This window comes from Limibacillus sp. MBR-115 (genome assembly GCF_040549425.1).
Lineage (GTDB): Bacteria > Pseudomonadota > Alphaproteobacteria > Kiloniellales > CECT-8803 > Limibacillus > Limibacillus halophilus.
In genome coordinates, this window is record NZ_JBEPTJ010000009.1 from 57,672 (window position 1) to 160,947 (window position 103,276).

The following is a 103,276-nucleotide window of genomic DNA, read 5'->3' on the forward strand; positions in this document are numbered from 1 at the left end:
GCCAACGTCAGTCCCACTGGCAGAAAGTTCGGCCTGGATACCATCCAGAACGGTATCGGCAAGCAAGTCACAGTAACTGGCGATCGCACGCAGAGCATCGTCGTTGCCGGGAATGGGGAAAGTAATTCCGGCCGGATCGGAGTTTGAATCGAGTACGCCAACCACGGGGATGTTCAAACGGTTGGCTTCCTCAATCGCCAAATGTTCTTTGTTCGTGTCGATCACAAAGATCACATCCGGCAAACCACCCATGTCCTTGATTCCGCCAAGCGCGCGCTCCAGCTTGTCGCGCTCACGCGTCAGGTTAAGGAGCTCTTTCTTGGTCAGGCCAATGTTCCCTTCACCAAGCTTCTCCTCAAGTTCTTTGAGGCGCTTAATGGAATGGGAGATGGTCTTCCAATTGGTGAGCATACCGCCCAGCCAGCGATGATTGACGTAGTACTGACCGCTACGTTTGGCGGCCTCCGCGACTTTGTCGCTCGCCTGACGCTTGGTGCCTACGAAAAGCACGCGACCGCCGCCCGCGACAACGCCGTGGACAAACTCAAGTGCGCGGTGCAACAACGGAACCGTCTGACCAAGATCGATGATGTGAACGCCGTTACGTTCCCCAAAAATGAAGGGAGCCATCTTCGGATTCCAACGGCGGGTGGTGTGGCCGAAGTGAACGCCAGCCTCAAGCAGCTGACGCATGGTAAAGCTAGGAAGCGCCATGTCGTACCTCTTTTCCGGTTATGCCTCCGCGGGGGGATTATCCGGGACATCCCGGACACCGGAGCGAAACACCGGGATTTCTCCCCGGCGCACCGCATTACCCGCGTGCGTATTCCTTAATGCCGCGGAAAATACCTATTGGGTGCGCAAATGCAAGGGAAAAGAGCCGTAGAAGCTTGCCTAAGCCTAGGGCGGCTCTCAACTGCTGCTAAAGATCCTGTACTTCGATATTCGGTATGGCCTTGATGGCCTGACGCCCTTCAGCCGAGAGGCTGAAGCCACCGGGCAGGCCCATTTCAACTTCCCGACCATCGCCAAGCGTGAGAACCAGCGAGACTTCACTACGACCCCGCCCCTCTCTACTAAGCACACTATGCAGGGACGTCAGGGCTTTGTCGTCTCGTAGATAGACGCGCAAGCCGGCGGCGGATTTTGACATCGCCTGATCAAGCAGTTCAATCTCGTGGGCGGTGATGCGCGGCTCGTCGTCACCGCGCGTTTCCACATTGGCCGTTATGAGCAATGGTAAGTTCTGATCAAGCAGGTCGCGCGCTTGGGCAAGCACTTCGGAAAAGAGTGTTACCTCGAACACCCCGGCCAAATCAGAAAACTGCACAAAGGCCATACGTTGGCCCTTGCGGTTGTTCAACTCGCGCTTCCCCACGACTATACCAGCCAAACGCTTCCGGCCCGGCTCCAGGCGGGAAACCGCTTGCAACTGACCAGAGGAAACGACTCGCAGGCGCTCCAGGTTGTAGGAATCCAGAGGATGAGCCGAAAGATAGAACCCCAGGGCATTGAACTCAGAGGCTAATCGCTCCATCGCCGGCCAATCATCAACCGCTGGAAGCTTGATCCCCGCGATCTGCTGATCGCCGTCGAAGAGGCTCTCCTGACTGCTAGCCCGTTCGCTGGTCGCCGCGGCTGCGTGACGGACGATGGTTTCCGCGCCTTGATAAACCCGTCTTCGATTCGCCTCAAGACCATCAAAAGCGCCTGCACAGGCGAGATTCTCGACCGCTCGCTTGTTGATAAAATGGTTGTCCAGACGTTCCGCAAAATCAGTTATGTCCTTGAATGGGCCCCCGGTTTCCCTCGCCTGGACGAGGCCGGCCATTGCCGAACCACCGACATTCTTAATAGCCGCCAATGCATAGCGGATGGCGCCGCTACGCGGGTCACCTTCCTTGCGGTCTTCAACCGCGAAATCAGGACGGGATCGGTTGATGTCCGGCGGCAAAAAAGGAATTCCCTGGCGATCCAGCTCCTGTCTGAAAATCGCCAGCTTGTCGGTATTGCTCATGTCGTAAGTCATTGACGCGGCGAGAAATTCAACTGGGTAGTTTGCTTTCAGGTAGGCTGTTTGATAGGCGACGAGTGCATAAGCCGCTGCGTGGCTCTTGTTGAAACCGTAGCCAGCAAATTTTGCGACCAGATCGAAAATATCGCTGGCTTTCTTCTCGTCGACATTCTTTTCCTTCGCCCCTTTGACGAAGAACTCCCGTTGCGCATCCATCTCCGCCTGGATCTTCTTGCCCATGGCCCGCCGCAGCATATCCGCCGATCCCAGCGAGTAGCCCGCAAGTTCCTGTGCGATCTGCATCACCTGTTCCTGATAAATCATGATCCCGAAGGTCTCCTTCAGGATTCCCTCCAACGAGGGATGCAGATAATCCGGCTTCTCCTGACCGTGCTTACGGGCAATGTAGTGCGGAATATTGTCCATCGGCCCAGGCCGATAAAGTGCGACCACAGCGATGATATCCTCGAAGCGGTCGGCTTTCAGGCGCTTTAGGACATCGCGCATTCCCGAAGATTCAAGCTGGAAGACACCTACCGTGTCGCCTCTGCCCAACATTTCAAACGTCCCGCTGTCATCAAGCGGAATTTTGCTCAGGTCAATGGTAACACCGCGCTCTTCCAACAACTGGCACGCACGCGAGAGGACCGTCAGCGTCTTCAGGCCAAGAAAGTCGAACTTCACCAAACCGGCCTGTTCGACATACTTCATGTTGAACTGCGTAACCGGCATATCCGAGCGTGGATCACGGTAGAGCGGCACCAACTCCGTTAGCGGTCGGTCGCCGATCACGACACCGGCGGCATGCGTCGAGGCGTGACGGTACAATCCCTCCAGCTTCAACCCAATATCGATAAGCTTGGCAACCTGTTCGTCGCTATCGCGCCAGACCTGCAACTGAGGTTCGCCGTCCACCGCCTGAGCGAGCGTCACAGGATTGGCTGGATTGTTCGGCACCATCTTGCAGATACGATCAACTTGTGGATAAGGCATTTGCAATACGCGACCAACATCCCGCAACACCGCCCGCGCCTGCAATTTTCCGAAGGTAATGATCTGGGCGACGGTGTCATACCCGTACTTCTTCTGCACATAGCGTATCACCTCGTCCCGCCGGTCCTGGCAGAAGTCGATATCAAAGTCAGGCATGGAGACGCGTTCGGGATTCAAGAAACGTTCGAAAAGCAGGTTCCAGCGTAGCGGATCCAAATCCGTAATGGTTAGCGCATAGGCGACGAGCGATCCGGCTCCCGAACCACGGCCCGGCCCAACGGGTATACCCTGCCCCTTCGCCCACTGGATAAAATCGGCGACGATCAGGAAGTAACCGGGGAATCCCATTTGTCCGATAACGTCGAGTTCGAAATCAAGACGCGCTCGGTAGCGTGCCTCGGCCTCCTGCTTCTCTACCTGAGACATAGCGTCGGTGAGAATCTGGTCCTCCAGACGCTTATGCAAGCCCGCCTCGGCCTGAGCCCGCAGTTCTTCCGCCTCACTGCGACCTTCGGCCGTTGGAAAGGCGGGTAGAATCGGATTGATAGTCTCCGGGAAAAAGGCGCAACGCTGGGCAACGACTACAGAATTGTCGACGGCTTCCGGTAAGTCTTCGAACAGCGCCCGCATTTCCTCGGCACTTTTGAAGCGATACTCGGCATTCATCCGCCGCCGTTCTTCCTGGGTTACATAAGCGCCACCGGCTATGCAAAGCAAAGCGTCGTGCGCCTCGTAAATCTGTGCATCGAGAAAATAGCAATCATTTGTCGCCACGAGCGGGAGATCATGCCTGTAGGCCAGATCCAACAGCGCGGGCTCGCTCGCGACCTCGTCCTGGATGCCATGGCGCTGTATCTCTATGTAAAGTCGGTCATTGAAAATGGTTTTCAGCCGAAGCAGGTAGGCTTCAGCCTCCGCGCCTCGTCCTTCATTCAATAGCCGGTTGACCGGCCCCTTGGCGCCGCCCGTCAAAGCGATCAGACCCGCGCCGCATTCCTCCAAGGCTTCGATATCAACCTGCGGCGTTTCACCGGCGTCTGTTTCCAGATAGGCCCTGCTTGAAAGACGCATCAGGTTTCGATAACCCTGCTCGTCCTTAACCAACAGAACCAGTTGATCAGGATTTGGCCTTTTAGCGCCCGTGGTTACCGTCGAATCGCTGCGTGTCACCCATAGTTGACAACCGATGATCGGTTGAATACCCGCAGCCGTTGCGGCCAGAGAGAATTCCAGTGCGCCAAAAAGATTTCCCGTATCGGTGACTCCGACTGCGGGCATCCCCACCTTGCGACAACGTTCGACCAACGGCTTCAGCTTGATTGCCCCCTCGGAGAGCGAATAGGCCGAATGCACACGAAGGTGAATGAAGTCGCTACCTGACATCGATGTTTACCGCTCCCAGCGCGTTCGCGACGTGGATTACTGGTGATCCCATTCAGATTAACTAGCCCTCGAGGATTCGGCCATCCTGCAAAGACAACGTGCGGTCCATACGTGCGGCAAGATCGTAATTATGGGTGGCGATCAATGCCGCCAAACCTTCTTCGCGAACCAAAGTGGTTAGAACCTCGAAAACACGGTCCCCTGTACCTGGATCGAGATTGCCTGTGGGTTCGTCAGCCAGAAGCAGGGCCGGACCGTTAGCCAGGGCGCGCGCCATGGCGACACGCTGCTGCTCGCCACCTGACAGCTGGCCGGGACGATGCCCGGCACGGTCTTCCAGGCCCACCTGTCGCAACAACGCCTCGGCGCGTTGTCGGGCCACGCCGCGCGGCTTGTCAGCGATCAACTGCGGGATCACGATGTTTTCCAAGGCAGAAAATTCAGGCAACAGGTGATGATACTGATATACGAACCCGATGGTTCGCCCCCTCAGCGCCGTACGCTGCCGCTCACCCAGGCCCGAGGAAAGGTTTCCGTCAATTGATATTTCGCCGCCATCTGCGCCTTCAAGCAGGCCGCATATTTGCAGCAGCGTCGATTTTCCGGCCCCTGAGGGTCCGACAAGGGCCACCATCTCGCCACGCTGGATAGTCAGATCAGCGCCTCGCAAAACTTCAAGCTTGCGGCCTCCCTGATTGAAAACCTTGCGCACCCCCGTCAACGAAAGCACCGAGTTACTCATAACGAAGCGCCTCCACCGGATCGAGGCGCGCAGCGCGCCAGGAAGGATAGAGCGTCGCCAGAAGTGACAGGCCCAAAGCCATGGCCACGACAGAAACCACTTCCATCGGGTCAATCACAGCCGGTAGCTGAGACAGGAAGTAAATTTCAGCATCAAACACCGTCGCGCCGAGCAACCCTTCAAGCCACTCGCGGATGGTTTGGATGTTGTCGGCGAAAGCAACCCCCAGAACCAACCCCAAGAAGGTTCCTACAAAACCAATAGAGGCACCGCTCAGGAGAAATATCCTCATGATCATGCCGCGCGACGCGCCCATGGTCCGCAATATTGCGATGTCACGCCCCTTGTCCTTCACTAACATTATCTGGCCTGAAATAATGTTGAACGCGGCCACCACGATAATGAGCGTAAGGATGAGGAACATAACATTACGTTCGACCTGCAAGGCATTGAAGAAACTAGAGTTTGTTTGCTGCCAATCCTGGGTTACGAAAGTCGGCCCCAGGGCATCGCGTACCCTGGATCGCTCCAGGAACATACGATCCGCGTCCTTTACGAAAACCTCGATATCAGTGACGGCGCCCGGCACTTGAAAGAAAATCTGCGCGGCCTCCAGCGGCATGTATATGAAACTGCTGTCATATTCGTACATGCCAACTTCGAAGACGGCCGCCACGCGATATGTCTTGATCCTCGGCACCGTACCCAACATCGTCGTGTTTCCTTGGGGTGATACCAGCTTCAAGCTGCCACCAGCCCCCACATTGAACGCGCGTGCAAGGCGGCTGCCTATTACAAGGCCATCCTTCTCACCCACCTCGTCCAACGAACCACCGACAATGTTTTCGGCTATGATTTTGCGATTACGGAGCTCTTCCAGGCTGATACCGCGCACCACGGCACCGGACGCACCTTGGCCTGCCGTGACCATAGCCTGGCCACGTACTTGAGGCGTCGCTTGGATCACGAAATCCAAAGCTCGAACCTTGTCGGCGGCCGTCTCAAAGTCTTTGATGGTGCCACCACTTGAATAAACCGTCAGATGGCCGTTCACACCGAGAATGCGACCTAGTAACTCCTGACGGAAACCATTCATCACGGACATGACGATGATCAAGGTGGCCACGCCGAGACAGATTCCCAGCAGCGAGAACCCAGCAATCACATTGACGAAACCTTCCTGTCGCCGCGAACGGAGATAGCGCCAAGCAACCATCCGCTCGAATAGACCGAAGATCATGGGTATCTCCCTAGGCGTTCGACGGGCCACTATGACCCCAAGTGGTTCAGGCGCTCAGCTTGGCGAGCGCTGATTCGAGTGACATTTCCTGCTTTTCACCGGTTGCCCTGGATTTAAGCTCGACCACGCCCTTTTCCAACCCGCGCGGGCCGATAACCAACTGCCAAGGCAACCCGATCAGGTCCAGATCGGCGAACTTTGCGCCGGGTCGAACATCCCGGTCATCGTAAAGCACCTCGACCCCGGCATCCTGAAGCTTTGCGTAAGCCTGATCGCAAGCAACGACACAGGTGTCGTCATTCACCCGCAGGTTCACCAGGCCGACCTTGTAAGGCGCTACGCATTCCGGCCAGATGATCCCCGCATCGTCATGGCTGGCTTCAATGATTGCGCCCACCAAACGCGATACACCAATACCGTAAGACCCCATGTGGACGGGCACCTCACCGCCATCCGCAGCAGCAACGACGGCACCGAACGGATCAGAATACTTGGTGCCGAAATAGAAGATGTGGCCGACTTCAATACCCCGTCGTTCTATCCGCTTATCGGCAGGCACCTGCGATTCAAACATCGCCTGATCGTGCTTTTCATCCGTGCGCGCATAAAGACTTGTGAAATGGTCCACGACACTCTGAACAGCTTTAGGGTCGTCATAGTTGACTGTCAGATTGGCAGCATCGGCGTCCTCAAAATCCTTATGGCACCAGACAGCGCTCTCACCGGTATCTGCCAGAATGATGAATTCATGGCTGAGATTGCCGCCGATTGGGCCGGTATCGGCTTCCATAGGAATTGCCTTTAGCCCCAGCCGCGCAAACGTCCTCAAGTAACACACGAAGTATTTGTTATAAGACTCTTTAGCACCGTCATAATTCAGATCAAAACTATAGGCATCCTTCATCAAGAATTCGCGCCCACGCATGACCCCAAAACGTGGCCGCACCTCATCACGAAACTTCCATTGAATGTGATAGAGCTGCTTCGGCAGGTCCCGATAGCTGCGCGCTTCGGCCTGGAAGATGTTGGTGATCAATTCCTCGTTTGTCGGGCCGTAGAGCATCTCCCGCTCGTGCCGGTCCGTGATGCGAAGCATTTCAGGACCGTAGGCATCGTAGCGACCCGACTGGCGCCAAAGATCCGCCGATTGAATGGTCGGCATCAGCATTTCCTGGCCACCCATCCGGTCCTGCTCTTCGCGGACGATCTGTTCGATCTTTTGCAGAACCCGGAATCCCATGGGTAACCAGGAATAAATTCCGGCACTGGCTTGGCGTACCATACCGGCGCGCAGCATCAAGCGATGCGAGACGATCTGGGCCTCGGCGGGAGTGTCCTTCATCGTGGGCAGGAAGTAACGCGATAGGCGCATAAGGATCAGCCTTCTTTGACATATCTATTCCGCGCTTATAGCGCAGGCCTTGCTGCGGCGGAAGGTAGGCAAAGCGAGCAGTCCTGTCCAGCGAGTGTTTCCAGCCCAGCGGGTCGTCCACGAAAACACTCAGGGAAGATGCACTTCCCAATGACCCTCCCTAGCGTGTATGAGAATATTATTACCGAAGTAGCGGCTTGGGGGCGGCGCCTCGGTTTCACGCTTGGGCAGCATGACTAAAATGGGGGCGCAAATGGAAAGCCTATTCAAACTCAAGGAACACAACACCACAGTCCGCACTGAAATTCTCGCGGGACTGACCACTTTCTTGACTATGGCGTACATCACCTTCGTTAACCCGGCAATCCTGTCTGATGCGGGGATGGATTTTGGCGCGGTCTTCGTCGCCACCTGCCTAGCCGCCGCGTTCGGCACGGCAGCCATGGGCCTCTTGGCCAACTATCCGGTCGCCCTAGCGCCGGGAATGGGGCTCAACGCCTTCTTTACCTACGGCGTGGTCCTGGGGATGGGCTACACGTGGCAAGCCGCCTTGGGTGCGGTTTTCGTGTCGGGCATACTCTTTATCATTTTGTCGATCCTGCCGGTGCGCGAGTGGATCATAAACTCGATTCCCAAGACGCTAAAGATGGCGATCTCCGCGGGTATCGGGTTTTTCCTGGCCATCATTGCACTGAAAAACGCTGGTCTCGTCGTCGATCACCCTGCGACCTTGGTGACGCTGGGCGATGTCACCGCCCTGCCCGCCGTGCTGGCAATCCTTGGATTCGTGGCCATGGTCGCTCTCGATTCCCTGCGGGTGCCAGGCGCAATTCTCCTTGGTATTCTCGGCGTAACGATTATCGGCATCCTGTTGGGCGTATCAGAATTTGTCGGCATCATGGATGTGCCGCCCGACCCAAGCCCGACCTTCCTTGCGATGGATATCGCCGGCGCATTGCAGATTGGCATGCTGTCGGTCGTCTTCGCCTTCCTCTTTGTCGATATTTTTGACACGGCGGGAACCCTGGTGGGTCTTGCCCATCGTGCTGGCTTACTCGACGAACAGGGTCGCCTGCCCCGCTTGAACAAAGCTTTGCTTGCGGATTCCGGCGCTTCGGTTGTCGGTGCAGCGCTCGGCACCTCCACAACGACCAGCTATATTGAAAGCGCTTCCGGGATCAAGGCTGGTGGTCGGACCGGCCTGACCGCAGTTGTCGTTGCGGTCCTGTTTCTACTTGCGCTCTTTTTTGCACCACTGGCACAAACGGTTCCGGGATACGCAACCGCGCCGGCCTTGCTGTTTGTTGCCTGCATGATGGCGCGTGGTATCGCTGAAATCGATTGGGACGATGCAACAGAATATGCGCCTGCAGTGGTGACGGCGCTCGCCATGCCACTCACCTTCTCGATTGCCGAGGGAATCGGTCTTGGATTCATCACCTATGCCGCGGCGAAGTTACTCAGCGGGAAGGGTGCGAGCTGCCCAATCGCAGTTTATGTCATCGCTGCTGTATTCATCCTCAAACACGTGATTACGTGAAAGCGAGGTTTGACGACAAAATATTGCGTGACGTTAGCCCGATGATGCATTAAAAAAACTTCATCCGGTCGACAAAAGCACGGCTCGGGTTTGGGGAGGAATAATAGAAAACGGCGGGCTTCAAGGAGCCTGCCGTTTTTAATTCAGCGAAACCGTATGGAGCAGCTGCACCGGGCTCCTTTTCGTCTCACTTAGTCTCCTGATGCCACAAGGGGTTTGCATCCAGTATGCGGCGCTGCACGGGACATTTCGCCTGATGGGCCCCCGGCAGAACGCCGGTCGACATGAGGAATTCTCCAACGATCTCCGGGCCCATGAACTTGAAAGTCTTGCGGAACAGCTTGATCCACTCTTCCTTTGGCAAGGGATGGTGGGCCGCTATCCACCCTGCAAACCCGCCGTGGCTGACCCGCAGATCTTGAATGCATCTAGCATTATGCATAAAGGCCTTGAGCTTTAGGCGGTTCCGAACCACACCCGGGTCAGCCAGGAACGCCGCCTGTTCTGCTTCACTGAGGGTTGCGACTCTATCGACATCGAAACCTGCGAGGCGACGTCTAAATCCTTCGCGCTTCTTCAGAATCAATTCCCAGCTCAATCCGGCTTGGGCGATCTCCAGAACCAAGCGCTCAAACAGTCGCAATTCATCATCGATCGGAAACCCATATTCATAATCATGGTAATGCCCATGAACCGGATGCCCTGGCGCCACATCGCAGTAATGCTGTCCCATAACAGCGCCTTTCCAGCCTATAGGTCTCTGAAAACTAGGATGTTGTTGTCGATCAGGTAGTAAAGGATACCCCATAAGATCAAGGTGATAAGGGACGTAGCCACGACTTTTCGCACCAACATGGGGCGCTCGGGGGCGCCGGGGTCATGCCCTACTTCCGGGTTCTTTGCCCGATGGACGCCCCAGGGGAGGACTGCAAAAAGTACAACCCACCAGATTATAAAATAGAGCACGATCGCGGTGACGGTCGTCATCGTTCGAAGCTGCCTTCTCTTAAGGTGCCAATCACACCTGCTCCAGTTCGACCAACGTGCCGCAGAAGTCTTTGGGATGCAAAAACAGCACCGGCTTGCCGTGCGCGCCGATCTTCGGCTCGCCATCACCCAGGACCCGTGCGCCTTCCGCTTTCAAGCGATCCCTGGCCGCGAGGATATCATCAACTTCGTAACAGAGATGGTGCATGCCCCCCGAAGGGTTGCGCTCCAGAAAGGCAGCGATCGGCGATTCTTCGCCCAAAGGATAAAGCAATTCGATCTTGGAGTTTGGAAGCTCGACAAATACCACAGTAACACCGTGGTCAGGCTCGTCCTGCGGGGCAGACACCTTGGCGCCAAGAACCTGTCGATACTGACGGCTGGCTGCATCCAGATCGGGGACAGCAATCGCTACATGGTTCAATCGTCCAATCATTCTAACCCTTTCCTCATCGCATTACTCCAGCCGGATGACATGAACCTGGGTAACAGGTTTCCTTCCGGTAAGCCGCTTAAAAGAACGTCTTAGAGCCACGCGAGCCGTTTCCGTAACGATTGCGTCGTCGCGTCGTTCGGATTTGCGCAGGCTTGCTATCTGCCGCTCAATGTAATCAGCCACATCCTCCATATTGGCTTCCTGCTCTTCTTCATCCAGTAGCCCGTGACAGGAGATCACAGGGTCGGCGAGCAGTTCACCATCCTCGTCTATTACCAGTGTTACGCCGGCGGACCCATTATGGAGCATGCGCACCCGGCTCCGTAAAACCTCGCTGTCGATTGGTCTCACCTTTTGGCCGTCCAACGCTAAACGGCCGCTCGGCACCTGTGAAACGATCTCGGCGGGTCCGGGGGCAAGCCGGATCAGGTCGCCGTTGGCCGAAATGATGCTTTCAGGAACTTGGCACTCCCGGGCCAACTGTGCGTGTTCTTGCAGCATCCTGGGTTCACCGTGGACCGGTATGGCAATACGGGGCCGAACCCAGTGATACATCTGGGTTAGCTCCTCGCGTGCCGGATGCCCGGACACATGAATAGGATGATCGTCGTCGGTGTAGACCTCGACGCCGTCCAACGCCAACAGGTTTTGCAGCGAAAAGATGCTGACCTCGTTGCCGGGAATAATTCGAGAAGAGAACACTACCGCGTCCCCAGCCTCCAACTTCACATGCGCATGCTCTTTGCGGGCTATACGGGCCAACGCCGAGCGCGCTTCCCCCTGGCTTCCAGTACAGATCAGCATGACCTCGCTGCGCGGTAGATACCCTACTTCCCGCTCATCGACAGTGTTCGGGAAATCAAGCAGATAGCCAGTCTCCTGTGCGGCTTCGACCATTCTATGCAAAGAGCGGCCGACCAGGGCAACGCGACGCCCGGTCTTCCTGGCCACTTGGCCGAGCGAATGCAAACGGGCCACATTGGAGGCAAAGCAACCGACCGCAACACGCTGATCAAGGCCACTAATAAGCCGCAGCAAGCCTTGCTGGACACCCGATTCAGATCCGGACTCCCCTTCGACGAGCGCGTTGGTTGAATCACAGACCATCGCGAGCACATCTTCGTCGGCAAGGCGTCGTAAACGCGCCTCGTCGAAATTATCGCCAAGCAGAGGTTCCGGATCGAGCTTCCAATCACCCGTATGGAGGACCGTTCCCATAGGCGTCTTTATGATCAGAGCGTTGGGTTCAGGAATCGAGTGGGTTAACGTCACCAACTCGATCTCAAAGGGCCCAACAGAAAAACTCCCCGAAAGGTCGACCTCATGAATCGGCACCTTACCTAGCAAGCCGACTTCCTCAAGCTTTCGGCGCAAGAGTGATGCGGTGAAGGCCGTCGCGTAGACGGGGCAACCCAGGCGATCCCAAAGATATGGCACGGCCCCCAGATGATCCTCATGCGCATGGGTCAGGATCAATCCTACAAGATCCTTTCGTCTGGCCTCGATGAAGGCCGGGTCAGGCATGACCAAGTCCACACCCGGCACCCGTTCGTCACCAAAAGTGACGCCTAGATCGACCATTAACCATGCGCCATCATGGCCGTAGAGATTGAGATTCATCCCAATCTCGCCAGTGCCGCCTAATGGCAGGAAATAAAGCGCTTCTTTTTCTGGAAAATCAGCCACATTCACCTAATTTCTTATCTTATGCTTTAATTATTGTTGAGCGCGTGGATAAGCTGCAACCCGCGAAGCGTCAAGTCGCCGTCTACCATGCCGATGGCGTCTGTCGCCTCCGAGAACAGCGGTGCCAGGCCGCCCGTGGAGATTACTTTCATTGGTTGGCCGTATTCCGTTTGAATGCGGGCAACAAGGCCTTCTATCAAACCAATGTAGCCCCAGAAAACACCCGATTTCATGGCTGGAACCGTCGCTTTGCCAATGACGGTCGCAGGCTTATCGACAACAATCCTGGGTAGTTGAGCGGCTGCCCGATAAAGGGCATCGATAGACAAATTAATCCCGGGCGCTATGACACCCCCTTCATAGGCTCCGTCTGGACCAACGATATCGAATGTCGTAGCAGTGCCGAAATCAATCACGATCAGGGGTCCGCCGTAACGCTCCTGCGCAGCCACGCAGTTTACCAGGCGGTCTACGCCAACCTGTTCGGGGCGATCAACGCGGATCGGGACACCGATCTTCACATCGGGCTGTCCCACCATCAGGGGTTGGACGCGAAAGTAACGGCGACAAAGGCTGATCAGGGCATAGTTCGCCGGTGGCACCACATTGGCGATTATTGCGGCCGAAATATCTTGCGAGGCAAGCCCGTCGAGCTGCATCAACTGGGTCAACCAAACGGCGTACTCATCAGCGGTCCGATTTGCCTGGCTTGACGCGCGCCAGTATCCACAACGCCGATCACCATCATAGATGGCGAACCCGACGTTGGTGTTGCCTGAATCTATGGCCAACAGCATCAGCCATGCACTCCCTCACCGGAGGTTTCCGGGTTCTCAGAGGAACCGAAAAAAACATCGCCCACTGAGATTCGGCGCGTACTATTGTCGGCCATTCGGACGATCAGGCGACCCTCTTCATCAAGGTCTTCAAACAGACCGGTGGTGACTTCATTTGGTAAACGCACACGAATATCCTGGCCCAACCCATGCGCGTGCAGTAGCCAGGTTTTCCTAAGAGGCGCAAAGCCGTCATCTAGCCAGCGGTTCACCCACGACATGAAATGCCGTGTAAAGCGTTCCAGCAAAACCACCTCGGTCAGGGAGGAATCAGCACCCTCGAACCGCAGCCCGGTTGCGGGAAATTCCGTGTCCTTCGGAAAAGAGCTGATGTTCACACCCATCCCCAGAACCATCCATTCCAGGTAGCCCTCCGCATCGCCCTTGCCTTCCATCAACATACCCGCAAGCTTCCGACCATTCGCCAGAATATCATTCGGCCATTTGTAGGTGATTTCGATCAGTGGTGGAGCTACGGAACCGATGGCATCGCCCATGGCGAGAGAGGCTGCAAAACCAAGTTGCGATGCCTCCCGTAGCGGGCGGTCCGGTCTCAGGATAATTGAAAAATACAGATTCCCAGGAGGGCTCTGCCAGTTCCGACCCTGTCGCCCGCGCCCGGCAGTCTGCTCAAGAGCCCAAACCAATGTGCCCTCTTCAGCGCCCTCCTCGGCAAGACGCCGAGCTTCCTCGTTCGTGCTCCCAATCTTTTCCAGGGCAACTAAGCGAAACGCAGGCGCCAGCTTGGGTGTTTCAGGCGCGTCGCTCATAGGTTTTTTCTCCTCAGCCGGCAAAAAGTGAAGCTGCTGCGCTACCCGCGCTTTCAACCAACGGCCCCGGAACAACGAAGAAGAAGACTATTGCCACAGCAGTCGCCAGCAACACCAGTCCCAGTGGCCTTCCCGGCGGTTCATCTAGACTTTCGACAGGCTCATCAAAGTACATGAGCTTGATGATTCGAAGGTAGTAAAAGGCTCCTACGACTGATGCCAGAACACCAATCACCGCGAGTGTGTAAAGCTCAGCATTGATAGCGGCCATAAAGACATACAGCTTTCCGAAGAAGCCCGCCAGCGGCGGAATTCCAGCCATGGAAAACATGAAAATCGCCATTGCCAGCGCCACCATCGGATTGGTCTTGGAAAGCCCCCGTAAGTCGTCGATTCCCTCCAACATGCGGCCTTGATGACGCATAGACAAAATCACCGCGAAGGTTCCCAGGTTCATGACCAGATAGATCGCCATATAGATCATGATCCCCTGGACACCCTGCTCGCTGCCCGCAGCAAGCCCCACCAGTGCGTAGCCCATGTGTCCAATGGAGGAATAAGCCATCAGACGCTTGATGTTGGTCTGCTGTATCGCCGCAAAAGCGCCAAGAGTCATCGAAGCAATGGAAATGAAAATTACGATCTGCTGCCACTGGTCAATCAAATCGCCAAAAGGCCCAACCAAGACACGCACGAACAGTGCCATCGCCGCTACCTTCGGCGCGGTCGCAAAGAAAGCCGTAACCGCTGTAGGCGCGCCTTCGTAAACGTCAGGTGTCCACATATGGAAAGGCACGGCGGAAATTTTGAAAGCCAAACCCGCCATGACGAAGACCACACCGATGATCAGGCCGAGCGAGGGTGCTTCACCAGAGGCGGCAGCCGCCTCAAAGACATTGGCGAGCACGACGAAGTCAGTCGCGCCTGCAAAGCCATACACCAGAGAGCAGCCGTAGAGCAGCATTGCCGACGAAAGGGCGCCCAGAATAAAGTACTTCAAGCCCGCCTCGGTCGACCGCTGGCTGTCGCGCCGAAAGGCGGCAACCACGTACAGCGCCAGCGATTGAAGCTCTAGACCGACATAGAGCGACATTAAATTGCCGGCGGAAATCATCATCAGCATGCCAAGGCTGGAAAGGACGAGTAGTACTGGGAACTCGAAGCGGTCCATGCCCTGCTCCGCCACGTATCGAAGTGACAGGAACATCGCGCCAATCGCGCCAATCAGCACCAGGGACTTCATAAACGTCGCAAAGCCATCGGTCACGAACAGGCCGTTGAAGGCCAGCCCCGCCGGTTCCGGCTGAAACCACAACAGCAACAAAGCCAAAGTGAGAACGCCCACGGATGGCCAGAGCGTGGTCTCTGCTGTTCCCTTTTTGTGGAAAACGCCCAGCATCAATAGCCCCATTGAGGCAACTGCCAGGAACAATTCCGGAAGGGCGCGAGTTAGTTCGAGGTCGGCAATCATAGGCTACGCTTTCCCTCAGTTTAGGCCGAACACGGCAGCTAGGTGGGGCGCATCGCTCCCGGCCAGCGCCAGCTCGTAATTAGAGATCAGGTTTTCCACCGAAGCCGACATGATGTCGAGGAAACTCGCCGGATAGACACCCATCCACAGCATGATGACCAGAAGTGGCGCAAAGACTGCCTGCTCACGCCAACTTAGGTCGGCGAGGCTCTTTAGATCCTCCTTGGTCAACTTGCCGAAGATAACGCGGCGATACAGATAGAGCATGTAGGCCGCACCCAGCACCATGCCGCTTGCCGTCAACAGTGCGACCCAGGTGTTGTGCTGGAAAGCACCAACGATGACCAGGAACTCGCCGACAAAGCCAGACGTCCCAGGCAGCCCCACGGAACCAAGCATGAAGGCCATGAAAATTAGTGCATACGCCGGCATCGTTTCAGCAAGACCGCCGTAGCGGGAAACTTCGCGCGTGTGCAAACGATCATAAACGACACCGACGACGAGGAAGAGAGCCGCCGAGACCACACCATGCGAAAGCATCTGGAAAATAGCGCCTTCAAGGCCCTGTTGATTGACCACGAAAATGCCGACCGTCACGAAACCCATGTGCGCGACTGACGAGTAGGCAATCAGCTTTTTCATGTCTTCCTGTGCCAAGGCAACCAGTGATGTGTAAATCACGGCGACGATGGAAAGGGTAAAGATCAACGGCATGAAGAATTGGCTGGCCTCTGGCAACATCGGCAAGGAAAAGCGCAGGAACCCATAAGCACCCATCTTCAAGAGCACGCCTGCCAGAATGACAGAGCCTGCCGTCGGTGCCTCCACGTGGGCGTCCGGCAACCAGGTATGAACCGGCCACATCGGCACTTTCACGGCAAAGGAAGCGAAGAAGGCCAGCCACAACCAAATCTGCATGTCGAAAGGAATGCGACTTGTCAGCAAGGTTGGAATATCTGTGGTCCCGGTTTCCAGATAAATCGCGAGAATTGCCAGCAGCATCAACACTGAACCCGCCAGCGTATAGAGAAAAAACTTAAAGGCGGCGTACACACGGCGCTGACCGCCCCAAACACCGATGATCAGGAACATCGGAATCAGCACGGCCTCAAAGAAAATGTAGAAGGTGATGAAGTCGAGTGCGCAGAACATGCCCACCATCATGGTTTCCAGAACCAAGAAGGCGATCATGTACTCCTTAACGCGCTTTGTGATCGATTCCCAACTCGCCAACACGCAAAGCGGCGTCAGCAGGGTCGACAACAACACGAAGAGCACCGAAATACCGTCGACTCCAACCTTGTAGGCGATACCAAAGGTCGGCAACCATTCAATGCGTTCGACAAACTGAAACTCGGCAGTGCCTCGTTCGAAATCGAACCAGAGGAAGAGCGACAAGGCAAACGTGATAAGTGATGTCCAGAGCGCGACATAACGGGCGTTGCGCGCAACAACCTCTTCATCACCCCGCACAAACAAGATGAAAGCAGCCCCTACCAGCGGCAGGAAGGTTACTAGCGAAAGAATTGGCCAACCTTGCATAACTTTCGCCTCATCCAATCCGAGTCAAGAGATACCAGCTAACCAGGAATACCACCCCGATCAGCATGGCAAAGGCATAGTGATAGACGTAACCGCTTTGAACCTTGGCCACGCGTTGCGCGATACCCCGAGCAACGCTCGCAACACCGTTGGGACCCAAACCATCGATCAACAGAACATCGCCTGTCTGCCACAGTCCTCGGCCCAAAGCTCTCGCCGGTCGTACGAAAAGAAAATCGTATAGCTCGTCGAAATACCATTTGTTGAGCAAGAACAGGTAAAGCGGGCGCGCTGCCGAAACGAACCGGGCAGGCAAGCCGGGCATTACGCTGTAGGCCAGATAAGCAGTGGCAATACCGGAAACCGCGACGACCAGCGGCAAGATCTTGACCCAGGTCGGAACGTGGTGCGCTTCTTCGATAACATCTTCAAGCGCAAGTATGGATGCACCCCAGAATGCTTCACGACCATCTCCGACGAACCAGTCATAGGCAACGTAACCCACCAAAACGGCACCGCTCGCCAGCACCATCAATGGGATCAACATCACCTTTGGCGATTCATGGGCATGCTCAAACACATGAGCGTCACCGCGGAACTTACCGTGGAAGGTCATGAGCAGAAGGCGCCAGGAATAGAACGCCGTCAGGAAGGCGGCGATCACGCCGGCCCAGAAAGCAAACTGCCCTGCCCCGGTATGCGCTGCGTAAGCCGCCTCCAAGATCATGTCCTTGGAGAAGAAACCTGCGAAAGGCGGAATACCGGCCAATGCCAACGAGCCGATCCACATCAACCCATAGGTATAGGGAATGGTCTTCCACAAACCGCCCATCTTGCGCATATCCTGCTCGTCGGACACCGCATGGATGACCGACCCAGCACCCAAGAAAAGTAATGCTTTGAAGAAAGCATGAGTTGCCAGGTGGAATATCGCCGCACCATAAGCCGACACACCAATCGCGAAGAACATGTAACCAAGCTGCGAACAGGTCGAATAGGCGATCACGCGCTTGATATCGTTCTGCGTCGTGCCGACAGTGGCTGCAAAGAAGGCCGTGCAGGCGCCGACAATGGTCACGACGGTCAGCGCATCAGGCGCATACTCGAAAATGGGCGAAAGCCGGACCAGCATGAAGACCCCTGCCGTCACCATGGTCGCTGCATGGATCAGGGCTGAAACGGGTGTCGGCCCCTCCATGGCATCGGGCAGCCAGGTATGTAGGCCAAGTTGCGCGGATTTACCCATGGCGCCGATGAAGAGCAACAAGCATATGATTGTGAGCGCATGGCCTTCAAACCCCAGGAAACCGAGTTGATGGTCGGCATACTGTGGGACGATCTGAAAGGCCTGTTCGAAATTGACCGTACCGAGCAACAAAAAGGCACCGGCAATGCCCAGGGCAAAACCGATATCACCAACCCGGTTGACCAAGAAAGCCTTTATTGCCGCGGCATTGGCGCTAGGACGCTCGTACCAGAAACCAATCAGCAGATAGGATGCGAGCCCCACGCCTTCCCAACCGAAGAACATCTGCACGAAATTATCGGCGGTCACCAGCATCAACATGAAAAATGTGAAGAGGCTGAGATAACTGAAAAAACGCGGCTTGGATTTGTCATGGCTCATGTAGCCAACAGAGTAGATATGGACCATGGCGGACACGACCGTGACCACCACGAGCATGACAGCTGAAAGCGTATCGATCCGCAGCGCCCAGGATGCCTCGAATGACCCGCTGTCAATCCAGGTGAAGAGCTCGACAAGACGCACCTTTTCGTCGCCGAAGGCTACAGAGGCAAAGGTGATGCAGGACAGCAGCGCAGCGAGCACCAGAAAACTGCAGGTCACAAGCTGTGCACCACGGTCACCGATACGCTTGTCGAAGAAACCCGCGATGATGGCGCCCAACAACGGCAAAAAGACGATCAGAAATTCCATGGCTAGCGCCTCAGCCCTTCATCATGTTGATGTCTTCAACCGCGATCGACCCACGGTTTCGGAAATAGACCACCAGAATGGCCAAACCGATCGCCGCTTCAGCAGCGGCAACCGTTAAGACAATCATGGTGAACACCTGACCGACCAGATCCCCCAGATGAGTGGAAAAAGCCACGAAGTTGATGTTAACAGCCAGCAACATCAGCTCGAGAGACATCAGAATGACGATGACGTTCTTGCGGTTCAGGAAAATGCCAAAAATCCCCAGGGTAAAAAGGATCGCCGCCAGCGTGAGGTAATGCGATAAGCCAATTTCCCACATATCACACCCCACTCCGACTTGGGACTTTCTTGACCTCCACGGAATCGCTGACTTTGCGCGAAACCTGTTGTGAGATCGACTGACGTCGCACGCCTTCGCGCTGGCGCAGGGTCAGTACGATGGCGCCGATCATGGCAACCAGCAGCACCAAGCCCGCAGCTTGGAAGAGGTAAATGTAGTCCGTGTAGAGGATACGCCCCAAGGCCCGGGTGTTACTGGCCTCGGACAAGGGCGGTATCGGCAGTTGCGCGACAGCGACCGCTTCCGGCGAAACAACCCACGCACCCAGTGCCAAGACCAACTCCAGCAGCAGGATCAGGCCTACAAGAGCTCCGATAGGCAGGTATTGAAGGAACCCCTGCCGCAACTCGACGATGTTGATATCCAACATCATCACGACGAAGAGGAACAACACCGCCACCGCGCCGACATATACAACAATCAGGATCATCCCCAAGAACTCGGCGCCCATCAGAACGAACAATCCGGCCGAGTTTACGAAGGCAAGGATTAGGAAAAGGACCGAATGCACGGGATTTCGCGCCGCAATTACCATTACGGCCGAGGCCACCGTGATCGCGGCGAAGAGATAAAAAACCAGGGCTTGTACGATCATGACCGGCTGCCCTTCCTCTCTCTCACGACAAACAAAATACCGTTCCTTTCCTAGTCACCGACCCATCCCTCGGGCCGGCCCATCTCTGTCATCTGGCTGCCGATCACCGATAGGGTGCATCCAGCGCCAGATTCTGAGCGATCTCCTGTTCCCAACGATCGCCATTTTCGAGAAGCTTTTCTTTGTTATAGAAAAGTTCTTCACGGTTCTCGGCGGCAAACTCGAAATTTGGCCCTTCGACAATAGCGTCTACCGGGCAAGCCTCCTGGCAAAGACCACAGTAAATGCACTTCGTCATGTCGATGTCGTAACGCGTCGTACGACGGCTGCCATCTTCGCGCGGCTCCGCCTCGATGGTGATTGCCAGCGCAGGACAAACCGCTTCGCAAAGCTTACAGGCGATACAGCGCTCCTCGCCGTTCGGATAACGGCGCAAGGCATGCTCCCCCCGGAATCGCGGGCTCAGCGGCCCCTTCTCGTGAGGATAGTTCAATGTCACCTTTGGCTTGAAGAAATACCGCAGGGTGAGCCACATCCCGGAGAGCAACTCCAACAGGAACAGCGATTTGACACTACGCTCTACAAAGGCCATTGGATCAAACCTCTTTCATCGTCATGCGGGCACCCAATCGAAAGCCACCAGTACGCCCGCCGTCAGCACGACCCAAATCAGCGATAGGGGCAAAAATACTTTCCATCCCAGGCGCATCAATTGGTCGTAACGATAGCGCGGGAAGGTAGCACGCACCCAAAGGAAGCAGAACAAAACCAAGGCAATCTTACCGGCGAACCAAATGGGCCCCGGAATCCAATTAAACGGCGCAATGTCCATGATCGGCAACCAACCGCCCAGAAACAGGATAGACACCATCGCACTCATCAGGATCATGTTCGCGTATTCGCCGAGGAAAAAGAGTGCGAAGCTCATCGCTGAGTACTCGACGAAATAGCCGGCCACCAATTCCGATTCGCCTTCCGGCAGGTCAAATGGCGCACGGTTCGTCTCCGCCAGCACGGACACGAAAAAAATCACGAACATCGGCAGCAGCGGTAAGGCAAACCAGACGGTTCGCTGTGCCTCCACGATCGCTGTCAGGTTCAACGAACCAACACACAGCAACACTGTGATAATGACGAAGCCCATGGAAACTTCGTAAGACACCATCTGCGCAGCCGAGCGGAGCGCGCCCAAGAAGGGGTATTTGGAGTTCGAGGCCCAACCGGCCATCAAAACGCCATAGATACCAAGGGAGGAGATCGCAAAAAGATAGAGGATACCGACGTTGATGTCGGCGATCACCAACCCCTCTCCGACGGGAATCACGGCCCATGCCACCATCGCCAGTGCAAAAGTCAGCATCGGCGCTGCCATGAACACAACCTTGTTCGCGCCGACCGGCAGAATCGTCTCTTTAAACAGCAATTTCACGCCATCGGCTAACGGCTGCAGCAAACCGAGCGGGCCGACGACGTTGGGGCCCTTGCGAAGCTGCATCGCTGCGATGACCTTGCGCTCGGCATAGGTCAGATAAGCGACGGCTACCAACAAAGGAACAACGATCGCCAGAATCTGCAGGACGATATAGATTGTCGGCCAGGCGTAGCCGCTCCAGAATTCACCCATGGGTCCCGGTCGCCTCCCCTGTCTTCCAGACGAAGGCCTCGCTACAGGCCGCCATGGTCTCTGACGATCTTGATATCGGGTCCGTCATGTAGAAATTCTCGATCGGTAGGCTGAAGGGCTCCTTGTTCACGGTCCCTGCTTTGCCAAACACACCCCAAGCCCCGGGAGCGATCTGATCAAGCGAACCGAAAACCGAATTCACTTCGATCATCCGTTGACGCAGTTGCCCAAGATTATCGTATGGCAAAGGCTCCCCAAGGCGTTCGGACAACGCGCGCAGTATTGTCCAGTCCTCGCGCGCTTGTCCGGGAGGAAACACCGTTAGACGGCCCAGTTGCACCCGGCCTTCGGTGTTCACATAGGTACCATTCTTCTCGGTGTAGGCCGCACCCGGCAGGATGACATCGGCGCGATGCGCCCCGGCGTCGCCATGGTGGCCTTGATAGACGGCGAACGCACTGCCCAATTGATCCGCCGGAATTTCGTCCGCACCCAACAGCCACACGGCCTTGACATCACCCGCCTTACAGCCTGCGAGGATACCTGTCAGGTCGCGGCCACCTTCGCCGGGCAAGAAGCCTATATCCAAACCGCCGACACGGCTGGCCGCGCGCTGCAGAACATTGAAGCCGTTCCAGTCGTCGCTCACCATGCCATAACGTTCGGCGACCTCCCGAACCAAAGCCAATAAGGCGTCGCCGTCAGCACGCGCCAACACGCCGGAACCCAGAACGATCATCGGGCGCTCGGCTTGATCGAGAACCTTGGCAAAATCACCCTTGCCCTTGGCAAGCGCGGCCAGAGCGCTCGGGTCCTCACCCAGGTGCGCATAGTCATATGTCAGATCGACTGCCGGTCCAATCAAACCGATCGGAAAGCGACCTTTCAAGAACCGCTTGCGGATGCGGGCATTAACCATGGCCGCTTCCCATCGCGGGTTGCTGCCCACGATCAAGCAAGCATCTGCCTCTTCAATCCCAGCGATCGAGGTATTGAAAATATAACTTCCGCGAGGGCCGTTACCGATCTTGGCACCGTCTTGTCGACAATCGATGTTGGTAGAGCCAAGACCGCTCATGAAATCCTTTAGAGCGAGCATGGATTCCACGTCACAAAGGTCCCCGGCAATAGCTGCCAGTTCATCACCACCCAAGCCCTTAAAGCCCTCAATGATCGCATCAAAGGCTTCGTCCCAGGTTGCTGGCTGCAGCTTTCCGTCGCGGCGGACATAGGGACGGTCGAGACGGCGCCTCTTGAGGCCATCAATGGCGTGCCGGGTCTTATCGTGAATCCACTCTTCGTTAATGCCCTCATGCAGGCGCGGCAGGACACGTAGAACTTCACGACCTCGGACATCGACACGAATGTTGGAGCCAACCGCATCCATAACATCAACGCTCTGCGTCTTGCGCAGTTCCCAAGGGCGCGCATGAAAAGCATAAGGGCGGCTGGTAAGCGCGCCCACCGGACAGACATCCACGACGTTGCCCGAAAGCTCCGAATTGACCGCTTGCTCCAAGCTGGTGATTTCAGCGTTTTCACCGCGGTTCAACAGCCCCATCTGCTCCACGCCGCCAATCTCCGTGGAGAAACGAACGCAGCGCGTGCAGTGAATGCAGCGGGTCATGATTGTTTTGATCAACGGCCCCATGTACTTCTCTGGAACCGACCGCTTGTTTTCCTCATATCGGCTGCGATCAAAGCCATATGCCATGGCTTGGTCCTGCAAATCGCACTCGCCGCCTTGATCGCAAATCGGGCAATCGAGCGGGTGGTTGATCAGCAGGAATTCCATCACACCCTTGCGGGCTTTCTTTACCTTTTCCGAATCGGTCCGGATGACCATGCCGTCACCAACCGGCATCGCGCAGGAGGCGATGGGCTTGGGAGCTTTTTCCATCTCAACCAGACACATGCGGCAGTTGCCCGCAATGGACAAGCGGTCGTGATAGCAAAAGCGCGGCACTTCCTTGCCCGCCATCTCGCAGGCCTGAAGGACCGTTACCCCTGCGGGGACCTCAATTTCAACGCCATCTACCGTGATTTTCGGCATGAAGCCCTACTCCGCCGCCGTCTGGCGGGCTTTCTTGTAATCGACAATTCGTTTTTCAAGTTCCGGCCGGAAATGCCTGATCAGCCCTTGAACCGGCCAAGCCGCGGCATCGCCCAGCGCGCAGATCGTGTGCCCTTCCACCTGATAGCTCACATCAAGCAGGCTATCGATTTCCGACACGTCAGCCCGACCTTCGACCATGCGCGTCATGACCCGGAACATCCAACCCGTACCTTCACGGCACGGTGTGCACTGACCGCAGGATTCATGCATGTAGAAGTGACTGAAACGCGCAATGGCTTCGACGATATCCGTCGACTTGTCCATCACCATCACAGCCGCCGTACCCAGACCGGACTTAACTTCACGCAGCGAATCGAAATCCATCAAAACGCTATCGCAAATATCCTTGGGGATGACCGGAACCGAAGAGCCCCCAGGCACCACCGCCAGCAGGTTGTCCCAACCGCCCCGCACGCCGCCAGCGTGCTTTTCGATCAACTCCTTGAGCGGAATCCCCATTTCCTCTTCGACATTGCACGGTTGATTCACGTGACCGGATATCGAGAAAATCTTGGTGCCGGTATTGTTCGGCCGTCCCAAACCGCTCCACCACTCAGCGCCGCGCCGCAAAATGGTCGGCGCAACGGCGATGGTTTCAACATTGTTGACCGTCGAAGGACAGCCATAGAGCCCAACCGCCGCCGGGAACGGCGGTTTCAATCGTGGCTGACCTTTCTTGCCTTCGAGAGATTCGATTAACGCAGTTTCCTCGCCACAGATATATGCGCCCGCACCGCGATGTATTTCGATATCGAATTCATAGCCGGAACCGCAGGCGTTCTTACCTAGCAAGCCGGCAGAGCGCGCCTCCGCCACGGCCGCCTCAAGCCTGCACCAAGGCTCCCAGTATTCGCCGCGGACGTAGATGTAGGCTTTTGCGCAGCGCATCGCGAAACCGGCAACAAGACAGCCTTCCAACAGCATGTGCGGGTCATTGCGCATGATCTCGCGGTCCTTGCAGGACCCAGGCTCGGATTCATCGGCGTTGACCACCAGATAGCTCGGGCGCCCGTCACTCTGCTTGGGCATGAAAGACCACTTGAGACCGGTCGGAAAGCCTGCGCCCCCGCGCCCACGCAGTCCGGATGCTTTGATTTGTTCGACGATTCCTTCCGGCCCCAAATCAAGCAACTTCTTGGTCTGGTCCCAGATGCCGCGTTTCTGCGCGCCCTTCAAGCCCCAGTCCTGCTGTCCATAGAGGTTCAAAAATACGCGGTCTTTATCGGAAAGCATCAGGCGCCCTCCTTCCCGAAAGTAGCTTGCAAGGTCGTTGGGCCACCTTCAGGCACCGACGCCAACCGCCCTTTTTGAGACCCTGGCTGTACCGTCTCGTCACGCTTTAATGCAGCGACAATTTCTTGTGCCCGTTCGGGTGTCAGGTCTTCGTAGTAATCACGGTCGTTCACCTGAAACATCGGCGCATTACAACAAGCACCCAGACACTCGACCTCACGGACCGTCACCATTCCGTCGCTGCTGGTTTCGCCCAGGTGCGTTGTGCCCGCAGCCTCCAAACAAGCTTTGGCAATAGCGTCCGAGCCATTGAGCCAACAATGCGTCGTCCGGCAAACCTGGACGAGGTGCTTGCCGACCGGTTTGCGGTTGAACATCGTGTAGAAGCTGGCGACTTCATAGACCCGGATCGGTGCCATCTCCAAAAGCTCGGCAACGTATTCGATACAGGCGTCAGAAACCCAATTGCCGTTTTGTACCTGCGCAAGGTAGAGCAAATAAATTACGGCGCTGGCCTGCCGCCCTTCCGGGTAACGCGCCATGTAATCCTTGGCCTTGGCGAGATTCTCCGAAGAGAACACAAAGCCGTTCGTTTTGGGCGCCGGGTAGGAGGTAATCTTGAGGTTCATCGGTCTACCTCCCCAAAAACAATATCCATAGCACCCAAAATGGCCACCGAGTCCGCCAGCATGTGGCCCTTGCACATAAAATCCATCGCTTGAAGGTGTGCAAATCCGGGTGCCCTGATTTTGCATCGGTAGGGTTTGTTCGAGCCGTCCGACACCAGGAACACCGCAAATTCACCTTTCGGCGCCTCGACCGCCGTATAGGTTTCACCGGGAGGGACGTGATAGCCCTCGGTATAGAGCTTGAAGTGATGGATCAAGGCCTCCATGGAACGTTTCATCTCCCCGCGCTTGGGGGGCACGATCTTGTTATCGGTAACCGAAACCGGTCCATCAGGCATTTTTTCCAGACATTGCACGATAATTCGGTGGCTCTGGCGCATTTCTTCCATGCGAACCAGGTAACGATCGAAGCAGTCGCCGTTCTTGCCGACCGGAATATCAAAATCCAAGTCTTCATAGCACTCATAGGGTTGCGATTTTCGAAGATCCCAGGCCACGCCCGAACCTCGCAGCATCGGTCCGCTAAAGCCCCAAGCATAGCAATCGTCCGCGGTAACCACCCCGATATCGACGGTCCGCTGGCGGAATATACGGTTGTCGGTCAACAGATCCTCGACATCGTCCAGCAATTTCTCGAACCCTTTGGACCAGGTCGCAATATCGGCCAGCAAACTGGCAGGCAGGTCTTGATGCACGCCACCCGGACGGAAATAGGCGGCGTGAAGTCTCGCTCCCGATGCCCGCTCGTAGAACTCCATGAGCTTTTCACGTTCTTCGAACATCCAGAGAATCGGCGTCATAGCGCCAACGTCCAGCGCGAAAGTCGCGACGTTCAGCAGGTGATTCAAAATCCTTGAAATCTCGCAGTACAGCACGCGGACGTACTGCCCTCTCAGCGGCACTTCGATCCCTAGCAGTTTCTCGGTTGCCAGACTAAAGGCGTGTTCTTGCGACATCGGTGCGACATAGTCCAACCGATCAAAATACGGCACCGCCTGAAGGTAGGTTTTGTATTCGATGAGCTTTTCGGTCCCCCGGTGCAACAATCCGATGTGAGGATCGGCGCGCTCGATGACTTCACCGTCCATTTCCAGAACAAGACGCAATACGCCGTGCGCTGCGGGGTGTTGAGGACCGAAATTAAGCGTGAAGGGGCGGATTTTAGTTTCAGCCATCAGGATGCCCCCTCCTTACCGGATTTGCTCGCGGCCGGCTTCTCCGCCTTTTCATCACCGGGCAAGCGCAACATTCCCTCCCATGGACTCACAAAATCGAAGGTACGGAAATCCTGAACCAACTTGACGGGTTCGTAGACAACCCGCTTTTGCGTTTCGTCGTAGCGTAATTCGACATGGCCGGTCAGCGGGAAATCCTTGCGCAAAGGATGGCCTTCAAATCCATAATCCGTGAGGATGCGGCGCAAGTCCGGGTGGTTATCAAAATAAATACCAAAGAGGTCCCATACTTCTCGCTCGAACCAATTCGCGCCGGGATAAAGCGGTGTCAGCGAAGGCACGGACTCTTCATCGCCCACGGCAAGTTTGACGCGCAGCCGCATGTTGTGGGCAAAGGACAACAGGTTGTAGACGAGCTCGAAACGTTGTTCACGGGCCGGGTAGTCGACCGCAGTGATGTCGGAAATCTGCTTGAATTTGCAGTTCTGATCATCGCGCAGGAAGCTCATCAGCTTAACCAGCCCGTCCTTACCGGTCCAAATCACCAGCTCGTCGTATGCAATTTCGCTGCGCAAGACCTCACGAGGCCTGCTCGCCTCAAGGTAATCTGCCAGCTCTTTCAAGGCTTCTAGCATGAAAGCCCTTCTCATTTCCCGGGTTGAAACGATTAGCGGGACAGGCCGCCCTGCCGACGTATCTTCTTCTGCAACTGTAATACGCCATAGAGCAGCGCCTCGGCGGTTGGCGGACAGCCGGGTACGTAAATATCAACAGGTACGATTCGGTCACATCCACGCACAACAGAGTAGGAATAGTGGTAATACCCCCCTCCATTGGCGCAGGAGCCCATCGAAATCACATAACGCGGTTCGGCCATCTGGTCGTAGACCTTGCGCAGTGCGGGCGCCATCTTATTACACAAAGTGCCGGCCACGATCATCACATCCGACTGCCGCGGGCTCGGTCTGAACACCATCCCGAATCGATCCAGATCATACCGACTACAGGCGGTATGCATCATTTCCACGGCGCAACAGGCCAACCCAAAGGTCATGGGCCAAAGCGACCCGGATTGCGCCCAAGCAGCCAGCTTGTCCAGTTGCGCGACGACGAACCCTTTGTCTTCCAACTCGTTGGTCACGGTCTTTAAAAGGGCATCCTGTTGGACGCCGGGAGCCAAGGGCGCTTCATTTGCAGCCACGACGGGGATTTTCACTCCCATTCCAACGCTCCCTTTTTCCACTCGTAGACAAACCCGATCGTCAAAACGCCGAGAAAAATCACCATCGACCAGAACCCAAAGACACCAATTTCGCCAAGGCTCACTGCCCAGGGAAACAGAAAAGCGATTTCAAGATCGAATATAATGAATAGCAATGTGACGAGGTAGAACCTCACATCAAAACGGCTCCGCGCATCGTCGAAAGCTTCGAATCCGGATTCGTAGGCCGACAGTTTCTCCGCGTCGGGCCGTTGCGGCGCAACGACGTATGAAGCACCCACCATCACAGCGGCAAGCCCAATGGCTATTCCGATGAAAATCAATACCGGCAGATATTCGACCAAGAACTCATTCATTCCATTGCTCCAACGGCCCGTGCGGTGACCAAGGCGCCACAGGGAATAGCCAAGTTCGGCGCCTCCGTCCAGAGGCGATCCAAGGCGGCCCCACTCTTGCTAGACTAAGGCTTCACACGACGGTGTGCCATAGTTCCCGCGGCGCCGACTATAGCGACGTGCGACAGCGCTGCAAGGCGCAAAGAGAGAAAATTTTATGCCCCGACCCTATGACCCGAAGCGGAGCCGAGGAGCGGCTAGTCGGGCAAAGCGGTGTTATAATCTTGCAGCCACTGTGCGGGAGGCTCGCCTGCCATATGCGAAAATACATAATCATAGACTGGCCTTAGCTCCTGAACGGCGGCACGACGAAGCTTTTCAGGCATTTCCATTGCAGGGCTCGTATTGACCTTGCGCGCTTGCCAAGTCTCCAATTCCTGCGTTGGAATTGGCCTCAGGTTCAAAAACTCAAAGAGCGCTCGAACAGCGTCCGGCAGATTGGTAATTCTCTCATAATATTCAATGAAGCAGCGATCCCGCCCTGTCGCGAGCAACATCTTGCGTAGGACCGCCGGATAATCGCTCTTCACCGCAAAAGAACCTCGGCGAAGGGCGGCAAAGGGATCAGTAAATCTGCTCAAGCGGCGACCGGACTTTTCCGCTCTATCGGCATGGAACCTAAACTGGCTCCAAAAACGGTCCACAGGATTGCGAAGGATGAACATCATTCGGGTGTCCGGGTAAACCCGCGCCATTTCATCGAACGCTGTTTGAGGCAGCACGCTGTAGTTTGGCGTTTTCTCCCCACAAACCTTGTAGCCATTGCCAAAGCGCTCAAAAAACGCCCGGTAGGCGTCGTCGGAATCGGCGTCGATCAGCATCTCTATCTGATCCCGTAGCTCAACTATGCTGGCCACATTCTCCGGAGAGGCTGCTTCCGCCTTTGCGAGACGCTGCTCCACATACCCCAGGCGACGGTATAAGGTTTCATTCTTGTCATAAAACCCGTGTTTAGTGTCGAAGTAGTGAATTTCCTGAGTGGCAGGCATAAAGACGTCGGGGTGTGCGGAAAGCACACGACCGAGCCAACTCGTTCCCGCTTTCTGAGCTCCTAGCAGTACGAAGAAAGTATCCAACGCCCCCCCGACTTTCCGGCGCTTCTTATATTGTTATGCGCCATCGATAGACCTGTACCACAACGGAGCCGCCAATTGAAGAAAGCTACGCCGGCCATATGCCGTCTTTCACGAAAACGCCTACGCGGAACGACTGGGGATTGGATCTTGTCGAGGGAAAGTGGCGGGAGTGACGGGACTCGAACCCGCGGCCTCTGGCGTGACAGGCCAGCGCTCTAACCGACTGAGCTACACCCCCTTACTTTGAAGGGCGCGCCGCTCTGCCGCGGCGCAGGCGTGGTCTACTCTAGCCCCCCACCCCTGTCAAGCAACTAGGGGCAATTTCCCGGAGGCTTTTTTTCACACTGCCCTATACCCCCTCCAATGAAGGCAACCAATCTGGCTCGAATCGTCCGTTCCACATACCACGCCGATCCTTGCGGGCTCCTGCTTCAAGCCTGCGAAGAGGTTGCAAGGTGCGCGGCCAAGCGATCGCCCAGCCCGTGTAGACCATGCCTTCCGAAAGATCATATCCCTGAATACTGCAGCGGGCATATTGTAGCCCCGCATCATCGGTCCCAGGTGCGATTCGACAATGCGCCGTCGCACCCGCCGTCAGGTCCATCAATGCCGTTTGAGCTATCAAACCGCAGTCAAAACGCTTACCGCCAGGTCTAATGCAACGCTGTCCGACCGGCGGAGCCAGAATCCCTACAAGCGCAAGTGCGTGGCCCTCAATCCGCAAGACTTCCGCTCTGACCACAGATACCTCGCCTGAAATAACCCTACCGACCTCCAGTGGCGGCTCGCCCGGCTGTCTCTCGGCATTCGGCACGGCGCACCCTGCAAGCGCGAGTAGGAATATCAGAAAGGACCAACTGAATAGCAACAAGGGGTGGGACTCCGCTCGACCATCAAGCTGAGAGACTATGGTATTCCACAGGGGACGGCAGCCTCCGGCTTCATCAAGTGAAAACACAGTTGCGTGAAACTAAAGACGATTTCAGACCCAACGGAACACTGCGAAGGCAAGCAGAATAGAAAGTGCCAAAGGCGCCCAAAGCGGCGTACCCATTACCCATAACCAACCGAGGAAGACATAGGCAGCGCCGATCAGGGAAATGAACAACCGATCCCCGCGGGTGGTTTCCAGCCCAAGCACGCCTCGGCGCGGCGTGCCCCCGGGAACGTAATGCTCCCACACCGCCATGCCGGCGAGGCAACAGACGATAAAGACGAAAAACGCCGCAGTGGGAAGGGTCCAGGCCATCCAGGAAAGTGAAAACATCGCTCTAGCCTCCCCGCTCTCTTGCCTAAACCCGCCCGAGGGCAAAGCCCTTGGCAATGTAGTTGCGGACGAAATAGATAACAAACGCGCCCGGCACGATGGTTAGAGCGCCTGCCGCAGCCAGTAATCCCAATTCATACCCGGAGGTGCTGGCCGTTCGTGTCATCGTGGCCGCTATAGGTTTAGCTGCCACAGACGTCAGGGTTTTTGCCAAAAGCAGTTCTACCCAGGAGAACATGAAGCAGAAGAAAGCGGCGACACCAATCCCGGCAGTGATCGTCGGCACGAAAATTTTAAAGAAAAAGCGCCAGAAGGAGTACCCGTCGACGTAAGCCGTTTCGTCCAGCTCCTTGGGCACTCCCGACATGAACCCCTCGAGAATCCACACGGCAAGAGGAATGTTGAAAAGGGCATGAGCCAGGGCGACGGCGATATGCGTATCGAATAAGCCGACAGCCGAATACAGTTGGAAAAATGGCAGGGCAAAAACTGCCGGAGGGGCCATGCGGTTAGTCAGGAGCCAGAAGAACAGGTGCTTGTCGCCGAGGAACCGGTACCGTGAAAAGGCGTAGGCCGCCGGCAGCGCCACCGAGACCGAAATCACCGTGTTCAGGCCGACATACAGAATTGAATTGATGTAGCCGTTGTACCAGGTCGGATCGGTGAAAATTTTAATGTAATTCTCTAGCGTGAACTCCTGCGGCCAGAGCGAGAATCCGCCCAGAATCTCGTTCGTTGTTTTGAACGACATGTTGAGCAGCCAATAGATTGGCAGCATCAGAAAGAAGATGTAGAGCGTCGGCACAAGCCAGGTAAAACGTCTCATCACTGCTCCTCATTCCGCATCATCAGGGTATAGAAAACCCAACTCAGCAGCAGGATAATCAGGAAGTAGATAAGCGACATCGCGGCCGCTGGGCCAAGATCGAACTGCCCCAAAGCAATCTTCACCAGATCAATGGATAGGAACGTCGTTGCGTTGCCCGGACCGCCGCCGGTCAATACGAAAGGCTCGGTGTAAATCATGAAGCTGTCCATGAAGCGCAGCAGTACGGCGATCGTTAGGACACGTTTCATTTTTGGGAGCTGAATATAACGAAATACCGCCCAGGCATGGGCGCCATCAATCTTGGCCGCTTGATAGTAGGCATCGGGGATTGAAATCAGTCCTGCATAGGCCAGCAACACGACCAAGGACGTCCAGTGCCAAACATCCATCAGGACCACGGTTGCCCAGGCCGCCAATGGGTCCTGGGTATAATTGTAATCGAATCCCAGTGCGTTGATGGAGCGGCCCAGTAGGCCGATATCCGGCAAAGCGAAGATATTCCAGATAGCGCCGACCACGTTCCAGGGGATCAGCAGCGGTAGCGCCATCAAGACCAAGCAGACAGACACCCATGGGCCTTTACGCGGCATGGCGAGCGCGATTGCGACCCCCAAAGGGATCTGGATAACCAGAATGATGCCGGTAAAAAGGAGTTGGCGCAAAAGCGCGTCATGGAATCGGTCGGAATGGAGAATCTGCTCGTACCACGTGACCCCTTCCCAGAAGAAAATATTGTCGCCAAAGGTCTCTTGAACCGAATAATTCACCACCGTCATCAAAGGGATGATGGCATTGAAGGCCACCAGCAACACGACAGGCAGCACAAAGAACCAAGCCTTTTGATTAACGGTTTTCTTCATCGGCTACGCCTCATGACTGCACCCATCCGTCCGCGTAAATCCAGGTATGGCCGGGATCAAAACGAACAGCCGCTTTCTCGGAGGGAATTCTCTCGCCCTCCTGAAGCAACAGCTTGATGACTACATCGCGGTGTCGGGTCTCCACCACGCTGTAGCGGCCCGCATCGCTGACTTTGATAACCTCCACCGGAATGCCTTCTTCGGCGAAGGAAACGAACTCCGGCCTTACGCCGATCTCAAGCGCCGCCACATCCGTTGTGGCAAGCGCCCCGGACCCGGTTTCGATACTATGCCCAAAGAACTGCGGCCTGCCGTTGTCCAGTTCACAGGGCAAAAGGTTCATGCCGGGAGAACCGATGAAATGCCCGACAAAGGTATGGCGGGGCCGCTCGAAAAGTTCGACCGGCGTGCCGAACTGCACGACCCTTCCCTCGTGCATCACCACCACTTGATCGGCAAATGTCAAAGCCTCGGTCTGATCGTGGGTCACATAGATCATGGTTGCGCCGACTTCCTGATGAAGTTCCTTCAATTTCGAGCGCAGGAGCCACTTTAAGTGAGGATCGATAACCGTCAGTGGTTCGTCGAACATGATTGCGCTCACGTCAGCGCGAACCAATCCGCGGCCAAGCGAAATCTTTTGCTTGCCGTCTGCCGTCAACCCGGAAGCCCGCCGCGCCAGCATCTCCGTTAGGTCCAACATGGCCGCTATCTCACGAACCCGGCTATCAACCTCGGGTGCGGCTACGCCCCTGTTGCGCAGAGGAAAAGCCAAGTTGTCGTATACCGTCATCGTGTCGTAGATCACCGGAAACTGAAACACCTGGGCTATGTTTCGTTCGTCTGTCGGTAAATCAGTCACGTCACGCTCGCCAAAGAAAACCCGACCTTCCGTCGGTCGCACCAGCCCCGAGATTATGTTGAGCAAGGTGGTTTTACCGCAGCCTGATGGCCCAAGAAGGGCATAGGCCCCTCCGTCTTCCCAACGCATGTCGACCTGCTTGAGTGCCCAATCGTCCTCTGCATCGGGCTGCTTCACATAACTGTGTCTCAGGTCCTGCAGTTCGAGCATCGCCATTAGAACGCCTCCCTACCTTGCGATGCGAAACAAGAAACGCTCTTTTCCAGGCCGTCTGTCATAGCGTGATCCGCTTTTCGTCTTGATCGAAGTAAAGGCACTGGGAAACATCGATGAACAAACGCGCGGTTTCTCCCACGCGAAACGCATGAATGCCGTGGGCTTGTGACACCCAGGCGCCCTTCTCTACGGAAAAATGAACGATACTCTCGGAGCCGCTGAGCTCGGTCACCTGAACCCGACCTTCGATCGCTATGGCGCGTTCAGATTGCGGTGTTGGTGACAAATGATGCGGTCTGATCCCAACGGTGTAGCGCCCTTCCGGCAACCCGGCAAAGCGCTCGCCCACCGGCCAGCGCACAGCCTCGTTCAGTACGAACTCGGCCCCTTGCTTGGCAACGGGTGCCGTATTGATCGGCGGATCGGAGAAGACCCGCGCCGAGCGCAGATCCCACGGTTTGCGATAGACCTCCGACGTTTCCCCGAACTGAGTTACCCTGCCTTCATCAAGAGTCGCGGTATGGCCGCCCAGCAGCAATGCCTCGGTGGGCTCCGTCGTCGCGTAAACCACGGTACAGTTTCTATCGGCGAAAAGTTTCGGAAGCTCGTCCCGTAGTTCCTCGCGCAACTTATAATCCAGGTTCGCTAGTGGTTCATCCAGCAAAACCAAATCGGAATCCTTCACCAGAGCACGCGCCAACGCAGTGCGCTGCTGTTGACCGCCGGATAGCTGGCTTGGCCGGCGCTGCAACATCGGGGTTAGCCGCAACAATTCGGCCATCGCCGCAACGCGGGACTTGATCTCGGGTTCGCTCAAGCGCGCAACGCGCAGCGGTGAGGCTATGTTCTCGAACACCGACAGGTTTGGATAATTGATGAACTGTTGATAGACCATCGATACGTTACGCTTTTGAACCGCAACGCCGGTGACGTCGCGGCCCTCGAACCACACCTCGCCCGAGGTTGGACGCTCCAGGCCAGCCATCAATTGCATGAGCGTCGTCTTGCCCGACAACGTGGTGCCGAGGAGGATGTTAAAGCCCCCCTCCTTCAGCATCAGCGACGTTTCATATATGTGGGTTTCGGCGCCGACACGCTTGACGACGTTCCTGAGTTCCAGAGCCATGGTGGTAAGCAAGCCCCCTTGGAGGACAGTATATTCGAGAAAGCCATGACAGGAGCGCCGGACCCGAAGCCCCTTGTCGGAACTTCGGGCCACGACGCACACTGTCTGGCTTTTAGTTGGCGCTCCAGCGGGCAACCAACTCATCGTAGGGGATGGTCTCACCCTGCGGCTTCTCGTTTGCCAACAGAGCTTTCGGTCCACCCGGCTTGCCAAGCCAGGCGGCCGCATCCATCTCCTCGTTCAGGCGCGGTCCACAACCACCATAGGTTCCGGCACGTTCGTCGGCCTGCTGCATACGCGCCATGACTTGGTCCATCTGCTCGGCCAAACGATCCATAGCCTCTTGCGGCGTGAATGCGCCGGAGTTGACGTCACCAATGTTCTGCCACCAAAGCTGCGCCAGCTTGGGGTAGTCAGGTACGTTGACGCCCGTTGGAGTCCAGTTCACCCGGTCCGGCGAGCGATAGAATTCCACCAAGCCGCCCAAGTTGGGTGCCCGGTCGGTAAAGGACTGATGGCGAATATCGGAATCGCGGATGATGGTCAGACCGACATGGCTCTTCTTGAGCGAAACCGATTTGGAGACCGTGAACTGGGCGTAAAGCCAAGCGGCCTTACGACGATCAACCGGCGTTGATTTGAACAGCGTCCAGGAACCGGCATCCTGATAGCCGAGCTTTTGCCCATCTTCCCAATAAGGACCGTGCGGCGATGGTGCCATGCGCCACAAAGGCTTTCCGGCATCATCGACCGTGTTGTTGCCTTCACTCTTAGGCGCAACCATCGTTGCGGTAAAAGCCGTGTACCAGAAAATCTGCTGGGCCACGTTGCCGGTCGCAAGCGCCGGCAAGGATTGATAGAAATCATAGTCTGCCGCGCCTGGAGGCGCGTACTTGCGCAGCCACTCGTCCCATTTACGGATCGCATAGACAGCCGCTGGCCCGTTCGTGCCGCCGCCACGCGAGATTGACGCACCTGCAGGGTTGCAGGAATTCTCTTCCATGCGAATGCCCCACTCGTCGATCGGGCGCCCGTTTGGCAATCCTTTAGAGCCGGCGCCGGCCATCGACAGCCAGGCATCCGTCATGCGCCAACCCAAGTCCGGCGCACGCTTGCCATAGTCCATATGGCCGTAAACACGAACCCCATCGATCTCCTTGACCTTCTCAGAGAAGAACTCGGCGATGTCCTCGTAGGCTGACCAATTGACCGGCACGCCAAGGTCATAACCGTAAGCTTCCTTGAACCTAGCCTTCAGATCGGGGCGCTCGAACCAGTCGTAACGGAACCAGTAAAGATTCGCGAACTGCTGGTCGGGAAGCTGATAGAGCTTTCCATCCGGACCGGTCGTGAAGGATTTGCCAATGAAATCATCAACATCAAGGGTCGGCAACGTGACATCCTTGCCCTCGCCCTCCATCCAGTCGGTGAGATTGACCGCCAGCTGCAAGCGAGAGTGTGTTCCAATCAAGTCGGAATCATTGATGTAAGCGTCGTAGAGGTTCCGACCTGTTTGCATCTGGGTTTGCACGGCCTGAACGACTTCACCTTCACCAAGTAGCTGATGATTAACCTTGATCCCGGTAATCTCTTCGAAGGCCTTCGTCAGGACTTTGGATTCGTACTCGTGGGTTGGAATTGTTTCAGACAGAACGTTGATTTCCATCCCTGCAAAGGGCTTTGCCGCATCGACGAACCATTGCAGTTCCGCTTTCTGCTCTTCAGCGGATAGTGTCGTCGGCTGGAACTCGTCCTTCGCCCACTTCTCGGCCTCGGCCGAACCCGCAAAACTGGGCCCGGCATAGGCGAACACAGCAGCGGTTAACGCTGACACAAGTAACTTTCGGCGCATCTTGTTTCCTCCCTGTACGGTTTACAGCGTCTTTTTATTTGTCCAATGACTGCAAACGAACTGGGCCGCAAAGTCAATCATCCCGCGAACAAGCCCGCAGGTTTTCGTCTCGCCAAGCGTCGTTGCTAAACGATTAGATAGCGAAAAACTATGGGAAGTAAGCCAGAAGGCCAGTTGCCGCAAAACGAAAAGGCGGCTGAAAAACAGCCGCCGTAAAATCTCTATCATCTACCTTAGTGAAGGACGATTGCCGGTGATCTCGCCCGCATCCAACTGCTCAGAGCAGGCGCGTTACAGCGTCGGCAAGATCATCGAAAAAGAAATAGGCCGCAAGGCCTATTATGCCGACGGTAAAAAGGAAACCGGGTAGAAACGGGCTGTCGCTCATCATCTCAAATCTCACTGTGTTTTATTTTTTTTAGTTATCCACGAGACGGCCCCGATTTGGCGACAAAAAGAATATAAAAATTTATTAAAAACGGGCCGTAACTATTATATTTTTCAGGAAATTTCCACCTTGAGGTCCAGAATTCTCTCTCCTCTTACCTCCAGGTTGTCGGACACGGGAACGTGAAAATTTATTTTTTTACGTTCGTTACAATATTTCCCAAATTACAGCTGCGCTAGATCATTCCTCGCAGATCGATCTTCCGGCGCCGAGCGTGGCCTTCTTCTCCATTCACCCAAAGATGGGCCACGCTCGCTCCTAACCCTTATCCGGAAAATATCGGAAAGACTGTCCACGGAGCCACGCGGATCACGATACCTGTTTCAGAATTGGACTCGTTGCAATACCATTCCTTCTTTCACTGGAGGGAGAGGTCGTGATGAGCGCTTGGCACATCGAAGGGCAGTACATGGAGACGTGCAACTGTGCGTTCCTCTGTCCCTGCATCAGTTCCAACCTTACTGCGAAGCCAACGGAGGGCGATTGCAAGGCGGCCATCGCCATGCAAATCGATAAGGGGAAGAAAGGTGGAGTTTCCCTGGACGGCCTGGCCTTCATCGTACTGCTGCATTCGCCTGGCCCCATGATCGAGGGCAATCTTAAAGTCGGACTGATAGTCGACGACAAGGCAAGCGAGGATCAACTCGCCGCTATCAACGCTATTGCCACGGGGTCGGAAGGCGGACCAATGGCGGCGCTGGCGCCGCTTGTCGGAGAGGTTGTGGGTATCGAACAGCGCTCAATCCGCTTCGAGAAAGCCGGAATGAGCTATGCCGTCAAAGCTGGTGAACTGGTCGAACAAACGTTGGAAGGCCTGGCAAGCGCCGTCAAGGAAGGCGAGCCATTGTATTTGGAGAACGCTTTCCACCCGGTGTCCTCCAAGCTTGCTCTCGCTCGGGCAACAAGCAGCAAGTTCCACGCTTTTGGGATCGATTGGGAAGATTCTAGCGGCACTCGAAACGGACATTTCGCCCCCTTTTCCTGGAGCGCTTGAACCGCCAAAACGATTGTCCAATCGGGAGGCCGAGCTAATCTGAAGAATTCAAAGAATAATGGTGGGCGGTGACAGGCTCGAACTGCCGACCCTCTCGGTGTAAACGAGATGCTCTACCAACTGAGCTAACCGCCCACTAACTCGCTAATGTGATTCTGCGGAGAGGTTCTTACCGCGAAATAAACGCCACGGCAATGAAAACGGCCGCCCCGCATTGCGGTAAGCGGCCGTCCCATCGATCCATACCAAGTACGCTTAGTTAACGGCGTCCTTGAGGGCCTTACCAGCCTTGAACTTCGGCTGATTGGAGGCCGGAATCTTTATCTTCTCACCCGTGCGGGGATTCCGCCCTTCGGAAGCTGCCCGTTTGGTAACGGCGAAATTACCGAAACCAACGAGGCGAACATCGCCCCCGGACTTCAATGCGTCAGTGATCGAATCAAATACAGCGTCGACGGCCTTTGCACTATCAGCCTTAGAAAGACCAGTGCTGCTAGCGACCGCGCTGACAAGATCGTTTTTGTTCACGTCGAAAACCCCCCATCCAATGCCTGTGGGAATAACGGAATTCACGGAGCGAAAAACGCTACGAGACAAAAAGAGTGTAAGCCTTCAAAAACCGGAACGTCAACGCGTCAGCCTGTGGAAAGCGGGAGAAATCTGCGGATTTCCGAAGATTTCTCCCGCGACTCGGCATATCAGTGCGTTACAACCTCTTTATGGTCGCCTTCCTTCTTGGCCAAAGCCGCCTTTTCGACTTCTTCCTCGTTCCACTCAATTGGAGTCGGCTTCTTCGTCAAAGCGACTTCTAGAACCTCATCGACGGTTTCAACTGGCCGGATATCAAGCTTGGAGCGAACATTTTCCGGGATATCCGCAAGGTCTTTTTCGTTCTCCTTGGGTATCAAGACGGTCTTCATCCCGGCACGCAAGGCTGCCAGCAGCTTCTCTTTCAGGCCGCCGATCGGCAACACACGCCCGCGTAGGGTGATTTCACCCGTCATTCCCACTTCGCGTCGGATGGGGATTCCGCTCAACGCCGACACGATTGCAGTGATCATCGCGACGCCTGCAGACGGTCCGTCCTTAGGTGTCGCACCCTCTGGCACGTGTACGTGGATATCCTTGCGCTCGAAGAGAGTCGGTTTGATACCAAATTCGATTGCGCGGCTTTTCACGTATGATTCCGCTGCCTGAATCGATTCCTTCATGACATCGCCAAGCTTGCCGGTCGAAATCACCTTGCCTTTACCGGGCACGGTCACAGCTTCGATTTGCAGGATCTCGCCGCCTACTTCCGTCCAGGCCAGTCCAGTGGAAACACCGACTAGGTCTTCCAGTTCCGCCTCACTGTGGCGGAAACGAGGAATGCCTGCATACTTGTCCAGGTTCTCCACCGTAATTACCACCTCGGTCACGCCATCCATGGCGATTTCCTTGACGGCCTTGCGGGTGAGATTGGCAATCTCGCGCTCCAGGTTGCGCACACCGGCCTCACGCGTATAGCGCTGGATCAGCAACCTAAGCGCATCATCGCCAATAGACCACTCATCGCCCTTGAGCCCATGATCCTTCATCTGCTTCGAGATCAAATGACGCTTGGCGATCTCAACCTTCTCATCCTCGGTGTAGCCCGGGATGCGAATGATCTCCATCCGATCCAACAAAGGCTGCGGCATCCGCAGGGTGTTGGCCGTAGTCACAAACATTACGTCCGACAGGTCGTAATCCACCTCCAGGTAATGATCGCTGAATGTGTTGTTCTGTTCGGGATCAAGAACCTCCAGCAAGGCAGAGGAAGGATCGCCTCGCCAATCGGCGCCCAATTTATCCACCTCATCGAGGAGGAAAAGCGGATTGGAGCTTCCGGCCTTCTTCATGCTCTGGACGATCTTGCCGGGCATCGACCCGATGTATGTCCGACGATGGCCTCTGATTTCGGCCTCGTCACGCACGCCGCCCAGGCTGATTCGCACAAACTTGCGGCCCGTGGCTTCCGCCATCGACTTACCCAACGAGGTCTTGCCCACTCCAGGCGGTCCCACAAGGCAGAGAATGGCGCCGCGAACCTTCTTCATCCGGCCCTGAACGGCGAGATACTCAAGGATGCGTTCTTTGACCTTTTCCAAGCCATAGTGATCGCGATCAAGAACTTCCTGCGCCAGCTTCAAATCATGCCGGACCTTCGTGCGCTTTTTCCAAGGCAAGGCCACCAGCCAGTCAAGATAATTCCGGACCACCGTTGCTTCGGCTGACATGGGGCTCATCGACCGGAGCTTACGCATCTCGGCCAGAGCCTTTTCCTTCGCTTCCTTGGAGAAACGGGTCTTCTTGATTTTCTCTTCGAGCTCAGTGAGCTCATCCTTGCCGTCTTCGCCCTCGCCAAGCTCCTTCTGAATCGCCTTCATCTGCTCATTCAGATAGTACTCGCGCTGGGTTTTCTCCATCTGGCGTTTGACGCGGTTGCGGATACGCTTTTCAACTTGAAGAACGCCAATCTCGTTCTCCATGAAGGCATAAACTTTTTCCAGACGGTCGGCGACTCGCGGGAGCTCCAGAAGCTCCTGCTTTTCCGCAATCTTAAGATTGAGATGCGAGGAGACCGTATCGGCGAGCTTGCTTGGCTCTTCGATCTGGTTCACGGAGGAAAGCACCTCCGGCGGAATCTTCTTGTTGAGCTTGATGTACTGCTCAAACTCGGTCACCACGGTCCGGGCCAGCGCGTCGAGCTCGCGCTCATCGCCCCTCTCCTCTTCCAAGGATTCGGCGTTGGCCAAGAAAAAGGCTTCGTTCTCCACAAACTCCGTGATCTTGGCGCGGCGGCTGCCTTCGACCAACACCTTCACGGTGCCGTCGGGCAGCTTTAGCAGTTGCAGAACAGTCCCGATGGTTCCGATCCGGTAGATGTCTTCGGTCTGCGGATCGTCCTGCGCGGCGTCGCGCTGCGTCACAAGGAGAATCTGTTTATCATCTTTCATCACGTCTTCCAGAGCGCGCACAGATTTGTCGCGACCCACGAAAAGCGGAACGATCATGTGTGGAAAAACAACGATATCCCGAAGCGGGAGCACCGGAAATTGAGTCACAGTTGAAGTATCGGCCATGGTTCCTCTTTTCACTTCGCCTGCCGTTCTTGGACATTCCCCATTATGGGCGGAGCCTCACGGCGCGCCGTCCATCGCATTGGATCAAACGGCGTGGTCACAACAGAACTGGGCAGAAAACAGCCCGTCTTCAAGTGCCAAGAAACGGGAATCGGACGATTAAGCGCTGCTACCGACGTCTTCACGGCGATCAGTGTAGATTTGCAGCGGCTTTGCGCGTCCTTCAACAACCTCACGATTGATTACCATCTCCTCAACGCCTTCAAGTCCAGGCAGTTCATACATTGGATCAAGTAGGATTCCCTCCATGATCGAACGCAGCCCACGGGCGCCAGTTTTGCGGGCGATGGCTTTTTTCGCGATGGCCTGAAGCGCATCGTCGGTAAAATCGAGACGGACGCTCTCCATATCGAATAGCCGCTGGTACTGCTTTACCAGCGCATTCTTCGGTTTGGTAAGAATCTCAATGAGTGCGACTTCATCCAAGTCTTCCAAGGTCGCCACGACCGGAAGACGGCCGACGAACTCCGGGATCAGACCAAACCGCAACAAATCTTCCGGCTCGACCTCACGGAGAATCTCACCTGTCGTGCGCTGGTCCGGGCCGCGCACGTCAGCCCCAAACCCAATCGACGAGCCCTTGTTACGGCCGGCGATCAGGCGTTCCAAACCAGCGAAGGCGCCGCCGCAGATAAACAGGATGTTTGTCGTATCGACCTGGAGGAATTCCTGTTGAGGATGTTTACGGCCGCCCTGCGGTGGCACGGAAGCCACGGTGCCTTCCATAATCTTCAACAATGCTTGCTGAACGCCCTCACCAGAGACATCCCGCGTTATCGAAGGATTATCGGACTTACGACTGATCTTATCGACCTCGTCGATATATACGATACCGCGCTGCGCCTTCTCGACATTGTAGTCGGCGGACTGCAGCAGCTTCAGAATGATATTCTCGACATCCTCACCGACATAACCCGCTTCGGTCAGCGTGGTCGCATCGGCCATAGTGAAGGGTACGTCCAGAATGCGCGCCAGTGTCTGTGCCAGAAGCGTCTTGCCGCAACCGGTCGGTCCAACCAGCAGAATGTTGGATTTCGACAGCTCCACATCGTTGTGCTTCTGACCATGAGCGAGGCGCTTGTAGTGATTATGCACCGCGACGGAAAGGACCCGCTTGGCGTGGAACTGCCCAATGACGTAATCATCCAGAACCGAGCAGATATCGCCCGGCGAGGGAACGCCGTCCCCTGCCTTCGGCAACGCGGACTTACTTTCTTCCCGGATGATGTCCATGCAGAGTTCGACGCACTCGTCGCAGATGAACACTGTAGGCCCGGCAATAAGTTTGCGCACCTCGTGCTGGCTCTTTCCGCAGAAAGAGCAGTAAAGGGTGTTCTTCGAATCGTTGCCGCTGCTTTTAGTCATGATCTCCGCTCGGCACTTTCGTCCACTAGTATGTTAGACAAGTCGATCGAAGCCGCACAATGAAAAATCCCACGACCTTCGACCGGGCAAGGAGGCACCTGTAACGCCTCTATCGTCCGGATCGGCAAATTGGCTCAACGATCATCAGAGCCCTTGCCTTCTCCTTTATCCTTGTCAGCACCGGGAATGCTGTGTTGCTGCACCACGCTATCGATCAAACCAAACTTCTGGGCGTCTTCCGGATTGAGAAAGCGATCACGCTCCATAGCTTCCTCAATTGCCTCGATCGGCTGCCCGGTATGTTCGACGTAAATTTCGTTCAATCGGCGACGAATCGAGAGAATCTCACGCGCATGAATCTCAATATCCGTAGCTTGCCCCTGGAACCCGCCCGAGGGCTGATGGACCATCACGCGCGCATTGGGCAAAGCAAAGCGCTTACCCTTAGCACCCGCGCAGAGCAACAGCGATCCGGCAGAAGCGGCCTGACCGATGCACAGGGTCGAGACGTTCGGCCGGATGTACTGCATGGTGTCATAAATAGCCAAACCGGCCGTTACGACACCTCCCGGTGAGTTGATGTAAAAGGAGATATCCTTTTCGGGGCTTTCAGACTCAAGAAACAGGAGCTGCGCACACACCAGACTCGCCACTGCATCATTGATGGGGCCGGTCAGGAAGATGATCCGCTCTTTAAGCAAGCGCGAGTAGATATCATAGGAGCGCTCGCCCCTGTTGGTCTGCTCGACCACCATGGGAATGAGGTAATTCATCTGAATATCGTTACTCACCTGTGCTGCTCCTCGTTTTCATGAACCTCCACACTCAAGATCTGGGAAGCGGTTCGGCTTTTCAAAAGCCCCCACCCTTCCCAAACCCCAAGATCAGTCGCCTTTCGTCGGCTTCTTGGCCGGCGCTTTCTTTTTAGCCGGAGCCTTCTCCGCCGCGTCGGCTTTCGCATCGGCGGCCTTAGGCGCTGCTTTCTTTGCCGCCGCCTTTTTTGCCGCTGGTTTCTTGGCTGCCGCCTTTTTCTTCGCCGGCGCCTTCGAGGCTTTGTCATCGGCCGCGGAAGCTTCGCTTTCCGCCAGCATCTCCTGACGCAATTCCTCAGCTGTCATGTTGCGCTCGGACACCTTCGCCAACTCTACGATGTAGTCGATGACCTTATCCTCGAACACCGGTGCACGGAGGTTGTCCATCGCCTGGGGGTTTTTCTGGAAAAACTCGAAGACTTCCCGCTCATGGCCCGGATGACGTTGTGCCTCCTGCAACAACGCACGGTTCAACTCGTCCTGCGTCACTTCGATCTTGTGCGCCCGGCCAACTTCGGAGAGCAGCAGCCCAAGACGAACACGACGCTCCGCGATCGTGCGGTACTCGGCCTTAAGCTCGTCTTCGGACTTGTCCTTGTCCTCGGGGTCGATGTCGCCCTTTTCGCGGTCCTGTTGCACCTGCTGCCAGATAACCTCGAATTCGTTCTCGACCATGCTCGCGGGAACCTGGAAGCTGTGTGCTTCGGCAAGCTTGTCCAGCAACTCCCTTTTCATGCGCGCTCGTGTCAGTCCCTCGTACTCACCGGCGATCTGTTCACGCACACGTTCTTTCAGCGCGTCCAGCGATTCCTCGCCGAGCTTTTCGGCAAAAGTGCCATCGATCGGCTGGGGCTCTGTCTCCAGAACCTCTTTCACCGTCACCTGGAAAACCGCTTCACGGCCAGCCAGCTTGTCGTTCATATAAGTTTTCGGGAAGGTAACGGTGACGGTCTTTTCATCACCGGCCTTAGCGCCGATCAGTTGATCCTCGAAGCCCTCGACAAACCGGTTGGAGCCCAACTCGAGATTGTGGTCTTCCGCTGCCATGCCTGGCAGTTCTTCACCATCAACCGAGCCGCGGAAATCAATGACGAGAACATCGTCCTTCTTTGCTGCGCGTGGCTTGGCGAGCGGCTTAGTGGCTTTCTGCTGGCTGGCCAGGTTCTCAAGCGCCTGCTGAACTTCATCATCAGGCACGGACAGCTTGATACGCTCAATCTCTATGGTCGCGAAATCAACAGGCTCAACATCGGGCAGAAGTTCGATCTCGATCTTGAACTCGAGATCCTCGCCCTCCTCGAACTTCGTAACCTCAATCTTGGGCTGAACCGCTGGCCGTAAGCCGCGTTCACTCAGCGCTTGGTTCGTGCCGTCATTGACTGCGCGCTCCAAAACTTCGCCCATCACTGCCTGTCCGTAACGGCTGCGCAGCATCTTCATCGGCACCTTGCCGGGCCGGAACCCTGGAATACGAACCGTGGTGCCGACTTCCTTCAGCCGAGTCTCGACTTTCTGGTCGATATCGGTGGCGCTGATAGTAACCGCGAACTCGCGCTTCAAGCCTTCGGAATTGATCTCGTTTACCTGCATTGGGAACCCGGCCTTTCTTGCCTCGAAGCCCTTGAAATCCAAACTCTCTTTACGGGAAACAGCGCTTGCACTCGGGCCGCCGCCGCTTTCCCTGTTCGTTCGTAGCGCACCTCGTGGTGCGGGCGGAGGGACTTGAACCCCCACGGATTTCTCCACTGGAACCTAAATCCAGCGCGTCTGCCAATTCCGCCACGCCCGCATGACACGCCTGCCCCGCGACAAATGTCTGCGAGCAGCGCGGTTTACAACATCGTTGCCCTGCATGGCAACTGCGCCGACGGCCTTTTTTTTGAAAGACCCTCACCTGCGGCGCAGACGATCTAACAAAACAGCCGCTGCGGCATCGACAATTGCTTCCGCATCCAACTCATATTGGCGATAGAGATCGGGTAGGTCACCAGATTGGCCAAAATGCTCGACACCCAACGCCTGAAGACTGTGACCGCGGACAGCGCCAAGCCATTCCAGAGTAGCCGGATGACCGTCAATCACTGTTACAAGCCCAGCATCGGGCGCCAGCGGTGCAAGGAGTCGTTCAACCGCTGATACGGCGTTACGATGCCCAGCCCTTCGGGCCTTTTCCGCAGCATGCCAGCCGGCATTGAGCCGGTCTGCCGAGGTCACGGCGAGCAAACCCGCCCCAGGCACCTCATCGGCTATTGAATCAAAGGCCTCCAACGCCTCTGGGGCGATCGCACCACTGTAAATAATCGCCAGTTCCGCACCGTTTTCAGGTTCGCGCAGCCAATAACCGCCTTCGATGATCTGCTTTTCCACCCGTGCCGTTAGACTGCGCTCGGGTTGCACCAACTGGCGTGTCGACAGACGCATATACAGCGAGCCGCCGTTGATATCTCGCTGCCAGTCACCTTCGTTCTCCTGTAGCTCCGTTCCCCTGTCACTACGCAGGCTGCCATCGCGCTGCAGATAATCAAATCCCCAGTGCAGAATGGCGGAAAGCTCATCAACAAATGCAGGCTCGAAGGACGCCAAACCGTCCTGTGCCATGCCGATCAGCGGCGTGCCGACCGACTGGTGCGCGCCTCCTTCGGGAGCCAGCGTAATACCGGATGGCGTCGCAACGACGATAAAACGGGCATCCTGGTAGCAGGCATAATTTAAAGCGTCCAGACCGCGGCAAATAAAGGGGTCATAAAGGGTTCCGATCGGCAGAAGGCGGGCGCCGAATAGCGAATGCGACAGCCCGAGAGCCGCCAGCAATGTAAAGAGATTGTTCTCGGCGATTCCCAGCTCCAGGTGTTGCCCCTGAGGCGACAAAGCCCAGCGTTGGGCCGACACGACCTTTTGTTCCTTGAACACGTCCTCGCGTCCACGGCGATCGAATATGCCGCGTCTATTGACCCAGCCCCCAAGATTCGTCGAGACGGTAACATCGGGAGAGGTCGTGATGATTCGGCTCGCGAGTTGGCTGTCCTCACGGGCGAGGTCGGCCAGAATTTTGCCAAAACCTTCCTGAGTCGACATGCGTTCACCGACAGGCCGCGGAAACGCTTCTGGGACAGGCACATAATCGGCTTTGTAGCGGCGCGTTCCCTCCGCATTGAAGGGCACCGCATTGATATAGGCCTGGAGCTTTTCCGCGGGTTGCTGCAATCCGGCGAACTTATCCCATTCCTGGCCCGGCGGCACGCCCATGCTTTCCTGGAAAAGTTGCATCTGATCCGGGTTCATGAGGCCCGCGTGGTTATCCTTATGCCCGGCAAAAGGTAGATTGTGCCCCTTGATCGTGTAGGTGATGAAGCAGGTCGGCGTTTCGCTTTGGGCCGCAGTGAAAGCCTCTAGAACCGTTTCCAGGTCGTGCCCTGCAAGATTACTCATCAATCCATGCAGCGCCGCGTCGTCATAGTCATCAAGCAAACCGCGCACGCCACTCGCAGAGCCAATATCGACCTGGAGCTGCTTGCGCCAAGCAGCACCGCCTTTAAAGACCAGTGCGGAATAAAGTGAATTCGGGCAATCATCAATCCAACTACGCAAAGCCCCGCCGCCCGGCTTTTCAAAGGCGGCCTGTAATTTCTTCCCGTACTTGAGCGTCTCCACGCGCCAGCCCATGTTATCGAACAGTTTGTCGATTTGGCCGAACAAGCGATCTGTTACCACCGCATCCAGGCTCTGCCGGTTGTAGTCGATCACCCACCAGGTGTTTCGAAGGTCGTGCTTCCAGCCTTCCAGCAAGGCCTCATAAACGTTGCCTTCGTCCAGTTCCGCATCGCCCACCAGTGCAACGGCTCGCCCCCAGGGACGGTCACCATCGATTAGGTTTTTGAGCCGGACGTAGTCTTGAACCAAGCTGACAAAAGAGGTCATTGCGACGCCCAACCCCACCGACCCGGTTGAGATATCGACGTCATCTATGTCCTTCGTGCGCGACGGGTAGGATTGAGCGCCGCCCATTGCGCGGAAGTCCTGCAGCTTTTCCAGGGTTTGGTTGCCGAACAAATACTGTATTGCATGAAACACTGGAGAGGCGTGCGGCTTTACTGCGATCCTGTCTTGCGGCCGTAGGACATGAAAATAAAGAGCGGTCATCACCGTTACCAGGGATGCGCAGGAAGCCTGGTGGCCGCCGACCTTCAAGCCATCGCGGCTCGGACGGAGATGGTTGGCGTTATGAATGGTCCAGGCGGAAAGCCATAGAATCTTCTTTTCCAACTCCCGAAGACATGCCAACTGATCTTCACCCGGGAGCCGACTTTCATTCCCAATGTCACGGGTCAGAATAGTGCCCGCCGTCTTCTTAGCCACGCGACTCCTCCATCAACTCGCCTGGCAGCCCGCCCATCCAATAAGAGTGGTTAAGGCGCAGACCTGCCCAATGAGCAGCAGTCTGCCCCGCAGCGCCGGGCGACGCAACGCGGTAGGACCACAATAATCCATCGACTGGAAAACAGTTTGTAGAACCGTGCTGATTACATTCAGGCCGAATGCACTGGGTCGCTGAATCGCTCTGTGAAACTCTGCAAGTTAAGCATTCTAGGGCCGGTTTCCACAGGCGACCGGTAGCGACTTTCAATGACCACCGTGAACCGCACATGCGGAATTCCCATTGGATCGGCGGTAATAGCCAACACCTCGGCGGTTTCGATTACTTTTGAACTGATATGACGAAAGCGGGCCCCCGGCACAATCTCCGCAGCAAAGCGGCTCTTGCGAAACAGCCCAATGACGCGAGAATCGGAAATCATCCGCTCACCTAGCCCCCACATCCTGCCCCAACGGCTTTTGTTACAAAGCTCTGTTTTACGAACGGGCGCAGACTGCCTTACCGACAGATCACCTTGATTTATATTAGGGAAGGCGTTGACGTGCAATGCTTTTCCCCTTTCACATCCGTTAGTTTCCGGCTCCTGGAAAGAACCCTCCGCGAAAAAGGTAACCGCGATTCAATTAAAACATTGTTAAACAGCCGAGTGATACGGCGCCAAATGCTGCAACACTTCAGGAAGAACATCGGGCAAATCTTCGGCGATCAGTCCGGGACCGAACAAGCCGGCTGCTTCACCATGCAGCCAAACCGCAGCAGCTGCGGCCTCGAAAGTTGGCATGCCCTGAGCCATCAAGGCGGCTATGAATCCCGCCAGCACGTCACCACTGCCCGCGGTTGCCAACCACGGCGGCGCGTTGGCGTTGATTATCGCCCTGCCGTCGGGAGCCGCCACGACGGTGTCATAGCCTTTCAAGACGATAACGGCGCCGGCACGCTGCGCCGCATCGCTTGCGCGCTTGAGCTTTCCGCCATTTGGCGCCTTGGACGCATCAGGGAACAAACGCGCGAACTCGCCGGCATGTGGCGTCATCACGGTCTTCTCCGGGATGGATTGAAACAATAGATCAGCCTTGTCTTGGAATGACGTGAGCGCGTCGGCGTCAAGAACCATGCCTCGCGTGCCATCTTGCGCCATGCAGGCAAGAACCTTTTCGCGCGTGTCCGTACCGACGCCCAGCCCTGGTCCTAAAAGAATGCAGTTGATCCGCTGGTCAGCCAAAAGATTTGCCCAATCCTCGGCGTTCTCTACCGACGCCAGCAACGTGCTCGGCCCGGCAAGCGCAAGCATCGGAAAAACGCTGCGCGCACCTGCCAGTGTGACCAATCCGGCACCGGCGCGCTGGGCCGCGCGAGCAGCCAGACAGGCGGCTCCGGTCATTGTATCTCCGGCACCGATAACCAGGTGTCCATGGTGATACTTGTGGCTGTCGGGTCCGCGCCAGGGGAAACAGGAGATCCACGCATCCGGCCCATTGAGCCAGCACTCCGTGCCGATTTCCGCCAAAACTGCAGCATCAATTCCGATGTCGGACACAACAAGGTCACCAGCCAACTGCCGACCCGGCAAAAGGTAATGCCCCGGCTTGGCGCGGAAGAATGTCACGGTAACGTCTGCCTCGATTGCGCTAGTGCCCAGCACCTCGCCACTATCACCGCTCACGCCGCTCGGAATATCGATCGCAACGACCGAAGCGGAGGAGCGGTTCACAGCCGCGACTAAATCCTTTGTTACTCCAGCTAGCGGTCTGGAAAGACCAGCGCCGAACAACCCGTCGACGATCAAACCGACACCTTCCGGAGCCTGGGGGGCAAGCGGCTCGACTACTCCTTGCCAACGCTCAGCGTGAATTGCAGCATCACCACGAAGTGCCTTTACTTCACACGCGCTCATCACCGTGACCGGCCAGCCCGCATCCTGCAGGCGCCGAGCAACCACAAAGCCATCGCCACCATTGTTTCCGGGTCCGCAAAGAACCAGCGTTGTCATCGAATTCCAACGCTCTTGGATGAGGGCTGCAACTGCGGCGCCGGCGTTCTCCATCAGGACCTCACCTTTGGTGCCGGCCGCGATGGTCATTTGATCGGCGACAGCCATTTGCTCGCCCGTCAGAAGGGCCGGACCAGGGGCGTTCACCCTGCCTAAAGGCCGATCTGACATGAGACCCCGTCCCCTATTTGGTTCCTGTGAGGCTGCGAAAGGCTTCGATGGAGTTCCTAGCGCCATTGCGCAGCAGCGCAACGTCGGCATCCGTCAAAATCAAACTGGCCCCGCTTTCCACAAGCAGTTTTACCGGCCGTTTTGGCGTCGGAATATGGCCAATTAGCTTTCCAGCAGACTTTGCGGCAGCCTCCACCTTCGCAATTGCTTCATGAACCTGCGGGTGGTCGACCTGCCCTATCAGCCCCATTTCCGTGGAAAGGTCAGAGGGACCGACAAACAACATGTCCACTCCTTCAACGTCGGCAATTGCGGCGGCGCTTTCAACAGCTTTACGAGTTTCTATCTGACAAATGACGAGCAGCTCGTCTTGAATCGTATTCAGGTACTCGGCCGCATTCACGCCATATCCGGAAGCGCGAATAATGGAGGCAGCGTTTCCCCGTCTGCCCCCGGGCGCATAGCGGCAGGCCGCGACCGCCTGATGCGCCTGTTCGGCGCTATCTACAGAAGGCACCATGATACCGCGCGCACCAGCATCCAAAGAACGTTTGATCGCAACGTGATCATTCCAAGGCACGCGGACCAACGGCACGCAGTCGGTCCCCTTCATGGCCTGCATCACAGAAATACAATCCAGGAAGCCGCCCGGCCCGTGCTCCATGTCGAGCATCGCGCAATTGTACCCAGCTTCGGCCATGACCTCGGCCGCCATCGGGCTGAACAGTTCAAGCCAGAATCCGAGCAACTGCTCGCCGTTGTGCATCCGAGATTTAAGGTTATTGGCCATGCTGGATTCTTCCTTTTACCTATCCGTTGTTCATGAATCGCACGCTTGGCGATCTTGTATTACAAAGTACTTTCCTTAGAGCGCGAGCGCTGCACAGTAGGCATTTTCAATACCGGCCCGAAGCGTTCTGCAGAAAACTTCGGCATCCGCCCCATCGACCATACCCTGCGCAAACACCCGGTAGCCGCTGCTCCCACCCAATGGCACAATGCTGATTGGATGTCCTGTAAAAAGACCGCTGTACAGGGCCAGTGTTTTGCGGCGGAACTCCTCCGCATCGTCCCGATCGCCGAATGTACCCAACCAAACGACAATTCCCTTGTCCGATCCTAAGGAGGCGTCGTCGGCCGCCCCGCTCTCTGCAGCCGGTTCAACAGGTGCCGATACAGGAGCTTGCGGTTCTTTCACTTGTGGAGCCGGGACGTTCGGCTGACTTGGTTCAACTATGGCCGATTGCGCGTCGTCGGGTAGAATTTCTTCATCGGGTTTCGGCGCAGCCGCTTCCGCAACAGAAACACTATCGGTACTCTCTTCTACCTCAGCCGAGGCAGCGATTTCTTCCTGCAGCCCAACGCCGGTCTCTCGCAATTTGCGGGCTTCCTCGGCAGCCGCCTCGTGGCCCTGCCGCTCCGCCAGCGAGAACCAGGTAAGCGCCGCAACACTGTCCGCATCGACCCCGACCCCCAACAGATAAACCTGCCCCATTGCAAACTGCGCATCTGCCAAACCGGACTCGGCGGATTGCTTGAACCATTCGCGCGACTTGGCAATGTCTGCCAGGACCCCCTCCCCTCGATAGTAAGCAAGACCGAGGTTGTAGGCAGCGAGCGCATTGCCGAGGTTCGCGGCCCGTGACCAAAGCGAGAAAGCCTTTGTGGCATCCCGCGCGACACCCGACCCTTGAGCATAGAGCCCACCCAAGTTTGTCAAAGCATCTGGGTGATTCTGCGCGGCTGCGCGGCTGTACCAATGGATCGCTTTTTCAAGGACTGCTTCGTCGGCACCGGCCTTTGTTTCATAAAGTACGCCCAGCGCGTATTGCGCGCGAGCGTCACCGTCTTCCGCCAAAGGTTCCCATATGGTTTCCGCCTGCGCGTAGGCCGCCGCATTGAATGCGCGCAACCCTTGTTCGTAATTCGCGAGAGCCGGAGACGTTGGTGAGACCAAAGCGGCAGCGGCCAGGAGCAATAATCCAAAAGCCGCAGTCTTATGCATTCAATATTCCTCCTCACGGGCACCAACACACAAACCGACAAACTAAAGTGCCAGTCTCTCGGAAAAACTATATCTCAGTTAACCAAGGATCAGCTTACCTTGCATCGAATTTTCCTAAGATTCTCGTATTAGTTTTTTTAATTTTCACAAACATATGAATTTGGTAATCTGACAAAACTTGGTAAAAAGGGCTGTCTCGGACACAAGAGACGTAAAAAAGAAAATACCTTGAGGGGGCAACTATCGTGAAAGCCGGAATAGAACCCAGAAAAGAACCAAGTCGTTCTGGCGCTATCTCTCCAACAAGGTTTTTTTAGATCCCAGACGGTGCTTTGCCGTTTGGAGGGGGCTGGACTGCTGCATCTGTTCCATCGGGAATTGACTGTGGCGTCTCAGGGTGAAAGGAGTATTGGCGTGTACAATAGCCAAACGACACAAGACCGGGACACAAAGAATCCCGGCAAAGACCACATCATCGATGAAGGACTCAACAACGAAACCAACGGGACGCTGCTAAATCGTATCTTACTTATAGAAGATGAATCCGATCTTCGTGCCGAGCTTGCCGAATATCTTCAACGGCACGGATTCGTTGTAACCAGTTACGCAGATGGGCGCACTCTTCGGAACTCCGGCGGCAAGCTCCCATTCGATCTGATCCTGCTCGATCTCATGATCCCGGGTGACGATGGCATCACGCTAACCCGCGAAGTTCGCGCCCGGTCCAATGTACCCATAATCATAATTACCGGCCGCAACGACGTGGTGGACCGAGTTGTCGGCCTTGAGATCGGGGCGGACGACTACATTAGCAAACCTTTTGATTTCCGTGAGTTGCAAGCACGGATCAAAGCCGTTATTCGCCGCCATGCGATCGCCAGGGTAAGTGGCATCCGCGCCAGCAATCGCGTATGGGATTTTTTAGGTTGGCAGGCCGATGGGCGTAGCCGAACCTTAATGCGCCCAGATGGTGAGTTCGTTGATCTTACGACGGCTGAGTACATGTTGCTCGAGGCGTTTCTCATCAGACCGGGGCAACTCCTCTCCCGCGACCTTTTGTTGGAGTATGTTTACAACCGACGCTGGTCGCCGCTCGATCGCAGCATCGATAATCTCGTCGCCCGTCTCAGGAAGAAACTGGAAGACCGTCATAAAGGTCCAATAATGATCAAGACGGTTCGCAGTAGAGGTTATCTATTCACACCCGAAGTCGTTGAAACCAAAGTGAAAGAAACTTCATAAGCTGAATCTAGATTGAAAGCGTAAGGCAGAGCCCAAAGAAATGGCCAGCCTATCCGAAACCCTTCGGCGTCATAATACCGTGGTGGCCGGGGCATCACGCACCGTCGCGCCGTTGGGAGGCCGAGGGCGGTGGTGGCGGATATTCTTGGTGCTCTGCCTTCTGCTTCCCGTCCCTGCCACCGCCTGGCATCGCGATCACCATGATTGGCAACACAAGCGAAGCCCCGAAGAAGTCAGGGGTTGGGCCATCATCAATTTGGTGCGCTTTTCCGCTTGGCCGTCCCGCGCCTTCACGGACCAGTACGCACCTATAAAAATCTGCAGCAAACCAAATGTGATAACCCTTCCCAACGAACCCGGCGCATTGGGCTCCGCCATTCGAAGAATCAATGGGCGCCGGGTCGTCATGCGGCAGATTCACAACTATGAGCATCTGGAAGGATGTCATGTTCTTTACCTGACCGCAGAAGACAGCGGTGACCTTCCATACATTCTGGACCCCATTCGTGATCTACCTATTGCGCTCGTCAGTGATGCCGAGGGTTTTGCGCAAAATGGCGGCGCTTTTGAACTGATCCGCAATGAAAACACAGCCTTCTTCAAAATCAATGCGGCGGCGCTCCAACAAACGGGCATCCTTTTGGCCCAAGCCCTCATGCGTCTTGGCCTGAGCCGCAGTCATGGGAGCGTGCCGTGATGGGTGTTTGGATGGGGCACAGCTTGTTGCAGCGCTTGCTCAGGGCATCACTTGCAACAACGGTTCTGGCGCTCATCGTCGCTAATCTGACGTTCAGCTTGTTTCAGTATGATCGAAACCGGGTCACCGCGATCGACGAAGCGACGGCCATCGCCGATATCCTGACCCAGAATCTGGCGGCGGCTATCGTATTCGAAAACGAACTCGCTGCGGAGGAAGTCATCCAATCCCTGGCGTTGAAGCCTTCGGTGTGGGCGGCTTACATATTTCGTAATGATGGAACAATTTTCGCGATCTTCGGTGACCCGACATATATCGACACATTTCACGGGACGGAGACCCGGTCGATAGAGACACCCGTTAGGTTCAACCAAATTCACATCAGCAGGGAAATAAAGGCTGCCGGAGAAGTAGTTGGACGACTCGGTCTGATAATCAGAGTCGAATGCTTTGCCTCTTGGTTTCTTCACACGATCAAGTTCATGTTGCCCATCCTGGTCGTATCGATCTTGATCGCCACGCTGATCTCCCGACGCCTGATGCGCGAGATCATGAGGCCCTTTGAAAGGCTGGTGGAAGGATTGAGAACGATTGGCACCTCAAGCGACCATGTCACGCTTCTCGCCGATGTTGATGCGGGTCGTGAATTGACCCCCCTCTACAGTCGTTTCAACGAACTCGTTGCGGAGATCGATAAGCAGCGTCGACTGCTGGCGGAAAGCGAAGCCCGCTATCGCAGCATCGTTGAAACGCAAAGCGAAGCGATCTGCCGCCTTGATAAGAATTTTCGCTTGCAGTTCGCCAACAAGGCTTTCCAAGACATCGTCGGCATCCGCCTGGGGGATCTAATTGGAACCCGCCCGACAAATCTGGTGCCGGCGGAAGACTGCAGCATCATTGAAACGGCGCTCTCCAAACTAAGCCCGACAAGTGAAACACAGGAGATAAACTGCCGCATCAATGGCGGGAAACAGGAGCTGAGATGGATACAGGCAACGATTCGGGCCTTCTTTGACAACCAGGGCCGGCCCAGCGAATACATGCTGGTCGGTCGAGACATCAGTGAGAAGAAAATCGCCGAGCAAATTGCCATCCAAACGTCAAAACTCGCAACTCTGGGCGACATATCCACCAGCATCGCGCACGAGCTGAAACAGCCGCTGGCGGTTATCGATCTCGCCGTACAAAACACACTCAGCGCCCTTGAGGATAGTACTCTTACGGAGCAGGAGATAAGGCGCTATCTGAGTGATAAAATGAACCGGCTCGCCAATAACAGCGAGCGCATCCGGACGATCATTGATCATTTGCGGGTGTTTGGCCGCAAGGTTGACGATCAGCGCTTTGCCTTCGATCCGCGTGAGAGCATGAAAGCAGCCCTCATGCTGATCCAGCACAGGTTGGAACAGGCTGGGATCACACTGCAATTCTCTTCTGGAGAGGCCCCACCGTTGGTGCGCGGCCATCCGATTCTTTTCGAACAGGTCTTGCTCAATCTCCTGACCAACAGCATTGATGCCATAGAGAGTGGAAAGGAAGCGGCAGGCGGCTCATCCGACTCTTACATTCTCGTATCGCTTGTCAGAAATGACTTTGGGCTCTGCTGCATATTGGAAGATAGCGGCGGCGGCATCCCCGGCCCCCTGATGACACGCGCGACAGAGCGCTATTTCACCACAAAGCCCGCTGGTAAAGGAACAGGCCTGGGGTTGGCGATCAGCAGCGATATCGTTAAGGAAATGGGCGGCAAGATGCGCTTGGAGCAGGGAAAGAAGGGGCTGAAAGTCACAATCGAATTGCCCCTTAGCTACAGCGACAATCACGACAACGACTATGCTGTCGCCTAATCCTTCTCGCTGGGGACGAAGGGTCGTATCTGTCGGGGTTCATCAGAAATAGTGGGGTGGCTGATGGGATTTGAACCCACGACCTCCTGGACCACAACCAGGCGCTCTAACCAACTGAGCTACAGCCACCACAGCGAAGACATCTCAGTAATGCCGCGTCTTAAAGGCTCCCCCTGCTGCCGTCAAGTATCCCCTTGATTAGCGGCCTGCGTTCAGCCTGCTGAGACGTTGGCCATTCAGTCGGCAGCCCGGGAACCAGTACTTTCCCTCCGTTACAAAAATTAGCCCTTTCGGCTGTTCTGACCCGATAGGGCAAACGCACATTGAGGCTGTGGCCCGATGAGAATCCTTGCCGAGCGATCCTCCTACGGCCTAGCTTCACGAAACACCAACCGGAGATGGGCGAATAGAGAATGACGATGCTGCAACAAGCCAATGCCATGTCACGACTGGGCACTGAAACTGCTTTCGAGGTTCTAGCCCGTGCCAAGGCGTTAGAAGCTCAGGGCCGTTCCATTATCAACCTTGGTATTGGTCAGCCTGACTTCCTTACGCCCGACCATATTGTGGAAGCAGCGGTCAAGGCCTTGCATGACGGCCAGCACGGTTACACGCCCGCCAACGGAATTCCATCGCTTCGGGAGGCTGTTTCCGCATACCTGCATAAACAGTACGCGGCAGACGTGGATCCTTTGCGGGTCGTGGTGGTACCCGGCGGTAAGGTCACAATGTTTTTTGCGATTCTGATGTTTGGGGAACCCGGTGCCGAGATCATCTATCCTAATCCAGGCTTTCCGATTTATGAATCCATGATCCGTTTTACCGGTGCAAAACCTGTCCCCCTGCCCTTACTTGAGAAGAATGGCTTTGGTTTCGATGCCGAAACGCTACTCAGCCTTATTACCGACAAAACACGGCTCATAATTCTCAACTCACCAGCCAATCCGACCGGGGGGGTCACAGAGAAATCCGAGATCGATAATCTGGTGCGCGGGCTCGAAGCGTTTCCAAAGGTCGCTATCCTGTCCGACGAGATTTACAGCAGATTGCTTTATGATGGCCGCAAGCATACCAGCCTTCTGAGCTATCCAGAGTTGGAAGATCGACTGATTCTTCTGGAAGGCTGGAGTAAGACTTACGCAATGACCGGATGGCGGATGGGATATGGTGTCTGGCCCAAACAATTGGTCGAAGGGGCTACCAGACTCGCGGTCAACAGCAACTCTTGTGTCAACGCGGCTGCACAATTTGCGGGCATTGCGGCCTTAGAAGGGCCACAAGACAGCGTCGACGGCATGCAGCAGGCATTTGATGCCCGTCGGCGTTTCCTTGTCGAGCGATTGAACCAGATACCCGGCGTCTCATGTGTGGAACCAGGTGGGGCCTTTTACGCTTTTCCAAACATCACAAACACTGGATTAACGGCCAAACAGGTCGAATTGGGCCTTCTTGATCAGGCTGGGGTGGCAACAATTGCCGGAACTTCGTTCGGTGCGCACGGCGAAGGCTATGTTCGTCTATCTTATGCAAACTCGATGGAGAACATCGAAATAGCATTGCAGCGCATACAGGAGTGGCTTGAATCTCACCAGGAATAGAACGGGCAACCCTTTGACTGCTGTATACTGCACAGCGCCACGGCAACCTGCCTATTTTTTGTGCAGAAAAGAACTGAGAGCCAATAGAGAGCGCCCGCCCACAGCTAGGTTAATGAGGTTTTCTGCCAATTAAACTAATTTGGCATGATTCTTGCTTATTACATTACCAAGGAGCGGGCCTGCTGCCCGGTCCGAAGCGATTATGGGGTCCCGAAAGCAATGAAGAAAATCGAAGCGATCATCAAACCCTTCAAGCTCGACGAGGTGAAGGAAGCCCTTCATGAGGTCGGCATCAAGGGCATCACGGTCATCGAAGCGAAAGGCTTCGGTCGCCAAAAAGGCCATACGGAGCTTTATCGTGGCGCAGAGTACGTCGTCGACTTCCTGCCCAAGGTGAAAGTCGAAGTGGTCTTGGACGACGACCTAGTCGAGCGCGCCGTCGAAGCAATCCAACAGGCCGCGCAAACAGGCAGGATAGGCGATGGAAAGATTTTCGTATCAAGCATTGACGATGCGATCCGTATCCGCACTGGCGAACGCGGTTCCGACGCAGTTTAAGCCGGGCATACACCCAACCCTTTAGAAAACCCACACCACAAAGAGGAACCATCATGTCCGAGGTCAAAAAAGTTCTAGATATGATCAAGGAAAACGACGTGAAATACGTCGATTTCCGTTTTTCAGATCCACGCGGCAAATGGCAGCACGTCGCTCAGCACATCGATACGGTAGACGAAGAAATGCTGACCGAGGGTATCATGTTCGATGGCTCTTCCATCGCCGGATGGAAGGCAATCAACGAGTCCGATATGGCACTGCTGCCGGATCTCTCCACCGCTGTGATGGATCCCTTTGCTGCACAGCCGCAGTTGATCCTGACCTGTGATGTCTTGGAGCCTTCGACCGGCCAGCCCTACAACCGTGATCCGCGCACGACTGCGAAAAAGGGCCTTGCCTACCTGCAGTCTTCCGGCATTGGCGATACTGCCGTGTTCGGACCAGAAGCAGAGTTCTTTGTGTTCGACGACGTGCGCTTCGGGGTCAACATGAACCACTCCTTCTTCCAATTCGAAAGCGAAGAAGGCCCATATATGTCCGGCGTCGAGTACGAGGCGGGAAACATGGGACACCGACCGGTGGTAAAGGGCGGCTACTTCCCCGTGCCTCCCGTCGACTCAGGCACCGACCTGCGTGCAGAGATGGTGACGGTCATGAAGGAGATGGGCGTCAACGTAGAAAAGCATCACCATGAAGTGGCGCCTAGCCAGCATGAACTGGGTATCAAGTACGATACCCTGCTCAAATGCGCCGACAACATGCAGATCTACAAGTATGTCGTCCACAACGTTGCCCATTCTTATGGCAAAACGGCTACTTTCATGCCAAAGCCGGTTTACGGCGATAACGGATCCGGCATGCACGTTCACCAGTCGATTTGGAAAGACGGCAAGCCCTTGTTTGCAGGTGACGGCTATGCGGGTCTTTCGGAGATGGCCCTCTACTACATCGGCGGCATCATCAAGCACGCCCGTGCATTGAATGCTTTCACCAACCCCAGCACCAACAGCTACAAGCGCCTGGTGCCCGGTTTTGAAGCGCCTGTGCTATTGGCCTATTCAAGCCGCAACCGTTCGGCCTCCTGTCGCATTCCCTTCGGCGCCGGCCCAAAGGCCAAACGCGTCGAGATTCGCTTCCCGGACGCTATTGCCAACCCTTACCTCGCATACACGGCAATGCTCATGGCTGGCATCGATGGGATCAAGAACAAGATCCATCCCGGCGACCCAATGGACAAGAACCTCTACGATCTGCCGGCCGAGGAACTAAAGGACATTCCGACCGTTTGCGGTTCCTTGCGTGAAGCATTAACCGCTTTGGCCGACGATCACGACTTCCTGCTGCAGGGTGACGTGTTCGACAAGGATCAGATCGAGGGCTACATCGATATTAAATGGGAGGAGATTTACGCTTTCGAGCATGCTCCGCACCCAATCGAGTTCCAGATGTATTATTCGTCCTGATACAATTCGAACAACCGAACGAAAATGGGGCCGCCTTTCCAGGCGGCCCCTTCTTTTCCAGCGAGGCCAATCCGCTATTCAGCGCCGCAGTTCAATCTCGATCTCCTTGCCGCCATAGCCATGAATCGAGTCACGTGCCCTCACCCGAACGACCTTAACGTCATCCGGTATATGCACGTTCTCCAAAGACCGTGTGAAGGGTTGCTCCGTGACGTGCGGGTGATAGATTACCCGTGTCGCCAAGACTGTATCGTCCGGCCCCATTACCTCCCAGCGATCAGCGTAGTGTTCCCAGCCAGCATCCGCGTGGGCGACCGTCACATCAAAGCGCCAGGTGTTGTTACGATCTTTGTAAGCAACCGCGTCTACAATATCGGCTTCGCCCGCAAAGGCCTGTGCTGTGAAAACCGAAATCAGCATCAATAAAAGTGTGACGATCGTTCGTTTCATAAAGCATACTATCGCAGCACCTGTTCAAAAAATAAAGTCATTCGCGTACTGGTAGCGGTCTTTTCCCGCCATCAGCATCAATGGCGACATAAACGAACATACCTTCGGTCACCTTCATGATCTCATCTCCAGCGCTTCTTTCGACCCAGGTTTCAACCCGAACCTGCATCGACGTTGCGCCCTCAGCGAGAATTGTCGCGTAACAACTCACCAGATCGCCAACGAAAATGGGCCGGTGGAATCGCATAGCATCAATGGCCACCGTTGCGACCCGACCGCGCGCGCGCTTGACTGCTGGAACAGCCCCGGCCAGATCCATCTGCGCAAGGACCCAACCGCCAAAGATATCACCGTTTGGATTCGCATCGCCCGGCATGGCCAGAGTCCTGAGAGCGGGCTCCCGATCCGGCGGCCTAATCTCTTCATCCATGATTTTTCCCCCAATAAAAGCCAATATCTAGTAGATTGGGGATGCAAATGCCACAGCATTTGCTTGCTCCACCCCTCGGGGCTCCTATAATGCGGCTTATGAGCGATCTCTTCCAGAATCTAGCCCATAAAGACGACGGCTATAGCGCCAAGGACATTGAAGTTCTTGAGGGTTTGGAGCCAGTACGCCGTCGTCCGGGTATGTACATTGGTGGCACCGACGAGCGGGCCCTTCACCATCTTGCGGCCGAAGTGCTGGACAATGCCATGGACGAAGCGGTGGCGGGCCATGCAAGCCGGATCGAGTTGGAAATGTCCGAAGACGGCTGTGTAACGGTACGCGATAACGGACGCGGCATTCCGGTCGACCCACACCCTAAATACCGTGACAAGTCAGCATTGGAAGTGATCCTCACGACACTCCACTCAGGCGGGAAATTCGGTGGCAAGGCTTATGCTACTTCAGGTGGTCTTCACGGTGTCGGCTTATCGGTAGTCAATGCACTAGCCGATCGCTTGGTCGTCGAGGTCGCGCGCGATCGGAAACTCTGGCGACAATCCTACAGTCAAGGGCATCCGGTTAGCGCGTTGGAGGACTGCGGCCCGGTTCATAACCGGCGTGGGACGACCGTAACATTCCACGCGGACCCGGAGATTTTTGGACCCACTGCGCGTTTCAAGCCGGCAACACTCTATCGTATGACCCGATCAAAGGCCTACCTGTTCAAGGGTGTCGAGATTCGTTGGGCATGCGCACCGGGATTGCTGCTGGGAGACGACAGCACGCCACCGAATGACGTCCTCCATTTTCCCGATGGTTTGAGAGATTTCCTGCAAGCGTCCCTGGGCCAGCGTCGAAACCTGTCACCAAATGTGTTGGCAGGTGAAGCGGCCTTCCCTGAAGACAAGGGGCGCGCAGAATGGGCAATGAGTTGGCCTGCTGACGAGAACGCTTTTCTAAACTCCTACTGCAACACCATCCCGACGCCTGAAGGCGGCAGCCACGAACAGGGGTTCCGCCAGGCGGTGTTGCGCGCCTTCAAGGCGTATGGCGAGATGATCGGCGTCAAGAAGGCGCAGCAGATCACCGCTGACGATGTTTTCGGCGGCGCGATGTCCCTGCTCTCGGTTTTTATCCGCGAGCCGCAGTTTCAAGGGCAAACCAAGGAAAAACTCGCGTCCCCGGAAGCCACGCGATTGGTGGAAACCGTTGTAAAGGATCACGTCGATCACTGGCTGTCGGGCGACCCCGAGCAGTCCCGCTTGGTGCTGGAGCGCATCATCGAACGTGCCGAGGACCGGTTGCGCCGCCGCCAGGAAAAGGAACTTAACCGCAAAACCGCAACCAGCCGAAAGCTGCGTTTGCCCGGAAAGCTGGCCGATTGTTCACGCAGCCGCGCTGAGGGTACGGAGATTTTTCTTGTCGAAGGCGATTCCGCGGGCGGATCTGCAAAACAGGCGCGCAGCCGTGATGTGCAAGCCATTCTGCCACTGCGCGGTAAGATTTTGAACGTCGCCAGCGCAACCAGCGACAAGCTGAAGCAGAACCAGGAACTGAACGACTTGGTACAAGCCCTTGGCTGCGGAACCCGAGGTTCCTTCGACAAGGATAAACTGCGCTATGAGCGTGTCATTATCATGACTGATGCCGACGTGGACGGCGCACATATCGCATCCTTGTTGATGACCTTCTTCTATAGGGAAATGCCTGGAATCATTGATGCAGGACGGCTTTATCTGGCTCAGCCCCCACTCTACCGACTGACGCAAGGCAGTAAGAGTTTCTACGCCCGAGACGACCTCCATAAAGAAGAACTCATTGAGCGGGAGTTCAAAGGCAAGGGCAAGGTCGAGATCAGTCGATTCAAAGGATTGGGCGAAATGCCGCCCAAGCAATTGAAGGAAACAACAATGGACCCCGCCACGCGGACGCTGTTGCGTGTGACGGTTGTCGAACCGGATGATGTCGACCCGATCGGTGAACAGCGCCGGGCCGGAGATATCGTCGAGCAGTTGATGGGGCGCAAACCAGAGTTGCGATTTGCCTTCATACAAGAACATGCGCGCTTCGTTGAAGAGCTCGACATCTGATCAACATGACGGTGCAGGGATTGGCGGGGTCTGCTAAAATCCGCCTCATGAGACAAATCCTGGAGCATATATTCGTCATGACCGCTCGTAGGAACCGGCCGGTTAAGGCGCGGGCGACTGGCCTGCTGGCCGGTGTATTGCTGACAATGCTGGCCGGCTGTACAGCACCAGCCGGTAGCGGATGGGTGATCTATAATCATCGATTGGACGCCTACAACCCGGAAGCCCGGAACTATGCAGCAAGCCGCGGCGGCATGCTGCTGGAGCTCCCAAACAACCCCTTTGCTGCGTCTGACCAGGAGTTAGGAGCGGTAATCGCCGATATGCTCTATGGCGCCCCCTCGGGCCAGGACTTTCCCTTCTTCACCGAGGCTGAGAAGCCCGACGGCTACGCATCCCCTTACCGACTCGTCGTTTTGCTGGATGCGACGCCAGGTGCAAAGAGCGAGATCGTTTGTAGAGAGCCCGGCCAGCCAGTCGCAACTGATCCCCTGCAAATGCGTGTGCTGATGGCGCTTTGCATTGGAGATCGACTGATGAGTACCGCCAGTGGCGCAGTGGCACGCCCGGACAGGCCACGATCATTGCCGCTGTCAAATCTCTTACGACGGATGGCCTATGTAATCATGCCGCACTACGACCCGAATCAAGACGATTCCCGCCGGGCTAACTGGCTAGACTAACGTAGCAACCAACGCCTGAGTGCAGCCGTCACGTCAGCGGGCCGCTCCAAACTGGAGAGGTGTCCGCAACCGCCCAGAACCACCAGATCGGCATCCATAATCGCCGCCGCCATTTCCTCGTGCCGGTCAGGCGGTGTCAAAACGTCATCGCGCCCACAGAGCACCAGCGTCGGCACCTTGATTCCCGCCAATTCTTGCAAGCTGTCAGGCCGCGTCATGATGGCCTTTTGCTGATTAAGAAACCCATCCCGCCCTATGCGTCCGGCCATCCCCATAATGACAGACTTCAGTTTGTCATTTTCGAGAAACCGCTCAGCGATCAGCATCGGTAGGAGCCGCGGCGTCACACCTTTGAAGTCGCCTTTCTCCGCAAGTTGTATCAGCCCACGACGGCGACGTGTTTGTTCGGCGCTGTCTGCGCGTGCGGTTGTGTCCAGCAACGCCAACCGTTGAACACGTTCAGGCGCACGGCGCATGATCTCAAGTGCGACATAACCGCCCATGGAAAGCCCGGCCATACAGAAAGTGCCCGGCATCTGATCGAGAACCGTGGCCGCCATTTCGCCAACGGTCTGCTGGCTCTTGAAATCGGCCACATGACACTCAGCAATATCCGAAAGCCCTTCGATCTGCGGCCTCCAAAGCTCAGCATCGCAAAGGAGGCCTGGCAACAACGCCAGTTGCATGGGCTCTGCAGTCATCTCTTCCATCCTTTTAGCTTGTATCGCGTTCAATCGGTCAGCTCGCATAGTCCACACTGATGGGGTTGAAGCAACAATCACTGACGTTTGAATTCCCTTTAACAAGGGTTTAATTGACTTTAGCGGCTTTGTTCTTATATTAGCGGCCAGTTGAGGCAGAAATTTTTTCGCCTTTTGAACTGAGTTAAGAAAATCAATCCAGTAAAAGAGAGTTCATGAGTTTTAATGACCTTGGCTTGAGCCACGAACTGGTTCAAGCCGTGGGTGAGCTTGGCTATGACAAGCCTACCCCGATTCAGGAAAAAGCCATTCCCTACGTGCTGATGGGACGTGATGTCCTCGGCTGCGCCCAAACAGGCACGGGAAAAACGGCGTCCTTCACCCTTCCAATGATCGATATTCTCGCTTCCGGCCGCGCAAAGGCAAGGATGCCGCGCTCGCTCATTCTTGAGCCAACGCGCGAGCTTGCCGCCCAGGTTGGCGAAAGCTTTGAGAAATACGGAAGTCATCACAAGCTTTCCATGGCGCTGCTGATTGGCGGCGAGTCCATGGCTCAGCAGGAAAAGAAACTCGACCGAGGCGTCGACGTCTTGATCGCCACGCCAGGTCGTCTGATCGACCTATTCGAGCGCGGCAAGATCATTATGGCCGACGCACGCATCCTGGTTATCGACGAAGCCGATCGCATGCTCGATATGGGTTTCATTCCCGACGTCGAGAAGATTGTCGCCCGCCTGCCCTTCCCGCATCAGACACTCTTCTTCTCAGCAACGATGCCGCCGGAAATCAAGAAACTGGCGGACAAGTTTTTGTTGAACCCGAAGGAAATATCCGTTGCGCCACCGGCTTCACCAGCGGAAACGGTCGTACAGCGCCTCGTGCGCTGCCGACGCGAACCCCAGGCAAAGCGTGCTATGCTGCGGCAGTTGATTGAGCGGGAAGAAATTCAGACCGCTTTGATTTTCTGCAATCGCAAGCGTGATGTGGATATCCTGAGGCGCTCCTTGGAGCGGCATGGGTACGATGCCCAAGCGTTACACGGTGACATGGCTCAGCCCAAGCGAATGGAAACCCTGGATGATTTTCGCAAAGGGAAAATCAAATTCCTGGTGTGCTCGGACGTTGCCGCCAGAGGATTGGATATTCCGGCGGTATCTCACGTCTTTAATTTCGATGTTCCCAGCCATGCCGAAGACTATATTCACCGGATCGGGCGCACGGGTCGCGCGGGCCGCAGCGGTGCGTCCTTTACGATCGCGACATCGGAAGACGGAAAGCTGTTGGCAGCTGTCGAACGCATGTTAAAACGCAAGATCGAAGAGTTGAAACTCGACGGCACAAGTACGGACGTAGCAAAGCCGCAACAAGCCGAGGAGGCAAACGTGGGCAGGAACATGACCGAAGCTTCCGTGGAAACCGAGGCTGAGAAACAAGCCGCTACTACGCCGCAGGAAGCCGCAGCGGAGTTGAGCACCGAAAATGCAGCCGCAACCAAGCCCGCCCGCAGCCGTCGTCGCAAATCTACCTCTAAGGCCTCGCCTAAGGCTTCTGTAGCCGAAGATGGCACCATGCCTGAAGCAAATGTCGAAGCAAAGGCAGAAGCAAAGCCAAAAACGCCTGCACGTGCTGGAAAGAAAACTGAAAGCAAACCGCAGAGCAGCAGTAAGAACCGTTCGGATCGTTACACCACGCCTTTCGGTGACGATACTCCGGCCTTCTTGCTCCGCCCCGTCCCGCTGGTTGCTTAACGGCGCTGCACATTCGATCCGGCCGTTCTAGACGTGCCGGATCGCGATCTTCCCAACGAAATCCTTTTTAAGGAAGGCTGTCTGCGCAGCCTGAAGTTCCTTGAGTGGAAACTCCCTGGCGATTAGCGGCTTTAGTTCGCCGCGTTCGATGTAACTGATGACGTCGGGCAGTATCCGATCCGGCTGGAGCGTTGATCCAAAGAGGCTCAAGTCGCGGAGATAAAGCGTGCGTACATCCAGCTCCACCAGCGGACCGGCGATCGCTCCCGATGCAACATAACGGCCGCCGCGCCGTAGTGCGGTAATCATATCCGGCCAGCGCGGGCCCGCGGTCAGATCGACAACGGCGTCGAAAGAATCCTTTGGGAATGGATCGTCTCGCCCGACGGTTTCGTCGGCACCGATGTCGCCCAATGCTTTGGCTTTCGATGGGTTGATCATAGCCGCAACATGCGCACCCCGTCGTTTTGCCAACTGCACCGCAGCGGAGCCGACTCCTCCGGATGCGCCCGTTATCAAAACACGCTCCGCGCCCAACGCGATACGCTGCAGCATCCCCTCCGCCGTGGAGTAGGCACAAGGGATCGAGGCCAGTTCCTCGTCGGTCCAGTCACTGTTGACCGGTAGCGCATCGAAGGAAGATACCTTGGTGTACTGAGCAAACGCACCGTCGCTCTCCGAACCGAGTGTCCTGCATTGCAGTTCACCACTCTCCGTCTTGAAAGTCTGCATCGCACGCAACAGCACGCGCTCACCGATCCTGCTCTCGGGAACATCGCTTCCGACCGCCACAATTCGACCGCAGCAGTCGGCGCCCTGGATGCGTGGGAAAACCAAGGGCTCCCCTGACCAAGCGCCATCGGCCTCGGCGGCCTCGGCGACCTGCTTTGACGCAGAAGCCGTATCGCCACGCACCGACTTCGAATACCAGGCAATACGCGTGTTGATGTCGGTATTGTTAACCGACGAGGCGAGCACCTCGACCAGCACTTCATTGTGCTCTGGTTTTGGCACCGGAATGTTATCGCGCCACTGAAGTTTATCGAGGCCTCCATGGCCTGTTAGAACCATACCGCTCATCAATTCGGGAAGTTTCATCACGTAATCCCTAATGTTTGAACCATTGGAACCTTACGGATTTTATAGTCGACTAAGCAAAGATGATCCTTTGATGCGCCGCTTTCCACTTTGGCCCGGACTGCCTATGCGATAGGATTTCGCGCTTTCGGGCATGACAAACAACCGCAGGGGAGGCTAGAGGTCCCATGAAATTTGGTTTGAAAAGCATAGCTGTATCGGCAGCCATCGTATTGAGTTGGGGTGCCGCCACAGTTGCAACGGCAAAGGCAGAGGCCGTCAAGATAGGCATGATCACCACGCTCTCGGGCGGTGGTAGCGCATTGGGTATCGACATTCGCGACGGCTTCCAGTTGGCGGTTGATCAAGAGGGCGGCAAGCTAGGAGGCGCGGAGATCGAGCTGATTATTGAAGACGACGCCCGTGAGCCGGACCGCGCAACGGAGATTGCTTCGCGAATGGTCGATCGCGATCAGGTCGACATCATGACTGGCCTTGTTTGGTCCAACTTAGCCATCGCCATTGTCCCCAAGGTGGTACGCGACGACATTATCTACATCAGCCCGAATGCAGGCCCCTCGCTGCTTGCTGGCGCCGGGTGCAATGCAAATTACTTCAACGTTGCCTGGCAAAATGACAATCTGCATGAGGCCATCGGTCAGTATCTCCAGGACCGGGGCGTCGGCAGCGCCTTTATCCTGGCGCCGAATTACCCTGCTGGCCAAGATGCTCTTACAGGCTTCAAGCGCTACTACAAAGGCGAGATCAAAGGCGAACTCTATACGAAGCTTGGTCAGACCGACTACGCCGCCGAGATCGCGCAAGTTCGCGATGCTTCCCCCAACGCCGTGTTTTTCTTCCTGCCCGGCGGCATGGGTATCTCCTTCATCAAGCAGTATAATCAAGCCGGGTTGGATAAATCCGTCCCTCTGTATGGGCCGGCATTCTCCTTCGATCAGGCGATACTGGGCGCAGTGGGAGATGCAGCTCTAGGCGTTATCAATTCCTCGCAGTGGAACAAGGACCTGAACAACGAAGCGAATAATCGCTTTGTTGCCGATTTCCAGAAAGCCTACGGTCGCCTGCCGTCGCTTTATGCAAGCCAGGGGTATGATGCGGCCCGACTGATAGCCAGCGCTTTGTTGGCTACCGGTGGTAACGTTTCGGACAAGGACGCGCTGCGCGCAGCAATCAAGGCCGCCAATTTCGATTCCGTCCGGGGTGAATTCCGTTTTGGGAACAACAATCACCCGATACAGGATATTTACGTGCGTCGGGTGATCAAAGAAGGCGATGTTCTGACCAATGAAATCATTGGCAAAGCGTTCCACGATCATCAGGACGCCTATGCCGCAGACTGCAAGCTCTAAAGCCTTGCTATTTTAGAGGCAGGGGCGGCATTAAGGCCGCTCCTGCCTTTTCCTTTGATGGGGGCCCACAACCACAATGCTTCTTCTGCTGGAGCAAATCCTCAACGGCTTGCAGTTCGGTGTCATGCTGTTTCTTTTAGCGGCGGGACTGACCTTGGTTCTGGGTATTATGAATCTCGTCAATCTAGCGCATGGTTCGCTTTATATGGTTGGTGCCTTCGTGACGGCGGCCGTCACAAGCTGGAGCGGCTCCTTCATGATCGGTCTGGCGATCGCTTTACCCGCCACGATGCTGGTCGGCATGCTGGTCGAGGTCATCGTGCTGCGGCGGCTTTACCCCCGCCACCACCTTGACCAAGTGTTGGCTACCTTTGGTTTGATCCTGTTCTTCAACGAGTTGGTGCGAGTGCTCTGGGGGCCTCGGCCGGTGTTTTTGGATGTCCCAGAGTTTCTGAACGGGTCGGTGGAACTGCTCCCCGGCATTCCCTATCCCGCCTATCGCCTCGCGATAATCCTAGTGGGGTTGCTTGTCGCGTTATTCCTCTATTTTCTGACCCAACGCACGCGAATCGGCATGCTAATTCGCGCTGGTGCCTCCAATCGAGAAATGGTCGGTGCCTTGGGCGTCAACGTGGGGCTCTTATACACAATCGTTTTTGGAATCGGAGCGATGCTCGCTGGCCTCGCAGGCGTCATGGCTGGACCCGTCTACTCTGTCGAAATGGGGATGGGCGAAGCTATCCTGATACAGGTTTTCGTGGTCATCGTGATTGGTGGCATCGGCTCGATCCGCGGCGCTTTGATCGGCTCAATATTGGTTGGGCTCGTCGATACCTTGGGGCGCTCGTTCTTGCCGACCGCCTTGCGTTTGATTATGGATCCCTCGCGCGCTGATGGCATGGGATCGGCGCTTTCTTCCATGTCGATTTACATGTTGATGGCATTGGTGCTCTTCATAAAACCGCAGGGGCTGTTCCGCGCGCATGGTTGACCGCAAGTACGCCACACTCCTCCTCCTCTTCTTCCTGGTTCTGCCTTTCGTTGCAGAGGCATTGGGTTACGGCTATGTCACGGGAATTGCCACGCGGATACTAATCTTGGGAATTGCCGCTAGCAGCCTCAATTTCATCTTGGGTTTTGGCGGGATGGTCAGCTTTGGGCACGCGGCCTTTTTGGGCGCTGGCGCCTATATCGTTGGCATACTGAGTTTCCACGCGACGCTAGGGAGCCCTATATCCCTGGGATTCTTTCAATGGAGTGCGACCGAAGAAGCTCTGATCGCCTGGCCTTTGGCAATGCTCGTTTCGGGGATTCTGGCGCTGCTTATAGGTGCGATTTGCCTACGCACCAGCGGTATTTACTTCATCATGATCACGCTGGCCTTCGCGCAGATGCTCTTCTTTCTTTTTATCTCCTTTCGCGACTATGGCGGTGAGGATGGTCTGTCGCTTTGGAGCCGCTCTACCTTGCCGGCGCTCGACCTCACGGATGACCGGCAATTCTACTACCTGACACTGGCGCTGACCGCCTTGGTCGTGCTGTTTCTCGGACGCGTTGTCCGTTCCCGTTTTGGAATGGTGCTCAAGGGCGCGCGCGATAACGAGCAGAGAATGCTGGCGCTCGGATTCCCGGTTTATCGCTATAAGCTCGTCGCCTTTACTCTCGCCGGTGCAATTGGTGGCCTATCCGGCGCTTTGATGGCAAACCACACGGAATTCATCAGTCCGGGCTTACTATCTTGGCACCTTTCCGGTGAATTGCTGGTTATCGTGATCCTGGGTGGCATCGGCAGTCTTCTTGGACCTATCCTCGGCGCTCTGGCCTACATCGCGCTGGAGGAAGTGCTGTCGGCTTGGACAACGCACTGGATGATATTCCTGGGGCCCTTGTTGATCTTTATCGTGTTGTTTGCACGCAGCGGCCTATGGGGTTGGATCGGCGGTAGGGAGAGCGGGCATGACTGAGGCACTGCTGCAAGCCAGGAGCCTAAGCCGCCGCTATGGAGCCATAGCAGCTTGTGACGCCGTCGACCTTGACCTGCTCCCCGGTGAGATTCACGCCGTCATTGGCCCGAACGGTGCGGGCAAGTCCACCTTGATCAACCTTCTATCCGGGCTGCTGAAACCTGACAGCGGCACCGTCAAACTGCTGGGTCGTGATGTGACCCGTTCAAGCGCCCCGCAGCGAGCGCTGTTAGGCATGGCCCGCACGTTTCAGATAACCTCGATCTTCCCCCACTTCACTGCACAACAGAACGTGGCGTTGGCGGTGCAGGCAAGACAGGGCCATTCCTTTCGTTTCTGGCAACCCACCGTCAAGGACTACCCGCTTAACGACGAAGCGCGCGAATCGCTCCGCAAGGTTGGCCTGATAATGCGCGCGGACCAGCGTGCTTCCAGTTTGGCGCACGGAGAGCGCCGACAGCTCGAGTTGGCCATGGCGCTCGCTCAGGCGCCGAAGGTACTCCTGCTGGATGAGCCCATGGCTGGCATGGGCCGTGAGGACAGCCAACGCATGATCATACTGCTGTCACGCTTGCGCATGACCGCGCCAATATTGTTGATAGAGCATGATATGGACGCCGTGTTTGCGTTGGCCGACCGGATCTCGGTTCTCGCAGGCGGGCGTGTGATCGCCAATGGCACGCCGGATGCAATCCGCCAGGATTCTTTGGTTCGCGAGGCCTATCTCGGCGCTGGCCATGAGGAGATCGCCGATGCTTGAAGTGCACGGTCTTGAGGCGGCCTATAACGAAAGTCAGGTTTTGTTTGGCGTCGATCTGACAATCGGATCGGGAGAACTTGTGACACTTCTGGGCCGCAATGGTATGGGCAAAACCACGACCGTGCGCTGTATCATGGGACTGCTGAAGCCAAGAAGTGGAGTGATCAATTTCGCGGGGCGCAGTATCGCGGGCAAGGCATCCTACCGGATTGCCCGTACCGGGTTGGGCCTTGTACCGGAAGGACGGCAGATATTCCCGAACCTGACTGTGAGAGAGAACCTCATCGCCACAGCTAGATTACCGCACAGTGCCGACGAACAGCCTGAGAGGCCCTGGACCCTGGACCGGGTCATGGACCTCTTCCCGATATTGCGGGAACGCTCCGCCCACTGGGGCAATCAACTCTCCGGCGGCGAACAGCAGATGCTGGCCATTGCCCGAGCCCTGATGACCAATCCACGATTACTGATACTCGACGAAGCCACCGAAGGCCTGGCGCCCCTGATTCGCGAGGAAATTTGGTCTACCTTGGCCGAATTGAAAGCTCAAGGTTTGGCATTGCTGGTCATCGACAAACACGTAAGCGCCCTTGCGGACATGGCCGATCACCACGTGATCCTGGAACGGGGCCGGGTTGTATGGCAGGGCAATAGCGATGATATGCGGCGCAATGCCGACCTGACGCAGAGCTACCTTGGTGTCTGAGGAGACGGCATGAATCGACAGGACTTGGAGACATTCGACCCGGAGATGCTGCGTTTGGCTCGGCAAGCGCGGGACAATGCCCATGCCCCTTACTCCGGCTTTCCGGTTGGTGCCTGCGTCCGCTCGTCCGACGGACGCTATTTCGTCGGATGCAATGTCGAGAATGCCAGCTACCCGGAGGGTGCCTGCGCGGAAACCGGTGCGATTTCGCAAATGGTCGCCGCAGGTGATCGCAACATAACGGCTGTCGTGATTGTCGCCCAGGGCGACCGGCTTTGCACACCTTGCGGCGGCTGCCGACAGCGGTTGCGTGAATTTGCTGGGCCGGAAACACCGGTGTTCCTTTGCAGCCCAGAGGAATTGCGCAAGGCCTTTACGCTCGGCGAATTGCTGCCGCAAGCCTTTGGTCGGCAAAGCGATGGGTGAAACGGCACACAGGGTCAAATCGAAAGCGTGACACCATGGAATTCTTTCCTCAGGAAGTCATTCGCACCAAGCGCGACGGAAAAACCCTTTCCGGCAAGGAGATCACGCAATTCATCAACGCCATGGCCTCTGGAGCGCTGGAAGACTCACAAGCGGCGGCTTTCGCCATGGCTGTATATTTTCAAGGCATGAGCCGCGATGAAACCGGTGCCCTCACGCTCGCTATGGCGAACTCTGGACAGCGGCTTTTCTGGCCCGATAATGACCAGGTCACTCTCGACAAGCATTCGACCGGCGGTGTCGGCGATAAGGTAAGCTTAATTCTGGCGCCTTTGCTTGCGAGCTGTGGTGCAAGAGTTCCAATGATCGCCGGGCGTGGCCTGGGACATACCGGGGGAACGCTGGATAAACTCGATTCCATTCCAGGCTATGATACCCAACCATCTCTAGAAAAATTCCAGGCGGTGGTGGCACAAGCCCAGTGTGCCATTGTCGGCCAAACCGCAGAATTGGCGCCGGCGGATCGTAAGCTCTATGCCATCCGGGACGTCACGGCGACGGTTGAATCCATCCCTCTTATAACAGCGTCCGTCCTTTCGAAGAAAATCGCGGCTGGGCTTGATCACCTGGTGATGGACGTCAAGGTAGGCAGCGGGGCCTTCATGAAGGACTTGGACAGTGCCAAGGCTCTTGCCACGTCTCTGGTTGAAAGTGGCAACAAGGCTGGCCTGCCTGTCCGTGCGCTGCTGACGGATATGAACGAGCCGTTGGGGTTGACGGTCGGGAACACCCTTGAGGTCTTGGAAAGCATTGATTTTCTCACCGGAAAACAGCGCGAATCACGATTGTTGGAAGTCACATTGGAACTGGGCGCGGCTGCATTGGAAATGGCCGGTCTTCATCCAGACTCGAAAATGGCCAAAACCGCTTTGCTGACGGCGTTGGATAATGGCAGTGCCGCCGAAACCTTTGGTCGCATGGTCGCAGCACTCGGCGGCCCCACAGATCTTATTGAACGGGCTGAGCAACACCTTAGGGTTGCTTCGGTCCGACGCCCCGTTACTGCTGGGGCGACCGGCTATCTTTCATCCTGCGATGCGCAGGCCTTGGGGCTTGCGGTCATGGCGCTCGGTGGTGGTCGCAAACAGCGTCAAGACAGAATCGATCACAGCGTGGGGTTTCGTAACATTCTACCGCTGGGCAGTAGGGTCGAATTCGGTCAACCCATTGCCGAGGTTGTTTCCAATGATCCAGAATCCGCTGAAATTGCCTGCGATGCCTACCGCTCCGCTATCGTCTTTGCCTCAGAGTGCCCTGCCCCATCCTCAGTGGTGATATCCCAGGTCGGTTCATGAGCATCTCTAAATCGGCCGCAATGCCTGGGCCCAGATTTGGCCTCTACTATGGCGCGTTGTTCTTTGCCGCAGGAGTGCAACTTCCCTTCTGGCCTATCTGGCTCGATTCCAAAGGCCTAAGCGCAAATGAGATCGCCTTTTTCCTGGCTGCCACCACTTGGGCAAAAATTCTGGCAACACCCTTCGCCGGGACACTGGCGGATCGGTCCCGAAATCTTCGGGCACTTCTCGCCTTTTGCGCATTTGGCAGCCTGTGTTTAATCGCGATCATGGCAGTCAGCCACAACTATTGGCTCCTTCTCGCATTGCAGATTCTGGGGTTTGCGCTGTTTCAACCCTTGATACCCCTGGGCGAGAGCCAGGCGATGCGGGCGGCTCGCCAAAGTGGGATGGATTACGGCCGCGCCCGTCTTTGGGGGTCTTTAACATTCATTATGGCAGTACTGGTAACCGGACGCGCGGTCGAGATCCAGGGGCCCAATGTTATCGTCTGGGTGTTTTGTACAGGTATCGCAGTTACCGGATTCTCTGTGCTCTTGCTGCCGTTGCGATCAGGAGCAGCCAGCATTGAGCGGCGTAGCTGGCTCTCCCTCCTCCGCCATAATGGCTTTCTTTGGCTTTTACTCGCCGGAGCGCTCTTGCAGGCGAGCCATGCTGTCTATTACGCCTTCTCCGCCATACACTGGCGGTCTGTGGGTATGAGCGAAACATTGGTGGCCGGGCTTTGGGCGGAAGGCGTAATCGCAGAAATATTCTTGTTCTTCCTGGGCCGTCGGTTGTTAACCCATATATCCCCTCTCAGCTTTCTAGCGATCGCCGGAATTGCCGGTGTGTTTCGCTGGACAGTGATGGGTTTGACCGACTCGCTGATTCCGCTGGCACTTATCCAAGTGCTTCATGCGCTGACATTCGGGGCCGCCCATCTCGGCACCATGCATCTGCTGTCCGATCTCCTGCCCGAAGACAAGGCTGCCAGCGCGCAGAGCCTCTATTCTGCTGCCGTTGGCGCAACAATGGGCCTAGCTATGCTGTTGTCCGGGACACTCTATAGCGCTTACTCAAGCGCGGCCTATTATGCCATGACATTGGTTTCGTTAATTGCGGTCCTGGTGATATGGCGCCTTTGGATAAAGCTTGGTGGGCGCCTTGGCGACGCCTGACTACTTCGTACCGTATATACGATCCCCCGCATCGCCGAGCCCAGGGACGATGTAACTGTTCTCATTCAAACACTCATCGATCGAGGCTGTGAAGATCGGTACATCGGGATGCGCCGCGCGCATTTCCTTGATGCCCTCGGGGGCTGCAAGCAGACAGGCGAAGCGAATATCCTGCGCCCCGGCTTTCTTCAAACGCGTGATCGCGGCAACAGATGTATGACCAGTAGCCAGCATGGGATCGACAACGATAACCCGCCGTTCCTCAAGATGGCCCGGCACCTTGAAATAGTACTCAATCGCTTCCAGTGTCTCGTGATCGCGGTATAGGCCGATGTGTCCTACAACCGCATTGGGAACCAAGTCCAACATCCCCTCAAGCAAACCATTTCCCGCCCGCAGAATGGAGATGAGGCAGAATTTTTTGCCGTCGATTACATGCCCAATGGTTTCGCTCACAGGCGTTTCGATCGGCTGATCCGTTAAAGGTAGATCGCGTGTCAACTCGTAAGCCATTAGCAGGCTTATCTCGCGTAGCAGGGTTCGAAAGTTCGGGCTTGAGGTTTCCTTGCGCCGCATCCAGGTCAACTTGTGCTGAACAAGCGGATGATCGATGACAGTGACGCCCTGGTTCATTGGCGCTTTCCTCTTGTAAGATCGGATCGAATACCGGGGAACAAATAGCAGCCTATTGCAGGGCAGGAAAGTCCCGGAGGATATCTTGAAGCAGGTTATCAGCCGCTTGCCGCGCCACCGTGCCGGAACCCGCGTACAAGCGATTATACTGCGCGCAAGCCCAGCGGTTCCCCTTTCGGGCGGCTATGCCGTACCAAACCAGTGCTTCTACGTAATCGGCTTCGCCGCCTGCTCCCCGCTCCAGATAATCCGCTAGATTAATCTGCCCAACGGCACTGCCCGCCTGGGCCGCCAAACGGTAATACCGACGCGCAGCGGAAATGTCTTTTCTTACCCCTTGCCCCTTTTCCAACAATTCCGCCATTGCCACCAGCGCATCTCTGTCCCCAGCCAAGGCTAGAGGATTCCAATATTGAACAGCTTGTGAATATTGGCCTGCGTCGTAAGCAGCTAGGCCGTCCGAGAAATCGGCTCGACCACGATTGGGAATGACTAGGGTTAAGGCCGATAAGAAGACGGCGGCAAGGAAATGAACCCTTGCCGCCGCAGAATCGCCGATACCGACAGTAAGCATCGGTACGTGGCTATTTCACCCGGTATTCTTCGGGCAAGAAGAACATTGAGTCGGTGTCGGTTGCCATGTGGCAATCTGCGCAGAATTGCACATTATCCGACCCTTTGCCGCCGGTGACGCCAAAGACCGCACCATTCGGCATGATCATGGAATACCGCCAGTCGTTCGTCTCGGCAGCGAAGCCGGCGCCCATCTTCTCCATGATAAACAGCGGGCCGATACTAACCTGCCCCGCAGCTGTTACCGAGAAGCTGTCTTTAGCAAGCGTTGCACCCTCCGGCATCACGCCGGAGCTTTCGTAGGCACCATAGGCTTTTGCCGCGGCGTTCGCGTAGTTTGTCACGTAGCGTTCGCCGTGTGTGAAGGAGACGTAAGGGACCTTGCTGTAAAGACGCCATGACTGATAGGACGCCGCGATGTCGGAACCCGACTTGCCATAGGCCTTTTGCAGTTCTTCCATCGCGCAGCCATATACCGCCGCAGCTTCAGCATCCGTGATCTCTACGCCACCGCCTGCACAGGGATTGCAACCACCACAGGGGTTGCAAGGATTGCAGGCCGCTGCGGCACAGGGGTTGCAGGGATTGCAGGCCTTGGCCGCACAAGGATTACAGGGGTTACAACCTTCTGCTGCGCAGGGGCTGCAAGGATTGCAGGCCTTGGCCGCACAGGGATTGCAGGGGTTACAGGCCTTGGCCGCGCAAGGATTACAGGGGTTACAACCTTCTGCTGCGCAGGGGCTACAAGGATTGCAGGCCTTGGCCGCACAGGGGTTGCAGGGGTTACAGGCCTTGGCCGCACAGGGGTTGCAGGGGTTACAGGCCTTGGCCGCACAGGGATTACAGGGGTTGCAAGCTGATGCCTTTTGCAGTCGCGGCACGAAGCAAGCACTCTTCGCGCCGGCAGCGGCGCAGGGATTACAACCACCACAGGGATTACAAGGATTGCAGGCCGCTGCGGCACAGGGGTTGCAAGGATTGCATCCCTCGGCCGCGCAAGGGCTGCAAGGATTACAGGTCTTAGCGGCACAGGGATTGCAAGGATTGCAGCCGGCTGCCTGCTGAAGCGCCCGCGGTTTTGGCTGCGCCTGAGGTAAACTACCCTTTGCTACAGGCGCTTTCGCCGCTGTCGCCGCTTGGGATGCCGTACTACCGATGACCGATCCGACTGTGATTACGCCGACGCACGCGGCCACACCAACCGCTAAGGCCAAAGGCATGACCGTCGAGTTCAAAAGTCTCGCTTTAGTGCTTCTCATGATGTCTCCCCGATTTCCACCTATTGACCAGCACAGTCAATGATCGATTATGGAAAATAATGTTCACCCATTCAGCGTAGGCGCGACCGGCAGTGGCTTGAAAATCAAGCTGCGTCACGAAGTCGTGAGAGAGTTCGCGGGTACCGCCGAGGCTGCGACCAATCGGCGGCCGTCGTCTTCAATCGGATATCTATTCTCGTTACTGGGTTTCCAAATAGGTGATGACATTTTCACGGTCCTGTCGCTCCTTCAGACCGCGAAAAGTCATCTTGGTTCCAGGCACGGTGCCGCGTGGATCCACTAGGTAGGTATCGAGCGTTGCAGCATCCCAAACCACACCATATCCGGCCATCGCAGAGGAATACCGGTATCCATCCGCAGTACCGGCAGTGCGGCCAGCGACCCCAGCCAGGCTTGGCCCCACTCTGTGCTTGCCTGCGTCCGTTGTATGGCAAGCGGCACAATTACGCTTGAAGAGCTTCTCACCCGTCGCTGCGTCCCCAGCCGCGCCGGCAGAAATTGGTAGGAAAGCCGTTCCCACAAGCATGACGGCGGCAAGTGCCAATCCTTGTCCAGACATTGTGTATTGCTCCAGTTCTGTATTTTCTGCTTTGGAATGCTATGACAAATCGTCGCGCCGCCACTGTCTCTACCCTGAGTCACTTGTGCAATAGAATGGGCTGTAACCTTTGGACACGAATACGCGAGTTACCTCATCGGCATGCATCTAGAGTCCTAAAAGGAAAGAAAGATTCCATTGAATTCATACCAATTTACTCTTGATTTATGATAAGAAATCGATAAGTGAGTAATACACGACCGTATTGGTAGGAATTGAGGACAAGATGTTCCGCCTGAATCGCCTGACAGACTACGCCGTCGTGGTCATGACACAACTGGCCACGCGCGGTGATCAGACGACACTCTCCGCACAACAGTTGTCGAGGGATACAGCCGTTCCATTACCGACGGTTTCAAAGGTTCTGACATTGCTGGCAAAGGGTGGGTTGATTACGTCTCACCGCGGCGCCAGCGGCGGCTACGCCTTGACCCGGCCAGCCGTTGATATCTCCGTTGCAGCCATCATCGAGGCCATTGAAGGGCCAATTGCCCTGACGGCTTGCGTAGATGGGTCGGCGGATTCCTGCGGCGTTGAATCGCTCTGCCCGATGCGTGGTACGTGGGACAGGGTCAATCACGCCATACAGTCGGCGTTGGACGAGGTGACGCTGCAAGAGATGACGGCATCTTTTTTTGATTTTCCGGCGGTTTCACCCGTATCGGCCCCCTTAACCAGTTCGGCAGGCAAGAGCTCTGGTCGCGCGGATTGAACAGAAGGCACTGACTTATGGCAGCGAACAGCCAAACGATTGAACAGGTACGCGCTCTCGGGGAGCAGAAGTACAAGTATGGCTTTGTCACCGATATCGAAGCGGATACGGCGCCCAAAGGCCTGAGTGAAGACATCATCCGTTTCATCTCTGCAAAAAAAGAAGAGCCCGAGTGGCTGCTGGAATGGCGTCTCAAAGCCTATGCTCACTGGCTAAACATGCCCGAACCCGATTGGGCGCGTGTCGGTTTCCCGCCAATCGATTATCAGGATGCCTATTACTACTCCGCGCCCAAGAACAAGGACGACATGCCCAAGAGCCTGGATGAAGTCGATCCGGAGCTCCTCAAGACCTACGAGAAGCTCGGCATCCCGTTGCGCGAGCAGGAAGTGCTGGCGGGCGTTGCCGTGGACGCTGTTTTCGACAGCGTGTCGGTGGCCACGACATACCGTAAGAAACTTGAGGAAGTGGGCGTTATTTTCTGTTCCATTTCGGAAGCCGTGAAAAATCATCCGGAATTAGTGCGCAAGTACCTCGGCTCTGTGGTTCCGTATGGCGACAACAAGCACGCCTGTCTGAATTCCGCTGCTTTCACGGACGGCTCCTTCGTTTTCATCCCCAAGGGCGTTCGTTGCCCGATGGAACTTTCCACCTACTTCCGGATCAACGCCGCAAACACGGGGCAATTCGAACGGACCTTGATCATCGCGGACGCTGGTTCCTATGTGAGCTACCTTGAGGGCTGCACCGCACCGATGCGCGACGAGAACCAATTGCATGCTGCCGTCGTGGAGCTGGTCGCGCTCGACGATGCCGAGATCAAGTATTCGACGGTCCAGAACTGGTACCCCGGCGACGAGAATGGTGTCGGCGGAATCTATAACTTTGTCACCAAGCGCGGTGCTTGCAGGGGCCGAAATTCGAAGATCTCCTGGACGCAGGTGGAAACCGGATCGGCCATCACTTGGAAATACCCGAGCTGCATTCTCCAGGGCGACAACTCAGTCGGTGAGTTTTATTCGATCGCCATCACCAACAACATGCAGCAGGCCGACACCGGCACAAAAATGATCCATTTGGGCAAGAACACCCGGTCTCGCATTATCTCGAAGGGAATCTCGGCCGGGCGGTCAAACCAAACCTATCGCGGCTTGGTCCGGATGAGTGCTAAGGCAGAAGGCGCGCGCAACCATACGCAATGCGATTCGCTGTTGATCGGCGATCAATGCGGCGCGCACACCACACCTTACATCGAGAGCAAGAACCCAACGGCACAGATCGAACACGAAGCTACGACCTCACGGATCAGCGAAGACCAGCTCTTTTACTGTCGGCAACGGGGTCTATCCGCGGAGGACGCCGTGGCGCTGGTCGTCAATGGCTTCTGTCGGGAGGTGCTGCAACAACTCCCGATGGAGTTTGCCGTTGAAGCGCAGAAGCTCGTCGGGATCAGTCTCGAAGGCAGCGTTGGTTAATAAGTTAGATTAGGGAAATCTATCAAATGCTTGAAATAAAAAATCTTCATGCCAGCGTTGACGGGAAAGAAATCCTGAAAGGCATAGACTTGACGATCGCGGCCGGTGAGGTCAATGCGATCATGGGGCCGAATGGCTCAGGCAAGTCCACGCTGTCATACATTTTGACAGGACGTGAAGGCTATGAGGTAACCGAAGGAGAGGTTCTGTTCAACGGTGCCAACCTTCTGGAAATGGAACCCGAGGAGCGCGCCGCCGCCGGTGTTTTCCTCGCTTTCCAATACCCGGTCGAAATTCCCGGAGTGCTCAATTCGACGTTCCTTAAGGAAGCCGTCAATGCGGTGCGCCGTGCGCGTGGTGCCGGCGAAATGGACGCCATGCAGTTTCTCAAGATTCTGCGCGCCAAGTGCAAGGAGCTTCATATGTCAGACGACATGCTCAAACGTGCCGTCAACTCTGGGTTTTCCGGCGGCGAGAAGAAGCGGAACGAGGTTCTGCAGATGGCGATGCTCGAACCCAACCTTGCCATTCTCGATGAAACCGACAGCGGGCTGGATATCGACGCATTGAAAACCGTCGCGGAGGGCGTCAACGCTCTGCGTAGCCCGGAGCGTTCGTTCCTGATCATCACTCACTATCAGCGGTTGCTGGATTACATCGTGCCGGACCGCGTACATGTGCTGGCACAAGGCCGCATCGTTCGCTCCGGCGACAAAGAACTGGCCAAGGAGCTGGAGGCCAGCGGTTACGCGGAGTTCAAGCAGAGCGCTGCTTGAAAGTTGATCGATAGAGGTTTGAAAGAAAAAAAGATTATGCAGACGAGTGTGGAAGAAAAACTGATGGGCGCCCTATCCGGGGCTGGTGCCGAAGCGGCCGCGCTTCCAGCCCAGGATTGGCTTGCCGAATCACGGCACCAAGCGCTTGAACGCTTCCGCCAGAAGGGTATGCCATCGCGGCAACTGGAAAGCTGGAAGTACACCAGCCTGAATGCACTCGCCAAGCTGGATTATGCGGGCGGCTCGGCCGAGCTTGCCCTGCCCGACCGTCTTCCCAGTCTCCTCGCCGATGATGCCCAAGGCTATCGGCTGGTTTTCGTCGATGGCCGCTTGCAAGAACAAGCCAGCCGTTTGGACGGGATACCCGACGGGGTGACACTCAACGGTTTGAGCATCATCAGCCAAGGCGAACGACCCGCATGGCTGCAAAGCTCACTGGGGCAGATTGCAACGGAAGAACGGGAAGCGCCGCTGCTGGACCTCAATAGCGCCTTTCTGTCCGATGGCGCCGTGCTGAGGATCGCTTCAGGTCTTGAACTCGATCGACCTGTAGAACTGATCTTCCTTTATAGCGCCGCGACCAACGAAGTTCGGGCCAGCCAGCCACGCCTGTTAGTGGTGCTGGAGGCAAACAGCCGGGCAACCGTGATTGAGCATCATCAAAATCTCGGGGGCGGCACATCGTTTTCAAACGGCGTCGCGGAGTTTAGCTTGGCATCCGGAAGTGCTCTTAAGCATTTGCGCTTACAAGAACTTTCACACAACAGCCACTATTTTATGAACAGCCAGGCAAACCTCGAGCGTGATGCGAGTTACGAGGGATTTCTGCTGGCTCTGGGTGCTGCTGTGGCGAGAGAGGACTTCAGAATCCGGCTCGCGGGCGAAGGCTCTTCCTGCAAGCTGAACGGCGTCTATCTGCTAACTGGTCGCCAGCACAGCGACATTACCAGCGTAATCGATCATCTAGCGCCCCACACCTCCTGCGACGAGGTCATCAAGGGGGCCTTGGATCAGCAATCTCGCGGCGTTTTCCAGGGGCTTATCAAGGTTGAGAAAGACGCCCAGAAGATAGAAGGCAACCAATCCCATCGCGCGCTGTTGCTGTCGCGCGGGGCCGAGGTCAATGCAAAGCCTGAGTTGGAAATTTATGCCGATGATGTCGTGTGTTCTCATGGCGCAACGGTAGGAGAACTGGATGCCGACGCCCTCTTCTACTTGCGCAGTCGCGGAATTCCGCCGCACCAGGCCCGTAAACTCCTGATTGAAGCATTTCTGCGCGATACCGTTGAGCTTTGCAGCGACATTGCGCTGCGCGCCGGCCTGACGGACCGTTTGGATGCCAAGTTGGCGGCAATGACAGGAGAAGACCTATGAGCCTGTTGAAAACGCCGACATTGCCGAACGACTCAAGACCTGGCGACAACTCCATCGCAGCCTTTGATGTCGAACGCGTGCGTGAAGATTTCCCGATCCTGAAGCGAGAGGTCTATGGCCGCCCGTTGGTTTACCTGGACAATGGAGCCAGCGCACAGAAGCCACGACAGGTCATTGATGCCATGACCAGGGTCATGGAGGAGAGTTATTCCAACGTGCATCGGGGCGTTCACCGTCTGAGCCAGGAAGCCACAGACCTTTTCGAAGGGGCCCGTGAGAGGGTTGCGGCTTTCGTCAATGCCGGCTCGCCCGACGAGATCATCTTCACACGCGGCGCCACTGAGGCCATCAACATGCTGGCCGCTTGCTTTGCAAGCCAAGTCCAGCCTGGCGACGAAATCATCATCTCCGAGATGGAGCATCATTCCAACATCGTGCCCTGGCAGTTCTTAAGGGACCGCAGCGGTATCGTTCTCAAGGCCGTGCCCATCGACGACGATGGCAACTTCGACATGGACGCCTATCGCGGGCTTTTGTCCCCTCGCACGAAGCTAGTAGCCGTCACTCATATTTCCAACGCACTCGGCAGCATCACGCCGCTCAAGCAAATCATCCAGGAAGCGCACGCCGCAGGCGCACAGGTGATGGTCGACGGGTGCCAGGCCCTGCCGCACATGCGGGTCGACGTCCGGGAACTGGATGCTGATTACTACGCTTTCTCCAGCCACAAGATGTACGGGCCCACCGGTATCGGTGCGCTCTATGGCAAGAAAGACCTGCTCAACCGCCTTCCGCCCTATCAGGGTGGCGGCGACATGATCGCAACGGTGACCTTGGAGAAATCCACGTTCAAGGCCGCCCCTCACCGCTTTGAGGCAGGCACGCCCGCAATCATCGAGGCGGTCGGCTTCGGCGCGGCGGTCGATTACCTGAACAGCATCGGGATGAATGCCATTGCCGCACACGAGGAAGGCTTGCTGGCCTACGCAACGCGCAAGCTGGAAGCGATAGAAGGGTTGCAGATCATTGGTAAGGCGAAGGAGAAGGCGGGCATCATTTCTTTCGTGCTGGAGGGCGCGCACGCGCACGACATCGGCACGATTGTAGATCGCAGCGGCGTGGCCCTTCGCGCTGGACACCACTGCGCACAGCCGGTCATGGATCGCTTTGGCCTATCTGCTACGGCCCGCGTTTCCTTCGGCTTGTATAATACGCCGGCCGAGGTAGATGTCCTGGCCGAAGCCTTACAAACCGTCAGGGATTTCTTTGGATAATGTTGGACGAACTGCGAGAACTCTATCAGGAAGTTATCCTCGACCACGGGAAGAACCCTCGTAATTTACGCCGAATCGGGGATGCCAATCACCACGCGCAAGGCAACAACCCCATGTGCGGCGACACCCTGAGTGTTTATCTGCTGACGAACGGCCAGAACTTGATTGAAGATGTTTCCTTCATTGGGAAAGGTTGCGCGATTTCAATGGCATCTGCCTCAATGATGACTGAAATTCTTAAAGGAAAGACAGTTGAGGAGGCTGCAACTCTGTTCCATGGTTTTCACGACCTCTGCACCAAAGACGATGCCGATTTGAGTGAAGCCGAGGCGACAGACGCCGATGCCGTGGAGCGCCTGCAGGTGTTGTCAGGTGTTCGGACATTCCCGGTGCGGGTCAAGTGCGCGACGCTTGCTTGGCATACGATGGATGCAGCTCTGAAAGGCGATGCGGAGATTTCGACCGAATGAATGACGGCGACGAGGACCAACTGGCGAATGATGAAGGAGAGACGACCATGATGCCCGGCCACCCAATGTACTTCATGGGCGACGGCGAGGATACCGAGGGTCTGACCGCTCGGGCTGGCGAAGCATTGCCCAAGGGCACGCCGCTCGCCAACCGGGAGAAGATAGAAGAGGCGTTGCGCAGCGTTTATGACCCTGAGATTCCAGTGAACATTTATGATTTGGGACTGATCTACGAAATTGATCAGAAAGACGATGGCGCCGTATCGTTATTGATGACCTTGACCGCGCCGGCCTGTCCGGTCGCCGGTGAGATGCCCTATCAGGTTGCCGAGGCGGTAGCCAAAACGGACGGCGTCGGTGAAGTGGAAGTGACCCTGACTTGGGATCCGCCTTGGGACAAGGAGCGCATGACAGAGGATGCAAGACTGGCACTGGGCATCTTCTGATCCCATATGAAAAGCGCTATGATGATTTTGCGCTTTGACTAAAGAGACGGCTGTACAACCCTACGAGAACACAGATGGAGACTGCAGAATGGCCCAATCCCTCATCACGCTGACCGATGCTGCGGCCGCACGCGTTCGGAAGCTGATGGCAGCTGCGGGCGACGAACCCGTGCTGGGCTTGCGTGTCGGTGTGAAGACGCGCGGCTGCTCAGGCCTGTCTTATTTTGTCGAGTACGCCAAGGATCAAAAGAAGTTTGAGGATGTCGTCGAAGACAAGGGCGTCCGGATTTTCATTGATCCAACGGCGGTTATGTTCCTGATCGGCACCGAAATGGATTATGTCGAGGACAAGCTTCAGTCAGGTTTCGTTTTTTCAAACCCCAACGAGGCAGCGCGTTGTGGCTGCGGAGAAAGCTTTAGCGTTGCTAACTGATCCGAAACAGCGGCGCCGGATGCTTTAGCTCCGGAGAAGCGTTCCTTTTCCTCTTATGGCAGGCAGCGCCGAACGGCTTCATGGCGATATCACCCCACAATAAAGACCACGCACTTCCCTTTCGCGGTAGAGCAAAGGTCATCGCCAAGGATGCGCTTACTTCTCAGGTATGTAGGCTTCGTCTGGAATTACCTGAAGGCAGCGCTTTTCGATTCAAGGCTGGGCAATATTTACGCCTTTATCTCAGCACGTTTGAACCGCGCGACTACTCCATAGCCAATCAACCAGACGAAGGTTTCCTCGAATTTCATATTCGGGACCAGGGAGATGGAGGAGCCTCCAGCTTCGTGCAGTATGAGCTGCAACCCGGCGACGAGTTCGATGTCGAGGGTCCTTTCGGTGCCTGCACGCTTCGCCCCGATCATACTGGCCCTATTCTTGGTATTGCCGGCGGCACGGGGCTAGCTCCAATAAAAGGCATTATCGAAGAGGCTTTGCGGGCGGGTTGGCACCACGAAGTTCGGCTTTATTTTGGCGTGCGAAGCACCGATGAACTCTACATGCTCGATCATTTTGCCGCTCTTGAGGCAGAGTTTTCCAATTTCCGCTTTGTGCCTGTCGCCGGCGACGGTCACCGTTTGACCAACGGGTGTCGACCAGGATTAGTGACGGACGCGCTTGCCGAAGATATAAATGCCGCGGAGCTTTGCGCCTTTAGCAAAAGCGAAGCCTATGTCGCCGGGCCTCCCGCGATGGTAGATGCCACTGTGGCGCTTCTCAAAGAGCAGGGGCTTCCGGAAAACAAGATCCACGCCGATGCATTCACGCTGGGCCCTGCACTACCACAGTCGCATGACAGCTTTTAATGAACAACCTTATAAAACTACTATAAGCTACGGAAATTAAAATGAAAACTGTACTTCCACTTTGGGATAATCCGAGCCTGCCGGTCGCTGGTAATGACGCTGTCTTTCCGGTTCATAATATTTACTGCGTTGGCCGCAACTATGCCGACCATGTGCGTGAAATGGGGCACGATCCCGATCGTGAGGATCCCTTCTTCTTCATGAAACCTCCCAGCGCTCTGGTGCAGCATGGCAACACGTTTGCCTATCCTCCAGGAACACAGGATCTCCATCACGAAGTGGAATTGGTCGCTGCCATCGCAAAAGGCGGACGCAACATACCGCTGGACGCCGCGATGGGACATTTGTTCGGCTTTGCCGTGGGTATTGATCTGACCCGGCGCGACCTTCAAGCAGTGGCGAAATCAAAAGGCCGCCCCTGGGAGGTCGGCAAGGTTTTTGACGGCGCCGCGCCCTGTGGAACGCTTCTGCCACTAGACCAGAGCGGCAGCATGGAACGTGGCAGAATTGCACTCACAGTCAATGGAGAACTGCGCCAGGAAGGCGATGTAGGCCAAATGATCTGGAAGCTCCCGGAGATCGTTTCAAAACTGTCAGAGTTGTTCACTCTACACGCAGGCGACTTGATCTTTACCGGCACACCGGCCGGGGTTTCCGCACTCGTCCCGGGCGACCGTCTGGAGGCCACCGTTGAGGGCATCCCCACTCTAGCAGTAACGGTCGGCAAACCGGCCTGAGCCGCTTCAACTCCCGGTGTCAGGGCAGCGGCGGCGCGGTCATTGCCTTGGGAATTTTCAATCCCATTCGGTCAAGGATGGTTGGGGCTACCGATAGCTGATCCGCGAGTTCCGGCGCCGCGCCCCCTTTTGGGTGCCCTATATCGTAGAAGGCGACCATCCGCACATCGTCGGTGTTGCCGCCGTGGTGACCAAAGGCGGACATTCCATGATCGGCCGTCACCAAAACGCGGTAACCGGCGCCCTGCCAGCGATGCAAGTGCTGGGCAATCTGATCATCGGTTGCCCAGGCTTGTTTCTTGTACTCAGGTGACTCCCCGCCATAGAGATGGCCTACGGAATCACACCCGGAAGAATGCAAAAGCAGATAATCCGGCGCATGGCGATGCACCAGAATACTCGCCTGGTTCAATAGATCTGCTTCCGATGCCAAACCGATGTTGAACCGAGTCTTTCCATGTTGCAGATAAAAGCGGCCGTACTGCACGCAACGACTTTCGTCATTAACCTCCATATCCTCAATAGGATCGAAGGGCGCGCGATTGAAAAGCTCGGAAAAATTGAAGTGCGCCACCGCCCCCGTACGGCGCCCTTGGGCACGTGCCACCTTGAACACATGATCCGTCCCCGTCATGCGCACGTTATCATTGCTGGTGATGCCGTGATCATGAGGCTGCACGCCGCTATGCAAGGTCTCATAAATTGGCACGGATAGGCTAGGCAGTACGCTGGCCATCTTCCAGCGCCGGGCCTTGCCTGCCAGAACGAGGCTCTCCAGGAAGCCGCAGTGCTCCACCGCCGTCTGGAATCCTAATCCGTCAATCACGACGAGCATTACCTTGGAGGCCATTGTTTCACCCATCCCCCGCGCTATCAGACAGTCATCTGTGCTTCGAGCAAACGTCTCCAATCCGCAAAGCTACGGACATCGCGCCCCACTTCCTTGCCGCCCTCGTCCCATTTGCGCACGGCGAGCGCAGCGGCCTTGTGCGGGTTTGCCTCGAAATCGCTGACCTCACCCTCGCTCATCGGGCCGCCTTGCTGCTTTAGAGTAACCTGGGAAGCGTGCGACAGACGGTCATGATAACCGGGGTCACGCGCGCAGAGATAACGTTTGGCTTCGACATGGAGTCGAACCGGCTCTACCACGGTTGGTGGGAAATAATTCTTCAGAAAAGCGCCCGCAGCGGCGTCGTGCATCCGGTGCCAGTCATCAGGGTTTCCTTCGCTTAGCAGATGCCCCACGTCATGCAACAATGCGGCGGCAATCAAGGTTTCTGGAGCCCCCTCCCTTGCAGCAGCCTCGGCGCTTTGGAGCATGTGTTCGGCAATAGTGACATCCTCGCCATAATGCTCCGCCCCATTTGGCCCTTCGTATAGCGCCTGCAAACGATCTAGAAATGCGGCCTTTGTCATCGGCGTTCGGCTCCCTGGTGAAGATTCACATAACTGGTCAATGCATCCCAATCGGCATAACACCCCTGCAATCGCCGCTGGCCTCCGGAAAAAGCGCCGCGACCATGCAGAACCCTTCGGTTATCAACGACGAAGAGACTGCCTGCATTGAGTTTGAATGAGATGATGTAGGTCGGATCGTGCAGTAATCGCCCGAAAACAGAATAGGCTTGATAAAAGGCTGTCAGTTGTTGCGGCGGTAATTGTAAATCTGCGCGCGATCGATTGTTGTAACGCACGCCGACCAGGCCACCCTGACCGTCAATTTCGATAAGTGGTCGGCTGCTCCGGAGATCGGCGGTGCTGTCGGTGAAGCGAAAGGGTACAGACGTATTTGCCAGTATCTCGAAGACCTCTGGGTTATCGCTGCGAAGATCCTGCGCTACGCGGAACCCATCGACCAGAAGGCTTTCACCGCCCTGCCCGCTGGCCTCCAGGCAGTGAAGAAACTGCATGCCCGGAACCGGATCCCGGTAGGGGTTGTCGGTATGTAGTCCAAGACCAAGACCGGTGTAGGCCAGATTGTTAGGGTCCGGCTTAGCAACCACATCAAAAAGGCGGCCGTAATTCGTTTCGCGCACGAAACCAAATAATTCAACTGCGCTTAGCACGGTGCCCGTGGTGCTGCCGCATTCCTCCAAGAGGGCAAAGCCATAATCCCGGATGCCGACCAGCCAATTTGCCAGTGCTGCAGAGTCGCCGGCAATATCGGCATATCGCGCTTTAGGAAAGCGTGATTCCGGAAGAGATGCATCCCACAAACGCGCTTCCGGCACCCGGCCGGCGAGCTGCGCTTCCGGCGCTGACAGCAACTGGGCCACCCGGTCGAACGTTAGCTCAACACGGTGGCTTTCCGGCAACAAAGTGACGATTGCGCTGCAGTGATCGACACCAACCTCAACCGCCGCGATCCGCTGATCCTGCGGCAGTGCGGCCAGGTCAATAAGCCGCTGTCCGTTAGCATGTCGGCAAGCACCGCAATCACAAAGGTCGCGGACCTGAAGTGCCGGTATCTGAAACCGCCGCCCGCTAGTCATATCCAGCCAAAGCGTTCGGCCATCTTCCGAGATACTTAGGTCCCGAAGGTTCATTTGCTCTGCCTGGCTATGCATTGGTTCTTTGCCCATCGGATACACCGCCACTTATTTTGGTCAACAAGGCGTCTAGAATGAGCCTTTCAGGGGGCCGGAGGCAACGCCGAAACGTAAACTATGACTACACTTCAGACATTTCCTTTAAGCCTTTGTTAATATTACCTTGCTTAATGTTAACCTTAGGAGATTGCTCTAGGAGGAATGCTCTTGATGAAAGCCGCCGCCGCCTTTCTGTCCACGGACAGTGGTGCAACACGCACCGAGGTGGGATTGCTTACAGCAATGGCTGTCATATTCGCTGTTTTGGCCATGACTGACTTTGGCGGTCAGTTGGGACACTTTTTTGCGTCCTTCAAGTCTCATATGGCGGACGGAAAACCTCTATAGTTGTCAACCGTGATGATATTCACGGCGACCTCTTTCCATTATAAAAGATAAAACTATAGATCGGTTACCCATGACGCTTTCATCCCTCGCAACCTATCTCGGCTTATTCGGCTTCTTTTCCCTATCGCTCGCCTGTGCCGTTACAGACGCTCAGCGATTGAAGATTCCTAATAGCTTCACGCTGTTAATCGCCTTGCTTTACCCAATCTTCGTCATGAGCGCGCCCTTTCCGGTGGATTGGATATCAGGCCTAGCTGTGGGTGCCGGAATCCTGGCAATAGGCTTTCTGATTTTTGCTGGCGGATTGATCGGTGCCGGCGACGTGAAGTTTTTGGCGGCGGCCGGGCTTTGGGCCGGTCTTGCCCACCTTTCCACGCTGATACTTGTGACGGCGATTGCCGGTGGTGTCCTAGGTTTGGGCTACCTGGTTGCTGATCGTTTGCGACGCATCCCCTGGATGCCCCTTCCCCCACCCGAGATCACCGAGAAAGACGGCAAGAAACGCATGATTTTCTTGCCGTATGGAATAGCTATCTGCGCGGGCGCGGTCACCGTGGCTTACCGCCTGACGCTGGAAGTAGGGTTGGCGCAGTAAATTAAACGACGAACTGACCGGCTACTCCCCTATCCGCTCAGCGAGCAGTGACCTTAGGGTCTTCAACGCGCGTTGCTCAAGTTGACGGACCCGCTCTTTGCTGACGCCCAGTTCCTGTCCCAAGTTTTCCAATGTGACCGCCCCCTCTCCGAGGTGACGCTGGCGTATGATCCGGGCTTCGCGTTGGGGTAATCGCCTGAGCGCCTGACTAAGCCACTGTGCCCGGGTTTGGTTATCGCGTAGTTCCGTCACGATCTCCTCTGGCCCAGGTCGGCTGTCAATCATCGTGTCCTGGTACTCCATGTCACCGTCTTCACCAGTCGGCAGATTGACGGATAGATCAGGCACCCCCAATCGGACCTCCATTCGCTGAACCTGATCGGGCCTTACCTTAAGTTCCTCCGCAATCTGCCCCGCCGCTTCGTAGGACATGTAGGGATTGCTCGTTCTCGCGATCTTTGCCCGTAGGCGCCGAAGATTGAAGAAGAGGCTTTTCTCGGACGTGGTCGTGCCGATCCGAACAATCGACCAGTTGCGCAAAATGTAATCCTGGATCGCTGCCCGGATCCACCAGACCGCATAGGTGGAAAAGCGCACATCGCGGTTGGGATCGAACCGCATCGCAGCTTGCAGCAAACCCACAAAACCTTCCTGGATAAGATCCGATTGCGGCAATCCATAGCCGCCAAACTTGGTGGATATGCTCACCGCCAGGCGCGCGTGCGCGCTCACGAGCTGATGCATCGCCTTTTCATCGCCACCCACGGCCCAGGCCGTGGCTAGCATCCTCTCTTGTTCACGTGAGAGGATCGGCGCGCTCATCGCCTTGCGAACGAGCCGTCGATTTGCTTGCCGGCTATCTTGTTGTATTTCTGTCCCTGGCATAATTCCGCACTCCTGGGTTCCTGTTCATTCGGGAAGGTCTATGCCTTTCCCTTAAATTATCTACGCACCCAGGAAGAAAATGGATCAGTACTTGAAGGCAAAATTTAGCAAACGTCCGATTGGGCCAGCCAAATAGACCGGCGCATCTGTGACTGCCAAACAAATACAGTCCTCATCGTCGTCGGCGACCGGCTGGTGCACGACGCTACTGTTTGCAACTGCGATATCACCGCGCAAATAATGCCCCTGGCTGTCGGAGAAGGCACCTGAGAGGACCAAGGTCAATTCCAATCCCTCATGTCTATGGAGCGGCACTCTGCACCCCTTACGAATGCGAAGAAGCCGGGTGGTGAAATCCTTGCGATCCGGAAACAAGGCAACATCGGCAACGACACCTCTTTGCCGCCAAGGTAGGTCCGATAATCGGCGGCCCAGATAGCCGCGCAATGGCTGAGGCAAGGTTGTTTCCGCCCCTTCTGCGACAGGACTTGTTGCTTCACTTGCGGCGGCGGTCTCGCGTCCATCCAACTGAGCCAAGACTGAACTCAGACTGTCTTCGGAAAGCGCCGTCGGCGATAGGTCTTCCAGCAACGTGCCAGCAATGCTCTCCAAGTGACGCACCGCGTTCCGACAAAGAGGGCAAAGCGCCGTGTGGGTTGCAACCAACAACGCGAGAGGCTCACCAAGATTCCCAATCGCATAGGCCTGCAGTAAGGACTCATCAGGGTGATGAGAAGTCATTGGTTCATATCCTCCAAAGCCGAACGGAGTTTTGTGATAGCCAATCGGAGGCGCGACTTGACGGTCCCTAGCGGCATCAGAAGTTCATCAGCCAGTTCGCTGTGTGATTTTTCCTCGAAAAAAGAAGAACGCAATAACGTGGCCTGCTCCTGAGGCAAAGTATCGATCGCAGCACGGACCCGCAAAGCGACCTGCGCTGCATCGTACGCTCGGTCGGGGGACGCAGGCCCTTCAGGCACGAGGGCAGGATCGTTCAGATCGATTTCTGGTCGCTTCTCCCGGCGGGCCACATCGATCCTTTTGTTTCGAGCAATCGTGAAAATCCAAGTGGAAAGAGCGGATTTCTGCGGATCATACTGGTCTGCGCGGCGCCATACCGTTAGCAATACTTCCTGTGCGATGTCCTCCGCCGATTTCTCCTCGACCTTCAAACTACGGATGTAGGATTTCACCCGCGGCGCGTAATAATGAAAAATCTGCGCAAAGGCATCTCGATCACGGCTGACCGACACAGCCATCATGAGGTCTAACAACTGCTCTGGCGTCGGCCGGTATTTCGCATCCTGCGGTGGCATAGTGACATGCTGCGCCGAGCTGCAACGCAATACAACCGTGGCAAAGGGTAAACAGCTTAAGTTCTGCTGAATTTCCACCAGCGTCTCCTTGGTTACACTCTGATTTACGTCAAAGTGACACCACCGGATCACTTACTTTCGGATTTTTTTTCTGATCCGATCCGCCCAGAAGCTCGTACTAGCTAAAGTAATTACTCGTAAGGGATCTGATGCTGATATGCGTATTGCCATAATCGGAAGTGGGGCAGCAGGTCTGGGCGCAGCCTGGCTTCTGGCGCAGAAGCATGACATCTCGCTGTATGAAGCAGACTCAAAACTCGGAGGTCACGCAAACACGGTTGATGTGAGCGGGCCGAATGGACCTGTTGCGGTCGACACTGGCTTCATCGTTTATAATGAACTCAATTACCCGAACCTGACCTGCCTGTTTGAGCACCTTGGGATAGCGACCCAACGCAGCGACATGTCTTTTGCGGTATCGCTTGCTTCCGGCAGGTACGAGTATGAGGGGTCGAGAAGTGGCTTTTTTGGGCAAAAGCGCAATCTGATTAAGCCCAGCCAGTGGCTTTTGCTTTTTGAGATCAAACGTTTCTTTCGTGAAGCGCCACATCTATTGACGCAGCCGTGCAGCGGCTTGTCGCTTGGCGATTATCTGAATAAAAACGGCTATTCACAGGACTTTGCTTACGACCACCTTCTGCCTATGGCCTCTGCGATCTGGTCATGCTCTTTGAAAGATATTTTGTCCTTCCCTGCGACAAGCTTCGTCAACTTTTATGCCAATCATGGTTTGCTGCAATTCGCCGATCGCCCAACATGGCGCTCGGTCACGAACGGTAGCCGTTGCTATGTGGAACGCATGGCGACAGGGTTTCGTTCCGCAATCCGTCTGCGTACACCAGTTCAGGCAGTAAAAAAGATGGAGCGCGGCATCGATGTTGTCACCGCTGGTGGCCAAGCGGAAAGGTACGATTCCGTCATTTTCGCAACCCACGCAGATCAAGCGCTGAAGATCATGGGCTCTACGGCGAGCCCCTTGCACAGAAAAATACTAAGCACATTCCGTTACCTGCCGAACCGGGCAGTTCTCCATAGCGATCCATCAATGATGCCTCAGCGGCGCCACCTTTGGGCGAGTTGGAACTATTTGTCGAATCACAGGCGAAACAAAGAACAACAACTGGCCGTCACCTACTGGATGAACAGGTTGCAAAAACTGGACCGCTCTTTTCCGCTCTTTGTAACGCTCAACCCTTATCGGGAGCCACGTCCCGAACTCGTACACGCGGCTTTCACTTACCGTCATCCTCAATTCGATGAGCATACAGCCGTGGCTCAGAGCCTGCTCGGCGAAATTCAAGGGCAAGACGGGTTCTGGTTTTGTGGAAGCTACTGCGGTTATGGCTTTCACGAAGACGCTTTACAGTCCGGGCTGACCGTAGCCGAACAGTTCGGTGTCAATCGCCCCTGGGCAAAATACTTCCGGCCACCAAGCACTGCCTGGCGCGGTGTCGAGTCCCTGTCGGAACGTCTTCATAACGCGGCGGAGTGAGCCTTGCCTCTCGAAGAAAAACTTCAACCTGGACCGCCAGCTTACGGTAGCTGCCTTTACCGTGGGCATGTCATGCATCGACGCCTGCATCCCTTCGGAAACCATTTTGTTTATCGCGTGTTCTCACTTCTGGTGGACATCGATGCACTCCCGGTTCTGGACCACCGGTTACGGTTGTTCAGCCACGACCGTTTCAACCTGTTTAGTGTTTGGAATCATGATCATGGCAGCAAGGACCAGACGGCGTTAAGGCCTTGGATTGATAGGCAACTTGCCGATGCGGGTATCAATCTCCAAGGCGGCCGTGTCATGCTGCTTTGCTTCCCGCGAATTCTGGGGTTCGTTTTCAATCCTTTGAGCGTTTGGTACTGCTATGACCGCAGCGGCCACCTCGCCGCAATGCTCTACGAGGTCAGAAACACCTTCGGCGATTGCCATTGCTATTTGATCCCCACGCCGCCTGATTTCCGTCCCGAGAGAACCTTGCTGCAATATTGCAACAAGGTGCTGCATGTCTCCCCCTTTCTGTCGACCGAAGGCACCTATGCCTTTCGTCTACAGGTTCCCGGCGATCGCTTGTCGATAGCAATACGGCACACGACCGCGGAAGGTGAAACGCTAGTCGCGGTTCAGAAAGGCAGGCGACATGCGCTCACCGATACGGCCCTCTTCAAGGCCTTCTTTTCCTATCCACTGATGACAGTTAAAGTTATTGCCGCGATTCATTGGGAAGCTTTCAAGCTGTGGCGTTTAGGGGCTCGTTTCTACCGGAGGCCAGATGCACCGCAATCTGAGGTCAGCGTGGTGAGGCCGCCTTTAGATCAGGCCGCCGAGTAAAGGGAGGTTCGCTGATGTCGAATTGTCTGTCCCCAGGCGAGGAACCGAAAGACCTGCCCAAATCTGAGTGTAAATTTCTGGCCGTCACGTCGCGCCTTTCACGCGGGCGCCTCCATCTGACGCTACCGAGCGGGCACCGGCAAACGATCAAAGGTCAAGAGCCTGGCCCCGACGCCGATCTTCAAATCTTTCAAAGCAGCTTTTTCCGGCGCCTTTTCACGAGTGGCGCCAACGGATTTGCCGAAGCTTATATTGCTGGTGAGTGCGATAGTTCGGACATCACAACATTTTTAAAACTCATTGCTGTAAACCACGAGGAAATCGAGCAGCAGTTGGAAGGCCGACGATGGTCACGCGTAGCTGAACGGGTGATCCACCTGCTGCGCCCCAATAGCCGTGTCGGCGCTAAGCAGAACATCCGCGCGCATTACGATCTGGGAAATGCTTTCTATCAAACCTGGTTGGATAACAGCATGACTTACTCCTCGGCGATTTTTGAACGGCAGGACATGACTTTGGAACAGGCCCAGGAAGCCAAGTACAAACACCTGGCTGCGACCGCAGGGATCGAACGCGGCCATAGCCTGCTTGAAATTGGCTGTGGTTGGGGCGGTTTCGCAACCTGGGCCGCGCGGGAGTTGCAATGCGACGTGACGGCAATCACCATATCCAAAGCTCAGCACGACCATGTAGCCGAACGCCTGCAACGCGAGGGTTTGGGAAATCGCGTCAAGGTTCTGCTGCAAGATTACAGAGACACGCACGGGTTCTTTGATCGCATCGTTTCCATTGAAATGTTCGAGGCGGTTGGGGAGGCCTATTGGCCTCATTATTTTTCGACGGTCCGCAACAATCTGAAACCCGGGGGTCGCGCCGGATTGCAGATCATCACCATTGCAGACCAAGTTTACGATCAGTACCGACGTGGCGCTGATTTCATTCAACGCTATGTGTTCCCTGGTGGAATGTTGCCTTCCATCACGGCTCTGCGGGAACAAATCGATCGGGCGGGTCTGGCTTGGCAAGACAGCAAGAGCTTTGCTGAACACTACGCCACCACGCTATCGCGCTGGCATGAACGCTTCGATTTAGCCTGGCCTCAGATCAGCGGTTACGGGTTTGACGAGAGGTTTCGACGTTTGTGGAAATTTTATCTCGCTTATTGCGAGGCGGGCTTCTCCACAGGGCGCATCGATGTTCGCCAAATATCGCTAGCCCGCAGCTAACAATCGCGCTGCCTGCTAGTTGGCCGATAGCTTTCGGCGAATTTTGCGTAACAGCCAACCAATCACGGGAAGCGTCTCGTAAAGCCCGGCCGCCGGATCCCAGAAATCGCGGTGTGAGGAAACCTTCCCTTCGGCATCGAACAGCAGTTCGGAGACCCCTTCGAAGGAAATGTTGTTTCCCTGTCTGGTCGTCCCGGAGAACTGCCAAGTAATGTAGCCGGAAACACACGTGCCGCAGGATCGTGTTACCACGAAGGAGATACTCGGAACATCCTCGTACATCTTCTCTAAAACACGACGATAAGCTGATCGACCACGGGTTAAGTTGAAAGGATCTGAGAAGACCATATCGGACGTGCAATAGTCCTCAAGCACATCGAGGCTATCTGGCGAAAATCCTTCGAGATAGGAAACATATCTTTGCAGAGGATCGAACCCACTTTCCTCATCCTTCTTAATACTAACCATTGTCTCTCGTGCCTCCAGGAAGGAATTGGGCTGTGATCCGAAGCGACAAGGCATAGGGAAGACAGCGCAGTAGTTTCATGATCACCGCAAGCCGCATGGGAAAGACGATTTCGAAGCGGCGTGACGCTAGCCCGCGCTCGAAGGCCCTTGCCGCCGCATCAAGTTCCATTAGAAAGGGCATTGGAAAAGTGTTCTTGTCTGTCAGCGGTGTCCGCACAAACCCCGGGTTGACCGCCTGAAGATGAACACCTTCAACGGCTAGTTCGGGTTGCAACGCCTCACAGAGGTTGATCAATCCCGCCTTGGTCATTCCATATACCGATGCGCTCGGCAGGCCTAAAAATCCAGCCATGGACCCGACAACTGCTATTTGTCCGCGCCGTTGGCTCCGCATTCTTGGCAAGACGGCATAGAGGCAGTTCAGGGTACCAAGGAGATTTGTATCGACAAGCATCTTCACCGTTTCAGGTTTGAAGTTGCTCAAATCCGTTGCGACATGAGTGCCTGCATTCAGCACCGCCAACGCTAGAGGCTGATCTCGCAGAGCGTTATCTAATGCAACCTGTATGGCTGCGGCATTGGTAATATCGAGAGGCAGCGGCACCAGCTTACCCGCGAACGTTCGAGTTTCGTCCGCAAGTGCTTCTAAATCGCTTTCTGTCCGGGCCGATGCCAACACTGTCCAACCAGCTTCCACCAGTCTAACGGTTAAGGCGCGGCCAAGCCCCTTCCCCGCACCGGTGATCCACGCAAACCCGTCCTCCGGCTTTACCGGCTTTAGGTTCATGCGTTGTCGTCCCCGAGAGCGCGGTTGCAATCAAATCGAGCGTCAAAATCTAGACGTCGAAACACGGCCACGGCGCGCTCAGAAAAATAGTTGTGCTGCATATGATTCACCAACCTCCTACCTCGTCCTCTACGAGATAAAAACTGGCTCGGATCACAGCACCGGGTAATTAGTTGCTGTTTTTAGGGTTTGGATGAACTGCCGCTTGTTGCACTGCTGCCGGAAGAAGAAGCACCCGTCGAGCTACTATGACTTGGCGACGCGGTCGCTTGGCCGGTTGTGGCGCTGCTGGTACTTGCCGTCGCGGTACTGGCAGCAGGCTTGCTATTGCGTCTGCGAACATGGCCGTTCAAATAAGCGCCTGCCTCCACCGCCAGCGAGTCATGAACAACATCGCCCTCGATCCTCGCGTTTGCCGAAAGACTGACGGTCGCACCATCAATCTGCCCCTTGACGGTTCCATGAACATCGACCCGATCGGCGAGTATCGATCCCGATATGGTAGCGCCACGACCCACGGTCACCGTGGTCGCTTTGATATCACCGTCGATCTCGCCATCAATCTGCAGCTCACCGCGGCTGGCCAGATTGCCGACAACCTTCATATCCGATGCAATCACCGAACGGCCACCACCGGCGGGACGAGTCGTCCCTTCCCGCACCGATGCGGTGGTCTGGGCACTGGATTCTTCCGGTCGCTGTGGTTTGAACATTATCTTTTTCTCCCATTATGACTGTAGGTGCGACTGTCCCGATCAGTCCTCTCTAGATTTCATCACGCCATCTCAGCTTTGCGCGTCGGCCGCCAGGGTTTCAAGCCCTTTAGCTTGGCTCCGGACTCAACGACAATCTCATGATGATGAATCGTTCCCTCCACTTCGGCTGTGCTTTCGATGATCACACTATCCGCGTCCGCCCGGCCTACATAGTGTCCGGCAATACGAAATCGCAATACATCGACCTCGCCTTCCAACGACCCACCCGGTGCGATGTAGATATCGCCGGCCATGATGTCGCCCTGCATACGGCCGTGTATCTCCAATGATCCGGTTCCAGCCATGTGCCCTTCGAGCACAGCCGTATCGTCGAGCACTGAGTGCCCGCCGGACCGACCAGCGCGCGGCTGATCAGCGGCTGCGGGTTTTGCTTTCCATGGCAATTCCATCGTCAAATCGATCTCGACCCCAAGGGGATACGAACAGTGATGCTGCAGATTAGGCTGCCAGAGGCCTTTGGCTCAACAGGCTGATTGCATTTTTGCGATCATCGCCAAGAACGCTTCCGCTGAGCGCCGTTGCTGAGGGTATCCTAAAGCCAGTTCGGCAAGCGCTCGGGATTCGTCCAATCGATGTAATCCAAATGCCGCTCGGGCTCCCAGGAAAGCGAATTCTCCTTTCTTGGGGAAAAGGGATCTTCCGGAGTCAGCGATTTCTAGAGCGTCATCGAACTGCTTGTTCTTGATCAGGCAGTGCCCCTGCCGCAAGAGCGCCTGCGGGCTGTTCCGATCCAATTCAAATGCCTCTCCAAATAAACGGGCGGCATCGGCCATCTTTCCGTCGTGCATTAGCCGAAGACCGTCAGCAAACCGCATACGTGATATTATCATGCTCGTTCTGGGGTCCTTGAGCAGACTGTCGATCCCAGCTTGATCGATGGCCGCGTCCCCCTCGACGGGCATTTGCGAAAGAACCGGTAGCAATACCTCTCCATGCTTGGGTGCGTTCTCAAGCTCGAAATGCTTTGCAGTTTCAATGAACTTCCGCCCCCAGGCATCACAGGCCATCAATGCAAGCACCCGCATTTGTGGATTCTCAATATGTTCAGTCAGAACCCGCTTGGCCTGCGCAGAATGAATCCGCAGAGCATCGAGGCGCTTCGCTGGTGGCCATACTTTGCGGCCCGGAATCAGACTGTCAGGCCGCGTATGCTTGAGGTAAAGAGGGCGAGGCACCACGCATCCGCCGCCATAACACAACGCTTCCAGGCCCCAAAGAACCTCTGCTGCGAAACTGTCGTGGCGGTTGTAGCGCAACCTGTGCCCCTGTTTCAGGATGCCGGAGTCGGTTACGGCACGCAAAGGAAGGCCGCTTGCGCCTTTCAGATAAAACTGTAACAGGCGCTCATCCAGATTGCCGCGCAACTCCGTGGCGACTCCCAAATTCTCATTTGTCCCGAACTGCTGCATATGTGATTACGCGAAAACGCAATCTGGCGATTGCTTCAAAGCCTCCAGCAGCGCTGCGATGTAGTCCGGTTCCAGCAGGTCGTCATGCGGTAGTAACGCGAAGTACGGCGTATCGACCTGATCAAGCAGGAAGTTCACGTTCCCCGCCCAACCGAGGTTTCTTTCCTGAACCCAGATACGCATGCCACCCGGCGGGCTGTAGCCTCGGCAAATCGTTTCCGTGTCGTCGTCATTACTATCAATCGATACCAGCACACGAATTTCGGAGTGTGTTTGATTCAGCACCGAGTCCAGCGTTTGCCTTATGAAACCGGCGGCCCGGTAAGCTGGGATACAGATTGATACTTCTGCCATGGCTTTGCTGACCTCCTTAGCTCTCCGGGCAGATGCGCTCAGCGATCTGTTCGGCGAACAACGGTGCCATGCAATACTTGCCTGTATCGACCGAATGATAACGCCCGGCGCTGCGCGGGCCGATATCGAATCGCTGGTGCAACTGACTTTGTGGATCGTCGATATCTCCCTGGCCCCAAGCAAAAATCTGCCCGCCGCCGAGCTTAGTTTGCGCAGCCCGCAAGTCGAGATCGGCACAGGCTGGTACGAGCTGTGCGAGCCCTTTGATGATATCACTTTCTAGCTTCGCTCTGGCACTGTCGCAGAGCCCGAGCAAGGGATTGCTGGGAACCAGCGCCTGGGTGGACGCGATACAACCGGTCGGATACCAGGAGAGGTAGTAGCGGCCCTTGCCGAAGTTGACGATATCCCCGTAGGGGCCCAGTACGAAGGTGGTCGAAGGCAGCCTGGGATCATCGGTATCACAGAGGCTTTCCGTGTGCAGAGCCACCTTATAGCGAAATAGCCAGGGCCGGTCCGGTTTCCAGCCGAATGTCGCATCCAGCCTCAAGCGGTCACGCCAGGTGGCGTTGACAACCGCGTCGTAGGAATGTCGCTGACCGGGATCGGCAGTCAGTGAAATGCTGGGTGTACCCTTGTCGTCCTGTACGCAGGAGTCCACCCGTTGGCCGAGCAATACGGTGATCCCAGCTTCAGCCATAACAGCCTGGGTAAGACGCCTCGCCACCGCTTGAGGATCGACCGAACGCTCCCCGGTTTCAAAGACAGCCGCAACACGGTCTGTGTCAAAATCCCGTGCTGTCTCAGTGTCGTCAAGACGCCGAAAAATCCGCCTGTCGGAGAACCCGAAATAGGCGCGGCGCTGATCTTCATCATAGTGCTCGATGAGCGACTGTATGCTGGAAAAATGCGCATCAACCTGCTCAGGAGAAAGGAGAGAATCCCTATGAACCGCGTAGCGGAACGGAGTAGATATCTCGCTCTCCGTCAGTGTTCCGCCACTCCAACGGCTCAGCAATTCGCTGAAGCGTAGCGACCCTTTCATCAGGAAGGCGGCAGTCCGAGACGTGGGATCATTCCCAAAAACGAACCCTAGGTGAATTTTCCCTTCGTTCCACAGGCTGGCCTCGGAAATAAGGCACGCATTCTCCTCGAAGAGATCAATCTTGCAGCCGCGTTGGGCCAGCGCAAGAGACACACACAATCCCTGTATTCCACCGCCGATTACCGCGACGGATTTACCCTTTGCGACAGTCAATTCTTTCGCCCTTCAATCTCACGCAGTTGGCATTTGGCCTGCCAATTCTTCGCGAGCCAATCCGCCGCGTCAGATGCCGACGAACCGGAAGTTAGAATTGTAAGTAAGGTAAAGGGGATGTGATCGACCGACCAGTGGAATAAAGCGATCAACGCCTGGCAGTCTGGTCCTTCTTTGCCACTGATTTTTTGACACGAACTTGCATTGGTCCGTTTGTTGGGAGCTTTACCTCAAAGGAGCCTGCTGCCCGCAGCAGATCACTCAATTTCCTGAAGCCATAGGTCCGAGGGTCAAAATCCGGAGCTCCCTTTGAAAGTAAAGAGCCAACTTGGCTGAGGGTCACCCACCCGTCATCACTATCAATCTCAACGATAGCTTTTTTGATGGCTGGTGTTATCTCTTTGACCGGCCTGAGGTATGATTTTCCAACCGCTACGTTGGCTTCATCGTCGCCCACCGCAGCTTGCAGATTTTCCGTATAGATGAAGCGCTTGCAGGCCATACGAAAGCTCTCTGGCGTCTTTTGCTCGCCAAAGCCAATGACATCCACTCCCTGCTCCCTGATGCGCGCCGCCAAACGCGTAAAGTCGCTGTCGGAGGAAACCAAACAAAAGCCCTCGAAACGACCACTATGAAGTAGGTCCATAGCATCAATCACCAGCGTGATATCAGAGGCATTCTTGCCGGTGGTGTAGGCGAACTGCTGATGAGGAATGATAGCATGCTTGGACAACACATCAGCCCAGGCTTTCGAGCGAGCATGCGAAAAGTCGCCGTATATTCGGCGCACGCTGGCTTCACCCCACTTGGCGATTTCTTCAAATAGCCCATCCGCTATCTTTGCCGAGGCATTATCCGCATCTATGAGAACCGCAAGGCGCGGCGATCGAGGATCAGGCAATTTGATTCCAATGATGTCTGTTTAGAATGTCATTCATCTTGCGTAGAAAAGTCAGATCGGACAACGGAAAGGTTGTGCATTCAGATAAGCAACCATTCTAGATCGCAGGCACCCTGTTGCTTGGGCACAATCACAGGGATACTGACTTAAGTATCCCTGTCCCTTAGTGCATCAATATCGATCATTAGAACGCGGCTTTCCACTGCTCGGTATCGATAAACCAACGCTCTTCGGCAACCTTTCCATCAGAAAACCTGAAAAGCACGCTGAGCTGGCTTCCCTCAGGGACTCTTTCGCTCTTCCATTCGACGATCGACACCACTTCATCTCCGTCGCCGATTTGGCGGATAGAATCGATGCTGAAACCTACCGGCAAAGCAGCACCCAAGTTATCCAATACATCCCGGAACGCCGACTTCCCTTTCAATAGATCATTCTGGCCCGGCATTACGAAAACCATATCCTCGGTGTAATCCGCTACCACCGCATCCCAATCGCCCCGAGCAACGGCCTCCCAGCCTCGCTGAACGATCTCGGCGCTATTCACTCGATCATTGTTCATGTTTGCAGCCTTTGCGTAGGACATTTCCAACCTCCATACATTACAGTAGGTACACTTGTTAGACTACGACGCTTCAAACATGATTAGAATCAAGCAGTTGCAGTAATTGGCATCCTGCAAATGCTGTATTTTGCGACCGGTAATTTAGCTATAGTTCAGGAATGGGCGATCGTTACTAGAGGTTTCTTGTAGGAGCAGAGTGGAACATACCAAGGTGAAAATCGAACCGCTGAGCCCTAGAGAACAGGAAATTGCACAGGCTTTTGCCAACGGCGAAAGCTACAGGCAGGTTGCGGACCGGCTTTGCATCGCGCCTTCGACCGTAAGAACGCATTTAACAACTGTTTACCGTAAGCTAGGTGTTTCCTCGAAGTTGGAATTGCACAGGTTCTTCGAAACGACTAACGCAACTCTCGTTGATCGGCCCAAGTCGTTCCCAAGCCGGCCGGACAAGCCCTCAATCGCCGTGTTGGCCTTTGAAAACATGTCCGGCGACCCGGAACAGGAATTTTTCTCGGACGGCATATCAGAAGACATCATCACCGCGTTATCCCGATCTCCCTGGCTTTTTATCATCGCGCGCAACACAACGTTCACTTTCAAGGGCACCAACATCGATGTCCCGCAGATCGCCCGGGAGTTAGGCGTCAGGTATGTACTGGAAGGCAGCGTTCGCAAGGCCGGTAATCGGGTTCGCGTTACCGCGCAGCTCATCGACGGAACGACCGGCGGCCATATCTGGTCTGAACGCTACGACCGGCAACTTGCAGATGTCTTTGATCTCCAGGACGAGATTACCCGTAACGTCGTGGCATCCATACAAACCCGCGTTCAATTGACTGCGAGTGGCGCGGTCGAGCGTAGTACGCGCCCGGATCTAACGGTTTGGGAGTTGACAATGCGCGCCTGGCATTTGCTCTACGATTTCACGCCGGAAAGCTTCACAACCGCAAAAGTTCTGCTGAAACGCGCGCAGGACCACGCCCCCGAAAGCGCAGAAGCCAACATGGTCCTCGCGCTGATTCACCACCACAGTGCAATCCTGGGCTTTGCCGACGACTTCACCGAAACAATGACCCTTGCTCACGAATTGGCGCGCCGAGCAACACGACTGGACGGCAGGAACGAATATGCCCACTGGGCTCTAGGCATCACCTGCTGGGGTCTCCATAAGCACGAGGAGTCCATCGCGGCATTGGAACGCGCTGTGGAGCTAAACCCAAATTGTTCCCTCGCCTATGGTAGCCTAGGCACTGCACTGAGCTTGGTTGGCCGCTTGGAGGAGTCAATTGCCAATCAGGAAATCGCGATCCGGTCGAACCCCCGCGACCCCAGTATTTTCTTCCGCTTTACCGGAATCGCTCTCGCCCATTTTCTAGCCGGACGCTACGACACTTGCATTGAGTGGGCGAATCGCGCGGTCCATCGCATGCCACAATGGTATTTTGGACATTACCTTCTTGCCGCTGGCCATGTGATGTCTGATCGGCTGGAACAAGCGAGAGCTGCGATTGCCTACTGCCGCGAGGCCTTGCCCCACGCAAGCATCGCAGACCTCGATCGTGTACCTTTGAAGGACGCGACCAGAATGCAACAACTCCGCGACTGTTTGCGCCGGGCCGGACTACCGGAGTGAAGGGAACTGCTGGAAAGGGAAAGAAATGGCGTCCCCAACGGGAGCTGGCTCCTTCCACAGGCATCTAGCCAACATCGATATCCAACAGAATCAATAGCTTAATAAGGTACA

102 protein-coding genes and 4 tRNA genes (1 of these 106 running past the window's edge) are annotated in these 103,276 nt (G+C 55.8%); 36 read left to right on the top strand and 70 right to left on the bottom strand.

Features of this window, described 5'->3' with window-relative positions; translation table 11 throughout:
- The 5 genes from rpsB to proS form a co-directional block, all read right to left on the bottom strand.
- A protein-coding gene (rpsB, locus tag ABIE63_RS15800) for a 30S ribosomal protein S2 (RefSeq protein WP_183416690.1) crosses the window boundary here: on the bottom strand, positions 1 to 714 show its 5' portion. It extends 150 nt beyond the left edge of the window; only the first 714 of its 864 coding nucleotides appear in the window; it begins with the start codon at positions 712 to 714; its stop codon lies beyond the left edge, outside the window.
- 208 nt (positions 715 to 922) lie between these two features.
- On the bottom strand, positions 923 to 4,390 hold the full coding sequence (gene dnaE, locus ABIE63_RS15805; protein ID WP_354505861.1) for a DNA polymerase III subunit alpha: 3,468 nt from the start codon (positions 4,388 to 4,390) through the stop codon (positions 923 to 925).
- Positions 4,391 to 4,451: 61 nt separating this feature from the next.
- A complete protein-coding gene (locus ABIE63_RS15810; RefSeq protein WP_354505864.1) occupies positions 4,452 to 5,132 on the bottom strand; it encodes an ABC transporter ATP-binding protein in 681 nt (226 codons plus the stop codon).
- Positions 5,125 to 6,372: a lipoprotein-releasing ABC transporter permease subunit gene (locus ABIE63_RS15815; protein WP_183416687.1), complete on the bottom strand. Its 1,248-nt coding sequence runs from the start codon at positions 6,370 to 6,372 to the stop codon at positions 5,125 to 5,127. Before ABIE63_RS15815 ends, ABIE63_RS15810 begins: the two co-directional genes overlap by 8 nt.
- Positions 6,373 to 6,418: 46 nt before the next feature.
- On the bottom strand, positions 6,419 to 7,744 hold the full coding sequence (gene proS, locus ABIE63_RS15820; protein ID WP_354505868.1) for a proline--tRNA ligase: 1,326 nt from the start codon (positions 7,742 to 7,744) through the stop codon (positions 6,419 to 6,421).
- 253 nt (positions 7,745 to 7,997) lie between these two features.
- Between proS and ABIE63_RS15825 the strand changes: the two genes are divergently transcribed.
- Entirely contained in the window at positions 7,998 to 9,284 is a 1,287-nt protein-coding gene (locus tag ABIE63_RS15825; protein ID WP_246377707.1) for an NCS2 family permease, read from the top strand.
- 187 nt (positions 9,285 to 9,471) lie between these two features.
- Here the strand turns inward: ABIE63_RS15825 and ABIE63_RS15830 are convergent, their stop codons facing one another.
- The 29 genes from ABIE63_RS15830 to ABIE63_RS15970 form a co-directional block, all read right to left on the bottom strand.
- On the bottom strand, positions 9,472 to 10,017 hold the full coding sequence (locus ABIE63_RS15830; RefSeq protein WP_354505870.1) for a DNA-3-methyladenine glycosylase I: 546 nt from the start codon (positions 10,015 to 10,017) through the stop codon (positions 9,472 to 9,474).
- A 17-nt stretch (positions 10,018 to 10,034) separates the two neighbouring features.
- Complete coding sequence (locus ABIE63_RS15835; protein ID WP_183416684.1) at positions 10,035 to 10,271, bottom strand: DUF1467 family protein; 237 nt, start codon at positions 10,269 to 10,271, stop codon at positions 10,035 to 10,037.
- 31 nt (positions 10,272 to 10,302) lie between these two features.
- Positions 10,303 to 10,707, bottom strand: coding sequence for a methylmalonyl-CoA epimerase (mce, locus tag ABIE63_RS15840; RefSeq protein WP_354505873.1), 405 nt, complete (start codon positions 10,705 to 10,707; stop codon positions 10,303 to 10,305).
- A gap of 21 nt (positions 10,708 to 10,728) precedes the next feature.
- Positions 10,729 to 12,393 (bottom strand): ribonuclease J, encoded by a 1,665-nt coding sequence (locus tag ABIE63_RS15845; protein ID WP_354505876.1) that lies wholly within the window; start codon positions 12,391 to 12,393, stop codon positions 10,729 to 10,731.
- A 26-nt stretch (positions 12,394 to 12,419) separates the two neighbouring features.
- Positions 12,420 to 13,190: a type III pantothenate kinase gene (locus ABIE63_RS15850; RefSeq protein ID WP_354505878.1), complete on the bottom strand. Its 771-nt coding sequence runs from the start codon at positions 13,188 to 13,190 to the stop codon at positions 12,420 to 12,422.
- Positions 13,190 to 13,999 carry a biotin--[acetyl-CoA-carboxylase] ligase gene (locus ABIE63_RS15855; RefSeq protein WP_354505881.1) on the bottom strand — a complete coding sequence of 270 codons (810 nt, stop codon included), beginning with the start codon at positions 13,997 to 13,999 and terminating at the stop codon, positions 13,190 to 13,192. The genes ABIE63_RS15850 and ABIE63_RS15855 overlap by 1 nt, the downstream gene beginning before the upstream one ends.
- Positions 14,000 to 14,012: 13 nt before the next feature.
- Positions 14,013 to 15,470, bottom strand: coding sequence for an NADH-quinone oxidoreductase subunit NuoN (gene nuoN / locus ABIE63_RS15860; protein ID WP_354505884.1), 1,458 nt, complete (start codon positions 15,468 to 15,470; stop codon positions 14,013 to 14,015).
- A gap of 15 nt (positions 15,471 to 15,485) precedes the next feature.
- Entirely contained in the window at positions 15,486 to 17,012 is a 1,527-nt protein-coding gene (locus ABIE63_RS15865; RefSeq protein ID WP_354505887.1) for an NADH-quinone oxidoreductase subunit M, read from the bottom strand.
- Positions 17,013 to 17,022: 10 nt separating this feature from the next.
- Complete coding sequence (nuoL, locus tag ABIE63_RS15870; protein WP_354505890.1) at positions 17,023 to 18,951, bottom strand: NADH-quinone oxidoreductase subunit L; 1,929 nt, start codon at positions 18,949 to 18,951, stop codon at positions 17,023 to 17,025.
- 10 nt (positions 18,952 to 18,961) lie between these two features.
- A complete protein-coding gene (nuoK, locus tag ABIE63_RS15875) occupies positions 18,962 to 19,273 on the bottom strand; it encodes an NADH-quinone oxidoreductase subunit NuoK (protein ID WP_183416677.1) in 312 nt (103 codons plus the stop codon).
- A 1-nt stretch (position 19,274) separates the two neighbouring features.
- Positions 19,275 to 19,889, bottom strand: a complete 615-nt coding sequence (locus tag ABIE63_RS15880; protein ID WP_183416676.1) for an NADH-quinone oxidoreductase subunit J — start codon at positions 19,887 to 19,889, stop codon at positions 19,275 to 19,277.
- A gap of 103 nt (positions 19,890 to 19,992) precedes the next feature.
- A complete protein-coding gene (gene nuoI, locus ABIE63_RS15885) occupies positions 19,993 to 20,481 on the bottom strand; it encodes an NADH-quinone oxidoreductase subunit NuoI (RefSeq protein ID WP_183416675.1) in 489 nt (162 codons plus the stop codon).
- Between the two features lie 21 nt (positions 20,482 to 20,502).
- Positions 20,503 to 21,513: an NADH-quinone oxidoreductase subunit NuoH gene (nuoH, locus tag ABIE63_RS15890; protein WP_354505895.1), complete on the bottom strand. Its 1,011-nt coding sequence runs from the start codon at positions 21,511 to 21,513 to the stop codon at positions 20,503 to 20,505.
- Positions 21,506 to 23,566 carry an NADH-quinone oxidoreductase subunit NuoG gene (gene nuoG, locus ABIE63_RS15895; protein ID WP_354505898.1) on the bottom strand — a complete coding sequence of 687 codons (2,061 nt, stop codon included), beginning with the start codon at positions 23,564 to 23,566 and terminating at the stop codon, positions 21,506 to 21,508. Before nuoG ends, nuoH begins: the two co-directional genes overlap by 8 nt.
- Positions 23,567 to 23,572: 6 nt before the next feature.
- Positions 23,573 to 24,862, bottom strand: a complete 1,290-nt coding sequence (gene nuoF, locus ABIE63_RS15900; protein WP_354505901.1) for an NADH-quinone oxidoreductase subunit NuoF — start codon at positions 24,860 to 24,862, stop codon at positions 23,573 to 23,575.
- Positions 24,862 to 25,491 (bottom strand): NAD(P)H-dependent oxidoreductase subunit E, encoded by a 630-nt coding sequence (locus tag ABIE63_RS15905; RefSeq protein WP_354505904.1) that lies wholly within the window; start codon positions 25,489 to 25,491, stop codon positions 24,862 to 24,864. Before ABIE63_RS15905 ends, nuoF begins: the two co-directional genes overlap by 1 nt.
- Positions 25,488 to 26,666: an NADH-quinone oxidoreductase subunit D gene (locus ABIE63_RS15910; RefSeq protein ID WP_183416670.1), complete on the bottom strand. Its 1,179-nt coding sequence runs from the start codon at positions 26,664 to 26,666 to the stop codon at positions 25,488 to 25,490. The genes ABIE63_RS15905 and ABIE63_RS15910 overlap by 4 nt, the downstream gene beginning before the upstream one ends.
- Positions 26,666 to 27,301, bottom strand: coding sequence for an NADH-quinone oxidoreductase subunit C (locus ABIE63_RS15915; protein WP_183416669.1), 636 nt, complete (start codon positions 27,299 to 27,301; stop codon positions 26,666 to 26,668). The genes ABIE63_RS15910 and ABIE63_RS15915 overlap by 1 nt, the downstream gene beginning before the upstream one ends.
- Before the next feature lie 32 nt (positions 27,302 to 27,333).
- On the bottom strand, positions 27,334 to 27,888 hold the full coding sequence (locus ABIE63_RS15920; protein ID WP_183416668.1) for an NADH-quinone oxidoreductase subunit B family protein: 555 nt from the start codon (positions 27,886 to 27,888) through the stop codon (positions 27,334 to 27,336).
- Positions 27,879 to 28,244, bottom strand: coding sequence for an NADH-quinone oxidoreductase subunit A (locus ABIE63_RS15925; protein ID WP_354505909.1), 366 nt, complete (start codon positions 28,242 to 28,244; stop codon positions 27,879 to 27,881). Before ABIE63_RS15925 ends, ABIE63_RS15920 begins: the two co-directional genes overlap by 10 nt.
- Positions 28,245 to 28,480: 236 nt before the next feature.
- The gene (locus ABIE63_RS15930) at positions 28,481 to 29,359 is read right to left on the bottom strand and encodes a sulfotransferase (protein WP_354505912.1); all 879 of its coding nucleotides are present in this window, start codon (positions 29,357 to 29,359) and stop codon (positions 28,481 to 28,483) included.
- A 161-nt stretch (positions 29,360 to 29,520) separates the two neighbouring features.
- A tRNA-Asp gene (locus ABIE63_RS15935) sits at positions 29,521 to 29,597 on the bottom strand.
- A gap of 111 nt (positions 29,598 to 29,708) precedes the next feature.
- A complete protein-coding gene (locus ABIE63_RS15940) occupies positions 29,709 to 30,230 on the bottom strand; it encodes a thermonuclease family protein (RefSeq protein ID WP_354505915.1) in 522 nt (173 codons plus the stop codon).
- Positions 30,231 to 30,341: 111 nt separating this feature from the next.
- Positions 30,342 to 30,626 (bottom strand): DUF2160 domain-containing protein, encoded by a 285-nt coding sequence (locus ABIE63_RS15945; protein WP_354505918.1) that lies wholly within the window; start codon positions 30,624 to 30,626, stop codon positions 30,342 to 30,344.
- Positions 30,627 to 30,651: 25 nt separating this feature from the next.
- Entirely contained in the window at positions 30,652 to 31,452 is an 801-nt protein-coding gene (locus tag ABIE63_RS15950) for a carbohydrate ABC transporter permease (protein ID WP_183416663.1), read from the bottom strand.
- On the bottom strand, positions 31,452 to 32,315 hold the full coding sequence (locus tag ABIE63_RS15955; RefSeq protein ID WP_183416662.1) for a carbohydrate ABC transporter permease: 864 nt from the start codon (positions 32,313 to 32,315) through the stop codon (positions 31,452 to 31,454). The genes ABIE63_RS15950 and ABIE63_RS15955 overlap by 1 nt, the downstream gene beginning before the upstream one ends.
- Before the next feature lie 10 nt (positions 32,316 to 32,325).
- Entirely contained in the window at positions 32,326 to 33,393 is a 1,068-nt protein-coding gene (locus ABIE63_RS15960; protein ID WP_354505921.1) for an ABC transporter ATP-binding protein, read from the bottom strand.
- Between the two features lie 58 nt (positions 33,394 to 33,451).
- Complete coding sequence (locus tag ABIE63_RS15965) at positions 33,452 to 34,519, bottom strand: ABC transporter ATP-binding protein (RefSeq protein WP_354505924.1); 1,068 nt, start codon at positions 34,517 to 34,519, stop codon at positions 33,452 to 33,454.
- A gap of 112 nt (positions 34,520 to 34,631) precedes the next feature.
- Entirely contained in the window at positions 34,632 to 36,371 is a 1,740-nt protein-coding gene (locus tag ABIE63_RS15970; RefSeq protein WP_183416659.1) for an ABC transporter substrate-binding protein, read from the bottom strand.
- A gap of 827 nt (positions 36,372 to 37,198) precedes the next feature.
- Between ABIE63_RS15970 and ABIE63_RS15975 the strand changes: the two genes are divergently transcribed.
- Positions 37,199 to 37,813 (top strand): DUF1326 domain-containing protein, encoded by a 615-nt coding sequence (locus ABIE63_RS15975; protein WP_354505927.1) that lies wholly within the window; start codon positions 37,199 to 37,201, stop codon positions 37,811 to 37,813.
- A 59-nt stretch (positions 37,814 to 37,872) separates the two neighbouring features.
- On the opposite strand, the gene ABIE63_RS15980 is transcribed toward ABIE63_RS15975, so the two are convergent.
- From ABIE63_RS15980 to ABIE63_RS16035, 12 genes are all read right to left on the bottom strand, one after another.
- A tRNA-Val gene (locus ABIE63_RS15980) sits at positions 37,873 to 37,948 on the bottom strand.
- 120 nt (positions 37,949 to 38,068) lie between these two features.
- On the bottom strand, positions 38,069 to 38,341 hold the full coding sequence (locus tag ABIE63_RS15985; protein ID WP_183416657.1) for an HU family DNA-binding protein: 273 nt from the start codon (positions 38,339 to 38,341) through the stop codon (positions 38,069 to 38,071).
- A 170-nt stretch (positions 38,342 to 38,511) separates the two neighbouring features.
- Entirely contained in the window at positions 38,512 to 40,917 is a 2,406-nt protein-coding gene (gene lon, locus ABIE63_RS15990; RefSeq protein ID WP_354505930.1) for an endopeptidase La, read from the bottom strand.
- A 159-nt stretch (positions 40,918 to 41,076) separates the two neighbouring features.
- The gene (gene clpX, locus ABIE63_RS15995) at positions 41,077 to 42,342 is read right to left on the bottom strand and encodes an ATP-dependent Clp protease ATP-binding subunit ClpX (RefSeq protein ID WP_183416655.1); all 1,266 of its coding nucleotides are present in this window, start codon (positions 42,340 to 42,342) and stop codon (positions 41,077 to 41,079) included.
- A gap of 134 nt (positions 42,343 to 42,476) precedes the next feature.
- Positions 42,477 to 43,115 (bottom strand): ATP-dependent Clp endopeptidase proteolytic subunit ClpP, encoded by a 639-nt coding sequence (clpP, locus tag ABIE63_RS16000; RefSeq protein WP_183416754.1) that lies wholly within the window; start codon positions 43,113 to 43,115, stop codon positions 42,477 to 42,479.
- Between the two features lie 111 nt (positions 43,116 to 43,226).
- Complete coding sequence (gene tig / locus ABIE63_RS16005) at positions 43,227 to 44,786, bottom strand: trigger factor (RefSeq protein WP_354505933.1); 1,560 nt, start codon at positions 44,784 to 44,786, stop codon at positions 43,227 to 43,229.
- Between the two features lie 72 nt (positions 44,787 to 44,858).
- Positions 44,859 to 44,943 (bottom strand) — tRNA-Leu (locus tag ABIE63_RS16010).
- A gap of 101 nt (positions 44,944 to 45,044) precedes the next feature.
- The gene (locus ABIE63_RS16015; protein ID WP_354506091.1) at positions 45,045 to 47,471 is read right to left on the bottom strand and encodes a transketolase; all 2,427 of its coding nucleotides are present in this window, start codon (positions 47,469 to 47,471) and stop codon (positions 45,045 to 45,047) included.
- 209 nt (positions 47,472 to 47,680) lie between these two features.
- Positions 47,681 to 47,950, bottom strand: a complete 270-nt coding sequence (locus ABIE63_RS16020) for a hypothetical protein (protein ID WP_183416654.1) — start codon at positions 47,948 to 47,950, stop codon at positions 47,681 to 47,683.
- A gap of 213 nt (positions 47,951 to 48,163) precedes the next feature.
- Positions 48,164 to 49,690, bottom strand: a complete 1,527-nt coding sequence (locus tag ABIE63_RS16025) for an NAD(P)H-hydrate dehydratase (protein WP_354505936.1) — start codon at positions 49,688 to 49,690, stop codon at positions 48,164 to 48,166.
- Between the two features lie 13 nt (positions 49,691 to 49,703).
- Positions 49,704 to 50,480 (bottom strand): aldolase/citrate lyase family protein, encoded by a 777-nt coding sequence (locus ABIE63_RS16030; RefSeq protein ID WP_354505939.1) that lies wholly within the window; start codon positions 50,478 to 50,480, stop codon positions 49,704 to 49,706.
- A 75-nt stretch (positions 50,481 to 50,555) separates the two neighbouring features.
- A complete protein-coding gene (locus tag ABIE63_RS16035) occupies positions 50,556 to 51,695 on the bottom strand; it encodes a hypothetical protein (protein WP_354505942.1) in 1,140 nt (379 codons plus the stop codon).
- A 414-nt stretch (positions 51,696 to 52,109) separates the two neighbouring features.
- On the opposite strand from ABIE63_RS16035, the gene ABIE63_RS16040 reads away from it, so the two are divergent.
- Genes ABIE63_RS16040 through ABIE63_RS16050 form a run of 3 tightly spaced genes read left to right on the top strand, consistent with a single transcriptional unit; the run spans position 52,110 to position 55,481 of the window.
- Entirely contained in the window at positions 52,110 to 52,937 is an 828-nt protein-coding gene (locus tag ABIE63_RS16040) for a response regulator transcription factor (RefSeq protein ID WP_183416651.1), read from the top strand.
- A 40-nt stretch (positions 52,938 to 52,977) separates the two neighbouring features.
- The gene (locus ABIE63_RS16045; RefSeq protein WP_354505944.1) at positions 52,978 to 53,634 is read left to right on the top strand and encodes a YfiR family protein; all 657 of its coding nucleotides are present in this window, start codon (positions 52,978 to 52,980) and stop codon (positions 53,632 to 53,634) included.
- The gene (locus tag ABIE63_RS16050; protein WP_354505947.1) at positions 53,634 to 55,481 is read left to right on the top strand and encodes an ATP-binding protein; all 1,848 of its coding nucleotides are present in this window, start codon (positions 53,634 to 53,636) and stop codon (positions 55,479 to 55,481) included. The genes ABIE63_RS16045 and ABIE63_RS16050 overlap by 1 nt, the downstream gene beginning before the upstream one ends.
- Positions 55,482 to 55,533: 52 nt before the next feature.
- Here the strand turns inward: ABIE63_RS16050 and ABIE63_RS16055 are convergent.
- Positions 55,534 to 55,610: transfer RNA gene (locus tag ABIE63_RS16055), tRNA-His, on the bottom strand.
- Between the two features lie 284 nt (positions 55,611 to 55,894).
- Here ABIE63_RS16055 and ABIE63_RS16060 point away from each other — a divergent pair.
- The 3 genes from ABIE63_RS16060 to glnA all read left to right on the top strand — a co-directional run bounded on the left by ABIE63_RS16060 (position 55,895) and on the right by glnA (position 59,100).
- On the top strand, positions 55,895 to 57,079 hold the full coding sequence (locus ABIE63_RS16060; RefSeq protein WP_354505951.1) for a pyridoxal phosphate-dependent aminotransferase: 1,185 nt from the start codon (positions 55,895 to 55,897) through the stop codon (positions 57,077 to 57,079).
- Between the two features lie 219 nt (positions 57,080 to 57,298).
- On the top strand, positions 57,299 to 57,637 hold the full coding sequence (locus ABIE63_RS16065) for a P-II family nitrogen regulator (protein WP_354505954.1): 339 nt from the start codon (positions 57,299 to 57,301) through the stop codon (positions 57,635 to 57,637).
- 53 nt (positions 57,638 to 57,690) lie between these two features.
- The gene (gene glnA, locus ABIE63_RS16070) at positions 57,691 to 59,100 is read left to right on the top strand and encodes a type I glutamate--ammonia ligase (RefSeq protein WP_354505957.1); all 1,410 of its coding nucleotides are present in this window, start codon (positions 57,691 to 57,693) and stop codon (positions 59,098 to 59,100) included.
- 78 nt (positions 59,101 to 59,178) lie between these two features.
- Here the strand turns inward: glnA and ABIE63_RS16075 are convergent, their stop codons facing one another.
- Both ABIE63_RS16075 and ABIE63_RS16080 read right to left on the bottom strand, forming a co-directional pair.
- Entirely contained in the window at positions 59,179 to 59,550 is a 372-nt protein-coding gene (locus tag ABIE63_RS16075) for a hypothetical protein (RefSeq protein ID WP_354505959.1), read from the bottom strand.
- Positions 59,551 to 59,587: 37 nt separating this feature from the next.
- Complete coding sequence (locus ABIE63_RS16080; protein WP_183416644.1) at positions 59,588 to 59,980, bottom strand: acyl-CoA thioesterase; 393 nt, start codon at positions 59,978 to 59,980, stop codon at positions 59,588 to 59,590.
- A 98-nt stretch (positions 59,981 to 60,078) separates the two neighbouring features.
- On the opposite strand from ABIE63_RS16080, the gene parE reads away from it, so the two are divergent.
- Both parE and ABIE63_RS16090 read left to right on the top strand, forming a co-directional pair.
- Complete coding sequence (parE, locus tag ABIE63_RS16085; RefSeq protein ID WP_354505963.1) at positions 60,079 to 62,070, top strand: DNA topoisomerase IV subunit B; 1,992 nt, start codon at positions 60,079 to 60,081, stop codon at positions 62,068 to 62,070.
- Between the two features lie 77 nt (positions 62,071 to 62,147).
- Positions 62,148 to 62,753 carry a hypothetical protein gene (locus tag ABIE63_RS16090; RefSeq protein ID WP_354505966.1) on the top strand — a complete coding sequence of 202 codons (606 nt, stop codon included), beginning with the start codon at positions 62,148 to 62,150 and terminating at the stop codon, positions 62,751 to 62,753.
- Here the strand turns inward: ABIE63_RS16090 and ABIE63_RS16095 are convergent.
- Positions 62,750 to 63,454, bottom strand: a complete 705-nt coding sequence (locus tag ABIE63_RS16095; RefSeq protein ID WP_354505969.1) for an alpha/beta fold hydrolase — start codon at positions 63,452 to 63,454, stop codon at positions 62,750 to 62,752. The genes ABIE63_RS16090 and ABIE63_RS16095 overlap by 4 nt on opposite strands.
- Positions 63,455 to 63,669: 215 nt before the next feature.
- Here ABIE63_RS16095 and ABIE63_RS16100 point away from each other — a divergent pair, with 215 nt between their 5' ends.
- Positions 63,670 to 65,202 carry a DEAD/DEAH box helicase gene (locus ABIE63_RS16100; RefSeq protein ID WP_354505972.1) on the top strand — a complete coding sequence of 511 codons (1,533 nt, stop codon included), beginning with the start codon at positions 63,670 to 63,672 and terminating at the stop codon, positions 65,200 to 65,202.
- Between the two features lie 27 nt (positions 65,203 to 65,229).
- On the opposite strand, the gene ABIE63_RS16105 is transcribed toward ABIE63_RS16100, so the two are convergent.
- Positions 65,230 to 66,300: an alcohol dehydrogenase family protein gene (locus ABIE63_RS16105; RefSeq protein ID WP_354505975.1), complete on the bottom strand. Its 1,071-nt coding sequence runs from the start codon at positions 66,298 to 66,300 to the stop codon at positions 65,230 to 65,232.
- A 167-nt stretch (positions 66,301 to 66,467) separates the two neighbouring features.
- Between ABIE63_RS16105 and ABIE63_RS16110 the strand changes: the two genes are divergently transcribed.
- The 8 genes from ABIE63_RS16110 to ABIE63_RS16145 all read left to right on the top strand — a co-directional run bounded on the left by ABIE63_RS16110 (position 66,468) and on the right by ABIE63_RS16145 (position 74,020).
- On the top strand, positions 66,468 to 67,649 hold the full coding sequence (locus ABIE63_RS16110; protein ID WP_354505978.1) for an ABC transporter substrate-binding protein: 1,182 nt from the start codon (positions 66,468 to 66,470) through the stop codon (positions 67,647 to 67,649).
- A gap of 76 nt (positions 67,650 to 67,725) precedes the next feature.
- Entirely contained in the window at positions 67,726 to 68,640 is a 915-nt protein-coding gene (locus ABIE63_RS16115; protein WP_354505980.1) for a branched-chain amino acid ABC transporter permease, read from the top strand.
- Positions 68,633 to 69,613 (top strand): branched-chain amino acid ABC transporter permease, encoded by a 981-nt coding sequence (locus tag ABIE63_RS16120; RefSeq protein WP_354505982.1) that lies wholly within the window; start codon positions 68,633 to 68,635, stop codon positions 69,611 to 69,613. The genes ABIE63_RS16115 and ABIE63_RS16120 overlap by 8 nt, the downstream gene beginning before the upstream one ends.
- Positions 69,606 to 70,373 (top strand): ABC transporter ATP-binding protein, encoded by a 768-nt coding sequence (locus ABIE63_RS16125; RefSeq protein WP_183416635.1) that lies wholly within the window; start codon positions 69,606 to 69,608, stop codon positions 70,371 to 70,373. The genes ABIE63_RS16120 and ABIE63_RS16125 overlap by 8 nt, the downstream gene beginning before the upstream one ends.
- Positions 70,366 to 71,079 carry an ABC transporter ATP-binding protein gene (locus ABIE63_RS16130; protein ID WP_354505985.1) on the top strand — a complete coding sequence of 238 codons (714 nt, stop codon included), beginning with the start codon at positions 70,366 to 70,368 and terminating at the stop codon, positions 71,077 to 71,079. The genes ABIE63_RS16125 and ABIE63_RS16130 overlap by 8 nt, the downstream gene beginning before the upstream one ends.
- Before the next feature lie 9 nt (positions 71,080 to 71,088).
- Positions 71,089 to 71,505 (top strand): cytidine deaminase, encoded by a 417-nt coding sequence (cdd, locus tag ABIE63_RS16135; protein ID WP_354505988.1) that lies wholly within the window; start codon positions 71,089 to 71,091, stop codon positions 71,503 to 71,505.
- A 35-nt stretch (positions 71,506 to 71,540) separates the two neighbouring features.
- Positions 71,541 to 72,860: a thymidine phosphorylase gene (gene deoA / locus ABIE63_RS16140; protein ID WP_354505991.1), complete on the top strand. Its 1,320-nt coding sequence runs from the start codon at positions 71,541 to 71,543 to the stop codon at positions 72,858 to 72,860.
- A 20-nt stretch (positions 72,861 to 72,880) separates the two neighbouring features.
- Complete coding sequence (locus ABIE63_RS16145; protein WP_354505994.1) at positions 72,881 to 74,020, top strand: 3-phenylpropionate MFS transporter; 1,140 nt, start codon at positions 72,881 to 72,883, stop codon at positions 74,018 to 74,020.
- Here ABIE63_RS16145 and upp read toward each other — a convergent pair whose 3' ends face one another.
- The 3 genes from upp to ABIE63_RS16160 form a co-directional block, all read right to left on the bottom strand.
- Positions 74,021 to 74,653: a uracil phosphoribosyltransferase gene (upp, locus tag ABIE63_RS16150; protein WP_183416630.1), complete on the bottom strand. Its 633-nt coding sequence runs from the start codon at positions 74,651 to 74,653 to the stop codon at positions 74,021 to 74,023.
- A 52-nt stretch (positions 74,654 to 74,705) separates the two neighbouring features.
- Entirely contained in the window at positions 74,706 to 75,047 is a 342-nt protein-coding gene (locus ABIE63_RS16155; protein WP_354505997.1) for a hypothetical protein, read from the bottom strand.
- 190 nt (positions 75,048 to 75,237) lie between these two features.
- A complete protein-coding gene (locus ABIE63_RS16160) occupies positions 75,238 to 75,687 on the bottom strand; it encodes a cytochrome P460 family protein (RefSeq protein WP_183416628.1) in 450 nt (149 codons plus the stop codon).
- 34 nt (positions 75,688 to 75,721) lie between these two features.
- Between ABIE63_RS16160 and ABIE63_RS16165 the strand changes: the two genes are divergently transcribed.
- On the top strand, positions 75,722 to 76,291 hold the full coding sequence (locus ABIE63_RS16165; RefSeq protein ID WP_354506000.1) for a hypothetical protein: 570 nt from the start codon (positions 75,722 to 75,724) through the stop codon (positions 76,289 to 76,291).
- Between the two features lie 393 nt (positions 76,292 to 76,684).
- On the opposite strand, the gene ABIE63_RS16170 is transcribed toward ABIE63_RS16165, so the two are convergent.
- The gene (locus tag ABIE63_RS16170) at positions 76,685 to 77,065 is read right to left on the bottom strand and encodes a cytochrome c family protein (RefSeq protein WP_354506003.1); all 381 of its coding nucleotides are present in this window, start codon (positions 77,063 to 77,065) and stop codon (positions 76,685 to 76,687) included.
- 265 nt (positions 77,066 to 77,330) lie between these two features.
- Between ABIE63_RS16170 and ABIE63_RS16175 the strand changes: the two genes are divergently transcribed.
- The 10 genes from ABIE63_RS16175 (at position 77,331) to ABIE63_RS16220 (ending at position 85,667) form a co-directional block, all read left to right on the top strand.
- Positions 77,331 to 77,816 (top strand): SUF system Fe-S cluster assembly regulator, encoded by a 486-nt coding sequence (locus tag ABIE63_RS16175; RefSeq protein ID WP_354506006.1) that lies wholly within the window; start codon positions 77,331 to 77,333, stop codon positions 77,814 to 77,816.
- Positions 77,817 to 77,833: 17 nt separating this feature from the next.
- Complete coding sequence (gene sufB, locus ABIE63_RS16180) at positions 77,834 to 79,291, top strand: Fe-S cluster assembly protein SufB (RefSeq protein WP_354506009.1); 1,458 nt, start codon at positions 77,834 to 77,836, stop codon at positions 79,289 to 79,291.
- A 26-nt stretch (positions 79,292 to 79,317) separates the two neighbouring features.
- A complete protein-coding gene (gene sufC, locus ABIE63_RS16185) occupies positions 79,318 to 80,067 on the top strand; it encodes a Fe-S cluster assembly ATPase SufC (protein ID WP_354506012.1) in 750 nt (249 codons plus the stop codon).
- 36 nt (positions 80,068 to 80,103) lie between these two features.
- Positions 80,104 to 81,441, top strand: a complete 1,338-nt coding sequence (gene sufD / locus ABIE63_RS16190; RefSeq protein WP_354506015.1) for a Fe-S cluster assembly protein SufD — start codon at positions 80,104 to 80,106, stop codon at positions 81,439 to 81,441.
- On the top strand, positions 81,438 to 82,715 hold the full coding sequence (locus ABIE63_RS16195; RefSeq protein WP_183416621.1) for an aminotransferase class V-fold PLP-dependent enzyme: 1,278 nt from the start codon (positions 81,438 to 81,440) through the stop codon (positions 82,713 to 82,715). The genes sufD and ABIE63_RS16195 overlap by 4 nt, the downstream gene beginning before the upstream one ends.
- Positions 82,715 to 83,185 carry a Fe-S cluster assembly sulfur transfer protein SufU gene (sufU, locus tag ABIE63_RS16200; protein ID WP_354506018.1) on the top strand — a complete coding sequence of 157 codons (471 nt, stop codon included), beginning with the start codon at positions 82,715 to 82,717 and terminating at the stop codon, positions 83,183 to 83,185. The genes ABIE63_RS16195 and sufU overlap by 1 nt, the downstream gene beginning before the upstream one ends.
- A 74-nt stretch (positions 83,186 to 83,259) precedes the next feature.
- Positions 83,260 to 83,631 carry an SUF system Fe-S cluster assembly protein gene (locus tag ABIE63_RS16205; protein ID WP_354506093.1) on the top strand — a complete coding sequence of 124 codons (372 nt, stop codon included), beginning with the start codon at positions 83,260 to 83,262 and terminating at the stop codon, positions 83,629 to 83,631.
- An 88-nt stretch (positions 83,632 to 83,719) separates the two neighbouring features.
- The gene (locus tag ABIE63_RS16210) at positions 83,720 to 84,064 is read left to right on the top strand and encodes an iron-sulfur cluster assembly accessory protein (RefSeq protein WP_183416619.1); all 345 of its coding nucleotides are present in this window, start codon (positions 83,720 to 83,722) and stop codon (positions 84,062 to 84,064) included.
- 80 nt (positions 84,065 to 84,144) lie between these two features.
- Positions 84,145 to 84,930 (top strand): FAD-binding oxidoreductase, encoded by a 786-nt coding sequence (locus ABIE63_RS16215; protein ID WP_354506022.1) that lies wholly within the window; start codon positions 84,145 to 84,147, stop codon positions 84,928 to 84,930.
- 41 nt (positions 84,931 to 84,971) lie between these two features.
- Complete coding sequence (locus ABIE63_RS16220; RefSeq protein ID WP_354506025.1) at positions 84,972 to 85,667, top strand: fumarylacetoacetate hydrolase family protein; 696 nt, start codon at positions 84,972 to 84,974, stop codon at positions 85,665 to 85,667.
- Positions 85,668 to 85,686: 19 nt separating this feature from the next.
- Here ABIE63_RS16220 and ABIE63_RS16225 read toward each other — a convergent pair whose 3' ends face one another.
- The 3 genes from ABIE63_RS16225 to ABIE63_RS16235 are packed head-to-tail and all read right to left on the bottom strand — an operon-like array spanning position 85,687 to position 88,213.
- Positions 85,687 to 86,517: an alkaline phosphatase family protein gene (locus ABIE63_RS16225; RefSeq protein ID WP_354506028.1), complete on the bottom strand. Its 831-nt coding sequence runs from the start codon at positions 86,515 to 86,517 to the stop codon at positions 85,687 to 85,689.
- Positions 86,518 to 86,540: 23 nt separating this feature from the next.
- On the bottom strand, positions 86,541 to 87,083 hold the full coding sequence (locus ABIE63_RS16230; protein ID WP_354506031.1) for an HD domain-containing protein: 543 nt from the start codon (positions 87,081 to 87,083) through the stop codon (positions 86,541 to 86,543).
- Positions 87,080 to 88,213 carry a TauD/TfdA family dioxygenase gene (locus tag ABIE63_RS16235; protein WP_354506034.1) on the bottom strand — a complete coding sequence of 378 codons (1,134 nt, stop codon included), beginning with the start codon at positions 88,211 to 88,213 and terminating at the stop codon, positions 87,080 to 87,082. The genes ABIE63_RS16230 and ABIE63_RS16235 overlap by 4 nt, the downstream gene beginning before the upstream one ends.
- 204 nt (positions 88,214 to 88,417) lie before the next feature.
- Between ABIE63_RS16235 and ABIE63_RS16240 the strand changes: the two genes are divergently transcribed.
- Both ABIE63_RS16240 and ABIE63_RS16245 read left to right on the top strand, forming a co-directional pair.
- Positions 88,418 to 88,603: a hypothetical protein gene (locus ABIE63_RS16240; RefSeq protein ID WP_354506037.1), complete on the top strand. Its 186-nt coding sequence runs from the start codon at positions 88,418 to 88,420 to the stop codon at positions 88,601 to 88,603.
- Between the two features lie 70 nt (positions 88,604 to 88,673).
- Positions 88,674 to 89,198 (top strand): prepilin peptidase, encoded by a 525-nt coding sequence (locus tag ABIE63_RS16245; RefSeq protein ID WP_354506040.1) that lies wholly within the window; start codon positions 88,674 to 88,676, stop codon positions 89,196 to 89,198.
- Between the two features lie 21 nt (positions 89,199 to 89,219).
- Here the strand turns inward: ABIE63_RS16245 and ABIE63_RS16250 are convergent, their stop codons facing one another.
- From ABIE63_RS16250 to ABIE63_RS16260, 3 genes are all read right to left on the bottom strand, one after another.
- Positions 89,220 to 90,083, bottom strand: coding sequence for an RNA polymerase factor sigma-32 (locus ABIE63_RS16250; RefSeq protein ID WP_354506043.1), 864 nt, complete (start codon positions 90,081 to 90,083; stop codon positions 89,220 to 89,222).
- An 84-nt stretch (positions 90,084 to 90,167) separates the two neighbouring features.
- Positions 90,168 to 90,824 carry a ChrR family anti-sigma-E factor gene (locus ABIE63_RS16255; protein WP_354506046.1) on the bottom strand — a complete coding sequence of 219 codons (657 nt, stop codon included), beginning with the start codon at positions 90,822 to 90,824 and terminating at the stop codon, positions 90,168 to 90,170.
- The gene (locus ABIE63_RS16260) at positions 90,821 to 91,477 is read right to left on the bottom strand and encodes a sigma-70 family RNA polymerase sigma factor (protein WP_354506049.1); all 657 of its coding nucleotides are present in this window, start codon (positions 91,475 to 91,477) and stop codon (positions 90,821 to 90,823) included. Before ABIE63_RS16260 ends, ABIE63_RS16255 begins: the two co-directional genes overlap by 4 nt.
- Positions 91,478 to 91,616: 139 nt before the next feature.
- Between ABIE63_RS16260 and ABIE63_RS16265 the strand changes: the two genes are divergently transcribed.
- Genes ABIE63_RS16265 through ABIE63_RS16275 form a run of 3 tightly spaced genes read left to right on the top strand, consistent with a single transcriptional unit; the run spans position 91,617 to position 95,014 of the window.
- On the top strand, positions 91,617 to 92,951 hold the full coding sequence (locus ABIE63_RS16265) for an FAD-dependent oxidoreductase (RefSeq protein ID WP_354506051.1): 1,335 nt from the start codon (positions 91,617 to 91,619) through the stop codon (positions 92,949 to 92,951).
- A gap of 3 nt (positions 92,952 to 92,954) precedes the next feature.
- Positions 92,955 to 93,788 carry a DUF1365 domain-containing protein gene (locus tag ABIE63_RS16270; protein WP_354506054.1) on the top strand — a complete coding sequence of 278 codons (834 nt, stop codon included), beginning with the start codon at positions 92,955 to 92,957 and terminating at the stop codon, positions 93,786 to 93,788.
- A 14-nt stretch (positions 93,789 to 93,802) separates the two neighbouring features.
- Positions 93,803 to 95,014 (top strand): cyclopropane-fatty-acyl-phospholipid synthase family protein, encoded by a 1,212-nt coding sequence (locus ABIE63_RS16275; protein ID WP_354506057.1) that lies wholly within the window; start codon positions 93,803 to 93,805, stop codon positions 95,012 to 95,014.
- A gap of 15 nt (positions 95,015 to 95,029) precedes the next feature.
- Here ABIE63_RS16275 and ABIE63_RS16280 read toward each other — a convergent pair whose 3' ends face one another.
- The 9 genes from ABIE63_RS16280 to ABIE63_RS16320 all read right to left on the bottom strand — a co-directional run bounded on the left by ABIE63_RS16280 (position 95,030) and on the right by ABIE63_RS16320 (position 101,553).
- A complete protein-coding gene (locus ABIE63_RS16280) occupies positions 95,030 to 95,482 on the bottom strand; it encodes a nuclear transport factor 2 family protein (RefSeq protein ID WP_354506060.1) in 453 nt (150 codons plus the stop codon).
- Positions 95,475 to 96,269: an SDR family NAD(P)-dependent oxidoreductase gene (locus ABIE63_RS16285; protein WP_354506063.1), complete on the bottom strand. Its 795-nt coding sequence runs from the start codon at positions 96,267 to 96,269 to the stop codon at positions 95,475 to 95,477. The genes ABIE63_RS16280 and ABIE63_RS16285 overlap by 8 nt, the downstream gene beginning before the upstream one ends.
- A gap of 182 nt (positions 96,270 to 96,451) precedes the next feature.
- Positions 96,452 to 96,982 (bottom strand): polymer-forming cytoskeletal protein, encoded by a 531-nt coding sequence (locus tag ABIE63_RS16290; RefSeq protein WP_354506066.1) that lies wholly within the window; start codon positions 96,980 to 96,982, stop codon positions 96,452 to 96,454.
- 62 nt (positions 96,983 to 97,044) lie between these two features.
- Complete coding sequence (locus ABIE63_RS16295; RefSeq protein ID WP_183416604.1) at positions 97,045 to 97,434, bottom strand: polymer-forming cytoskeletal protein; 390 nt, start codon at positions 97,432 to 97,434, stop codon at positions 97,045 to 97,047.
- A 72-nt stretch (positions 97,435 to 97,506) separates the two neighbouring features.
- Positions 97,507 to 98,454, bottom strand: coding sequence for a tetratricopeptide repeat protein (locus ABIE63_RS16300; protein ID WP_354506070.1), 948 nt, complete (start codon positions 98,452 to 98,454; stop codon positions 97,507 to 97,509).
- A 6-nt stretch (positions 98,455 to 98,460) separates the two neighbouring features.
- Entirely contained in the window at positions 98,461 to 98,808 is a 348-nt protein-coding gene (locus ABIE63_RS16305; protein WP_354506073.1) for a glycosyltransferase family 2 protein, read from the bottom strand.
- A gap of 16 nt (positions 98,809 to 98,824) precedes the next feature.
- Positions 98,825 to 100,066: an FAD-dependent oxidoreductase gene (locus tag ABIE63_RS16310; RefSeq protein ID WP_354506076.1), complete on the bottom strand. Its 1,242-nt coding sequence runs from the start codon at positions 100,064 to 100,066 to the stop codon at positions 98,825 to 98,827.
- Between the two features lie 148 nt (positions 100,067 to 100,214).
- A complete protein-coding gene (locus ABIE63_RS16315; RefSeq protein WP_354506079.1) occupies positions 100,215 to 100,967 on the bottom strand; it encodes an NYN domain-containing protein in 753 nt (250 codons plus the stop codon).
- 184 nt (positions 100,968 to 101,151) lie between these two features.
- Complete coding sequence (locus tag ABIE63_RS16320; RefSeq protein ID WP_354506082.1) at positions 101,152 to 101,553, bottom strand: nuclear transport factor 2 family protein; 402 nt, start codon at positions 101,551 to 101,553, stop codon at positions 101,152 to 101,154.
- A gap of 190 nt (positions 101,554 to 101,743) precedes the next feature.
- On the opposite strand from ABIE63_RS16320, the gene ABIE63_RS16325 reads away from it, so the two are divergent.
- A complete protein-coding gene (locus ABIE63_RS16325; protein ID WP_354506085.1) occupies positions 101,744 to 103,165 on the top strand; it encodes a LuxR C-terminal-related transcriptional regulator in 1,422 nt (473 codons plus the stop codon).
- The last annotated feature ends 111 nt before the right edge of the window (positions 103,166 to 103,276 follow it).

What these genes read in the sequence shown, in the direction of transcription:
- dnaE (WP_354505861.1), bottom strand. Translation starts at nt 4,390, where the DNA reads ATGTCAGGTAGCGACTTCATTCACCTTCGTGTGCATTCGGCCTATTCG.
- ABIE63_RS15810 (WP_354505864.1), bottom strand. Translation starts at nt 5,132, where the DNA reads ATGAGTAACTCGGTGCTTTCGTTGACGGGGGTGCGCAAGGTTTTCAAT.
- ABIE63_RS15815 (WP_183416687.1), bottom strand. Translation starts at nt 6,372, where the DNA reads ATGATCTTCGGTCTATTCGAGCGGATGGTTGCTTGGCGCTATCTCCGT.
- proS (WP_354505868.1), bottom strand. Translation starts at nt 7,744, where the DNA reads ATGCGCCTATCGCGTTACTTCCTGCCCACGATGAAGGACACTCCCGCC.
- ABIE63_RS15825 (WP_246377707.1), top strand. Translation starts at nt 7,998, where the DNA reads ATGGAAAGCCTATTCAAACTCAAGGAACACAACACCACAGTCCGCACT.
- ABIE63_RS15830 (WP_354505870.1), bottom strand. Translation starts at nt 10,017, where the DNA reads ATGGGACAGCATTACTGCGATGTGGCGCCAGGGCATCCGGTTCATGGG.
- ABIE63_RS15835 (WP_183416684.1), bottom strand. Translation starts at nt 10,271, where the DNA reads ATGACGACCGTCACCGCGATCGTGCTCTATTTTATAATCTGGTGGGTT.
- mce (WP_354505873.1), bottom strand. Translation starts at nt 10,707, where the DNA reads ATGATTGGACGATTGAACCATGTAGCGATTGCTGTCCCCGATCTGGAT.
- ABIE63_RS15850 (WP_354505878.1), bottom strand. Translation starts at nt 13,190, where the DNA reads ATGCTGTTGGCCATAGATTCAGGCAACACCAACGTCGGGTTCGCCATC.
- ABIE63_RS15855 (WP_354505881.1), bottom strand. Translation starts at nt 13,999, where the DNA reads ATGAGCGACGCGCCTGAAACACCCAAGCTGGCGCCTGCGTTTCGCTTA.
- nuoN (WP_354505884.1), bottom strand. Translation starts at nt 15,470, where the DNA reads ATGATTGCCGACCTCGAACTAACTCGCGCCCTTCCGGAATTGTTCCTG.
- ABIE63_RS15865 (WP_354505887.1), bottom strand. Translation starts at nt 17,012, where the DNA reads ATGCAAGGTTGGCCAATTCTTTCGCTAGTAACCTTCCTGCCGCTGGTA.
- nuoL (WP_354505890.1), bottom strand. Translation starts at nt 18,951, where the DNA reads ATGGAATTTCTGATCGTCTTTTTGCCGTTGTTGGGCGCCATCATCGCG.
- nuoK (WP_183416677.1), bottom strand. Translation starts at nt 19,273, where the DNA reads ATGTGGGAAATTGGCTTATCGCATTACCTCACGCTGGCGGCGATCCTT.
- ABIE63_RS15880 (WP_183416676.1), bottom strand. Translation starts at nt 19,889, where the DNA reads ATGATCGTACAAGCCCTGGTTTTTTATCTCTTCGCCGCGATCACGGTG.
- nuoI (WP_183416675.1), bottom strand. Translation starts at nt 20,481, where the DNA reads ATGGCCTTTGTAGAGCGTAGTGTCAAATCGCTGTTCCTGTTGGAGTTG.
- nuoH (WP_354505895.1), bottom strand. Translation starts at nt 21,513, where the DNA reads ATGGGTGAATTCTGGAGCGGCTACGCCTGGCCGACAATCTATATCGTC.
- nuoG (WP_354505898.1), bottom strand. Translation starts at nt 23,566, where the DNA reads ATGCCGAAAATCACGGTAGATGGCGTTGAAATTGAGGTCCCCGCAGGG.
- nuoF (WP_354505901.1), bottom strand. Translation starts at nt 24,862, where the DNA reads ATGCTTTCCGATAAAGACCGCGTATTTTTGAACCTCTATGGACAGCAG.
- ABIE63_RS15905 (WP_354505904.1), bottom strand. Translation starts at nt 25,491, where the DNA reads ATGAACCTCAAGATTACCTCCTACCCGGCGCCCAAAACGAACGGCTTT.
- ABIE63_RS15910 (WP_183416670.1), bottom strand. Translation starts at nt 26,666, where the DNA reads ATGGCTGAAACTAAAATCCGCCCCTTCACGCTTAATTTCGGTCCTCAA.
- ABIE63_RS15915 (WP_183416669.1), bottom strand. Translation starts at nt 27,301, where the DNA reads ATGCTAGAAGCCTTGAAAGAGCTGGCAGATTACCTTGAGGCGAGCAGG.
- ABIE63_RS15920 (WP_183416668.1), bottom strand. Translation starts at nt 27,888, where the DNA reads ATGGGAGTGAAAATCCCCGTCGTGGCTGCAAATGAAGCGCCCTTGGCT.
- ABIE63_RS15925 (WP_354505909.1), bottom strand. Translation starts at nt 28,244, where the DNA reads ATGAATGAGTTCTTGGTCGAATATCTGCCGGTATTGATTTTCATCGGA.
- ABIE63_RS15945 (WP_354505918.1), bottom strand. Translation starts at nt 30,626, where the DNA reads ATGTTTTCACTTTCCTGGATGGCCTGGACCCTTCCCACTGCGGCGTTT.
- ABIE63_RS15950 (WP_183416663.1), bottom strand. Translation starts at nt 31,452, where the DNA reads ATGAGACGTTTTACCTGGCTTGTGCCGACGCTCTACATCTTCTTTCTG.
- ABIE63_RS15955 (WP_183416662.1), bottom strand. Translation starts at nt 32,315, where the DNA reads ATGAAGAAAACCGTTAATCAAAAGGCTTGGTTCTTTGTGCTGCCTGTC.
- ABIE63_RS15960 (WP_354505921.1), bottom strand. Translation starts at nt 33,393, where the DNA reads ATGGCGATGCTCGAACTGCAGGACCTGAGACACAGTTATGTGAAGCAG.
- ABIE63_RS15965 (WP_354505924.1), bottom strand. Translation starts at nt 34,519, where the DNA reads ATGGCTCTGGAACTCAGGAACGTCGTCAAGCGTGTCGGCGCCGAAACC.
- ABIE63_RS15970 (WP_183416659.1), bottom strand. Translation starts at nt 36,371, where the DNA reads ATGCGCCGAAAGTTACTTGTGTCAGCGTTAACCGCTGCTGTGTTCGCC.
- ABIE63_RS15975 (WP_354505927.1), top strand. Translation starts at nt 37,199, where the DNA reads ATGAGCGCTTGGCACATCGAAGGGCAGTACATGGAGACGTGCAACTGT.
- lon (WP_354505930.1), bottom strand. Translation starts at nt 40,917, where the DNA reads ATGGCCGATACTTCAACTGTGACTCAATTTCCGGTGCTCCCGCTTCGG.
- clpX (WP_183416655.1), bottom strand. Translation starts at nt 42,342, where the DNA reads ATGACTAAAAGCAGCGGCAACGATTCGAAGAACACCCTTTACTGCTCT.
- clpP (WP_183416754.1), bottom strand. Translation starts at nt 43,115, where the DNA reads ATGAATTACCTCATTCCCATGGTGGTCGAGCAGACCAACAGGGGCGAG.
- ABIE63_RS16020 (WP_183416654.1), bottom strand. Translation starts at nt 47,950, where the DNA reads ATGATTTCCGATTCTCGCGTCATTGGGCTGTTTCGCAAGAGCCGCTTT.
- ABIE63_RS16025 (WP_354505936.1), bottom strand. Translation starts at nt 49,690, where the DNA reads ATGTCAGATCGGCCTTTAGGCAGGGTGAACGCCCCTGGTCCGGCCCTT.
- ABIE63_RS16030 (WP_354505939.1), bottom strand. Translation starts at nt 50,480, where the DNA reads ATGGCCAATAACCTTAAATCTCGGATGCACAACGGCGAGCAGTTGCTC.
- ABIE63_RS16035 (WP_354505942.1), bottom strand. Translation starts at nt 51,695, where the DNA reads ATGCATAAGACTGCGGCTTTTGGATTATTGCTCCTGGCCGCTGCCGCT.
- ABIE63_RS16045 (WP_354505944.1), top strand. Translation starts at nt 52,978, where the DNA reads ATGGCCAGCCTATCCGAAACCCTTCGGCGTCATAATACCGTGGTGGCC.
- ABIE63_RS16050 (WP_354505947.1), top strand. Translation starts at nt 53,634, where the DNA reads ATGGGTGTTTGGATGGGGCACAGCTTGTTGCAGCGCTTGCTCAGGGCA.
- ABIE63_RS16060 (WP_354505951.1), top strand. Translation starts at nt 55,895, where the DNA reads ATGACGATGCTGCAACAAGCCAATGCCATGTCACGACTGGGCACTGAA.
- ABIE63_RS16065 (WP_354505954.1), top strand. Translation starts at nt 57,299, where the DNA reads ATGAAGAAAATCGAAGCGATCATCAAACCCTTCAAGCTCGACGAGGTG.
- glnA (WP_354505957.1), top strand. Translation starts at nt 57,691, where the DNA reads ATGTCCGAGGTCAAAAAAGTTCTAGATATGATCAAGGAAAACGACGTG.
- ABIE63_RS16075 (WP_354505959.1), bottom strand. Translation starts at nt 59,550, where the DNA reads ATGAAACGAACGATCGTCACACTTTTATTGATGCTGATTTCGGTTTTC.
- ABIE63_RS16080 (WP_183416644.1), bottom strand. Translation starts at nt 59,980, where the DNA reads ATGGATGAAGAGATTAGGCCGCCGGATCGGGAGCCCGCTCTCAGGACT.
- parE (WP_354505963.1), top strand. Translation starts at nt 60,079, where the DNA reads ATGAGCGATCTCTTCCAGAATCTAGCCCATAAAGACGACGGCTATAGC.
- ABIE63_RS16090 (WP_354505966.1), top strand. Translation starts at nt 62,148, where the DNA reads ATGACCGCTCGTAGGAACCGGCCGGTTAAGGCGCGGGCGACTGGCCTG.
- ABIE63_RS16095 (WP_354505969.1), bottom strand. Translation starts at nt 63,454, where the DNA reads ATGACTGCAGAGCCCATGCAACTGGCGTTGTTGCCAGGCCTCCTTTGC.
- ABIE63_RS16100 (WP_354505972.1), top strand. Translation starts at nt 63,670, where the DNA reads ATGAGTTTTAATGACCTTGGCTTGAGCCACGAACTGGTTCAAGCCGTG.
- ABIE63_RS16105 (WP_354505975.1), bottom strand. Translation starts at nt 66,300, where the DNA reads ATGAAACTTCCCGAATTGATGAGCGGTATGGTTCTAACAGGCCATGGA.
- ABIE63_RS16110 (WP_354505978.1), top strand. Translation starts at nt 66,468, where the DNA reads ATGAAATTTGGTTTGAAAAGCATAGCTGTATCGGCAGCCATCGTATTG.
- ABIE63_RS16115 (WP_354505980.1), top strand. Translation starts at nt 67,726, where the DNA reads ATGCTTCTTCTGCTGGAGCAAATCCTCAACGGCTTGCAGTTCGGTGTC.
- ABIE63_RS16120 (WP_354505982.1), top strand. Translation starts at nt 68,633, where the DNA reads ATGGTTGACCGCAAGTACGCCACACTCCTCCTCCTCTTCTTCCTGGTT.
- ABIE63_RS16125 (WP_183416635.1), top strand. Translation starts at nt 69,606, where the DNA reads ATGACTGAGGCACTGCTGCAAGCCAGGAGCCTAAGCCGCCGCTATGGA.
- ABIE63_RS16130 (WP_354505985.1), top strand. Translation starts at nt 70,366, where the DNA reads ATGCTTGAAGTGCACGGTCTTGAGGCGGCCTATAACGAAAGTCAGGTT.
- cdd (WP_354505988.1), top strand. Translation starts at nt 71,089, where the DNA reads ATGAATCGACAGGACTTGGAGACATTCGACCCGGAGATGCTGCGTTTG.
- deoA (WP_354505991.1), top strand. Translation starts at nt 71,541, where the DNA reads ATGGAATTCTTTCCTCAGGAAGTCATTCGCACCAAGCGCGACGGAAAA.
- ABIE63_RS16145 (WP_354505994.1), top strand. Translation starts at nt 72,881, where the DNA reads ATGCCTGGGCCCAGATTTGGCCTCTACTATGGCGCGTTGTTCTTTGCC.
- upp (WP_183416630.1), bottom strand. Translation starts at nt 74,653, where the DNA reads ATGAACCAGGGCGTCACTGTCATCGATCATCCGCTTGTTCAGCACAAG.
- ABIE63_RS16160 (WP_183416628.1), bottom strand. Translation starts at nt 75,687, where the DNA reads ATGGAAGAACTGCAAAAGGCCTATGGCAAGTCGGGTTCCGACATCGCG.
- ABIE63_RS16170 (WP_354506003.1), bottom strand. Translation starts at nt 77,065, where the DNA reads ATGTCTGGACAAGGATTGGCACTTGCCGCCGTCATGCTTGTGGGAACG.
- ABIE63_RS16175 (WP_354506006.1), top strand. Translation starts at nt 77,331, where the DNA reads ATGTTCCGCCTGAATCGCCTGACAGACTACGCCGTCGTGGTCATGACA.
- sufB (WP_354506009.1), top strand. Translation starts at nt 77,834, where the DNA reads ATGGCAGCGAACAGCCAAACGATTGAACAGGTACGCGCTCTCGGGGAG.
- sufC (WP_354506012.1), top strand. Translation starts at nt 79,318, where the DNA reads ATGCTTGAAATAAAAAATCTTCATGCCAGCGTTGACGGGAAAGAAATC.
- sufD (WP_354506015.1), top strand. Translation starts at nt 80,104, where the DNA reads ATGCAGACGAGTGTGGAAGAAAAACTGATGGGCGCCCTATCCGGGGCT.
- ABIE63_RS16195 (WP_183416621.1), top strand. Translation starts at nt 81,438, where the DNA reads ATGAGCCTGTTGAAAACGCCGACATTGCCGAACGACTCAAGACCTGGC.
- sufU (WP_354506018.1), top strand. Translation starts at nt 82,715, where the DNA reads ATGTTGGACGAACTGCGAGAACTCTATCAGGAAGTTATCCTCGACCAC.
- ABIE63_RS16205 (WP_354506093.1), top strand. Translation starts at nt 83,260, where the DNA reads ATGGGCGACGGCGAGGATACCGAGGGTCTGACCGCTCGGGCTGGCGAA.
- ABIE63_RS16210 (WP_183416619.1), top strand. Translation starts at nt 83,720, where the DNA reads ATGGCCCAATCCCTCATCACGCTGACCGATGCTGCGGCCGCACGCGTT.
- ABIE63_RS16215 (WP_354506022.1), top strand. Translation starts at nt 84,145, where the DNA reads ATGGCGATATCACCCCACAATAAAGACCACGCACTTCCCTTTCGCGGT.
- ABIE63_RS16220 (WP_354506025.1), top strand. Translation starts at nt 84,972, where the DNA reads ATGAAAACTGTACTTCCACTTTGGGATAATCCGAGCCTGCCGGTCGCT.
- ABIE63_RS16225 (WP_354506028.1), bottom strand. Translation starts at nt 86,517, where the DNA reads ATGGCCTCCAAGGTAATGCTCGTCGTGATTGACGGATTAGGATTCCAG.
- ABIE63_RS16230 (WP_354506031.1), bottom strand. Translation starts at nt 87,083, where the DNA reads ATGACAAAGGCCGCATTTCTAGATCGTTTGCAGGCGCTATACGAAGGG.
- ABIE63_RS16235 (WP_354506034.1), bottom strand. Translation starts at nt 88,213, where the DNA reads ATGAACCTTCGGGACCTAAGTATCTCGGAAGATGGCCGAACGCTTTGG.
- ABIE63_RS16240 (WP_354506037.1), top strand. Translation starts at nt 88,418, where the DNA reads ATGCTCTTGATGAAAGCCGCCGCCGCCTTTCTGTCCACGGACAGTGGT.
- ABIE63_RS16245 (WP_354506040.1), top strand. Translation starts at nt 88,674, where the DNA reads ATGACGCTTTCATCCCTCGCAACCTATCTCGGCTTATTCGGCTTCTTT.
- ABIE63_RS16250 (WP_354506043.1), bottom strand. Translation starts at nt 90,083, where the DNA reads ATGCCAGGGACAGAAATACAACAAGATAGCCGGCAAGCAAATCGACGG.
- ABIE63_RS16255 (WP_354506046.1), bottom strand. Translation starts at nt 90,824, where the DNA reads ATGACTTCTCATCACCCTGATGAGTCCTTACTGCAGGCCTATGCGATT.
- ABIE63_RS16265 (WP_354506051.1), top strand. Translation starts at nt 91,617, where the DNA reads ATGCGTATTGCCATAATCGGAAGTGGGGCAGCAGGTCTGGGCGCAGCC.
- ABIE63_RS16275 (WP_354506057.1), top strand. Translation starts at nt 93,803, where the DNA reads ATGTCGAATTGTCTGTCCCCAGGCGAGGAACCGAAAGACCTGCCCAAA.
- ABIE63_RS16280 (WP_354506060.1), bottom strand. Translation starts at nt 95,482, where the DNA reads ATGGTTAGTATTAAGAAGGATGAGGAAAGTGGGTTCGATCCTCTGCAA.
- ABIE63_RS16285 (WP_354506063.1), bottom strand. Translation starts at nt 96,269, where the DNA reads ATGAACCTAAAGCCGGTAAAGCCGGAGGACGGGTTTGCGTGGATCACC.
- ABIE63_RS16290 (WP_354506066.1), bottom strand. Translation starts at nt 96,982, where the DNA reads ATGTTCAAACCACAGCGACCGGAAGAATCCAGTGCCCAGACCACCGCA.
- ABIE63_RS16295 (WP_183416604.1), bottom strand. Translation starts at nt 97,434, where the DNA reads ATGGAATTGCCATGGAAAGCAAAACCCGCAGCCGCTGATCAGCCGCGC.
- ABIE63_RS16300 (WP_354506070.1), bottom strand. Translation starts at nt 98,454, where the DNA reads ATGCAGCAGTTCGGGACAAATGAGAATTTGGGAGTCGCCACGGAGTTG.
- ABIE63_RS16305 (WP_354506073.1), bottom strand. Translation starts at nt 98,808, where the DNA reads ATGGCAGAAGTATCAATCTGTATCCCAGCTTACCGGGCCGCCGGTTTC.
- ABIE63_RS16320 (WP_354506082.1), bottom strand. Translation starts at nt 101,553, where the DNA reads ATGTCCTACGCAAAGGCTGCAAACATGAACAATGATCGAGTGAATAGC.